102 protein-coding genes, 1 tRNA gene and 1 other RNA gene (1 of these 104 running past the window's edge) are annotated in these 115,343 nt (G+C 41.8%); 33 read left to right on the forward strand and 71 right to left on the reverse strand.

Features of this window, described 5'->3' with window-relative positions; genetic code table 11:
- The 19 genes from AC19MX_RS01905 to AC19MX_RS01995 form a co-directional block, all read right to left on the reverse strand.
- The coding region (locus AC19MX_RS01905) for a transposase (protein ID WP_498296430.1) at positions 1 to 571 on the reverse strand (571 nt) is incomplete at its 3' end.
- A gap of 83 nt (positions 572 to 654) precedes the next feature.
- A complete protein-coding gene (gene tnpB / locus AC19MX_RS01910; protein ID WP_498296432.1) occupies positions 655 to 1,002 on the reverse strand; it encodes an IS66 family insertion sequence element accessory protein TnpB in 348 nt (115 codons plus the stop codon).
- Positions 996 to 1,325, reverse strand: a complete 330-nt coding sequence (gene tnpA, locus AC19MX_RS01915) for an IS66 family insertion sequence element accessory protein TnpA (RefSeq protein ID WP_498296434.1) — start codon at positions 1,323 to 1,325, stop codon at positions 996 to 998. Before tnpA (AC19MX_RS01915) ends, tnpB begins: the two co-directional genes overlap by 7 nt.
- A 165-nt stretch (positions 1,326 to 1,490) precedes the next feature.
- On the reverse strand, positions 1,491 to 1,820 hold the full coding sequence (tnpA, locus tag AC19MX_RS01920; RefSeq protein WP_432405627.1) for an IS66 family insertion sequence element accessory protein TnpA: 330 nt from the start codon (positions 1,818 to 1,820) through the stop codon (positions 1,491 to 1,493).
- Between the two features lie 249 nt (positions 1,821 to 2,069).
- Positions 2,070 to 4,547 carry a 6-hydroxymethylpterin diphosphokinase MptE-like protein gene (locus tag AC19MX_RS01925; RefSeq protein WP_432405623.1) on the reverse strand — a complete coding sequence of 826 codons (2,478 nt, stop codon included), beginning with the start codon at positions 4,545 to 4,547 and terminating at the stop codon, positions 2,070 to 2,072.
- 91 nt (positions 4,548 to 4,638) lie between these two features.
- Positions 4,639 to 5,046: an acyltransferase gene (locus AC19MX_RS01930; RefSeq protein WP_498296436.1), complete on the reverse strand. Its 408-nt coding sequence runs from the start codon at positions 5,044 to 5,046 to the stop codon at positions 4,639 to 4,641.
- A gap of 143 nt (positions 5,047 to 5,189) precedes the next feature.
- The gene (locus AC19MX_RS01935; RefSeq protein ID WP_432405617.1) at positions 5,190 to 5,939 is read right to left on the reverse strand and encodes an oxidoreductase; all 750 of its coding nucleotides are present in this window, start codon (positions 5,937 to 5,939) and stop codon (positions 5,190 to 5,192) included.
- Between the two features lie 3 nt (positions 5,940 to 5,942).
- On the reverse strand, positions 5,943 to 6,647 hold the full coding sequence (locus AC19MX_RS01940; protein WP_432405614.1) for an acylneuraminate cytidylyltransferase family protein: 705 nt from the start codon (positions 6,645 to 6,647) through the stop codon (positions 5,943 to 5,945).
- Positions 6,644 to 7,624, reverse strand: coding sequence for a Gfo/Idh/MocA family protein (locus tag AC19MX_RS01945; RefSeq protein ID WP_432405609.1), 981 nt, complete (start codon positions 7,622 to 7,624; stop codon positions 6,644 to 6,646). Before AC19MX_RS01945 ends, AC19MX_RS01940 begins: the two co-directional genes overlap by 4 nt.
- Positions 7,621 to 8,679, reverse strand: coding sequence for a nucleotidyltransferase family protein (locus AC19MX_RS01950; RefSeq protein WP_432405605.1), 1,059 nt, complete (start codon positions 8,677 to 8,679; stop codon positions 7,621 to 7,623). The genes AC19MX_RS01945 and AC19MX_RS01950 overlap by 4 nt, the downstream gene beginning before the upstream one ends.
- A complete protein-coding gene (locus AC19MX_RS01955; RefSeq protein ID WP_498296438.1) occupies positions 8,676 to 9,323 on the reverse strand; it encodes an acetyltransferase in 648 nt (215 codons plus the stop codon). Before AC19MX_RS01955 ends, AC19MX_RS01950 begins: the two co-directional genes overlap by 4 nt.
- A complete protein-coding gene (gene neuB / locus AC19MX_RS01960; RefSeq protein ID WP_432405599.1) occupies positions 9,316 to 10,398 on the reverse strand; it encodes an N-acetylneuraminate synthase in 1,083 nt (360 codons plus the stop codon). The genes AC19MX_RS01955 and neuB overlap by 8 nt, the downstream gene beginning before the upstream one ends.
- The gene (locus tag AC19MX_RS01965) at positions 10,395 to 11,072 is read right to left on the reverse strand and encodes a PIG-L deacetylase family protein (RefSeq protein ID WP_432405596.1); all 678 of its coding nucleotides are present in this window, start codon (positions 11,070 to 11,072) and stop codon (positions 10,395 to 10,397) included. The genes neuB and AC19MX_RS01965 overlap by 4 nt, the downstream gene beginning before the upstream one ends.
- On the reverse strand, positions 11,062 to 12,216 hold the full coding sequence (neuC, locus tag AC19MX_RS01970; RefSeq protein WP_432405594.1) for a UDP-N-acetylglucosamine 2-epimerase: 1,155 nt from the start codon (positions 12,214 to 12,216) through the stop codon (positions 11,062 to 11,064). Before neuC ends, AC19MX_RS01965 begins: the two co-directional genes overlap by 11 nt.
- Complete coding sequence (locus AC19MX_RS01975; RefSeq protein ID WP_432405591.1) at positions 12,216 to 13,043, reverse strand: GNAT family N-acetyltransferase; 828 nt, start codon at positions 13,041 to 13,043, stop codon at positions 12,216 to 12,218. The genes neuC and AC19MX_RS01975 overlap by 1 nt, the downstream gene beginning before the upstream one ends.
- Before the next feature lie 56 nt (positions 13,044 to 13,099).
- On the reverse strand, positions 13,100 to 14,251 hold the full coding sequence (locus tag AC19MX_RS01980) for a LegC family aminotransferase (protein WP_432405587.1): 1,152 nt from the start codon (positions 14,249 to 14,251) through the stop codon (positions 13,100 to 13,102).
- A gap of 8 nt (positions 14,252 to 14,259) precedes the next feature.
- Positions 14,260 to 15,453: a UDP-N-acetylglucosamine 4,6-dehydratase gene (locus tag AC19MX_RS01985; RefSeq protein WP_432405583.1), complete on the reverse strand. Its 1,194-nt coding sequence runs from the start codon at positions 15,451 to 15,453 to the stop codon at positions 14,260 to 14,262.
- 267 nt (positions 15,454 to 15,720) lie between these two features.
- Positions 15,721 to 15,796, reverse strand: a tRNA-Arg gene (locus AC19MX_RS01990).
- Positions 15,797 to 15,936: 140 nt separating this feature from the next.
- Positions 15,937 to 17,142: a flagellar assembly protein FlgT gene (locus AC19MX_RS01995; protein ID WP_432405581.1), complete on the reverse strand. Its 1,206-nt coding sequence runs from the start codon at positions 17,140 to 17,142 to the stop codon at positions 15,937 to 15,939.
- A 303-nt stretch (positions 17,143 to 17,445) separates the two neighbouring features.
- On the opposite strand from AC19MX_RS01995, the gene AC19MX_RS02000 reads away from it, so the two are divergent.
- The 4 genes from AC19MX_RS02000 (at position 17,446) to AC19MX_RS02015 (ending at position 20,430) form a co-directional block, all read left to right on the forward strand.
- The gene (locus AC19MX_RS02000; protein WP_432405578.1) at positions 17,446 to 18,156 is read left to right on the forward strand and encodes a FlgO family outer membrane protein; all 711 of its coding nucleotides are present in this window, start codon (positions 17,446 to 17,448) and stop codon (positions 18,154 to 18,156) included.
- Positions 18,153 to 18,602 carry an LPP20 family lipoprotein gene (locus AC19MX_RS02005; protein WP_498296441.1) on the forward strand — a complete coding sequence of 150 codons (450 nt, stop codon included), beginning with the start codon at positions 18,153 to 18,155 and terminating at the stop codon, positions 18,600 to 18,602. Before AC19MX_RS02000 ends, AC19MX_RS02005 begins: the two co-directional genes overlap by 4 nt.
- Positions 18,603 to 18,892: 290 nt before the next feature.
- A complete protein-coding gene (locus tag AC19MX_RS02010) occupies positions 18,893 to 20,185 on the forward strand; it encodes a motility associated factor glycosyltransferase family protein (RefSeq protein WP_432405570.1) in 1,293 nt (430 codons plus the stop codon).
- Complete coding sequence (locus AC19MX_RS02015; RefSeq protein WP_432405567.1) at positions 20,182 to 20,430, forward strand: hypothetical protein; 249 nt, start codon at positions 20,182 to 20,184, stop codon at positions 20,428 to 20,430. Before AC19MX_RS02010 ends, AC19MX_RS02015 begins: the two co-directional genes overlap by 4 nt.
- A gap of 274 nt (positions 20,431 to 20,704) precedes the next feature.
- Here the strand turns inward: AC19MX_RS02015 and AC19MX_RS02020 are convergent, their stop codons facing one another.
- The 3 genes from AC19MX_RS02020 to AC19MX_RS02030 all read right to left on the reverse strand — a co-directional run bounded on the left by AC19MX_RS02020 (position 20,705) and on the right by AC19MX_RS02030 (position 24,378).
- Entirely contained in the window at positions 20,705 to 22,450 is a 1,746-nt protein-coding gene (locus AC19MX_RS02020) for a GSCFA domain-containing protein (protein ID WP_432405564.1), read from the reverse strand.
- 266 nt (positions 22,451 to 22,716) lie between these two features.
- Positions 22,717 to 23,634 carry an autotransporter outer membrane beta-barrel domain-containing protein gene (locus tag AC19MX_RS02025; RefSeq protein ID WP_432405559.1) on the reverse strand — a complete coding sequence of 306 codons (918 nt, stop codon included), beginning with the start codon at positions 23,632 to 23,634 and terminating at the stop codon, positions 22,717 to 22,719.
- 93 nt (positions 23,635 to 23,727) lie between these two features.
- Positions 23,728 to 24,378, reverse strand: coding sequence for a TetR/AcrR family transcriptional regulator (locus AC19MX_RS02030; RefSeq protein ID WP_432405556.1), 651 nt, complete (start codon positions 24,376 to 24,378; stop codon positions 23,728 to 23,730).
- A 225-nt stretch (positions 24,379 to 24,603) separates the two neighbouring features.
- On the opposite strand from AC19MX_RS02030, the gene AC19MX_RS02035 reads away from it, so the two are divergent.
- Both AC19MX_RS02035 and AC19MX_RS02040 read left to right on the forward strand, forming a co-directional pair.
- Positions 24,604 to 25,725, forward strand: a complete 1,122-nt coding sequence (locus AC19MX_RS02035) for an efflux RND transporter periplasmic adaptor subunit (protein WP_432405553.1) — start codon at positions 24,604 to 24,606, stop codon at positions 25,723 to 25,725.
- On the forward strand, positions 25,722 to 28,793 hold the full coding sequence (locus AC19MX_RS02040; RefSeq protein ID WP_432405548.1) for an efflux RND transporter permease subunit: 3,072 nt from the start codon (positions 25,722 to 25,724) through the stop codon (positions 28,791 to 28,793). The genes AC19MX_RS02035 and AC19MX_RS02040 overlap by 4 nt, the downstream gene beginning before the upstream one ends.
- Positions 28,794 to 28,914: 121 nt before the next feature.
- On the opposite strand, the gene cydX is transcribed toward AC19MX_RS02040, so the two are convergent.
- From cydX to purL, 5 genes are all read right to left on the reverse strand, one after another.
- Complete coding sequence (gene cydX, locus AC19MX_RS02045) at positions 28,915 to 29,025, reverse strand: cytochrome bd-I oxidase subunit CydX (protein WP_059747876.1); 111 nt, start codon at positions 29,023 to 29,025, stop codon at positions 28,915 to 28,917.
- 17 nt (positions 29,026 to 29,042) lie between these two features.
- Positions 29,043 to 30,182, reverse strand: a complete 1,140-nt coding sequence (gene cydB / locus AC19MX_RS02050; RefSeq protein WP_432405543.1) for a cytochrome d ubiquinol oxidase subunit II — start codon at positions 30,180 to 30,182, stop codon at positions 29,043 to 29,045.
- Between the two features lie 15 nt (positions 30,183 to 30,197).
- Entirely contained in the window at positions 30,198 to 31,754 is a 1,557-nt protein-coding gene (locus AC19MX_RS02055; protein ID WP_432405540.1) for a cytochrome ubiquinol oxidase subunit I, read from the reverse strand.
- A gap of 1,207 nt (positions 31,755 to 32,961) precedes the next feature.
- Positions 32,962 to 33,978: an IS110 family RNA-guided transposase gene (locus tag AC19MX_RS02060; RefSeq protein ID WP_432406175.1), complete on the reverse strand. Its 1,017-nt coding sequence runs from the start codon at positions 33,976 to 33,978 to the stop codon at positions 32,962 to 32,964.
- Positions 33,979 to 34,247: 269 nt separating this feature from the next.
- The gene (gene purL, locus AC19MX_RS02065) at positions 34,248 to 38,129 is read right to left on the reverse strand and encodes a phosphoribosylformylglycinamidine synthase (RefSeq protein WP_432399199.1); all 3,882 of its coding nucleotides are present in this window, start codon (positions 38,127 to 38,129) and stop codon (positions 34,248 to 34,250) included.
- A 349-nt stretch (positions 38,130 to 38,478) separates the two neighbouring features.
- Between purL and mltF the strand changes: the two genes are divergently transcribed.
- A complete protein-coding gene (gene mltF, locus AC19MX_RS02070) occupies positions 38,479 to 39,915 on the forward strand; it encodes a membrane-bound lytic murein transglycosylase MltF (RefSeq protein WP_432398880.1) in 1,437 nt (478 codons plus the stop codon).
- Positions 39,916 to 39,945: 30 nt separating this feature from the next.
- Positions 39,946 to 40,140: a hypothetical protein gene (locus AC19MX_RS02075; RefSeq protein ID WP_432398881.1), complete on the forward strand. Its 195-nt coding sequence runs from the start codon at positions 39,946 to 39,948 to the stop codon at positions 40,138 to 40,140.
- Positions 40,141 to 40,164: 24 nt separating this feature from the next.
- On the opposite strand, the gene tadA is transcribed toward AC19MX_RS02075, so the two are convergent.
- The 3 genes from tadA to guaB form a co-directional block, all read right to left on the reverse strand.
- Positions 40,165 to 40,692, reverse strand: coding sequence for a tRNA adenosine(34) deaminase TadA (tadA, locus tag AC19MX_RS02080; RefSeq protein ID WP_432399200.1), 528 nt, complete (start codon positions 40,690 to 40,692; stop codon positions 40,165 to 40,167).
- A gap of 197 nt (positions 40,693 to 40,889) precedes the next feature.
- The gene (guaA, locus tag AC19MX_RS02085) at positions 40,890 to 42,467 is read right to left on the reverse strand and encodes a glutamine-hydrolyzing GMP synthase (RefSeq protein ID WP_432398883.1); all 1,578 of its coding nucleotides are present in this window, start codon (positions 42,465 to 42,467) and stop codon (positions 40,890 to 40,892) included.
- A gap of 92 nt (positions 42,468 to 42,559) precedes the next feature.
- The gene (gene guaB, locus AC19MX_RS02090; protein WP_432398884.1) at positions 42,560 to 44,026 is read right to left on the reverse strand and encodes an IMP dehydrogenase; all 1,467 of its coding nucleotides are present in this window, start codon (positions 44,024 to 44,026) and stop codon (positions 42,560 to 42,562) included.
- Positions 44,027 to 44,144: 118 nt separating this feature from the next.
- Between guaB and xseA the strand changes: the two genes are divergently transcribed.
- Positions 44,145 to 45,485 (forward strand): exodeoxyribonuclease VII large subunit, encoded by a 1,341-nt coding sequence (gene xseA, locus AC19MX_RS02095; protein WP_432398885.1) that lies wholly within the window; start codon positions 44,145 to 44,147, stop codon positions 45,483 to 45,485.
- Between the two features lie 48 nt (positions 45,486 to 45,533).
- Entirely contained in the window at positions 45,534 to 46,247 is a 714-nt protein-coding gene (locus tag AC19MX_RS02100) for a hypothetical protein (RefSeq protein ID WP_432398886.1), read from the forward strand.
- Between the two features lie 131 nt (positions 46,248 to 46,378).
- On the opposite strand, the gene AC19MX_RS02105 is transcribed toward AC19MX_RS02100, so the two are convergent.
- Entirely contained in the window at positions 46,379 to 47,056 is a 678-nt protein-coding gene (locus tag AC19MX_RS02105) for a YiaD family glycine zipper/OmpA-like lipoprotein (RefSeq protein ID WP_432398887.1), read from the reverse strand.
- Between the two features lie 178 nt (positions 47,057 to 47,234).
- A complete protein-coding gene (locus AC19MX_RS02110) occupies positions 47,235 to 48,125 on the reverse strand; it encodes a choice-of-anchor H family protein (protein WP_498296445.1) in 891 nt (296 codons plus the stop codon).
- A 252-nt stretch (positions 48,126 to 48,377) separates the two neighbouring features.
- Between AC19MX_RS02110 and AC19MX_RS02115 the strand changes: the two genes are divergently transcribed.
- The 4 genes from AC19MX_RS02115 to AC19MX_RS02130 all read left to right on the forward strand — a co-directional run bounded on the left by AC19MX_RS02115 (position 48,378) and on the right by AC19MX_RS02130 (position 52,306).
- Positions 48,378 to 48,719, forward strand: a complete 342-nt coding sequence (locus AC19MX_RS02115; protein WP_432398889.1) for a PepSY domain-containing protein — start codon at positions 48,378 to 48,380, stop codon at positions 48,717 to 48,719.
- Between the two features lie 3 nt (positions 48,720 to 48,722).
- On the forward strand, positions 48,723 to 49,406 hold the full coding sequence (locus tag AC19MX_RS02120) for a response regulator transcription factor (RefSeq protein ID WP_160053762.1): 684 nt from the start codon (positions 48,723 to 48,725) through the stop codon (positions 49,404 to 49,406).
- The gene (locus tag AC19MX_RS02125; RefSeq protein ID WP_432398890.1) at positions 49,399 to 50,727 is read left to right on the forward strand and encodes an ATP-binding protein; all 1,329 of its coding nucleotides are present in this window, start codon (positions 49,399 to 49,401) and stop codon (positions 50,725 to 50,727) included. The genes AC19MX_RS02120 and AC19MX_RS02125 overlap by 8 nt, the downstream gene beginning before the upstream one ends.
- Positions 50,728 to 50,851: 124 nt before the next feature.
- Complete coding sequence (locus AC19MX_RS02130; protein ID WP_432398891.1) at positions 50,852 to 52,306, forward strand: DUF3300 domain-containing protein; 1,455 nt, start codon at positions 50,852 to 50,854, stop codon at positions 52,304 to 52,306.
- Positions 52,307 to 52,383: 77 nt separating this feature from the next.
- On the opposite strand, the gene AC19MX_RS02135 is transcribed toward AC19MX_RS02130, so the two are convergent.
- From AC19MX_RS02135 to AC19MX_RS02165, 7 genes are all read right to left on the reverse strand, one after another.
- The gene (locus tag AC19MX_RS02135; protein ID WP_432398892.1) at positions 52,384 to 53,772 is read right to left on the reverse strand and encodes an ATP-binding protein; all 1,389 of its coding nucleotides are present in this window, start codon (positions 53,770 to 53,772) and stop codon (positions 52,384 to 52,386) included.
- Positions 53,773 to 53,919: 147 nt separating this feature from the next.
- Positions 53,920 to 54,579: a response regulator gene (locus AC19MX_RS02140; RefSeq protein ID WP_432398894.1), complete on the reverse strand. Its 660-nt coding sequence runs from the start codon at positions 54,577 to 54,579 to the stop codon at positions 53,920 to 53,922.
- A gap of 5 nt (positions 54,580 to 54,584) precedes the next feature.
- The gene (locus tag AC19MX_RS02145) at positions 54,585 to 55,508 is read right to left on the reverse strand and encodes an FAD:protein FMN transferase (RefSeq protein WP_432399201.1); all 924 of its coding nucleotides are present in this window, start codon (positions 55,506 to 55,508) and stop codon (positions 54,585 to 54,587) included.
- Between the two features lie 237 nt (positions 55,509 to 55,745).
- On the reverse strand, positions 55,746 to 57,041 hold the full coding sequence (locus AC19MX_RS02150; RefSeq protein ID WP_432398895.1) for a DUF3570 domain-containing protein: 1,296 nt from the start codon (positions 57,039 to 57,041) through the stop codon (positions 55,746 to 55,748).
- The gene (locus AC19MX_RS02155; protein WP_160053756.1) at positions 57,032 to 57,268 is read right to left on the reverse strand and encodes a DUF4266 domain-containing protein; all 237 of its coding nucleotides are present in this window, start codon (positions 57,266 to 57,268) and stop codon (positions 57,032 to 57,034) included. Before AC19MX_RS02155 ends, AC19MX_RS02150 begins: the two co-directional genes overlap by 10 nt.
- 4 nt (positions 57,269 to 57,272) lie before the next feature.
- Positions 57,273 to 57,776 (reverse strand): TlpA family protein disulfide reductase, encoded by a 504-nt coding sequence (locus AC19MX_RS02160; protein ID WP_432398896.1) that lies wholly within the window; start codon positions 57,774 to 57,776, stop codon positions 57,273 to 57,275.
- 248 nt (positions 57,777 to 58,024) lie between these two features.
- Positions 58,025 to 58,591 (reverse strand): cytochrome b/b6 domain-containing protein, encoded by a 567-nt coding sequence (locus tag AC19MX_RS02165; protein ID WP_432398897.1) that lies wholly within the window; start codon positions 58,589 to 58,591, stop codon positions 58,025 to 58,027.
- Between the two features lie 150 nt (positions 58,592 to 58,741).
- Here AC19MX_RS02165 and AC19MX_RS02170 point away from each other — a divergent pair, with 150 nt between their 5' ends.
- Positions 58,742 to 59,146: a hypothetical protein gene (locus tag AC19MX_RS02170; RefSeq protein WP_432398898.1), complete on the forward strand. Its 405-nt coding sequence runs from the start codon at positions 58,742 to 58,744 to the stop codon at positions 59,144 to 59,146.
- Here AC19MX_RS02170 and AC19MX_RS02175 read toward each other — a convergent pair.
- The 9 genes from AC19MX_RS02175 to rlmN all read right to left on the reverse strand — a co-directional run bounded on the left by AC19MX_RS02175 (position 59,139) and on the right by rlmN (position 68,358).
- Positions 59,139 to 59,345, reverse strand: a complete 207-nt coding sequence (locus AC19MX_RS02175) for a DUF3565 domain-containing protein (protein ID WP_432398899.1) — start codon at positions 59,343 to 59,345, stop codon at positions 59,139 to 59,141. The two genes, AC19MX_RS02170 and AC19MX_RS02175, sit on opposite strands and share 8 nt — an antisense overlap.
- Positions 59,346 to 59,421: 76 nt before the next feature.
- Positions 59,422 to 60,888: a ribosome biogenesis GTPase Der gene (der, locus tag AC19MX_RS02180; RefSeq protein ID WP_432398901.1), complete on the reverse strand. Its 1,467-nt coding sequence runs from the start codon at positions 60,886 to 60,888 to the stop codon at positions 59,422 to 59,424.
- A gap of 104 nt (positions 60,889 to 60,992) precedes the next feature.
- Positions 60,993 to 62,225 carry an outer membrane protein assembly factor BamB gene (gene bamB / locus AC19MX_RS02185; protein ID WP_432398902.1) on the reverse strand — a complete coding sequence of 411 codons (1,233 nt, stop codon included), beginning with the start codon at positions 62,223 to 62,225 and terminating at the stop codon, positions 60,993 to 60,995.
- Positions 62,226 to 62,237: 12 nt separating this feature from the next.
- On the reverse strand, positions 62,238 to 62,858 hold the full coding sequence (locus AC19MX_RS02190; RefSeq protein WP_432398903.1) for a tetratricopeptide repeat protein: 621 nt from the start codon (positions 62,856 to 62,858) through the stop codon (positions 62,238 to 62,240).
- Between the two features lie 14 nt (positions 62,859 to 62,872).
- The gene (gene hisS, locus AC19MX_RS02195; protein WP_432398904.1) at positions 62,873 to 64,147 is read right to left on the reverse strand and encodes a histidine--tRNA ligase; all 1,275 of its coding nucleotides are present in this window, start codon (positions 64,145 to 64,147) and stop codon (positions 62,873 to 62,875) included.
- An 89-nt stretch (positions 64,148 to 64,236) separates the two neighbouring features.
- The gene (gene ispG, locus AC19MX_RS02200; RefSeq protein ID WP_432398905.1) at positions 64,237 to 65,352 is read right to left on the reverse strand and encodes a flavodoxin-dependent (E)-4-hydroxy-3-methylbut-2-enyl-diphosphate synthase; all 1,116 of its coding nucleotides are present in this window, start codon (positions 65,350 to 65,352) and stop codon (positions 64,237 to 64,239) included.
- Positions 65,353 to 65,385: 33 nt separating this feature from the next.
- A complete protein-coding gene (locus tag AC19MX_RS02205) occupies positions 65,386 to 66,420 on the reverse strand; it encodes a RodZ domain-containing protein (protein WP_432398906.1) in 1,035 nt (344 codons plus the stop codon).
- Positions 66,420 to 67,205: a type IV pilus biogenesis/stability protein PilW gene (gene pilW / locus AC19MX_RS02210; RefSeq protein ID WP_432398907.1), complete on the reverse strand. Its 786-nt coding sequence runs from the start codon at positions 67,203 to 67,205 to the stop codon at positions 66,420 to 66,422. Before pilW ends, AC19MX_RS02205 begins: the two co-directional genes overlap by 1 nt.
- A gap of 31 nt (positions 67,206 to 67,236) precedes the next feature.
- Positions 67,237 to 68,358: a dual-specificity RNA methyltransferase RlmN gene (gene rlmN / locus AC19MX_RS02215; RefSeq protein ID WP_432398908.1), complete on the reverse strand. Its 1,122-nt coding sequence runs from the start codon at positions 68,356 to 68,358 to the stop codon at positions 67,237 to 67,239.
- Between the two features lie 541 nt (positions 68,359 to 68,899).
- On the opposite strand from rlmN, the gene AC19MX_RS02220 reads away from it, so the two are divergent.
- The 4 genes from AC19MX_RS02220 (at position 68,900) to AC19MX_RS02235 (ending at position 72,888) form a co-directional block, all read left to right on the forward strand.
- Positions 68,900 to 69,958: a CNNM domain-containing protein gene (locus tag AC19MX_RS02220; RefSeq protein ID WP_432398909.1), complete on the forward strand. Its 1,059-nt coding sequence runs from the start codon at positions 68,900 to 68,902 to the stop codon at positions 69,956 to 69,958.
- Between the two features lie 158 nt (positions 69,959 to 70,116).
- On the forward strand, positions 70,117 to 71,853 hold the full coding sequence (locus AC19MX_RS02225) for a bifunctional metallophosphatase/5'-nucleotidase (RefSeq protein ID WP_432398910.1): 1,737 nt from the start codon (positions 70,117 to 70,119) through the stop codon (positions 71,851 to 71,853).
- A 168-nt stretch (positions 71,854 to 72,021) separates the two neighbouring features.
- Positions 72,022 to 72,324 (forward strand): NrfJ, encoded by a 303-nt coding sequence (locus AC19MX_RS02230; protein WP_188954409.1) that lies wholly within the window; start codon positions 72,022 to 72,024, stop codon positions 72,322 to 72,324.
- Positions 72,325 to 72,381: 57 nt separating this feature from the next.
- Positions 72,382 to 72,888 carry a GNAT family N-acetyltransferase gene (locus tag AC19MX_RS02235; protein WP_432398911.1) on the forward strand — a complete coding sequence of 169 codons (507 nt, stop codon included), beginning with the start codon at positions 72,382 to 72,384 and terminating at the stop codon, positions 72,886 to 72,888.
- Between the two features lie 105 nt (positions 72,889 to 72,993).
- Here the strand turns inward: AC19MX_RS02235 and AC19MX_RS02240 are convergent, their stop codons facing one another.
- Complete coding sequence (locus AC19MX_RS02240; RefSeq protein WP_188954405.1) at positions 72,994 to 73,206, reverse strand: DUF3820 family protein; 213 nt, start codon at positions 73,204 to 73,206, stop codon at positions 72,994 to 72,996.
- A gap of 449 nt (positions 73,207 to 73,655) precedes the next feature.
- Here AC19MX_RS02240 and AC19MX_RS02245 point away from each other — a divergent pair, with 449 nt between their 5' ends.
- The 4 genes from AC19MX_RS02245 (at position 73,656) to AC19MX_RS02260 (ending at position 76,542) form a co-directional block, all read left to right on the forward strand.
- On the forward strand, positions 73,656 to 74,402 hold the full coding sequence (locus AC19MX_RS02245; protein WP_432398912.1) for an AAA family ATPase: 747 nt from the start codon (positions 73,656 to 73,658) through the stop codon (positions 74,400 to 74,402).
- Positions 74,362 to 74,772, forward strand: coding sequence for a hypothetical protein (locus AC19MX_RS02250; protein ID WP_432398913.1), 411 nt, complete (start codon positions 74,362 to 74,364; stop codon positions 74,770 to 74,772). The genes AC19MX_RS02245 and AC19MX_RS02250 overlap by 41 nt, the downstream gene beginning before the upstream one ends.
- 285 nt (positions 74,773 to 75,057) lie before the next feature.
- Positions 75,058 to 75,882, forward strand: a complete 825-nt coding sequence (locus tag AC19MX_RS02255; RefSeq protein WP_432398914.1) for a M90 family metallopeptidase — start codon at positions 75,058 to 75,060, stop codon at positions 75,880 to 75,882.
- A gap of 54 nt (positions 75,883 to 75,936) precedes the next feature.
- Positions 75,937 to 76,542: a nuclear transport factor 2 family protein gene (locus tag AC19MX_RS02260; protein WP_432398915.1), complete on the forward strand. Its 606-nt coding sequence runs from the start codon at positions 75,937 to 75,939 to the stop codon at positions 76,540 to 76,542.
- Between the two features lie 126 nt (positions 76,543 to 76,668).
- Here AC19MX_RS02260 and AC19MX_RS02265 read toward each other — a convergent pair whose 3' ends face one another.
- From AC19MX_RS02265 to AC19MX_RS02285, 5 genes are all read right to left on the reverse strand, one after another.
- Complete coding sequence (locus AC19MX_RS02265; protein WP_432398916.1) at positions 76,669 to 78,132, reverse strand: HDOD domain-containing protein; 1,464 nt, start codon at positions 78,130 to 78,132, stop codon at positions 76,669 to 76,671.
- Positions 78,133 to 78,772: 640 nt separating this feature from the next.
- Complete coding sequence (aceB, locus tag AC19MX_RS02270; RefSeq protein WP_432398917.1) at positions 78,773 to 80,422, reverse strand: malate synthase A; 1,650 nt, start codon at positions 80,420 to 80,422, stop codon at positions 78,773 to 78,775.
- Positions 80,423 to 81,666: 1,244 nt separating this feature from the next.
- On the reverse strand, positions 81,667 to 83,400 hold the full coding sequence (locus tag AC19MX_RS02275) for a tetratricopeptide repeat-containing diguanylate cyclase (RefSeq protein ID WP_432398918.1): 1,734 nt from the start codon (positions 83,398 to 83,400) through the stop codon (positions 81,667 to 81,669).
- A 48-nt stretch (positions 83,401 to 83,448) separates the two neighbouring features.
- Positions 83,449 to 83,655 carry a hypothetical protein gene (locus AC19MX_RS02280; protein ID WP_432398919.1) on the reverse strand — a complete coding sequence of 69 codons (207 nt, stop codon included), beginning with the start codon at positions 83,653 to 83,655 and terminating at the stop codon, positions 83,449 to 83,451.
- A 46-nt stretch (positions 83,656 to 83,701) separates the two neighbouring features.
- Complete coding sequence (locus AC19MX_RS02285; RefSeq protein ID WP_432398920.1) at positions 83,702 to 84,535, reverse strand: SAM-dependent methyltransferase; 834 nt, start codon at positions 84,533 to 84,535, stop codon at positions 83,702 to 83,704.
- 589 nt (positions 84,536 to 85,124) lie between these two features.
- Here AC19MX_RS02285 and AC19MX_RS02290 point away from each other — a divergent pair.
- On the forward strand, positions 85,125 to 85,628 hold the full coding sequence (locus tag AC19MX_RS02290) for an outer membrane protein assembly factor BamE (RefSeq protein WP_432398921.1): 504 nt from the start codon (positions 85,125 to 85,127) through the stop codon (positions 85,626 to 85,628).
- An 86-nt stretch (positions 85,629 to 85,714) separates the two neighbouring features.
- Here the strand turns inward: AC19MX_RS02290 and AC19MX_RS02295 are convergent, their stop codons facing one another.
- Both AC19MX_RS02295 and AC19MX_RS02300 read right to left on the reverse strand, forming a co-directional pair.
- A complete protein-coding gene (locus AC19MX_RS02295) occupies positions 85,715 to 86,050 on the reverse strand; it encodes an RnfH family protein (RefSeq protein ID WP_432398922.1) in 336 nt (111 codons plus the stop codon).
- Positions 86,043 to 86,477 carry an SRPBCC family protein gene (locus tag AC19MX_RS02300; protein ID WP_432398923.1) on the reverse strand — a complete coding sequence of 145 codons (435 nt, stop codon included), beginning with the start codon at positions 86,475 to 86,477 and terminating at the stop codon, positions 86,043 to 86,045. Before AC19MX_RS02300 ends, AC19MX_RS02295 begins: the two co-directional genes overlap by 8 nt.
- A 267-nt stretch (positions 86,478 to 86,744) precedes the next feature.
- On the opposite strand from AC19MX_RS02300, the gene smpB reads away from it, so the two are divergent.
- From smpB to AC19MX_RS02315, 3 genes are all read left to right on the forward strand, one after another.
- Positions 86,745 to 87,233: an SsrA-binding protein SmpB gene (gene smpB / locus AC19MX_RS02305; protein WP_188954380.1), complete on the forward strand. Its 489-nt coding sequence runs from the start codon at positions 86,745 to 86,747 to the stop codon at positions 87,231 to 87,233.
- 145 nt (positions 87,234 to 87,378) lie between these two features.
- Positions 87,379 to 87,734, forward strand: a transfer-messenger RNA (tmRNA) gene (gene ssrA / locus AC19MX_RS02310).
- Positions 87,735 to 89,026: 1,292 nt separating this feature from the next.
- Positions 89,027 to 90,943, forward strand: coding sequence for an ATP-binding protein (locus tag AC19MX_RS02315; RefSeq protein WP_432398939.1), 1,917 nt, complete (start codon positions 89,027 to 89,029; stop codon positions 90,941 to 90,943).
- Positions 90,944 to 91,686: 743 nt separating this feature from the next.
- Here AC19MX_RS02315 and AC19MX_RS02320 read toward each other — a convergent pair.
- From AC19MX_RS02320 to AC19MX_RS02335, 4 genes are all read right to left on the reverse strand, one after another.
- Positions 91,687 to 92,031 carry a zinc ribbon domain-containing protein YjdM gene (locus tag AC19MX_RS02320; protein ID WP_432398940.1) on the reverse strand — a complete coding sequence of 115 codons (345 nt, stop codon included), beginning with the start codon at positions 92,029 to 92,031 and terminating at the stop codon, positions 91,687 to 91,689.
- 200 nt (positions 92,032 to 92,231) lie between these two features.
- Positions 92,232 to 92,423 (reverse strand): ribbon-helix-helix protein, encoded by a 192-nt coding sequence (locus AC19MX_RS02325; RefSeq protein WP_432398941.1) that lies wholly within the window; start codon positions 92,421 to 92,423, stop codon positions 92,232 to 92,234.
- 160 nt (positions 92,424 to 92,583) lie between these two features.
- The gene (locus tag AC19MX_RS02330) at positions 92,584 to 93,915 is read right to left on the reverse strand and encodes a protein kinase (protein WP_432398942.1); all 1,332 of its coding nucleotides are present in this window, start codon (positions 93,913 to 93,915) and stop codon (positions 92,584 to 92,586) included.
- A gap of 231 nt (positions 93,916 to 94,146) precedes the next feature.
- On the reverse strand, positions 94,147 to 95,190 hold the full coding sequence (locus AC19MX_RS02335; RefSeq protein WP_432398943.1) for an alkene reductase: 1,044 nt from the start codon (positions 95,188 to 95,190) through the stop codon (positions 94,147 to 94,149).
- A 145-nt stretch (positions 95,191 to 95,335) separates the two neighbouring features.
- Between AC19MX_RS02335 and AC19MX_RS02340 the strand changes: the two genes are divergently transcribed.
- Entirely contained in the window at positions 95,336 to 95,920 is a 585-nt protein-coding gene (locus AC19MX_RS02340; RefSeq protein ID WP_432398944.1) for a TetR/AcrR family transcriptional regulator, read from the forward strand.
- Positions 95,921 to 95,967: 47 nt separating this feature from the next.
- Here the strand turns inward: AC19MX_RS02340 and AC19MX_RS02345 are convergent, their stop codons facing one another.
- A complete protein-coding gene (locus tag AC19MX_RS02345; protein WP_432398945.1) occupies positions 95,968 to 96,216 on the reverse strand; it encodes a TIGR02922 family protein in 249 nt (82 codons plus the stop codon).
- A gap of 421 nt (positions 96,217 to 96,637) precedes the next feature.
- Here AC19MX_RS02345 and AC19MX_RS02350 point away from each other — a divergent pair, with 421 nt between their 5' ends.
- Complete coding sequence (locus AC19MX_RS02350) at positions 96,638 to 97,363, forward strand: YebC/PmpR family DNA-binding transcriptional regulator (RefSeq protein WP_432398946.1); 726 nt, start codon at positions 96,638 to 96,640, stop codon at positions 97,361 to 97,363.
- A gap of 602 nt (positions 97,364 to 97,965) precedes the next feature.
- On the opposite strand, the gene hpf is transcribed toward AC19MX_RS02350, so the two are convergent.
- Positions 97,966 to 98,322: a ribosome hibernation-promoting factor, HPF/YfiA family gene (gene hpf / locus AC19MX_RS02355; protein WP_188923838.1), complete on the reverse strand. Its 357-nt coding sequence runs from the start codon at positions 98,320 to 98,322 to the stop codon at positions 97,966 to 97,968.
- Positions 98,323 to 98,739: 417 nt separating this feature from the next.
- On the opposite strand from hpf, the gene AC19MX_RS02360 reads away from it, so the two are divergent.
- Both AC19MX_RS02360 and AC19MX_RS02365 read left to right on the forward strand, forming a co-directional pair.
- Positions 98,740 to 99,390, forward strand: a complete 651-nt coding sequence (locus AC19MX_RS02360; RefSeq protein WP_432398947.1) for a DsbA family oxidoreductase — start codon at positions 98,740 to 98,742, stop codon at positions 99,388 to 99,390.
- Positions 99,391 to 99,590: 200 nt separating this feature from the next.
- Positions 99,591 to 100,031 (forward strand): OsmC family protein, encoded by a 441-nt coding sequence (locus AC19MX_RS02365; RefSeq protein WP_432398948.1) that lies wholly within the window; start codon positions 99,591 to 99,593, stop codon positions 100,029 to 100,031.
- Between the two features lie 173 nt (positions 100,032 to 100,204).
- Here AC19MX_RS02365 and AC19MX_RS02370 read toward each other — a convergent pair whose 3' ends face one another.
- The 4 genes from AC19MX_RS02370 to AC19MX_RS02385 all read right to left on the reverse strand — a co-directional run bounded on the left by AC19MX_RS02370 (position 100,205) and on the right by AC19MX_RS02385 (position 106,973).
- Positions 100,205 to 103,501 carry a S41 family peptidase gene (locus AC19MX_RS02370; RefSeq protein WP_432398949.1) on the reverse strand — a complete coding sequence of 1,099 codons (3,297 nt, stop codon included), beginning with the start codon at positions 103,499 to 103,501 and terminating at the stop codon, positions 100,205 to 100,207.
- 160 nt (positions 103,502 to 103,661) lie between these two features.
- Entirely contained in the window at positions 103,662 to 104,519 is an 858-nt protein-coding gene (locus AC19MX_RS02375) for a hypothetical protein (RefSeq protein ID WP_432398950.1), read from the reverse strand.
- Positions 104,516 to 105,061 (reverse strand): sigma-70 family RNA polymerase sigma factor, encoded by a 546-nt coding sequence (locus tag AC19MX_RS02380; RefSeq protein ID WP_432399202.1) that lies wholly within the window; start codon positions 105,059 to 105,061, stop codon positions 104,516 to 104,518. Before AC19MX_RS02380 ends, AC19MX_RS02375 begins: the two co-directional genes overlap by 4 nt.
- A 106-nt stretch (positions 105,062 to 105,167) precedes the next feature.
- Positions 105,168 to 106,973, reverse strand: coding sequence for a vWA domain-containing protein (locus AC19MX_RS02385; RefSeq protein WP_432399203.1), 1,806 nt, complete (start codon positions 106,971 to 106,973; stop codon positions 105,168 to 105,170).
- Between the two features lie 298 nt (positions 106,974 to 107,271).
- Between AC19MX_RS02385 and purE the strand changes: the two genes are divergently transcribed.
- Both purE and purK read left to right on the forward strand, forming a co-directional pair.
- Positions 107,272 to 107,763, forward strand: a complete 492-nt coding sequence (gene purE / locus AC19MX_RS02390) for a 5-(carboxyamino)imidazole ribonucleotide mutase (RefSeq protein ID WP_432398951.1) — start codon at positions 107,272 to 107,274, stop codon at positions 107,761 to 107,763.
- Complete coding sequence (purK, locus tag AC19MX_RS02395) at positions 107,763 to 108,845, forward strand: 5-(carboxyamino)imidazole ribonucleotide synthase (protein WP_432398952.1); 1,083 nt, start codon at positions 107,763 to 107,765, stop codon at positions 108,843 to 108,845. The genes purE and purK overlap by 1 nt, the downstream gene beginning before the upstream one ends.
- Before the next feature lie 121 nt (positions 108,846 to 108,966).
- Here the strand turns inward: purK and AC19MX_RS02400 are convergent, their stop codons facing one another.
- From AC19MX_RS02400 to AC19MX_RS02420, 5 genes are all read right to left on the reverse strand, one after another.
- Positions 108,967 to 109,566, reverse strand: coding sequence for a transglycosylase SLT domain-containing protein (locus tag AC19MX_RS02400; protein WP_432398953.1), 600 nt, complete (start codon positions 109,564 to 109,566; stop codon positions 108,967 to 108,969).
- Between the two features lie 106 nt (positions 109,567 to 109,672).
- On the reverse strand, positions 109,673 to 110,134 hold the full coding sequence (locus AC19MX_RS02405) for a hypothetical protein (RefSeq protein WP_432398954.1): 462 nt from the start codon (positions 110,132 to 110,134) through the stop codon (positions 109,673 to 109,675).
- 2 nt (positions 110,135 to 110,136) lie between these two features.
- Positions 110,137 to 111,762 (reverse strand): glutamate--cysteine ligase, encoded by a 1,626-nt coding sequence (gene gshA / locus AC19MX_RS02410; RefSeq protein WP_432398955.1) that lies wholly within the window; start codon positions 111,760 to 111,762, stop codon positions 110,137 to 110,139.
- A gap of 347 nt (positions 111,763 to 112,109) precedes the next feature.
- Positions 112,110 to 114,965: a M16 family metallopeptidase gene (locus tag AC19MX_RS02415; RefSeq protein ID WP_432398956.1), complete on the reverse strand. Its 2,856-nt coding sequence runs from the start codon at positions 114,963 to 114,965 to the stop codon at positions 112,110 to 112,112.
- Positions 114,966 to 115,050: 85 nt separating this feature from the next.
- Positions 115,051 to 115,343 carry the 3' portion of a YqaA family protein gene (locus tag AC19MX_RS02420; protein WP_432398957.1) on the reverse strand. Its footprint extends 127 nt past the window's final position, so the window shows 293 of its 420 coding nt (coding positions 128-420); its start codon lies beyond the right edge, outside the window — the gene reads right to left on this strand; it ends in the stop codon at positions 115,051 to 115,053.

Here is a 115,343-nt window from a genome sequence, read left to right on the forward strand (position 1 = left end):
GCGTCGCCACGCTTTTAGGGATAGGACTGACTGGCACGGGCGCTTGTTTGATATTGGCCTGGGTTCCTTTTGTTTCACAATGCTTGCAGCTGTATTTTAATCTAACGTGCTCAATCACACTGATTTGCGCCGGAATAAACTTAAGCTTCTCACTGCTGTCTTTCCCCATTAATGCCAGCTGATGGCCACAGCACTCACACTGCTTATCTTCATCACTGATGTCATGGATAATGATTTCACGTGGCAGGTCTTTAGGCAGTAATTTACGCTTAGCCTGTTTTTTAGGAGAAACAGACTCGTCTGCATCGGTTGCTAACTCAGCAAGCTCATCAACTGTGACTTCAGCTTCGTTAAACAACTCACCTTGATAGTCATGACTTTCACTGCTCGCCCCAAAACGCTGTTGCTGGGCTAAGCGAAATTGTTCAAGCAAACGCTGCACAGAGTGTTTAAGTTCGGCGATTTCAACGTCTTTCAACTCGATAACATTATCTTTAGCCGCCAACGTCTCAAGCAATAATTGCTTAAGTAAATCAACGTCATTGGGTAAGTTATCAGGGTTTAGTTTCATGGCATTATTATACCAAACATCCCCTTAGATAAGGCTAAAGCAGTGATCTAATTATTGAAAACAGCCTTCTCAATGGCGATCAATTAACTGTAATTCAAGCCGTTCACAGGCTGATGTCCCTGTACATCAAAGCCAGATAACAGCCAATGAAACTGTTGCTCAGATAAACTCATGCACTCATCAATACTTTTCGTCGGCCACTTAAACTTATCCTGCTCGAGGCGTTTGTACCACAGTGCAAAGCCGGTGTTATCCCAGTAGAGGATTTTTAATTTATCACGGCCTTTATTACAAAAGACAAACACACTGCCGTCGGTGGCCTGTAAGGATAATTGCTGCTCAACGATAACAGCTAAGCCATTTATCGATTTACGAAAATCCACCGGTTCACGGTGCAGATAAACACTGGGAAGCTCACGAAACATCAACATGCTTGTAGGCCTTTAATAATCTCAAGCAGGTAGAGTGGGGGTAAGGAACTGGGGAAAGTCCATAGCCCTGTATGATGCTGAAAATGGATAGCCTGCCCTGAAGCGGAAGGTTGAGCTTGGGTTGTCATCGCTGTCGGCGATGTCACGGTAGCCTTAACAAACGGCGCTATCTGTTGGGTGCCCGTTTTAGCCATGTCCGCTTTGCGGGCGTAAAACCCACTAAGACTAAGCTTGTGCACACGACAAAAATTTGAAATCGTTAAGCCGCTAGCGGATTGCTGTTGTATCAAAGCAGCCCAATCTTGATGTGAACGTGTAGCCATGTTAACTCCTGATTGTAATTATTAGTCGTTAAGATAAAGGCTCGATGAGCGCAGTTGAAGACGTACTTGCCCGGACGCATACAACGATAACAGCTAAGCCATTTATCGATTTACGAAAATCCACCGGTTCACGGTGCAGATAAACACTGGGAAGCTCACGAAACATCAACATGCTTGTAGGCCTTTAATAATCTCAAGCAGGTAGCGTGGGGGTAAGGAACTGGGGAAAGTCCATAGCCCTGTATGATGCTGAAAATGGATAGCCTGGGCTGAAGCGGAAGGTTGAGCTTGGGTTGTCATCGCTGTCGGTGAAGCCAGTGTTGCCTTAACAAACTGCGCAGTCTTTGGGCTACTCGTTTTAGCCATATCCGCTTTACGGGCATAAAAGGTACTGATACTGACCTGATGAAGTCGGCAAAAAGCGCTAATCGTTAAGCCACTGGCGGGGTGCTGTTGTATCAAATCAGCCCAATCTTCATGTGAACGTGTAGCCATGTTAACTCCTGATGTCATAATCAGTCGTTAAGATAAAGGCTCAATGAGCGCAGTTGAAGACGTACTTGCCCGGACGCATACTCTGCTATATAACAATAAACGCAAAAAAGTCACAACAAAGAAAATCTTGAAAAGACATAACGTTAGATGGAATTTTTGCAGGCCTTAATGCTTAAGGTCCAGTGTATGAGTCGTTAATATAGAAAACTAATAAGCGCTGCTGGAGATGGACTTGCCCAGACGCTTAGCTTATTTTTGTCTTATTTTAGATAAATACTCTTTCGCAACATGGTTAGAAGGATCAAAGGAAAGAGCTTTTGAGAAAGCAGTTTGAGCAGCGTCGACTTCATTAACGTCAATCATAAATAAACCTAATTTTAACCAAGTAACTACATCTGTAGGAAATCTTTCAAGGTAATCGAGATACACATTAACAGCGCTATTAAGCTTTCCTTGCAATCGAAGTATATGGGCATATTGCGGCATATACTGTTCACTATATCCAATTATTTTCTCAAGTGTTTGGCTCGCTAATTCTAATTCTAGAAGAATTAAAGCTAGTTTTAAGGTTAATTTCAAATACAATTCATCGTGCAAACCTTTATAAGTTTGTAACACATCCAATGCTTGACGAGGGTTATTCTGTAACAAAAGCTGATTCGAGTAAGCTAAATGATACAAATAATTGGTATCCTTATCAGTATCAACGAGAAGCGCTAAATTGCGTACCATATATTTTAGCCCTTCAACATGTTTTGTATGAACCAGATACAAAATTTTCTCTAAAACCTTTCTTGTCGCAGATTGACTTTTAACAACATCAATATACACAGTCGGCTTTCTTTCAAACTGTTCCTGATATTCTGACTTTAAAGATTCAATTACTTGTAAATTGCTTGATTCAAAAATAAAGCCTTGTCGTTCTTTAATCTTTAACCAACCAAACACTCTACCGGGTTGGTGGTCATCCCTCCACTGTTTAGCTAATTTAGTTACCTCGATATTTTGGGCTAGCTCTTGCAACCTTGACTTTATTCTTGAGATTGTTTTGTCTGTTTGTAGAATAAGATCGGATGCAATATCGTTAAAAGCACAGTAATAATCTTTCGACATTTCAAGTAAATGCTTTTGGTCCCAATCTTCACTTTTTTTAGTAGTCAAAAACTTTGAAAACTCGTAATAACCATAGAATTTAATCAATTTAGCAAAGTCAGCATAATTGGTATTTATAAATAATTCAATAGATTCCAACTTTTGCGATACTTCAAATATGGCTTCTAGCTCAGCATCTTCATAATTAACAGACTCTATACTAGCCAAAGCTTTGCTGGCTTTATCAGCTAGAACATTAAACACTTTGTTTGCTTGTTCAGTTTGGATTAATACGGCTTTATAATCTGCATGTAACTTTTTTTGCGGGTTAAGTTTAATAATCTTATCAAGCAGACTCAGCGGAGTTAAATCACATTCCGTAAGTTCAATATGTTGGAAATGTCGATGGGGAATACTGTCTATTTTTGTGGCATTTTCAGATAAATTTATAATTGAAACATGCGGATTATTTTCTGCATCATCGGCTAAAGATTCTGCTGCCATTTTCAATTGCACCACAGTCTCTGCAAAGTTACCAGCATAAGTTTGGACCCATTCACCAATAAAACCTAAATTAGGTCCCAAGCCCGTCTCTAGCGAGCCTTTTGCATGAGTAAAACCTGCTGGCGAAAAACAAAAATCTGACCCTGTTAATAACACCTGTTGGAACCCAAGGTTAATAGCTAAGTGAACAGATGTATTGGTTACGGTTGGGCCTACTGTTTGAATATTATCTCGGTCGGCAGTTTGTGACCAGGCTAATCGTGATCCCATATACAAAGAATACCCTTGCCATTGAGACAACAACCTAGAGCTCACATGATAGGCATTAACAAAAAGACACTTCTCGGCTAGCCTCATCATTCCTCGGTTAACTTCAAAACTAAAATCTTCTGGGTCGACAGACACAATTATATGAGGAATGATTCCCGCTTCATAAAGCTTACCAGCCACCCTTGATACTGCAAAAATAATTAACTTTGATTGATTATCTTTAATCCAACTAATAGTTTCATCTAAAGATGGACCTCCAGCTACGATAATAGCTGTCATATTATCAAACGAACCTTTTAATACAGATACAGGAGTATGATTCTCGCAAATATTTTTTAGTTGCTGCCTAAAAAATATTCTTTGTGTAAAACCAATACTCACCTCAAAAACAGCATCATTGACTAGTTTTTCCACATTAATAGCAAGACAAGAATATTGAAATAAATAATCACCCGAAGCAGCTAAAGAACGATGCAAGACATATTGGTTTTTAACGAGAAATATATTGATCCGATCATCATAAATTATTTTCTCAAACTCTGTATAATTACATACTGATACCTGATGTTTTTCTGGAGGGATATCAATATTTAGTAATTCAATTACCTCATCAATTTCAACAAAAAGGTATTGAGATCCTTTTGCTAACGGCATCGATAATACATAGTTAGCCAGTAAACCAGAGTCTAAGCCAATGATGATGTATAAAGTATCTTCTTTTTGGAAAGAAGACTTGAATTGCTTATCAAATAAGCTTTTAGAATCGAACTTTTCAAACATAGAGCGATTAATACTAGGCAAGTAATACTCATCAAAAGCACTGATCGCAAATACATTTAAAATCTCAGTTTCTGGCGGCATAAATATCCCATGTCCTTATTCCGTGAACGTTTTAAATGCTGACAAAATCGTATCACTGATTCTATCAACTAGTGAAGTCATAAAATATCGGTTAGTCTGCTCGCATTATAATTTTAATCAATTTTGCGGGTTGACCTGCAACCACCACATTATCTGGCACATCTTTTGTTACAACACTCCCAGCTCCGACAACACTATTACGCCCCACGGTCACACCGGGTAAAATGATGCAATTGGCTCCCAACCAAGCTCCTGTAGAGATCCTCACTGGCTTCACCTTTTCATGTCCTTGAAAATAAATCGCTAAAGTAGGATCTGAAAAGCAATGATTGGCAGTATAAATATGAACACCGGACCCCATTAGGACATAGTCTTCGATAATAATATTGGAGCTACTATCCCCATGTTCTGAAGCAAACAACATAGATAATGGCCTAATGATAACTTTTTTACCTATCGAGATATGCTGAGTACAAATAGCATAACTGCCATATCGCATTTCACTTCCATCATCAAACTTGGCGAATTTTTTTTGGCATAACCAATGACCAAGTCGTCTTGAATGTAGCAGAAAGTGCGTTAACGGTATATCAGGACCTATACGGTAGCTTGTAAACCAGAATTTAAATTTACTCAACATATTTAGAGTGAAAACCCATCATCTATAATTAAGTTCTGACCAGTCATGTATTGTGATTGTTCAGAAAGAAGAAACGAAATGGCTCCCGTCATATCCGTCGCATTCAACATCCCAGCCCCCATCGTTAGTTGTTTGTATTTGTCTAAAAATGCCTGAGGCTGCGAATCATATAATCCACCAGGGCTAATACTATTCACTCTAAAACGACTATCACGCATAAAACTCGAAAAGTATTTATTCAGATGTAAAATAGCCGACTTAATTGCCGCATACTCTACTGGCATAGTCATATTGGTGTTTTCATACACCTCAAACTTGGGGGCTACAACACCATAGATAGAGGAAATATTAACAATTGATAACGGGGAGTTTTGTCGCAAAAATAATGCTGCACTTTGCTGCATTATCAAAAAAGAAGCACCTAAATGAATAGACACATTATCGTTAAAACTCGCTAAACTAACGTCAAATAATTTTTTCCCATAATCTTTATTGCGAGGATAACTGCAGTTCACTACGCCATCGATACGTTGCTGATCATTAAAAAATGACACCACGTTAGCTTCGTTATTAACATCAAGGGATGTGATTTCAAGCTTACCTGCATAATCCGCGGTAAAATGAGTGAACAAAGATTCGGTTTGAATGTCTGTCGCAATCACCGCTGCATTATTGACTAAAAGTGCATCGACAACCACTTTCCCCAACAAGCCACCGGCACCTAAAACTAAAACTCGCTTATTAAACAGCATGTTTTACCCTTTCTTTAAAATGGCTTCCGCCAGCATAAAATCATAAATATCATCAATATCGATTGCGCGCTCTTTTGGCACTTCAATGCTGGTTATCTTGCCATCGAATAAATTTTTACTCGATAATACATATTTAGGCGTCGTGCTATAAACAACCGTTGTCATATCAAAAACTTCTGGTACATCTTGCCTTCTAGCGAAATTGCCCTCTAATGGATTAACAACTGATATCTGTCCAGACTCATACTTAACCACCATATTAAAATATGGGCTACGATTGGCAGGCGTTACCGAAATACAAGCATCAAAGGTGGGTAAACTATTGGGTGAATCGGGTAAAAGTGCAACAATTGCAGCAGATATATCTTCGCCACTTCGCAGTGGGCTTGTCGCAGGTAAACTCACTAGATAATCAAAGTCACCATATTTATCTTTTACCCACTGGCAGGCATGCTGCCACGATAGCCACTCAGGGCTGGTATCACTCGCTAATTCAGCTGGCCGAGTAATCACTTCCGCACCTGCTTGAGTTGCTATAGCAGCAATGTCAGTATCTTCAGTTGATACAAAAACCTTATCAATCATTGGCGACAAAATGGCACTTTCTATCGAATAAGTAATAAGTGGCTTACCGTGTAATAATTTGATGTTCTTTCTGGGTAATCCTTTTGACCCGCCCCGAGCAAAAATAAATCCATATGTTTTCATATTCGCCCTCTGTAACACGCTTGGTCTTTCACAGTATCGATTAATGCAATTGTTTTAGCTGCTTGTGAAACTGCCGAGTTATCGCTTAAATCATTATGAATTTGAGCAATAAATGACTCAAGCATGTCGAGATACATTATGTTCCTATCCCAAGTAGGTTCTGAATAAATCAATTGCGTTCCTTGCAGATTAAACACAGTGATACTGTTTTCAACTAAGTCCCATTCCACACGACCTTTATGCCCCATGAATTGGCATTTACGCTGCGGTATGCGCTGTAAAAAATCCATGTGGAGCTGACATATAATCCCTGAATCCGTAGATAAAGTTAAATCAGCTATCTCTTCAACATTTAAATTAAGCTCATTTGAACTACGTAATATTGCATGTTCAAATTGCAGATCACCCAATATCCATTGTAAGTAGTCCAACTCATGACTGAGCTCTAATAATACCCCGCCACCTAACTCTGCGTTGGCAGATACTGTAGATAAATAATTTATACTGGGGCGCCAATCTGGTAAGTATTGTCCAACGTTACAAGCGCAATGATAAATGTCACCCAGCAAATTACTGTCGATGATGGCTTTAAGCTTTAATGCTGCGGGCATAAAACGTAAACAATAACCAATGGCAACGGGGGTGCGATGTTCTACAAAAGCCACGACCAAAGCATTAGCTTGAGCCGTTGTCGCGGCGATAGGTTTTTCAACTAATATCGGAATATTAGCTTCAACTAACGGAATAGCATGCTGAGAGTGTAACGAAGATGGTGAAGCAATAATGACAAAGTCAGGATTTAGCAGAATAACCTCACTCATACTCGATAAAACAGCATCAGCATACTCTATCGGCAGAGTGATGCTTCTGCCACTGGCAGACAAGCTATAAACTTTTACCCCTGGTAAGAGCTGTTTTATATTTTTTCGGTGCCGAGTGGCAATGCCACCCAAGCCGATCACTACAGCGGAAATCATTCACTCATTCCTAATGCGCATATATCCGCTTGAGCACGATTAAAATCATCTAACCGACCGATATCTAACCAATACTCATGCAATGGGAACATTAACACATTACCGCCCGTTTGAATCTTATTGTCCAACAGGGTCGGCATATCAATCACTTGATTGACACTCACTTGTTTGATTATCTCTGGTGAGACGACATAGATACCTGCATTGACAAAAAAGCGTTGAGTTGGCTTCTCTTCCATACTCACAACAGTATTACCTTTGCCATTAATCACACCATAAGGAATTTGATATTCGTATTCTCTCACGCACATAGTCGCATGAGCTTCATTTTCATTATGAAAATCCAGTAAACGCTGAAAATCAACTTTTGTTAATACATCACCATTCATCATAATAAGCGGCAACGCAGGAATATCATCAGGCAGTAAGCCTAATGCTCCACCAGTGCCTAACGGTTCATCTTCATGGATATAGGTAATATTGACGTTGAGTCGGCTGCCATCACCAAAATAGTCTTTAATCTGGTCAGGCATGAAGTGAGTTGAAATATAAAAATTCACAAACCCAGCTTTAGCAAAATTAAGAATCGTCATTTCTAAAAGCGGTTTATTACCTACTTTTAGCATTGGCTTAGGGCAGTTATCTGTTAATGGACGTAAACGCATGCCAAAGCCACCCGCCATAATAAGCACAGGATTATCATAGTAAGGTTGATTCAACACCTGTTTTAAGGTTTGAAGACCTGCCACTTTTCCAGCTTTAATCAATGGAATAGCTAAAATACTTTTTTGCTCCATTAAGCGGATGAGTTTTTGCTTGGGCGTATCAAACGTCGCAATAATTGGATTGCGGTTCATTACGAGAGCCACAGACTGGTCAAGAGTAAGGTTGTTTAATAAAGCTCGTCTTATATCACCGTCTGTAACAACACCTTGCAGTTGATCATTGTCATCGACAACCAAAGCAACTTGCAGAGCATGAAGGTTAATGATTTCTAAAGCATCACGAATAGACTGTTTAGGTGCTAAAGCAACATCTTTCCAATGCTTTTTCATAACATTTCATTCCTTTTTATGATTAATGCTCTGTGCCCATAAACAATGGCTTTATCTTCAATATTTTTTGTGACTGTAGCACCAGCGCCAACAATGACATTTTTACCAATATCAACACCCTGTATAATACAGGCATGCACGCCTATATGAACATCATCTTGTGTAGTTACATTGCCGCAAAGTGTCGCGCGAGGTGCAATATGGTTATTCGCACCAACATTACAGTCGTGCTCAATTATAGCACCGGTATTAATAATACTGTTTTCACCAATATACGCACCCGTTTGGATAATGGCTCCAGACATAACTTGCACACCCTGTGCCAAATATGCAGATGAAGATACAATCGCGTGTGGTGATATAACCGTTGCAAAACTAAAACCTAATTTAGAGAAAAATGCCGCCACTTTTTCTCGGTTATTTTGTTTAGGTAAACTACCCAGCCCATTCACCAAAAGCACATCATCGGGATTAAATTGACTTATATCGCCATCATCACTTGAGTACTGTATTGATTCAAACAGCTGATTATTATTTTTATCAGGTGAAATATATGCAATAACATTACACCCGTTAAGCTGGAGTAAATCCATTAATACGCTTGCGTGGCCACCAGAACCAATCATGATTAATGGCTTATTCATCGATTAAATCCCCTGACTGATAGCATTTTGATGCAACTTGGCCAGAAGTAAGCTGCCAAAATATATCCGGAGACATACCACTTCCGGGCCTTTTTATTGTCAAATTACTGACATTAAAAGGTTCTCCTTTTTTTATATCGGTTTGTGCCACAATACTTTTTCGGGCAATAGTTATATTTTTAGCTTCCGAAATAGTGGGATTTTTTACACCGTTACCTAAGGCTTTTTCAACTTGCCTGATCGATTCCACCATCATTTTTAATTGCAAAGGTTCGATAGAGGCACGATGATCTGGACCAGGTAAGGAGCAATCTAGCGTAAAGTGTTTTTCAATAACCACAGCCTCTTTAGCCACTGCCGCAATCGGAATAGTAATCCCCTGGCTGTGATCTGAATAACCAACAGGCAAACCGAAACTGCGTTTCAATGTATCCATGGCATTTAAATTAATTTCATCAAACGGTGCAGGATATTCTGTGGTGCAATGTAAAATGGTCACTTTTTCGGATAGTACTTGTTGACCCACATTAGATTGAAAAGCCAGCTCAAAGTCTGCCAATGAAGGTTGACTATCAAGTGGAGCTATATAACCAAAAGCAATGACTGCTAAGGTGTTTCTGACTTCTTCTAACGTAGCCATGCCAGTTGATAAAATAATATCTAATCCTGTACGAGCATGCTCTAACACAAACGGACTATTGGTTAATTCACCTGATGGAATTTTCAATCGCTTAACTTTAATTTCATCGACTAAAAACGCTAAGCTTTCTGAATCAAATGCTGTTGATAAAAATTCAATATTTTTTGAAGCGCAATATTCAAGTAATTGATGGTGAGCGTCGTAACTTAATTCAAGGCGCTTTAACATAGCTAACTGCGACTCTTGATTACCGGTAGCCTCTATTTGATATTGAGCTTTACATGCATCAGCGGTCACTAGGTTTTTCGCTTTAAATGTTTGAAACTTTACAATATCAGCACCAGCATCAACAGCCACATCAACGAGCTTAAAAGCCATTTTAAGTGAGCCATTATGATTAACACCTGCTTCTGCTATGACTAATACTGGCTTCATTTTATAATCTCTTTTAGCAACATAAACGCTTCTGCTGAATCACAACCAGCTTGTACACCCCTTATGTGTCCCAAAGACTTAATAGCCTTTATACTTCGCGGAAATGGAAATTCATCAATCTCAGATTTATACAGTTTCAAAATTGATATTTTCTCTTCCACATAAGCAGAGATATCCACAAATATATTAGGGCTAAACATTGTATTCCCTGGCTTGATATTGAAATCAGTTTCAGACAAAGTTTCATAAGCTAATATTTTTTCAATGAAAGGGTATCTAAAAGATTTAGTAGTCGAAGCAACAACATCAAATACCACTTCATGGTCACTGTGAACATCATTTCGAAATGGGGTATAGACTATTTGCGGCTTTACTTGAGTCATTACTGCAGAAAAAACATCAACTAAATTGCTTTTTGATTCTGTGTCTAATAATGCTGGCGAAAATGATAATTGATGGACCGATTTAAAACCATATTGCTGAGTAACTGCCAACACTTCATCTTGCCGCGTTAGTATCACTTCTTCTGAATAACCGCAAACAGAGGACATCTGAGTTACGATTAGCCAATGAATTTCATCACCATTTTGTTTGTGCTTTAATAAAGTTCCACCACAGCCAAGCGATTCGTCATCCGCATGAGGAGCAACTACTAAAACGCTTTTATTCAACATATAAAGGGTCCTCAGGTTTATTCAGAAGCGATTTAAAATCTATTGATTTTATGAGATTATGGGCTTTATCCGCTGAATGGCCATCACCATAAATATTAATAACACGCTCCATTTTCACAGTGAACTCAGCTGAAGCGATTTCATTTAATCCAGCTTGAATAGCCTCTATTGATGTGTCCACAAACAAAACATTATCCGAACAATCTCGCCCTCTTTGGCGTAACCCGACATTTAAACAAGGTATTGGGATACTCGCAGATTCAAGCAAACCCGCTGATGAATTACCCACAATGATATTGCATGCACTAAAAAGATTAAGAAACTGACCTCGAGGTAAATTTCCATATAGTGTTATTTCAGAGTATTTGGCCGCTAAACCTGACAATGTTGAAATAATTATAGCGTTGCCAGGATCACTATTTGGCGAGCCGATAAAACAATGATAACCATTTTTTATCAAAGTCATTAGCATGTTAGTGATAATATCAAGGGCTTCTATTATTTCATCTTTTATAGGGTGAAAAATAACCAACGCAGCAGGTTTGTCGACAATTCTACCCGCAATGAGATCTTTTATACCCGCGATCGGTACAATATTTTTAAACTTATCAAGTGCAATACTTCCCACATCAAAAATTCGATTTGAAGGCTCTTTTAACGCCAATAAACGTGCTTTGTGCAAAGCTGTACTGACAAAGTGCACCGTTGATAACTTACTTACAGCATGACGGATAGGATTGTCTATATAACCATCACTAGCATGGTCTCCACCATAAAAATGCAAGGTAGGAATAGATAAATAACCACCCAGTAATGCCCCAACCATGACATCTTCTCTATCACCGGCATAAATAATTAAATCTGGCGAAAAAGCGGCAACAGCATCGACAGCCGATAACAATAAAATGGATGCGCTTTTAAGTCTAGATTTAGCCGTATCACTATTAATTAAACTATCAATCTCAAGAAGCACATCAAAACCATCACGATGAATATCATTAACCGTATAGTCATGTACTGCCGAGTTATGTGTGCCACCAACTAATAATTTCAATTCAATATCAACATCATTATGTAGTCGAGCATATAAAGGACTTAACAAATCATAATCAGACCGAATAGACGTCAGCGCTAAAATTTTCATCAAAATATATCCGACATCGACATCTGTACAAAGATATTTGGCGCGGTTGCCAAATTAAAAGTTCGATACCCAAAGCGGTACGGAAATGAAGTATTCACGCCTTCAGGTAACATGTCATCTTCTTGGATAGGTAAAATAATATTGTAATCTTGTTCAAATGATAAATCGTGCAAACTTCCTCCTGCACCTAAGTGCATTATATCTGAAACACCCTCCAAAGGTTTCACTCCTAATCCATTGATATAATTCCATTGCTGATTAGGTTTATGGGTTCTCCAGTATCTAATATACTGCTTTTCCATATTTAGCGTTAAAGAATCAGCTGTTTTCACTCGGGCAAGTTTTTCGGTAGCAAAATCAATTGATGGTTTAGTAATTTGCATCACTCGGTATTCATCCGAAATGACCCACTGTAGTCGCCTTATAAATCCAGGTGTCGAATTTTCATTGGGAAAACCAAATACCATTGCTGGTTGATTAAATGCTTGAATATAGTCATATACACGCTCAGCTAACTCTTGAAACAGTCCGTGTTTTCGGTAATTGACTCCCACCATTGTGGTCATGGATAAAAAGCCCAAAACAGATCCACTTTCAGACTCTAAATTCATCGGGACAACTGCATAATGACCAATCAACTTTTTACCATCAAAAGCCATCGACACTATAGGATCACCAAATGGATTATCTAAATAAGCCCATTGCCATAACTCTTTTGACAAAGGTTTTTCGAAAGACTCCAAAAACAACTCAGCAATGGCATCATAATAATTGATCAATTCATCTTTGTCGGTGACATCAATAATTTTAAAATCATGACTCATCATTTTTTCTACCCTTGTGGTTTAACATTAGTCTCAACGTCATTTGGATTTATCAAATACTATTTATCTAAAATTAAGGCACTACTAGGAATGTTAATAAGGCGCTGAGAAAGCCATTCCGAATAACTTAAGTCGCCTCGATGTGCATTCTTAAACATAGGCAGATGATGCATTAACATCCAAACTGGACGAGTCATCACTCCGCTATCATTAGTCTCATTGAGTAATGTATTTCTCGACTCGAGGCTTTTGCATATCACCGCATTGAGCCAATAATTAGACTTTGCATAGCTAGGTTCTTCAACAAACTTGATATCAGAACCTGCAAAAAACTCTCTGTATTGAGTCGCAAGTAACCTCTTACTTGCTAGAAAGTCATCAATAACTTCCATCTGAGCGCATCCCAAAGCGGCATTCAGATTAGGCATTCGATGATTAAACCCTGGTTCATCATGATAAAACTCATAAACATGAGGTACTTTGGCTGTCGTGGTAATGTGCTTTACTCGTTTGCCACTTTGCTGATTAGCGCAAAGCACCACTCCCCCACCACCGGTAGTAATAATCTTATTGCCATTAAAGCTAATGGCGCCATATTCGCCCATAGTACCAGTGTGTTTATCCTTATAAACCGAACCTAAACTTTCAGCGGCATCCTCAACCATAATCAGCTGCCATTGATGACAAATAACTAGCAACTCATCCATTTCAGCAGGATGACCAAATGTATGCATTGGCATAATTGCTCTTATCCGTTGTCCTGTAAGTTTATGAACACAGCCTTTATCCGTTAAACTGGCATACTGGTTAAGATATTTTTCTAACGCATCAGGGCATAAACTTAAGCTAGTCTTTGATACATCGATAAATATAGGCTCTGCACCTAGGTGGTAAATAACATTACAGGTGGCTACAAACGTTAAAGCCTGAGTAAAAACTAAATCACCGCGTTCAACTCCGGCCATATATAATGCTGTCTGTAATGCTGCGGTCCCGTTAACAACCGCAACCGCTTTAGCTGTACCTGTAAAGTGTTCTATTTTGTTTTCGAATTCATCAACATACTTACCAACACTAGACACAAAAGTACTGTCAATGGTATCTGTCACATAGCGTTTCTCATTGCCTGCAAATGTTGGCGCATGCAAAGGAATAAACTGATCTGTTTTATAAATATCACGAATAAACTGACAAATATGAGCTGATTTCATCTAATTTCCTACATTTTTCCATCTAAGTATTTACCGGTTTCTTTATGGTCAAACTCAGGGATCATTTTATTAAATAACGTAACTATTTGTGTTTTAGTCCAAGCTTGCTCTCTTTTCATGGTGTTGATTTCATGTTCAAACATATTCAACAGTTTCTCATCAAATTCAGCAGAATGCTTTATCACCCCAAGATCAGTAAAACGATCCATATCTAGCACATCTTTGTGGGTAAAAAACTCTTCAACATCTTTCTCACCAGTGGTATCACTTTGAGTAAACAAACAAGGCCACTTCCCCTGCCTCGGTAAAGAATGAACTAGCTCTCTAGCCTCGGTTTCACCTTTGCAAAGATAAGGTTCATAACCTAACTGGGCCAAATATTTAACGGCAATATCTGCAAAAGAAACCAGCGGTAAAGACTGAGTTTGTTTAGGGAAAAAAATGTCACGGTTATCACCTAACAAACAAGACATTAAACATAACTCACCCGACTCTTGTGGCGTAACAAAGTAACGCTTCACATCATTAGGTGCCACAATCGGCTGTTGTTTCAAAATACGTTGATTGAAACTGTGTAAAAGGGAACCATCTGAGAATGCGACATTAGCAAACCGCGCAGTTGAAATGCTTAACTGATGACTGCGGCGCATCAAAAACATCTCCATAATTCTTTTCGATGATCCCATCATATTAACAGGGTTTGTGGCTTTATCAGTTGAAACACAAAAGTATTTTTTGACACCCGAGTTGATAGATTGCAGGATAGTTTTGTCGGTATTAAACACATTTACATCTATCATTCGCATCAAGGTAAAAGGATCTTTCTCGCTACGTACATGCTTTAAGGCTGATAAGTTCAGCACATAATCATACTGACCATCAGTCTTGATAAACGCATTATACTCAATAGAACCAATATCAAGCGCGAAGCTTTGAAAATCACCTGTAATATAGCCAAAAGCACTTCGAATATCCCGAACAAGTTCAACTAAATTGTTTTCACTAATGTCAACAACATGCAGTTTAATTGGCTGTCTTTTAAAGATTTCTTTTGTCACAGCTTGACCAATGGTACCAGCTGCGCCTAAAACCAAAAAACGTGAGTTGGCAACTATCGTATTTAGCTCGGAAGCTAATCTCGAAACATCACTATAGAGTAAAGGAAACTCCCTTCCAATTAACGATAAATCAAACAATTGCATTCGTTGAATTCCTTCTTTAAATCAATAGCAGATACATTGCTATACATTCACTGTCAAAAAATTATCACAATTGAAATACAGCAATAATTATTCCAAGAAATTAATAGATGGACATAAAGCTACTATAAGAGACTAGAAAGCAATTTACTACTTGATTGTAAAGTAAATAAATCGCTTATCAGTGAGTATAAACCAGATAACTAATGAGGCAGGGAAGTCGACTAAAAAAAATGAAAGCTTAAGCTTGAAAATGAGAAAGGAAATATATGGTCTCCCCACAGGGACTCGAACCCCGATCGGCCGCTTAGGAGGCGGCTGCTCTATCCTGTTGAGCTATAGAGAGACCCTGTGATTATACTGAGTTTATAATTGATTTAAACCCTTTAAATTTAACTGCTTATTTCTTAACCTGGTTTATTAGCCTAGTTTCTTAGCTTGAACTCTTAACCTTACTCTTAACCTTATGCATGACGGTCATGATGATCAGTTTTTAATCGCGATATCATTTACTTGGATATTGTCTGCTGCATCGATGCCGTCAAATATGGCTGTGGCGCTGTCTTCACTGACTTGCTCGATTACCACACTCGCTCGGCTTTTGCTGGCGATGGGGCGCATGGTGTTTAAGCGATCTGGGATATTTTTTTGCAATACTATCTGAAACTTATCACCCATTTTTACGCCATTTTTGCGGCCTAAATTGATGATAACTCTATCGCCTTGTCTGGCAACAATTTGGCCTAATAGTGGCCTGCAATTTAACTGGTTATCTAACGTCAGTATGCTTTGTTGAAAGATTTCAATAATAGACTGGCCGTAGGATGAGCGCCAAAAACGTTGATTAGCCGGTGACACCACTTCTTGTTTTTCAAATTCCCAGGGTGCCGATGTGGCAAAAGTTTCTGTCCACACCACTTCGCCGCTAATACCATGATAAAGAGTGAGTTTTATCATGAATTGTCTTAGTGGGTATTCTTCACTGAAACCTAAAAAACCACTTTCGGCAGGCTCAGTTGAAATATCAATAATATCGGGTTGTAGTATGTACTGACTTTCGGTGATTTCGCCTAACCATGTCGGGATGCGGTAACCTCTAAAATTAACCAATTGGTTAGTATTATCAATTTTTTCATTGGCGTGTACACGAGCAAAACTATAACGAGACTGAGCATTGATCATCTTGCCGAGTTTTTCGGTTATCTGTTGTTCAAAATTGGCCAGTTGCCCGTATCGAAGCTGAGCGCGATCTTGAAGATAAGATTGCGGCAACATAATCGCGGCTTTTAATGATTGGCTTTTGCATTGGGCGTTAGGTTCTGGTTCGGTGAGTTCTAATTGCAAAACCACTGTGATGGTATTTTGGCTGATCATTTCGCTCATCAACTCAACATTATTAGCCGACCCCATACGCTGAATTTGAAACGTATCCTGGGTTAATCGCCCCTGATCGATTGATTGCTCACTGGAAAAATTAACCCCCGCTTTTAAGCTCGCATAATTTAATGCCTGACTGATGGCATCTTCGCGGGCTTTATCGATATCGCCATTGACAATTTTAGCTCTGCCGGTGACCTCGACTTGTTCTGCAAATGCCGTGTTAACCTGAAAAAAGCTCCACAGTAACATCAGTGCAAGCGCGAATGCTTTATGGCTGGTTGCTTGTTTAATAAGGCTTGTTTGCGTCGGCATACGATGTCCTAATGTCAAAAAATCGTCAGTTTTGCCTATTAAGGCACATAAAATATTACGACTAACGCGATAGTGTTTAATTAGTATAAATTAAGCAAAAATCGCGCCACTAACATATTTATGTGCATTTAAGCCTTTAAGGATTAAATCTAGTAAAGCTTTTACGCTATTTGCCGATACAGATTTAGCGTTCATTGACGGCTATGTCGCAGTCAATAATGGCTTAAGCATCAATCTTGCACGTTTTGATTGAGTGCCATTAATGCAACATATCGCGTCGGCGACATTTTTAAAGGAATCATCATGATTAACAGGCTTATCACCCCAGTTGCTGTACTTGCGTTGTTGTCTGTCGCAGCGTGTAGCCAAACGCCTAACCCGGCGAATAATTTAGCGTTTAATAATGATGGCAAATACGTCAAAGTTAAAGATGAATATAACGTTTCTCATAAGCAATTAGCGTACGACATTCAAGATGCCGGCTTGGCGCCAAAAGGCCAGATTAATGTATGGGCCGAAAAGTTAGTCAATGAATTGGTTGTGCAAAATGATGCACTTCGCCCTGATCAGCCGTTATTAATCACTACGCCTGTTTTAGCTAATAATTTAAATGCCACCAATGAGCTGGCCTTACAATTACAACAAGGTTTGTTAGCCGCGTTTCATGCGCACGAATTTAATTTAGTGGATATGAATGTCGCCACCAGCTTGCGTGCTACGGAGCAAGGCGAATTTATGTTAAGCCGTGATTGGCAATTATTGCCATCCGGTTTACCTGTGGCACACGTGTTAGTGTCAACCATGACCATGACCCCTGAGGGCATTGTGTTTAATGGCCGCGTTGTAAACGTCACCAACAACCGCGTTTTATCGGCAGTGCAATCTTTTGTCGCTGCGTCAAGTTTGTCTGGTTATTTACAAGAGTCTGAATTAATCGAATCTCGTAATGGTTTGCTGTACCGTCATGAGAAAAAAGGCGATAGCCGTTATACCGTATTGGGAGATAAGCTATGAAGTCACTGATGTTCGTTATGATTTTGGTGCTACTCGGCGGCTGCGTCAATAAAGATAAATATGTGCAGTGGGAAACTGAAGCGCCCTCTTCATTCCCTACGTTAACAGCGGTAGGTTATGCACCGCTAGCGACGCAACCTAGCCCTGAAGCGTCTCACCGTATTTTAATGGCAATGCAAGCGTCGAAAATTGCCGCCTACCGTGAACTCGCTGAACAAGTTTATGGTCAAAAGATTTCAGCTAACAGCGATGTCAGTGAGTGGTTATTAACTGACGACAATATTAAGTCCAGCGTCAGTGGCATTATTCGCGGCGCGAAAGTGGTTAAGACCTACCCTTCTGGTGAGTTTTATGTCACTGAGTTAGCCTTAGACTTTAAGCAAGTATGGCAATTGTACGAACAACAGAATCGCCCTAAACGTGTTAAAAAAGTCACTTATTTTTAAATATGCTCCTCTAAAGTCAAAAGCATTACATCCACAGGGTGAGATCGCGAACGTTTTATGAACAAATCGAAGGTATTTATCAAACTACATTTATTCGGAATGTTATCACTTCATGAATGATTGGAAGTGATTCTACATTGAAATCAATTATTGTGAGCGAAAAACGTACACCCATGTGGTTACCCTGATTACATCCAGTGTACACAACAGACTTGATAATTAATGTATAATCCTAATTGTGTTAAAACCAATTTACATGCTAATTTTTATTTACTACCTAGGGACTCATGATGAGTGATTTATTCACTAAAAACATGGACATTATTGAAAGCCGATGGCCACTTTTAGCACCATTAATAAAAAACCAATCAATTGAGCATTTTGATGCTCAATTAATAACTGGCAATACTCAAACAATTAGCGTAGATGGCATACAGTTAAGTAGCCGTCATGATAGAGTTAATGAAGCTAAACGGTTAATCAACTCTTTACCTAAAAATACTCAAACAGTTTCAATTTACGGTATTGGAATGGGTGATTTACCTTCTTTTTTGATTGATAACGAATCAATATTGCAAATTAAAGTTTATTTATTCAGCTTGTCACTTTTCAATCTATTGATTTGTTATACAGATCAAACTGAATGGCTAACAAATCGAAAAGTTGAGTTGTTAGAACCGATAAATATAAACACCTTGGATAAAGTGTATTTATCATCTACACCTGATTTAATCCTTGTTAATGATAAGTATGCTAGAATAAGAGACTTAATCATTTATGATAAAAATATTGATTATGTGAACGGTAATCACGAAAAACAACGGCGAGAAATCAACACTAGATTTATTGAAAACCTTAATTACTTAAAGCTGGATAGTGACATCTCAGAGTTAAAAAAAAAATACCACAATCAAGAAGCTCTAATTATTGCAACTGGGCCTACACTCGAAAAGCATTATGATTATTTGCTAAGCCTTCAAAGCCTAAATGAAACGAAGAAACCTTTACTCATCGCTGTAGATACCGCTTTAAAAGCCTTAAATAGCAGAAACATCATCCCAGATATTGTTATTACTCTCGATTATCATATTACTGAAGCATATTTCCCTAAAAATATATCTCCTAGTATTAATTTAGTTTATTTCCCAACGTCTTCTTTGGATGTTATAAAAAAATGGAGCGGTTCTAGATTCAATGCATTCCAACAAGGAAGGACATACAGCGATAAAACTTTATCTAAAACAGAATTATTTAGCAGTGGAAGTATTGTCCATCCAGCTATAGATCTTGCTGTTTACTTAAACATTAAAAATATAACATTATTAGGTTGTGACTTTTGCTATCCAGGTAACAAAACACATGCTTTTTGGGATGATGGTGCATTAGGAGTAACATTAAAATTCCATAAACATCATTGGGTTTTAAATGGCAGAGGTGAGAGAGTTGCTACAGAGTTAAATTTTAGAGCATACTTAAGAAGCTTAGAAGTTTATATAGCGTCTAAACCTGAAGTTAATTTTTATCAATCTAGCTTAGAAAGCGCTTATATCGAAGGCACAACATTCAAAGAGTTAACATTATGACAACATCCATACTCGTATCACAACTAGTAAAAACATCTAATCTTATGAGGTCTGGGAAAGAAGCTGAAGCAGCTCAACAGTTTCACAAATGCATTGATTTACTTGAAACTGAATTGATAAGTCATAGGAATCAACAATCTATAATAAATATTCTACCATTGATCCTTGCTGCTCAAGAGCGAAACGACTGGCTCTCTCTGGCAGACTTTTTAGAATATGATTTAGTTGAAATGCTATGTTATTAGAACCGCTAATTGTAACGACTGAAGGAATATTATCTGCCTACTGTAATCATGTCTATTTCAATATCGTACCTGTATTTAGGACTACTAATATCAATTGATTTGCTACTTGTCACATATGAATCAACAATCACTACTCACTGAAAAGCAATAGTATATCGAACAACGGATTGGTGACTGTTTACACAATGACGGAGATCATCAATGGCTCCAAGATATTGCCCAAAGAACATTAATGATCTCGTCTTGTAAGAACTAATCCTATAATCGAACATTTTTAAACTTTTTCTGTGAATTTTAATAACTTCCTAGAGAGCCATTCATAGTAGAGCTCATTACCATGGATCCAGTCGTGCTGACCATCTGAATACGATACGTTCGAAACATATTCCATTGGCTCAGTAATTTCCTCGTCAAATAATCTAGCTGCATCAAAGAAAGGAATATCGAACTGCTCCAATACATAACGAAGTGCACTATGATATGCATAGATTATTTTCGAAGCAGATTTTGACTCATCAAAGTACTGAGAAAAGGGCGGATCTGAGACCACGATTACATTATGCCCATTGTCTTTTAGTGATATCAATATAGATAATTGTTCAGATTGATCTTCATGGAAAAAATCTACAAAATTTTGTAATCCTAATGGATTATTAATTCTACTATCTTGCGCTTGTAACCAAGCTGCAAATCGAGCAGCATTTTGATGCGTTTGCAATCCAATATTACTAATAATAATTGATTGTTCATTATGACCTAACTTCTCATGAGATTTTATATTTAGTAATGCGGAAGCCCAAAGCTGCCTAGAAGGTGCATTTTCCAGAGGGACAAAATATTCTGTTTTACAAAGCGCAAATTTCTTTTGAGCAAATCCAGAACCGTTCATGATCATCCCACCAGAAAAAGGAGTATTCAGAGCTTTAAGTGCAGTTGATAATTTCCCCATATGGCTATCACCGACGAGTGTTATTTGCGTCAAAGCTTGGCTTTGTGATGATTGAGATAATAAACTGAAAGCTTCGAGCTGTTCTTCTTCACATGCAATTTCATTGATTGCACTACTAATTGGTGGCTTAATCAATGTATTACTAACATTTAAAGCGGTTTGAAAATGTTTCATTACGTATTCAACACCACTTGCGGAAACCGTCCTTCTATTATCTTCGAATCTAAAGTCATTATTTGAATTAACTGAAATAATTTCAAATGAAGGGAAATAGTTCATATCTTCAAAAGAATCAGAAAGGTAACCAGCAACTGCCCGCAACACCGCTTTTGAATATTGACTCGCGACAAGGATGTGTTTATCTGTAGCCGTCGCCGTTAGCGGCACAGGTGATACGGTAAGTATAATATTAAGGTTAGGATTGAGTTCTTTCAAACATTGATGGATTTTTAACAAATCTGACAATATTTCATTATAATTAAATTCATGCAGCTTATAAATTTCTTTATCAAATTTTCCCGCAATAATTCCAGGGCAACTTGGGTAGTATATGTTATTACCATCTTTCCAAGCTTCGGTTAACCCTAAAGTAAAAATAAGAGTGTTTGTTGAAGACAAGGTACTAATCAACTCTTCCTTTGCTTCAAGACGAGAATACTCTAACTCGCTTTTCGATGTAAAACCTTGTGGATAGACATTTGGCCTGAGTAAATCAAGATAGGTGTCAGTTTTCTGGCAGTAATATATATCATGTTGATGATTTTCATTATTATCTAACTTTAGCCACTGCAAAAAGCACCGTGGTGTATAGATGTTTCCTAAAGCAAAACTAGATACTTGGGTAGAATCTAATTTGCTTTGAATAAAAGGATAATTATTGTTTATTAACCACTTACCTACATGTTGAGCAAAGCATGACCCTATGGAGGCGATTGCTCCTTTTTTACAGTCAATTGCTAGGTTACTAAGTAATTCAAATTGTTCTGTTCCTAAATTGACTTGTGCAACACCAGTTTTCCAAAAATGCTGTTGCTTTTGTAATTCATATGGCGATAAATTTTTTGTTGTCATCGTTTTATACTCATTGTTATGAAAGCTAGATGCCAATTATTAAACAATTTAAAAATTATGCACATTTTGCGCCAGCATAGCTGTTATATGAAAGACCTTTTCAAGATAGTTGATATTTATTTCTTAAATTTATGATAATTTACTTATTTTCGAATTTATTGTTAATGAAAATTTTACTAATAGAATATTAATTTAATTGTTCCGACAAAAATGCCGCTGATATCAGCGGCATTTTTTGCTTTAAAACGTTCTATCTATCTATCAATTTAAAACGTTAACTTAAACACCAAGCCAAATGCGGCCTGGTCTTCTATGTCTTCGGTGACATCAGGCTCGCTCAGTTCCATTTCGCCGCCAAAGTAGTAACCGGCATAGGCGTTTACACTCACATTGTCGGTGGCTTTCCAGCCTGCGCGGACAAAAGCAACCCATTCGTCGATCTCAATGGTTTGATCGTCATCTGCTATCAAAAAGCGCTCTGTCCGTTTTGAACTACCGATACCAAAATCAATATCTGGGCGATACTGATAGCTCAGTTCTAGGCCTGCTGGGCCACTAAAACCGGCTTGAAACGGGTTAGCTAGCACTAACTTGTCGTTGATTTGCCAGCGAACGGCTAAATACGGCACGGTGCGCACTTCGGAAATATCATTTAAATACGCCACACCAAAACCCAACATATTACCTGAGTCAAAACGGTACATACTGGATGCTACAACACCATAGCTTTGGGCATTAGATGATGAGGCAGTATCGGCATAAGCATATTTTAATTGCGGTGCCACTAAAAACATCCAGTGATTATCTAGACGATATGTGATTGATAACCCTGCGCTGTATTGATGAACCGTTGACCAGTCTTGCTCGTTAGAGCGTAATGGCGTGGCCTGATTAATGCGCCAATCGTAATCGAGGTTGTCGTAACCGACATTCGCCCCCAGTGACCATTGACGATTTAATGGCATTGAGGCTGAAAAACTGGTTTTCCAGGCGTCACGCTGAAGCTCATTAGCACCAACATCGGCAGTAGCTGCGGACGTACGCGCAACCGTTAATGAAAATGGTGAACGGTCTGGCGCGGCTAAGGCCTGTTGGCTGAGTAATAACCCTGGGATTAACAATAACGATTTAATCAATAAGCTCAGAGTATTGGGCTTAGCGATAACAGCTTTATAAGATGTCATAACGATGTGCATCCTTTCAAAATAAAATGATGAGTAGCGTAAACTATCTGAACCAATACTGATTTAGTCGCGCTTCAGTTCAAATCCTAGGTATTATTTTATCGCAACTTTGTGAGCCCGCAAAAACATCTCAGCGGTATCTTGTAAGTATTGTTGTCTACTTACTAACAAGTGATCAGTCTCTAATGCTAATTCTAAGCGTAATTTTAGCTCACCAAATAACATTAAACATAACCTTACCGCACTGTCGTGAGGGTTAGCGAAATAATACTCACCGTGTTGGTTAACCTTGGTTAAATATTCGCGAATTAATCCCAAAATATGTTTTGGCCCTGCATCGTAAAACAGTTTGGACACTTCTGGGTGAGTCTCTGCTTGTGCGACGCAAGTTTTAAATACAGTCATGGTGTCTTTACTGACTATCAATTCACCAAACTGTTTGGCAAATAGCAATATCACTCGCTGCGGATCGGTTGCATCAATTAAGGCATCGTCAGTGAGTTGATGTACTACACACTTAGAGTCTATTGCGGCAACGAACAAATCATCTTTAGAGCCAAAGTGCGAGTATACCGTCTGCTTTGATACACCCGCATGTTTGGCAACCTCGTCCATACTGGTTAACGGAAAACCTTTGTGGCAAAACAACTCCATTGCCGACTCAAGCACTTGATTGCGCTTTTGTTCACTGCGGCTCAAGTTAACTTGTTCGTCATTGTTTGTGGCTGACGTCTCTTTTGTCATGTGTTTTCCATAGGCTTAAACGAGCGTAAAAATTGAAGGGTTGTATCTGTACAATTAAATCATCATAACCAAAAATAGACTGGACAGTCTAGTTTTATAAAATTAGACTACCAAGTCGAGTTAACAATTAAGTTACATCTTACGGTATGTCGTGCAGGCTTCTGCCATTCCATATTGTTAACGATGAGTCATTGCCAAACCACATATCGCTTTAAGGGAATAATTATGTTTGCTGTCAGGTCATTCACCCAACATCTTCGCTACTGTGCATTAGGGTTGAGCATAATGCTATTAAGTGGTTGTGGCTCTGAGGTTAAAGAGCATTCGCAAACCGTTGAGTATCAGTCGGTATTAGCGCAAAGCTTAGTGCTTAATGATCGTTACCAACAAATGCAAACCTATACCGGTACCATCCGCTCAGCAAACACCACAGGCATAGGATTTGAGTTAGCGGGTAAACTCAATAATATTGTGGTAGACAGTGGTGATGTGGTCACAAAAGGCCAGGTGTTAGCCCAATTAGACACCGACTTATTAGTTGCAGAAAAACAACAACTAGAAGCAAGCCTATTACAAACTCAAGCCGATATTGATTTAGCCAAAAGCACCCTGGTGCGTACTGAAAAATTGAAAACGCAAAACTATGTGTCGGCGCAACAACTCGATGAAACCCAGCAACAGGTGATTAGCCTTCAAGCCAATCAAAAGCGCATTGAAGCCAGCTTGAGCGCCGCTAAGTTAAAGCTTGAGAAATCAACCTTACTCGCGCCATTTGATGGCGTCATTAGCCAACGTTATCATAATCTTGGTGAGGTGATTGCCCTTGGCAGTGCGGTGTTTAATTTAGTCGGTAACAGCCAACCTGTGGCTTATATTGGTGTGCCGGTTGATATCGCGCAGCAATTAACAGCGCAACAAGGTGTCGACGTGCGTGTAGGCAAACAAACTTTTACCGCCAAAATTGCTGGGATAAGTGCTGAAGTCAACACCATTAGCCGTACGGTACAACTCAGAATTCAATTGCCCGATTCTGCTAGAGTGATTAACGGTGAAATCGCTTATCTGGTGTATCAACAAGACAGTTTAACCGAAGGCTATTGGGTGCCAATGTCGGCATTAACCGACGGCGTCCGCGGTTTATGGAATGTGTATGTTTTGGTACAAGATGAACAACCGCTTTATCAAATTGAGCGCAGAGATGTTGAAATTATTTATACAAATGAACAACAGGCTTATATCAAAGGTGCCATACAAGCCAATGAACTGATTGTGACAGACGGCTTGCACAAAATAGTGGTAGGCCAAAAAGTGACCCTGGCTAAAGCGCAATCGTTGGAGGCGCTATGATTAAGGCGTTTCTTGAAAATGGTCGCTTAACCAGCTTATTTATCGCGCTATTAATTGTTGCAGGATTGGGCGCCATATCCAGTTTGCCGCGCACAGAAGATCCCCACATCACGAATCGATTTGCCTCGGTTATCACTCAATACCCTGGCGCTTCTGCCGAGCGCGTAGAAGCCTTAGTCACTGAAGTGCTTGAAAACCAATTACGCCGCCTGGAAGATTTAAAGCTGGTGCAGTCGACATCGCGCCCGGGCATTTCGGTTATTCAACTGGAATTAAAAGATACGGTTATTGAAACCGACCCGGTGTGGTCCCGTGCACGAGACTTAATCGCAGACAGCAAGTTTTTATTACCTGAAGCGGCACAAAATGGTGTGTTAGATGATCAATTAGGTTATGCCAGCACCGCGATTTTAGGTGTGGTGTGGGCAGATGATTCACCTGTTCGAGCTGATATTTTAAATCGCTATGCTAAAGAACTACAAAGCCGTTTACGCCTATTGAATGGCACTGACTTTGCCAAACTGTATGGCGCCCCAGAAGAAGAGATATTGGTTGAGCTTGACGGCAATAAAATCAGTCAGCTGCATCTTACCCCTGCCAGTATTGCAGCGATTTTGTCTAATGCCGACAGTAAAATATCCGCTGGAGAAATCAATAACAGCCAGTTTAGAGCTTTAGTTGAAGTCTCGGGTGAACTCGACTCACAAAACCGTATTCGTCAGGTCCCTTTAAAAGTTGATGAATATGGCCAGATTATCCGCTTAGGTGATGTGGCGACCATTACTCGCCAGGCAAAAACACCTGCGAGTAGCATTGCTCTTATTGATAGTCAGCAAGGCATTTTGGTTTCTGCCCGCATGCTTAACAATAATCGAGTGGATTTATGGCAACAACAAGTTAGCCAAACCATTGAGGCATTTTCGGTGAATTTACCGGCTAACATTGAAGTGCAGTGGTTGTTCGATCAACAAAGTTACACTCAAGACCGGCTCGGCGATTTGGTGATTAACTTATTACAGGGTTTTATTATCATCCTTGTGGTGTTAATGCTCACGCTGGGCCTACGCAATGCCGTTATTGTGGCGATATCACTGCCGTTAACAGCCTTGTTCACACTCACGTGCATGAAATACACGGGATTACCCATTCATCAAATGTCGGTGACAGGGCTAGTGGTTGCACTGGGTATTATGGTTGATAACGCGATTGTCATTGTCGATGCCATTGCTCAGCGTCGCCAGCAAGGCATGAGCAAGCTCGAAGCGGTATCAAAAACTCTACATCATTTATGGCTGCCACTAGCGGGATCAACTATCACCACCATGCTAGCATTTGCGCCAATTGTGTTAATGCCTGGTGCTGCGGGTGAATTTGTCGGTGGGATTGCGATTTCGGTGATGTTCGCCCTTTTGGGTTCGTATATTATTTCACACACTATTATTGCTGGCCTTGCAGGTCGCTTTAGTCGCAGTGAAAAACCTACAGCCTGGTATCAACAAGGTATGGCATTTCCAAAAATTAGCCAGGCCTTTACCGCGAGCTTACGCTTTGCTTTGCACCGCCCGATACTGACTGCTGTGGTTATTGGTATTTTGCCTGTGGCAGGCTTTTTTGCTGCGGGAAAAATGACTGAGCAATTTTTCCCGCCATCAGACAGGGATATGTTTCAGCTAGAAGTTCACTTAGCACCACATGTCAGTATTGAACATACCTTGGCCCAGGTGAAACTCATTGATGCCAAGCTACAAAAGATAGATGACATTCTTGCGGCAACCTGGGTAGTCGGCGGTAACACGCCGTCGTTTTACTACAACTTAACTCAGCGCCAGCAAGGGGCAACGAATTACGCCCAAGCGATGATAAAAGTCACCGATTTTGTTGCTGCCAATCGATTAATTTTACAATTGCAAAAAGAGCTTGATAGAGAATACCCGCAAGCGCAAATACTGGTGCGAAAGTTAGAACAAGGCCCGCCGTTTAACGCTCCTGTAGAGTTACGAATTTATGGCCCTAATTTAGACACACTAAAAACACTGGGCGAACAAGTGAGAGGTATTTTAAATGCCACACCCGATGTGATTCATACCCGGGCAACCTTGAGTTCAGGTGCGCCAAAAGTGTGGTTACAAGTGAATGAAGACGCGAGTTTAATGAGCGGCTTAAGTTTAAGTGACATAGCCAGCCAAATTCAAATGGCCACCACCGGGATTATTGGTGGCAGTATTTTAGAGCAAACAGAATCGTTACCTGTGCGAGTTCGTTTAGGCGATACCAGTCGCGAGCAAACAACTCGTTTAGCCGAAATAAACCTAGTATCACCTTCAGGCTCTGGCATTCCCCTCTCTGCATTATCTTATAATGAGGTTAATGTGAGCCGCGGCGCTATACCGCGTCGTAATGGTGAGCGGGTTAACACGATTGAAGCCTACATCACTAGCGGTGTATTGCCGGCACAGGTATTAAATGACGCAAAAGGTGAAGTGGCCAAATTGGTTATTCCTGCGGGTTATCATGTCGAAATCGGTGGCGAAAGTGCCAAGCGTAATGAAGCGGTAGGCAACTTATTGTCTAACATTGTGTTGGTATTCACCTTACTGTTAGCAACAGTGGTGCTGTCGTTCAATTCATTTAGATTAACGGCCATTATTTTACTCAGCGCCTTTCAATCTGCTGGTTTAGGTTTGCTAGCGGTATTTGTGTTTGGTTACCCATTTGGTTTCACCGTGATTATCGGTTTATTGGGATTGATGGGATTAGCGATTAACGCCGCCATTGTCATTTTGGCAGAGCTCGAGGATGTGCCTGACGCTAAACAAGGTAATTTGGCGTTAATAATCGATACTGTCAGCAGCTGCGGGCGTCATATTGGTTCAACCACCATTACCACTATCGGCGGTTTTTTACCGTTAATTATTGCTGGCGGCGGGTTTTGGCCACCTTTTGCCATCGCCATTGCCGGCGGCACATTACTGGCGACCATGTTGTCGTTAATATGGGTACCGGTGATGTATTTACTGTTGATGAAACCGCGAAGAGCAATTCGACAAGGGCAAGCCGTTACGAGTTAACAGTCACAAGTTAGCTGTAACGAGTTAGCTGTAACGAGTTAGCGGCGTAAACGCAAAGTAGCAGCCAATAAAAAACCGCTTTATTTCTAAAGCGGTTTTTTTATGGGTTAATAGCAGAAGATTAATCTTCGCTTTGACGGTCCATATTCTCTGTATTCTCAAGCCATAAGGCGTTAATAATACCGAATGAACACGCCAGTAACACACCTAAAATCCACGCAAAATACCACATAGATGTTGCTCCTTAATTTAGTAAAGTGACGTTTTATTGTTTTCAATAAACTCACGATTTAAACGGCCAAACATCTTGTAATAAGTCCAAGCTGTATAACACAGTATTGTTGGTACAAAGATAGCGGCAACAAAGGTCATCACTGTTAAGGTCATTTTACTCGCGGTAGCATCCCACATGGTCAAGCTAATATTAGGCTCTAATGACGAAGGCATAACAAATGGGAACATTGCAGCACCACAAGTCAGAATAACGCCAGCTACAGCAAGTGAACTAAATAAGAATGCAAAACCACAACGATTTAAGCGACTGGCTAAAACCACTAATATTGGCATTAATAACCCTAATGCTGGAAACAGCATAGTAATAGGGTATTTGTCATAGTTAGTTAACCAAGCACCCGCTTCAATCGCAACTGTTTTAACGGCTGGATTTGACGGACCAGCAAGATCGAGTGGCGAGGTAATAACAAAACCATCAATACCATTAGCTAACCAAACGCCTGCTGCACCAAAGAATACAAATAATAAACCGCCACAAATTTGCGATACCTTAACACTGCGTACCCTTAACTCGCCTTCGGTCTTCATTTGTAACCATGAAGCACCCTGCATAACAAACATAGTGACACTGACTAGACCGACTAATAAACCAAACGGATTTAATAAACCCAAAAATCCACCATGGTAAGTCGCACGCAAGTATTCATCAAAGTTAAATGGAACACCTTGAAGCAAGTTGCCAAATGCTACACCAATGATTAATGGTGGTACAAAACTGCCGACAAATAATGCATAGTCCCATGATTTACGCCATCTTGGGTCTTCAATTTTAGAGCGGTAATCAAATCCAACTGGGCGTAAATACAATGCAAATAACACGAGCATCATCGCCACATAAAAGCCCGAAAACGATACCGCATACACCATAGGCCAGGCAGCAAACAATGCACCAGCAGCGGTAACCAACCATACTTGGTTGCCGTCCCAGTGCGGTGCGATAGTGTTAATCATAATACGGCGTTCAGTATCGTCTTTACCAATAATGGGTAATAGCATACCCACGCCCATGTCAAAACCATCAGCAACAGCAAAACCAATAAGTAGCACACCAATTAGTGCCCACCAGATAAATCTTAATACTTCATAATCAAACATAATCAGGTCCTCCGCTTAAGCATCTTGGTTTTCAAAATGGTAACGACCGGTTTTTAAACTGCTTGGGCCGAGACGTGCAAATTTAAACATCAAATAAGCCTCTATCACCAACAGAATAGTGTAGAAAACCGTAATCGAAATAATACTGAACCATAAATCGGCCGGCGTTAAACTCGATGCTGACATAAAGGTGGGTAATACTTCTGAGATGGTCCACGGTTGACGGCCAAACTCTGACACAAACCAACCACATTCAATGGCAACCCAAGGAAGCGGTAAGCTGTAAAGTGCTGCGCGCAGTACCCATTTTTTCTCAGCGATTTTATGACGAGTGCTTTGCCAAAATGCAGCGGCAAACACAAACAACATAATCACCCCGGCGCCAACCATAATGCGGAAGGTCCAGAACATAGGTGCTACCGTTGGAATAGAGTCATACGATGCTGCGATAATTTGCTCTTCAGTCGCATCAACCACTTTATCGGTATAACGCTTAAGCAAGAAGCCATAGCCTAAGTCGTCTTTAACGGCTTCAAATTGTGCTCTTACTTCTGGCGTTTCATCACCAGCACGCAATTTTTCAAGCAGTCCATATGCCACCATACCGGTACGAATACGCACTTCATGCTCTTTAATAAGATCTTTAAGGCCAGTCACTTCTTCATCTAAAGAACGAGTGGCAATAATCCCCATTAAATACGGTATTTTAACGGCGTAATCAGTGTGCATGGTTTCTTGATTAGGAAAACCAACCGCAGTAAAGGCTGCTGGAGCAGGCTCTGTGTGCCACTCAGCTTCAATAGCCGCTAATTTAACACGCTGAACTTCACCGACTTCGTAGCCAGATTCATCACCCAGAACAATAACCGATAGGATTGAAGCTAAACCGAAACTGGCAGCAATCGCAAATGAGCGACGCGCAAACGGTAAGTCACGGCCTTTTAATATGTAATACGCGCTAATCGCAAGTACAAACATGGCGCCGGCTACATAACCAGAAGCAACAGTATGAACAAACTTAACTTGCGCTACAGGGTTGAATACCAAAGCCGCAAAGTCGACCATTTCCATACGCATGGTTTCATAGTTAAACACCGAACCCACAGGGTTTTGCATCCAACCGTTGGCAATCAAAATCCATAATGCCGACATGTTAGAGCCTATGGCCACTAACCAGGTCACGGCAAGATGTTGACGTTTGCTAAAACGATCCCAACCAAAAAAGAACATACCCACTAAGGTCGATTCAAGGAAGAAAGCCATCAAAGCTTCAATGGCCAGAGGCGCACCGAAAATATCACCGACATAATGAGAATAGTATGACCAGTTAGTACCAAACTGGAATTCCATCGCTAAACCCGTAGCAACACCTAAGGCAAAGTTAATCCCGAAAAGTTTACCCCAGAATTTAGTCATATCTTTATATATCTGATTATTTGTCATCACATACAGTGATTCCATAATCGCAAGAATAAAGGCTAAACCGAGGGTGAGTGGAACAAATAGAAAGTGGTACATAGCTGTAAACGCGAATTGATAACGCGAAAGCTCAACAACCTCTTCAATAATCATTGGCAATTCCTTACTTCTTTCAGTACGACCAAATACAACACGGCAATAGCCTAATTACCACTGTGTGATGTTATACCTGAAAACGATAATTTAAAGACAATGGCGCTGCCACGTTTGCCGTTGGAAAGTGACAATTAACCATTAACTTACATTTTTAAATTCTATCTTAAACGCCCTATATCTTACGGTATAAAGTGTTGGTAGATCATATTTTTTAATCAATTATGTGACCAACATTAGATTTTTCGCATGGATATTTATTAGTATATATTATTCAGCGAGTTACGAATTTAACACTTGCGCTACATCGCACAAAAAAGTCAACTTTGTGACGCAAAGCAAATCAACTTTTGCGTTAAAAACCACCAAGACCACCAAATTCGTACTTACCCTCTCGCTAGAGGTATTGACAATACCAGCCCAATTGCTAGGCGGGCATCATTTAAGACTCAAAACATGAAGGAATATCGCTTAACCAGAAAGGGTTGATTAATCGCAGTAACACTTGGTTGCTTTTTTGTAGCAGATAAGTAAAACTTTAACAAATTAAAACACCTAAAAAATAATACTTAATATTAACAATATGATAGAAAAGGCTCGTTAAGAATAAAGTAATAACAAAAAATCAACCCATTAATAAATCTAATCCCTGACATCACTTTTTCTCATTTGAGCAAAATTCACACTCACAGTATAATTTGTGCACAATTAAGAACACGAATTACTACATTTATTGCGTCGTAGTCTTAATCCCCTCCCCTAAATGTTCCGAGATCTTGTTATGACGCTATTATTTGAAAATATTGTAAACCTATACAAACTTGCCTTTTCTGAAATGTTTACTAAGAAAGAAGATAAATAACGTAAACTTACATATCTAATTGATTCCGTTTACGCGGCAAAACGTGATGCGGTAGATTGTTTTTGTTAGCGCAATTCGATAAAGACCCATCATGGTTTTAATGCCATAGTAACAAAAATGTATGGTCCGCCTCGTTATTGCAAATGATATTTTCGATAACGAGGTTGGTTTGCGCTAATGTATTCGGAGTCTTCATTAGGTGCTTTACCACCCGCTCCACGATGAGTTCCGCGCTAGATTGTCCTCAAAAAGCCCAAAGCATACTTTGTTGCTGTTTTTTGTGTCAGGTCTTCAATCTAGTGGTCTGACCGTTCTGCCATCTTATCTATCATCTGCAAACTCGGGTTAAACTCTTATTTCAAATGCTTGCTTGGTCGATAACACTGACCACGCTATTCGCACTAACTTATTTGCCAAAGCAACTACGGCTACATTGAATGGCTTCCTCGCTCTGAGTTCAAGTATCCATTCGCCAAATACCGCCAGCGCTTTTTCTGGCCTTGATAACATCGCTCGTGCACCATGAATAAATAACGTTCTTAATGCCTTATTTCCACGCTTACTGATACCCAGCAAGGTCGATTTACCTCCCGTTGAATATTGATGAGGGACTAACCCTATCCATGCGGCCATTTGACGGCCATTTTTAAAATGAGTGACATCAGAGATATCGGCTAAACACTGAGCCGCTGTTAAATCTCCCACCCCAGGTATCGTTTTTAATAACTGCGCTCGCACGTCTTGCTCAACAAGCTGTTTAAGCTTTTTATCTTGACCTGCTATGCGTTCACTCAGCAGTAAATAGTACTCATGGTGCTCTATCAATTCTTGCATCAACATGACTGGAAGCGGTTCGCCGTTATCGGCAATCCATTGAAATAGCACTTTCATTTTGGCATGCCCTCTAGGAAAACTCATGCCAAACTCAAGTAAGATTGCACCAATGCGTGACATACATGCTGTCCGCTCTTTGATATAACTAGACCGAACACGCTGAATAACACTAATGACTTGTGAGGTTTCTGTTTTTACACCAACAAAGCGCATCGACGGCCTTGTGCATGCTTCAGCTATCGCATCGGCATCAATATAATCATTTTTATTTGTTTTAACGTAAGGTTTAACATATTGGGGAGGGATGAGTTTAACCTCATGACCGAGTGATTGGCATTTTCTTGCCAACCAGTGGGAGCCACCGCATGACTCCATTGCAATTGTCGTTTTAGGTGTTTGTGACAGAAATTGAATGAGCTTTGGACGACTTAAATGCTTACGTAATTGTTCACGACCAGTGTGATCGTGCCCAACAAGATGAAAAGAAGATTTGCCTAAATCGATCCCAATTACTTTAATAGTAGACATGATGCTTCGCCTCTTTGATTAGCCTACCCTAAGTTTAGCTTAGGGGTGAGGCGGACCATCTAATTAAGCCCCACAGCCTAATGCCGTGGGGCTTTTTGTTTGGCTTATTGATTTACTTATTGATTAAATACAAAATTAAACCAATAAAAATGGCGACTCAATTGAGTCGCCATTTGTTTTTGAAGGCTTTTATTTACAAACGGTTGCTTACAGCAGTCATTTATAAACTGTAGCTGATAGCCAACCGATTTAAGGGCTGGCCTTCAACCTTAGCCAATCTTAACTCGCGCGTTACGGAACATGCGCATCCATGGACTGTCTTCGCCCCAACCATCTGGGTGCCATGAGTTAGCAACGGTTCTAAATACACGTTCTGGATGCGGCATCATGATGGTGACACGACCGTCAATGGTACAAATACCCGTTAAACCGTCTGGTGAACCGTTAGGATTTTCTGGGTACTGTGTTGCAATGTTACCGTGACCATCAACATAACGCAGTGCAATTGTGCCAGACGCTTGGGCAGCGGCAAGCGCTTGGGCATTGGCAAACTCTGCTAAACCCTCACCGTGAGATACCGCGATTGGCATGCGTGAACCGACCATACCCTCGAAGAATACCGACGGTGTTTGTTGTACTTCAACCAAACTAAAGCGTGCTTCAAAACGCTCAGAACGGTTGCGCACAAAATGTGGCCAATGTTCACTGCCAGGGATGATTTCTTTTAAGTTAGATAACATCTGGCAACCGTTACACACACCAAGCGCAATGCTTGAATCACGTTCAAAGAAGCGGCTGAATTCGTCACGAGCACGGCTGTTAAATAAAATCGACTTAGCCCAACCTTCACCGGCGCCAAGTACGTCACCATAAGAGAAACCACCACAAGCCACTAGGCCCTGGAATTCTTCTAAGCTGATACGACCCGATAAGATATCAGACATGTGTACGTCACGGCTTTCAAAGCCTGCGCGGTCAAATGCTGCGGCCATTTCAATGTGCGAGTTAACACCCTGCTCACGTAAAATAGCCATTTTTGGCGCGGCGCCTTTTAAAATATAAGGTGCGGCAACATCTTCACTCGGGTTAAAGCCTAATTTGACGGTTAAGCCCGGTGCATCAGCTTGCTGTTTAAGGTCAAACTCTTGCTTAGCGCATTCTGGATTATCACGTAACGCTTGCATGCGGTAGGTGGTTTCAGACCACAAAGTGCGTAATGCAGTGCGGGTGTCGGCAAAGATAACGCGTTTGCCATCAGTAATGCTGATCTTATCTGCAGCTTGTAAGCCACCAATGTGATGACAGCTCACACCTTTAGCTTCAAACTGCTTAGCAATGTCAGCGGCTTGAGCTGCACTAACTTGGATTACAGCGCCTAATTCTTCGTTAAACAAACGCTCTAAATCAGTGCCGTTTAAGCCTGCTAAATCGATAGTTAACCCTGTGTTACCGGCAAATGCCATTTCAACTAGGGTGGTAAATAACCCACCGTCACTGCGATCGTGATAAGCAATAACCGCCTGGTCTGATACTAGCTTTTGCATAACCTCAAAGAAGCCAGCTAGGTTAGCCGTGTTATCCAGTGTTGGCGCAATATCGCCAAGCTCGCTGTAAACCTGCGCTAAACATGAACCACCTAAACGGTTTTGACCGTTGCTCAAATCAAGCATCAATAATGCGCTATCACCTTTATCTGAGCGAAGCTCTGGTGTGACGGTTTTACGAATATCTTGCACAATACCAAAGGCTGTGATGACTAACGACATCGGCGATGTCACGGTTTTACTGACGCCATTGTCTTGCCATGCGGTTTTCATCGACATGGAGTCTTTACCAACAGGAATGGTAATGCCAAGGGCTGGACATAAGTCTTCCCCAATGGCTTTAACGGCTTCATAAAGCCCGGCATCTTCACCTGGGTGACCGGCTGGCGACATCCAGTTGGCCGATAATTTAATTCTTTTGAACGAACCAATATCGGTACCGGCAATGTTCATAATCGACTCAGCAACAGCCATACGAGCCGATGCATCAAAATCGAGTAGCGCTAACGGAGTGCGCTCGCCCATCGACATCGCTTCGCCGGTGTAGCTGTCATAACTTGATGCCGTGACTGCACAATCTGCAACAGGTACCTGCCAAGGACCGACCATTTGGTCACGATTAACTAAACCGGTTACAGAGCGATCGCCAATGGTGATTAAAAAGGTTTTGTCAGCAACGGTTGGTAACGTCAGAATGCGTTTAACTGCCTCAGTTAGCTCAATTTTAGTTTGATCCAACGCGGGTGACACTGCCTTAGCAGACACCACATCACGACTCATTTTAGGCGCTTTACCTAATAATACTTCAAGCGGTAAATCAATTGGCTTGTTATTGAAGTGACTGTCAGCAAGCGTTAAATGCATCTCTTCTGTGGCTTCACCTACAACCGCAAATGGCGCACGCTCACGAGCACAAATATCAGCAAACTGTTGCAGGTTTTCTGGGGCAACCGATAACACATAACGTTCTTGAGATTCGTTACACCAAATTTCAAGTGGGCTCATGCCAGGTTCGTCCGAAGGCACGTTACGTAAATTGAACACGCCGCCACGATTACCATCATTAACCAATTCAGGGAAAGCGTTTGATAAACCGCCTGCACCCACGTCATGAATAAATTGAATGGGGTTGGTGTCGCCTAATTGCCAACAGCGATCAATCACTTCCTGGCAGCGACGTTCCATTTCAGGGTTTTCACGTTGCACAGAAGCAAAATCTAAATCTTCACTCGATTGACCAGATGCCATAGAAGAGGCTGCGCCGCCGCCCAATCCGATATTCATTGCTGGGCCGCCCAACACAATAAGCTTAGCGCCAACAGTGATTTCACCTTTTTGCACGTGCTCTTCACGGATGTTACCTAAACCACCCGCAATCATAATCGGCTTATGGTAACCCCTTACTTCAACACCATTATGGCTCGAGACTTCTTGCTCATAGGTACGGAAATACCCGGTAATAGCAGGACGACCAAACTCGTTATTAAATGCCGCGCCGCCTAATGGGCCTTCAAGCATAATTTCTAATGGGGTGACAATACGATCAGGTTTGCCGTAATTACCTTCCCATGGCTGTACAAAACCCGGGATTTTAAGGTTGGACACAGTAAAACCATTTAAACCTGCTTTGGGTTTAGAACCACGACCCGTCGCACCTTCGTCACGAATTTCACCGCCAGAACCTGTTGCTGCACCTGGATATGGGCTGATTGCCGTTGGGTGATTGTGGGTTTCCACTTTCATCAACACGTGCATAGGTTCTGTATGGTAATTGTAAACGCCATCAGGATCGGGAAAGAAACGCCCTGCAACCGAACCTGTCATTACTGCAGCATTATCTTTATAAGCTGATAATACAAAATCTGGCGTCACTTCAAAGGTGTTCTTAATCATTTTGAACAATGATTTAGGCTGCACTTCGCCATCGATTGTCCAATCCGCGTTAAAAATTTTATGACGGCAATGTTCTGAGTTTGCTTGAGCAAACATCATTAATTCGATGTCGTTGGGATTACGATTTAAGCGAACAAAGTTTTCAACTAAATAGTCGATTTCATCATCTGCTAATGCTAAGCCTAACTTCGTATTCGCCACTTCTAACGCACGGCGCCCTTCGGCCAAAATGTTTACGCTGTTAAATTTAGCCGGTTCTGTGCGAGCAAATAACACTTGAGCGTCATCAAAGCTTGGCAACATGACTTCAACCATGCGGTCGTGCAATAAGCTTTGTAATTGTGTTTGCTGCTCGGCTGTTAAGGTGACTGACTCAACATAATAGGCAATACCGCGCTCTAAACGCTTTACCTTATTTAAACCACAATTTTGAGCGATGTCGGTTGCTTTAGATGACCAAGGAGAAATCGTGCCAGGACGAGGAGTAACAAACAGTAATGCACCTTGTGGAGCGTGCGATTCAATCGCTGGGCCGTAGGTAAGAATAGTTTCGAGTTGTAGACGTTCATTCTCATCGAGTGGTTCAGTCAAATTGGCTAAATGCACATATTCGGCATAAATTTGCGACACTGGAAGCGATGCGTTTTCACAAGCCTCCATGAGTTTTTGAACTCTAAATGCAGATAGTGCTGGGGCTCCGCGAATGATTTCCATCACGTCTATTCACCTTATAATTTATATAGGAGGGTCAGAATTGGCGCCATTATAGGGAATTGCACCATACAAATCACCTTCAAGCACGGGTGAAAACAGTGTTTCCTGATAGGAAAAATATCCCATGATAATAATGCTAAAGTGAATAGCATGACGACTTTACATCTGAATACAAAACAATCAAATATTGCTGCTTATTCATACAAGCCTAGGCGTTTAGGAAAACACCTGATAAAGTATCGCAAAAAAAAACGCTATCCCCCTGCATATTTAAAGGCTATTTACACTCGTTTTTCTCTTATTACTCTCGTGAGTTTTACGAACAACTTAAGATAACCAGTTAATAAATATGATTAAAACCTTATTTGTCATTTTACTCTGCGCAATACTCAGCGCCTGTCAGCCAGTTGATATTCAACAGGTGGATATTGCTGCGCCAGCGCAAAAACGTACGGTCCTTAAGGTCGGTACGCTTTATGGACCACAGATATATCTCAATTCTGAGTTAGGTGAAACCGGCTTTGATTTTGAAATGGCTCAACGTTTTGCCGATTACCTAGCGGTTCCGTTAGAAATGATCCCTTTTACCGATCGTAAGGCACTGTTTAAAGCGTTAAAAGATAATGATATCGATATTATTGCGGCAGGCATTGCCAAAACCCCTAATCGCAGTAAACAGTTTAAGCTTGGCCCTACGCTATATAAAGTCAACCAGGTTCTGGTCTATAAAGAAGGCACGCCAGAACCCAAAGACATTGGCACCTTGTCTGGTGAAATTACCGTTATGGCGAACTCATCATCGGTAAATACCTTAACCCAATTACAAAAAGATCACCCAGAGTTAATGTGGAACCAGGTTAATGACAAAGATAACGAAGAGTTGTTTGCATTGGTTGCCAAAGGTGAATTGAACTACACCATTTCAGACTCAAATAGCTTATTAATCAACCAACGTTTTTTACCCGAGTTACGCGCAGGCATGATTTTGGAAGAAAAACTCGAAGTTGTTTGGTTATTACCGCCAAAAGACAGTGACCGTTTAATGAGTCAACTGCTGGCTTTTTGGCACAATGAAAAACGAGCAGGTACGTTAGAGCACCTCAACGAAAAATATTTTGGCCATGTAAAACGCTTTGATTATGTTGATACTCGTGCATTTATCCGCGCGATTGACAATATTTTGCCCGAGTATCGCAGCATGTTTGAAGAACACGCGGGTGAATTAGATTGGCGTAAACTGGCCGCAGCGAGCTACCAGGAATCACATTGGAACCCTACGGCTCGTTCGCGAACCGGTGTACGGGGGATGATGATGCTCACCCGCCCTACAGCAACCTATGTAGGCGTTGAAAACCGCTTGGATGCTGAACAAAGTATTCGTGGCGGCGCATTTTATTTAAAAGATATGATGGAACGTTTACCCGATACCATTTCTGAATCACAAAGAATTTGGTTTGCATTAGCAGCTTACAATATCGGATTAGGTCATGTTGAAGATGCTCGCCGCTTAACCGAGTCGATGGATAAAGATCCTAATGCCTGGCGTGATGTAAAAAAGGTTTTACCCCTGTTACAGCAGTCAAAGTATTACAAACAAACCCGTTATGGTTATGCCAGAGGCAGTGAAGCGGTTCATTATGTTGACAGTATTCGCCGTTATTACGACACTTTAGTGTGGGTTGATAATCAAACCAAACAGATGGAAGTGATCGACGAAAGCGACAGCATGGAAGTGATTGCCGAAGAAGTACAAATTAATACCAATGTGTCGGCTCAGCAGCCATAACGATTGCATTGTTAAGTGTGAAAAAATACTATGGCTTATCAACAGCGCTCACTTGCGGCGTTGTTAAGCAATTTAATTCAGCAACATGATTTAAAGGGTATCGGTATGAGAAGAAGAGCGATAAGCAACACCATGTCACGCCGTCGTGTCATGCTAAAAGTACATAAAAACCGCATTCAAAACCGTCAACGCGCACATTTTTTATTAGTTCAAACAGATAGTTAATCAACGATTAACTGCTCAAACAAATCAGTCTTCAACCTGTTGCTTTTTAGCGAACAGTTTGAGGGCTTTTTTTTCGGCTCGCCTGCGCTTAAAAAATGCACTTAACTGCTCTGCACACTCATCGGCTAACACCCCTGCACTCACGGCTAATTGATGATTAAACGCAGGATGTTGCAGTAAATCAATCACGCTACCCGCAGCACCGGTTTTTAAATCATCCGCGCCATAAACCACGCGCTTAATGCGTCCGTGGACCATTGCGCCCGCGCACATCGCGCAAGGTTCAAGTGTCACATACAAAGTCGTGTCTAACATTCGGTAATTATTAAGCACCTTACCTGCCTGGCGAATACATTCCATTTCGGCGTGGGCGGTGGGGTCGTTATTGATAATGCTTAAATTAAACCCACTGGCAATCATGACATCATCTTTAACTAACACGGCCCCAACAGGCACTTCACCTTTTAACTCGGCTTGCTCAGCTAGCTGCATAGCCAAACGCATCCATTGGCGATCAATAATCTGTTGAGCTTCATTCACAGGTGTATCGATAACCTCTGGATTAGCATTCGCATGCGAAGCTGAACAGGAAGAGAGATTGGGATCAAGTTGAGTGGCACACTCTGCCTTGGGAATATCTGTCACGCGATTAGCCTAAGTCATGGGATCTACTCGACTATTCTAACAAATAAAAAAGACGCCGCAGCGTCTTTTTTATTTAACTTCTACACAAGATTAACCCCGTTGGGTTATTCCCATTCGATAGTGGCAGGTGGCTTACCTGAAATATCGTAAACCACACGAGATATACCATCAACTTCATTGATAATGCGGTTTGAAACGCGACCTAAGAAGTCGTATGGTAAATGGGCCCAATGCGCTGTCATAAAGTCGATTGTTTCTACAGCTCGTAGCGACACAACCCAATCATATTTACGACCATCACCCATTACACCAACCGAGCGTACCGGTAAAAACACCGTAAATGCCTGGCTGACTTTATTGTATAAATCGGCTTTATGCAGCTCTTCAATGAAAATAGCATCTGCACGGCGTAACAGGTCGCAGTACTCTTTTTTCACTTCGCCAAGTACACGCACGCCAAGGCCTGGCCCTGGGAACGGGTGACGATAAAGCATGTTATAAGGCAGACCTAGTTCTAAACCAATCTTACGGACTTCGTCTTTAAATAATTCACGTAGTGGTTCAACTAAGCCCATTTTCATATCAGCAGGTAAACCGCCCACATTATGGTGCGACTTAATCACATGTGCTTTACCTGTGGCGCTACCAGCAGACTCAATAACGTCTGGATAAATAGTTCCTTGAGCTAGCCATTTCGCATTTGCACATTTTTTAGATTCTTCGTCGAAGATTTCAACAAATACACGACCAATGATTTTGCGCTTAGCTTCAGGCTCAGCTTCGCCAGCCATCGCATCTAAGAAACGATTTTCAGCATCGACATGAACAATATTGAGTCCAAAGTGATCGCCAAACATTTCGAGTACTTGCTCTGCTTCGTTTAAACGCAACAAGCCGTTATCCACAAAAACACACGTTAACTTATCGCCAATGGCGCGGTGCAATAGCATCGCCACTACCGATGAATCAACACCGCCAGACAGACCCAGAATTACTTCGTCATCACCAATTTGTTGCTTTAAACGCTCAATCGCATCTTCAATAATTGATGACGGTTTCCAGTTTGCTTCACATTCACAAATGTCTAACGCAAAATGCTCAAGCATACGCTGACCTTGGCGAGTGTGCGTCACTTCTGGGTGAAATTGTACACCGTAAAAGCGTTTTTCTTCGTTGACCATGGCGGCAAACGGACAGGTGGCCGTTTTAGCAACGGTCACAAAGCCTTCTGGGATCACAGACACCTTGTCACCGTGGCTCATCCATACATCAAGCAATGGCTTGCCATCTGCACTTACGGCATCTTCAATGCTTTTAAACAATGCTGACGTGGTTTGAAGTTCGATTTGAGCATAGCCAAACTCGCCTTCGCCAACGCCTTGAATCACTTTACCGCCAAGTTGTTCTGACATGGTTTGCATGCCATAACAAATGCCTAACACTGGCACGCCAGCATTAAATACGTATTCAGGTGCACGTGGTGAATTATCAGCGGTTACGCTTTCAGGACCGCCGGCTAAAATAATGCCGTTCGGTGCAAATTCACGAATTTGAGCTTCGCTCACATCCCAAGCCCATAACTCACAATACACGCCAATTTCACGAATACGACGGGCAATAAGTTGAGTGTACTGAGAACCAAAATCGAGGATCAAAATCTTATGATCATGAATATTAATCATGGGTAACCTTTACAAATTGATTAAATGCCATGGCCAATACATTGGCCATAATGCGAGTAACAAAAGGGCGACAAACGTCGCCCTTGCCGTAATTATGAACGATAGTTTGGTGCTTCTTTGGTAATGGTCACGTCATGTACGTGTGACTCACCCATTCCAGCTGAAGTGACTCTTACAAACTGTGCTTTTTCATTTAAATCTTTAATGGTGGCACAACCGGTTAAGCCCATGCATGAGCGTAAACCGCCCATGTGCTGGTGAATAATTTCTTTCAACTTACCTTTGTAAGGTACGCGACCTTCAACGCCTTCAGGCACTAATTTGTCTGCGGCGTTGTCACTTTGGAAATAACGATCTGATGAACCTTGAGTTTGGCCCATTGCGCCAAGAGAACCCATACCACGGTATGACTTATACGCACGGCCTTGATAAAGCTCAGTCTCACCAGGAGCTTCTTCAGTACCGGCAAACATTGAACCCGCCATAATGCATGATGCACCTGCGGCTAATGCTTTAGCTAAGTCACCAGAATAACGAATACCACCATCGGCAATCACAGGGATACCTAACGCTAATACCGCTTCAGCAGCATCAGACACGGCTGTAATTTGTGGTACACCTACGCCGGTAACAATACGAGTAGTACAGATTGAGCCAGGGCCGATCCCTACTTTAACCGCGTTAACACCGGCTTCAACTAACGCTAGCGCGCCAGAAGCCGTAGCAACGTTACCGCCAACAATTTGTAAATCTGGGTATTTAGCGCGGGTGTCACGAATGCGTTGTAATACACCTTCTGAGTGACCATGTGATGAGTCGATCAACAGTACGTCAACACCGGCTTTAACAAGGGCGTCAACACGCTCTTCGTTACCAGGACCAGCACCAACTGCGGCACCAACACGTAAACGACCTAACTCGTCTTTACAGGCGTTTGGCTTACGCTCAGCTTTTTCGAAATCTTTTACAGTGACAAGGCCTTTAAGTTTAAAATTATTGTCAACCACAAGGACTTTTTCAATACGATGAGAATGCATTAACTTTTGCACTTCATCTAACTTGGTGCCTTCGGTTACTGTCACAAGGCGATCTTTTGGCGTCATCATGTCGGCAACAGTTTTGCTCCAGTCGGTAACAAAACGTACGTCGCGGCCTGTAATAATACCCACAAGTTCGTGTGCATCATTCACCACAGGGTAACCAGCAAAACCATTTCGCTCAGTTAATTCACGTAGGTCAGTTAAACTTGTCGCGGGAGTGACGGTAACAGGGTCTTGAACAATCCCTGCTTCATAGCTTTTAACTTTGCGGACTTCTTCGGCTTGTTGCTCAATACTCATGTTTTTATGAATAAAACCTAAACCGCCTTCTTGCGCCATTGCAATTGCAAGACGAGACTCGGTTACTGTATCCATAGCAGCAGACACTAATGGGATATTCAGTTCGATTTTAGTCGTTAAACGGGTTTTGAGAACAGCGGTATTAGGGAGTACGGTCGAGTGGGCAGGAACCAACAACACATCATCAAAGGTTAGTGCATCTTTCAGTAAACGTAGCATGGCAACATCTCCCTAGTAAGTAGGATTTGAGGTGAAATATTGCGGCGAGATTATACCTTGCATATTGCAGTTGGTAAATGGAAAATAGATTTTTATTACCGTTAGAATGAGAACATTCATGAGTGCCACAAAAAACAATGTTTACACCGTTTCGCAATTAAACGGCGAAGTGAGGCATATTCTTGAAGGTCAAATAGGTAAAATCTGGTTAAATGGTGAAATTTCAAACTTTTCCTCGCCAAGTTCTGGCCATTGGTATCTCACTTTAAAAGACAGCCAATCACAAATTCGCTGTGCGATGTTTAAAGGCCGTAATCAATCGGTACGCTTTAAACCTGTCAATGGTCAACAAGTCTTAGTTAAAGGCGCTATCAGCGTTTACGAGCCTCGTGGCGACTATCAATTGCTACTCGAGTCAATGTTACCTGCTGGCGACGGCTTGTTAGCACAAGAATTTGAAGCATTAAAGCTTAAATTAGCTGCAGAAGGTTTATTTGCCACAGAAACAAAGCGCCCTATTCCAAGCAATATTCAACGCATTGGCGTGATTACCTCTGCCACTGGCGCAGCGCTTCGAGACATATTGCACGTATTAGCCAGACGCGACCCATCTATCGAAGTGATTGTTTATCCAACCCAAGTGCAAGGTGCAGCCGCGAGCCAATTAATTTGCCAAGCCATTGCTACGGCAAACCAACGTCTTGAAGTGGATGTATTACTACTGACTCGTGGCGGCGGCTCGTTAGAAGATTTATGGTGTTTTAACAGTGAGCACCTAGCTCATGCAATTTACAATAGTGCCCTACCGGTAATTAGTGCTGTCGGCCATGAAATAGACACCACTATAAGCGATTATGTTGCCGATGTGCGTGCACCGACGCCATCAGCTGGCGCCGAGCTATTGTCTAAAGACAAAGGTAACAAAGCTGAAAAGCTGATATTACTGTTAGCCCGATTACAACAAAGCATGAAGCATTATCAGTTGCAACAAAATGGTCGCTTAACCCAATTAACCCACCAGCTTCAACGCCATGAGCCACAGCGAAAACTGCAACAATTTGAACAGCGCTTTGATGAAATGCAGATGCGCTTAGAGCATGCCTTACAACACAAACTCAGCCGTTTAACGTTGCGCCACCAGCAACTGAACAATCGCTTACAACAGCGATCGCCAGTCAACACCTTAACGCTTGAAACACAACGCTTGCAGTACCTCACGGAGCGATTTAACGACGCCAGCACCGACTACTTTAAGCAAGCCTCATTGCGCGTAGCTCAAGCAGCCCATAAGCTTGATACTGTTAGCCCACTGGCCACATTGAGCCGAGGCTATTCAATCACTAGCTCAAACAAACAGGTTGTCGAAAATGCCGAACTATTGAATAAAGGTGATGTGATTCATACTCGATTAAAACAAGGAAGTGTCACTTCGACTGTGACCAAAATATCGTTAAAATAATCCGCTATACAAGGCCAAGGAAAATATGCATTCGCTAAAGGAACTAGCTTGAAGAAAATTAATTACCGTAAATACAAAAATGCTGAACTGTTACATGCTCGATATCGGATTAATCAACAAGTATTTCCTGGAAGATATCAGCAATTATGTGATGAAATAGCTCGCCGCAAACAAAATGGCCAACTCAAAGTTGAAAAAAGTAGCGTGATCGATCATGTCAGCTTCTGGGATCATCGAGAGCTGATTATCGAGTTTACTCAAACCCACAAAATATTGCGCATCACTTTTCTGGTGCTGTATGTATTATCCAATATCATTGCTTTTACGTTTATTGCATCAAAGTATTGGGTAACCGACTTCAGTAAACTTCATCAATACACTGCTGTGCTCGATCAAGCAACATGTCGTAAAGATACAGTGGAAGATGAGGAGACAGGTAAAATTGATGAGTATTATGATGTCGTGGTTTCAATTTATCCTGAAATATTTTTAGCCCCAAACTTACCCGCCTCAACATGCAATAAGATTGCCGCAACATTAACGCCTGGCTCACAAATATCGATTTGGCATCAAGATGGACTTATTCATCTGCTGGTATTGGATCAAAGCACATTACTCAGTTATCGAGACATGAAATCAAAAATACGGGATTTCAATAGCCGTGGGTATTTATTCTTTTTATTCAGCTTATTTGGGATAGCTTTGATTTTCTTTAAATCGCTCTACAATGCGGTTTACCCTGGTACATATAAGAAATATTAGCTTCAACATTTTTATTTCTTTCAGAAAAAACTTTAACTGCGATAAATAGATAACAAAAAAGCCATCTTTCGATGGCTTTCATTTAAGTCGTAAATTAACTTACTCATTCGTTACTCAACGATGTGAGAAAGTTACTTACCAATCGGTGTTAATACAATTTCAACACGACGATTCTGCGCACGGCCATCGGCAGTATTATTGCTCGCAATAGGGCTTTCTTCGCCCATACCGGTTGATGACACGCGTGAACCATTTACGTTTTGGCTCGTGATGTATTGAGCCACTTCACTGGCTCGCACTTGCGATAAGCGTAAGTTGTAAGAGTCAGAGCCTGAGCTGTCGGTATAACCAATCACGTTTAAGCGCGTGTCGTCATATTCTTTTGCCACAAGTACTACGCTGTTTAATACTGACTTAGCGCGTTCACTTAACACCGTTTGATCAACGGCAAATGTCACTTCGTTTGGCATGTTAAGGATAATGTTATCACCACTACGAGTCACGCTGACGCCAGTAGACTGTAACTGCTTACGCAATTTCGCTTCTTGTACGTCCATGTAATAACCAATACCACCGCCTACAGCAGCACCCGATGCAGCACCAATCAGTGCGCCTTTACCGCGATCTTTTTTGCTTGCAGAGGCCACACCAATGGCAGCGCCGCCAATAGCACCAATAATTGCGCCATTCGTTGCTTTAGCATTTTCAGACTCGCCGGTGTAAGGGTTAGGTAATTGACAACCTGACAGCAACAATGCTGTACCCACTAAAGAACTGCATAACAACGATGTGTTTAACTTAACTAACATACTCTCTCCTAAAGACCTTGCCCGGGGAAAAGATGAGATAAAAGGTTATCCCAAGCAAAGGTTGACGACTCATTTTTGATAATAATAAAAACTCTTGATGAAAACGAAAGATTGATGAAAACGAAAAATGGCTACATCATAAAGTTCAAGTTTACCTGATGCACAACCAATCATTACGTTATTTTTTGTTCATAAAACTGCGACGGAACCAGGCAAAAGCGCCGAGCAAGCTAAAACTTAACCATGACAATGCGCCAGCATGAACCTCTTCGATATAGACTTCTTCAACATACACCGCATCTCTGTCGCTACTTTCAAGTGGCAGGGCATACAATGCATCCACATCATCACTGCTAATCGTGGCAACAGGGTCGGCATAACCGAGCTCATAAAGATCGATTAACACGTCATAATGATCGGTTTGATAACCGTTCGCTAACGTCGTTAGCACTTCGTAATCGTCAAAGCTTGAATCGGCATTAAGGGTGAATACGTCAGTTGAGTAATAATGGATCCAAGGGCCACCATTTTGACTTAAATATAATTCTGCAAATACATCAGCTTGCACATCACCACCACTGCTGTTGATATCGGCATCAAAGGTCACGCTAAAGGTCTGATAAAAACCGTCGTAATCGTAATCTTCAAATAATCGCGACTGTGCGCCATAAAATGAAAAGTCATAATAAATCACCTGGTTTTGCTGAGCCAAGGCACGTTGCTGCTGACTGGCTTTAGTCGCTGCGGCTTTTTGATGTACCGCCATACGTTGTTCGCGGGTGACTTTAAGGCTGGTTTGCGCATTACCCGTTAATAACGTGGCTTGTTGATGTAGCTGCGCCACTCGTGTTTCTGCATTATTGTCAGTAGTGGCCGGAATCTCTAATTGCCTTGCCTGGCTTATCGCACCGCTCACTTGTTTTGTACTTATTTGGGCCGCTGGCACTTCAGCACTGTATACGCTGGCAGAACTCAATCCTAAGGCACATGCAACACATAAGCTTAATCCTAATTTAACCGTATTAAACGATGATGTAGTGTTGTTTATGTTATTTGAATGCTGGTTCATGGTGATTCCTCACAACCTTAAATGTTGCGGTCATTAAAACCCACCCAAAATGAACACAACCTGAACATTAGCAAATAGTTATCGCCATCTCGATATTCTGAGTGTCATTCAGTTAGTGTTCATCTGCATATCGGTATACTTGCCCAACAACACGTATTAACATCAACTGCTAGCGCAATTTTTTAAGTAGATGTTTCTATATAGAAAAGGATCTTTTACACTAAGAACAATGAGGTAAATAGGATTAACACTATGCAGCGTATGTTCAAGCTCAAGGCCATTCTTTTAGGCTTAATGTTAGTGATTTCATCACCCAGCTTTGCTGGCGCTTCGCTTGTTTTATCATTAAATTCTGCCGCCCCCTTTGCACTTGTACCTGGCCCTAAAGATAACCGTCAAGGCAATAACCTTGTGGTCAACAGTGCACAGCAAGCCATAAAAATTGCTAAGCGCAGCTATTCAGGCAAGGTGTTAAAAGTACAATCTAGCAGTGTAAATGGTCATCCTGGTTATCGCGTGAAACTCCTCACCAACGATGGCGTCATCTTTTATGTGTCTGTCGACGCCACGAATGGTTCAGTATCAAGGAACTAACTCATGAGATTATTACTGGTCGAAGATGACTTAGCCCTGCAAGCTAACATTAAGCAATACCTTATTGAGGCGCAGTACACGGTCGATGTCGCCTCAGATGGCGAAGAAGGATTATTCCAGGCCCAGGAATACCAGTACGATGTGGCGATTATTGATGTCGGATTACCCAAACTCGATGGACTGTCGCTCATTAGCCAATTGCGCGAGCAAAATATCAGTTACCCCATTATCATTTTAACTGCCCGTGATAGCTGGCAAGACAAAGTGATTGGCCTTGATGCCGGTGCGGATGACTATTTAAGTAAGCCGTTTCAGCTTGAAGAGTTAGTCGCAAGAATTAATGCTTTGATCCGCCGCTCAGCCGGTAAAGCCAGCCCTGTCATTCAAAATGGGCCTTTTAGTATTAATACTCGCAGCCTTGAAATTAAAATGCATCAGCAGGTGGTTAATTTAAGTGGTTCGGAATACAAGTTATTTGAATACCTTATGCTGCACCCTGGTTCGGTACATTCTAAAAGCAGTTTGATTGAACATATTTACGATCAAGATTTTGATCTCGACTCTAACGTTATTGAAGTGTTTATTCGTCGCTTGCGTAAAAAGCTCGACCCAGACAATCAATACCAGCTTATCGAAACACTGCGCGGCCAGGGTTATCGTTTACGCCAATTAGGGCAACATGAATAAGTTATTGGGCTCACTTAAAGTTCGCATTGTGGTCAGTGCATTACTGCTTATTTTAGTATTGCTGCCCATTATTGGCATTACCGTTAACAACGCCTTTGAAACCCAAATTAACGTGGCGGCAAAAAACCAGTTAAAAGCCTATGTTTATTCCGTATTAGCCATGGCCGAAGTGGAAAATGATGAATTACTTATGCCTGAGCACCTGCTCGAAAACCAATTCAATGTCATTGGCTCTGGTCTCTATGCACTGATCACCACCAAAGACAATCAATTACTGTGGACCTCAAATTCGTTTTTAGGCTTAAATACCCCCATTAACTTACCAAAGCCTGCAACGGGTCGAAACAGTTACGCCAGCATTCTCATTAACGATAAACCGCAATTGATCTACAGTTTCAGTGTCAGCTTTGCCACCAGCGAACAACCATTTACCATGACGCTGCACATCATTAAAAACCAACAAGAATACCAACAACAAATTAGCCAGTTTTCAAAAACATTGTGGACCTGGTTATTGATATTAATGGCGCTGTTATTTAGCGTGCAATTAAGTTGGTTATTATGGACCCTCAAACCCTTAGGCCAATTCAGTCAAGAACTCAGTGCAGTGGAACAAGGTAAGTCGATGCAGCTGAGTACTCAATATCCCATTGAACTGCAAAAAGTAGCAAAACAGCTCAATACCTTATTGCAAACAGAACAAAATCAGCGAAAACGTTACCGTAACGCCCTGGCCGATTTAGCCCACAGTTTAAAAACGCCTCTCGCCGTAATGCAAACTCAGGCGAATTTAAATGACGCTTCGCTAGAGCAAATTAATCGTATTAATCAAATTGTGGCGTATCAGTTAAAGCGAGCGCAAAGTGCTGCGGGAACGGGCTGGCATCTTGGGGTGAGTGTTGATGATATTGCCACTCGTTTGGTGCGTACCTTAAGTAAAATATACCAACATCAAGCGTTGAGCATTGATTATCAAGGTGATGCTGAAGCCCGCTTTAAAGGTGATGAGTCTGACTTAACTGAAATGCTCGGAAACGTATTAGACAATGCCTGCAAAGCAGCCAATAGCCATGTGTTATTGAGCGTTAAGCAATTAGCCAACAGCTTACTGATCAGTATTGAAGATGATGGTGCTGGAGTGCCTAAAGACAAGCAACAGCAAATATTTGAACGTGGTATGCGCGCCGACACTTACGAACAAGGTCACGGCATCGGCCTCGCTATTGTGCGCGACTTAGTTGACAGCTACCACGGCACATTAACGGTAGCTGAGTCGACGTCTTTAGGCGGTGCCAAATTTGAGTTCGAGTTTACCCATTAATAAAGTGCTGCAGCCTAGATAAAAATCATCGCACTCTTTTATTCCCTTTAGTTAACTTTCAGCTTATGTTCATCTTCAGCTCGCTATGATGAACATAACAGTCATCAATGACACTGGAGATAACATGAAAAAAGCCATTCAAACACCCGCTAAAGCGCTACTGGCGTTAGCTTTGGTTTGTATGCCATTAGCGAGTGTGCAAGCCGCGCAGCCAACTGAATCATATTCATACAATGCAGCTGATGATGTGGTGAGTGACGCTGAACTTGCGCAAATGCTCGCGCCTATTGCGCTATATCCAGACAGTTTACTCACCCATATTTTGATTGCCTCAACCTACCCGCTTGAGATTGTGCAAGCTAAGCGCTGGTTAGCCAATCAAGGTAATCGCGACACCAATCAAATTATGGCCGAAGTCGAGTCTCAAGATTGGGACCCAAGCGTTAAAGCGTTAGTGGCTTTTCCTAATGTACTCGAGCGTTTAAATAATGATTTGGTTTGGACGCAAAACCTTGGCGATGCCTTTTTACAAGACGAAGGCCGAATGCTCGATACCATCCAAGCATTAAGACAACAAGCAGATGAAGCCAATAACCTGGCAGATCTTGAACAGGTAAAGGTATCGCGTGTTGAACGCCGCATTATTATTGAGTCTGTGCGTCCTGAAATTGTCTATGTACCGTATTACGACAGCCGTATTGTGTATGGCAATTGGCGCTGGAACCGTTACCCACCGGTATATTGGCATGCGCCAGCCTACGTCAACTATCGCCCTAACCATCATGCCATTTTTTGGGACAGCGGTGTACGCATTAGCTTTAACTTTTTCTTCAGTGGTTTCCATTGGCATGACCGCCGTGTAATAGCCGTACCAGTACATAAAAACTACCGTTACTACACACCACGTAGAATAAGCTACAGCCATGGCGCACAACATTGGCAGCACAAACCTAAGCACCGTAAAGGTGTGGCTTATCGCAGCCAGGTGATCAGCAAACGCTATAACGGTCACTATGAAAAACGAAATAAGCCAGTGAGTTACTCGCACGAGCCAAAGCGTCAACTCGCTAATGAGCCGCGCCGTGTTACGTCGCGAAATGATTCAATTAAGGTGAGCGAGCAACGTAAGCACATTAACCAAAATGTGAAGCAAGACAAACGTAATGAGCACACTCGCGTGAAAAATGTGAGCCGTAATGAAGCTGCTGAACATAGAAGTACGCAGCTAAAACGTGAACTTAGCCAGCAACGTCAACCTACATCGCAGGTAAAATCGTTTGAACGTAAAAGTGAGCCAATGAAATCAACTTACAGCCGCGACAGAGAACCGGTGAGCCGCCAACGTGACGTAGTCAATACCAAGGCCAGAAATGAAGTTAAACCTGTGGCTAATGCTATTAACCAACCACGTGCTCAGCAAGTACAACAAGCACAGCGTAATGCTCGCGTTGAGCCTGTTCGTGAGCAGCGAACGCAAGCCGTGCAACAAGCGTCGCGAGCAATGAGTCAACAACGTGACAACTCAGCACGCCAATCGAGTCATTCACGAGACATTAAACCATCACGAGAAAGACAGTAATAAAACGAAAAAGATGAGTTGCTATAGGGCGCTCATCTTTTTTGTATTCAATGTTTCAATGACATTCAAAATGTAGGCTACACGATAATACTGACCTTGAGCCCGTGTGGCTCAACTTGAGTAAAATGTAACTCGCCGTGATGTAAACTAATAATATGCTGGCAAATGGATAAGCCAAGCCCTGCTCCTTGCGAGGTATTTTCATCCACGCGATAAAAGCGGTTTTTCGCTAAGCTGATTTCATCACTAGACATGCCACGTCCTTGATCGATTACCTCTATCAACGTTTGCACACCATGTGGAGTCGCTCGAATCGTAATTAACGACTCTACTGGGCTGTATTTACAAGCGTTCTCAATAATATTTTTTAATACTAATTCAAGATAAAATGGGTCTGCGTTAATGGTCATTCCGGCGGGAATATCAATATGCCATTCATAATCAGCTATGACATGTAATAACTGATTGACCACATTATCAATACTATTTTGCAGGTTACAGTCTGAACGATTAAGCGCTTCAATGGCATCAACTCGCGATAACAGCAGCAACTGCTCAACCGTATGATTTATCCTATTAACCCCTTCACCAATGGCATCAATGTAAGGCAATGTCATTTGCTGAACGTCTTGATGCTGAGCTGACAACACATCATTTAAGCCATCGCTGTGTAACTTAATAATCGCTAATGGGGTTTTGAGCTCGTGAGCGGCATCGGCACTAAATCGACGCTCACGCACTATGGTATCGGCAATACGCAACAAATAACTGTTAAGCGCTTTTTGCACAGACGCTAACTCCGTTGGTAATGTGAAGTTAATTGGCGTGAGATCTTGAGCAGGTCGCTTATCTAAATGACGCTCTAATAACTTAAGCGGTTTAAACAGAAAATAAATAAACAACAACATAAAAAACATCATTATTGGAGTGATAATCAATGGGGTTCGCCAGGTATTACTCACAATTAACGACACTAATTCCTGGCGCACATCATGCCGTTGTGCCGTAACAATCCACACTTGATGAGCCGCTGAAAAATAGCTATACACATGCCATAAATTGCCATTGATGTTGCGCGTATCATAACCTTGAGTGAACTGGGTTAACGTTTGCTCACCAGAACTGTCTGAATAGGCGAGTAATTGCCCGGTAGTCGACAAGAGTTGAAAAGACAATTTGTGTTCATAAGATAGGGATATCGGGTTGGCTTGTTCAGCAAAGGTTTCGATATTGGAATCATCAACATGAAATAATATAGGTCGTGTCACCAACTGGGTAAGCTGTTTTTCCGTGAGTTGATTAACATAAAACTGCTCAAGCATTTTTGCCGTTTGCACCATTTGCGCATCAAATAGCTCTTCAACTTCATGCATGGCATCGCGAGAACTTAATACACTCGAAAACGTTACTGTAAGTACAATGCCAAGTAGCATTAACACGCTGAATAATAATCGTAATGAGAACATAACATCCTTTAAAAATAGTCACGAAGGTTGACTAGTCACTTATGCACAATCGATAGTCGATAGTCGATAGTCGATAGTCGATAGTCGATAGTCGATAGTCGATAGTCGATAGTCGATAGTCGATAGTCGATAGTCGATAGCACCACCCTAAAGCGTCTCAGTCAAGATGTAGCCGATGCCCCGTACCGTTTTAATTAATTCAGTGGCCATTTTTTTCCGTAAATGATGTATGTGCACCTCAATCGAATTACTGCCGACCTCGTCCCAACCATAAGTTAATTGTTCGAGTTGACTGCGGGTTAATACACGCCCGGCTGATTGAGCAAACTCAAGTATTAACTGATACTCACGGCGTGACAATGACACTAATTCACCCCGAAAATGCACTTCACAACGAGTAAAATCTATGTCGAGTGCGCCGTAGCTAAATTGGTTATTGTCTAAACCATGTTGGCGCCGAATAATGGCTCGTAGTCGCGCAATTAATTCTCTAACATCAAAAGGTTTACTGAGGTAATCATCTGCACCAATATCTAAACAAGCCAAGCGAGTGTCAAAGTCAGTATTCGCTGTGAGCACGATAATCGGTAAAGAGACACCACTTCGGCGCCATTGTTTTAACAACTCGGCACCATCACCATCGGGTAAGCCTAAATCAAGAATAATCGCGCTAAAATCTTCGTTGTTGAGTGCAGCTTGCGCTTGCTTAAACGATGATAAATGATCAACTTGAATGCCTTCCTTAGCCAAACTCATTACCACGCCTTGGGCGAGTAATTTATTATCTTCAATCAGTAATACACGCATATTTTTTACCCTCTAAACACCTTAAAGTCGACACCTTGCTGTTGTAAAAAGGCTTCAGCCTCTGATCCTTTTAACATCGCCATGGTGGCTAACATTCCCGCCATCACACAATTAGGTGCAAGCACGGTGACAGACAAAGGCGCCTGCTCAATAGGATAACCCGTTGTGGGATTAATAATGTGGCCATAACGTTTTCCATCCACCTCAATATAACGGCGAGTCGTACCGCTGGTAGCTAGCGCACCTTGACGAATGGTTAAGAGTGCTGCGGCATTATCTAATTTTTGCGGGTTTTCAATTCCCACCTGCCAGCCATCGCTTTTGGTGATCGGACAGGCAATATCACCGCCAAAATTAACCAGCACTGAATAATTAGGCCAGCGCTGAGCAATCATTTGAGCCGCTTTGTCTACCGCATACTCTTTACCGATACCACCAAAATCGATACTCATCCCGACTGGCATATGAATATGGGTTTGCGTGATAGTGATATTGTTTAAGCCGACATGTTGTAAGGTTTGCTTAATATCATGTTGATGAGGGATTTTTTGCTGGCCATCAAAACGCCACAACACCATAAGTGGGCACGCACTGATATCAAATGCACCGTCACTCAATTGATAACATTGCTGGGCAAAATGCAATAAATGCAAGGTCTCTGCATCAACGGGGATCTCAGTACCGTGAGCATGATTTATCTGCCAAATGAGATTGTCTTCAATAAAACGGCTGAACTTTTGCTCAATCCGTTTAGCTTCCTGGTAAGCCATCTGTAGCATTTGCATGGCTACGCGCTCATCATTAACGGCCATCAGCACTTCACAAGGACTTGCCATTGCCTTAAATGAGCCTAAAAAACCCCATTTACGCGGCTGTAAGCTGATGTCACTGACTGTGTTAGTTTCAGAACGTGATAAATTGGCTGGCATAGCACTCTCTGTTGGCTGCATAACACTATCTTAATACCAATAGCCAGTAATTGATAATAGATTCAGTATCTTGAATATACTTCTATCTTAGATTGCCGTTACCAGTAAACAATGCCTTGCCTAAACACGTGTTAATTGTTGTTGAAATCGAGCATCTTCAAGTTGATTGGTTATAGACTTGACCATTATCACTCTTGCAATAATGGCCAAGTCTGTCAGCTTTGAGTTAAAGCATACTTAAAATGAATAACTCACTTGAGCAACAATCGCTTTTACTGATGGGAACAAATCATAGTTTTGTAACTGCCCCGGAATTTCAGTGCCGTTGTTTTCAGGATTTTGCTGATAATACTCAAGACGATAAGTCATCTCATGACCGCCAGATAAACGCTGCCCAAACTTAAGCCCAATGGTATAAGCTGTCATATCGCCAATGCGATAATCGGCGCTGGCATAGTCTGGTAGGGTATCGCCCATCATTAAGAAAGGTTGATAAAACTCAGCCGCTTGTTGTTGGTAATAACGTAAGTGTAACTGCCCATAAAAACTCGGACTAAAGTAATAGCGATAATGCGTTTCCAAGGTGTGCGAGGTAATGTCCCAATCATCGGTACTATAGCGATAAGAAAAATCAACCACGCCAGAATCTAATGCACCTTTTGTCATCACATACACGCTGTGCTTTAAACGTGAATCAGGTCTATTCTCGTAGCGATACCCTTGAGTAATCCCATTGCTATCGACTTCACTCAAAATTTTATACGGGTCGTTCATATAGCCAGACACACTAGACAGGCCATAGTTTGCTTGCATTAACCAATTGCGATTAAGAATTTGAGTGACACCCAACATGACATCCGATGTTTGCTTGGTATCATCGCCACTTAAACGAGTTTGATCAAACGCCGCTTGGTACTCTGCGTCACTGTTGTAGTTAGCCCGATAAACCATCTCACTAAAGGCAACAGGGCGGCCTCCTACAGGATCGACCACATCTTGTGTAAAAGCACCCGATAACGCCAGGGTGGTATTGTTTTTATTAAAGCTACGTTCAAGGCCAGCGTTTAATCCCATTGACAAGTAGTCAAACTCTTTTGAGCCATATACGCCGACGTTACCAGTCCAATCTTGATTAAACACTTCTTGCCAGTTAGCACTTAACTGCACTCGCGTATCGTGGAAAGTATCATCAAGTGGAGTATCACCTGCGCCAACGGTGTACTCGCCTTTACCAGATGGACGTGTAAACGTTTGGCTTTCACCTTGAGCCACAGCGCCCGATGCAGATGAGCCCGTTAAACTGTCGACTACCACTTTCATGTCTAGTAACGAGGTGTCACCAAACGCTTTTTGCACATTACCAATGGCCTCTACAGCTTGTACACGCTCTTGCTCGCCGTAATACATAATGGCAGCATCCACTTTCCAGTCATCATTAGCTGGTACAGTTTCGGCTGCATTGGCTTGGCCAATTAAACTACAACTTGCAATGGCTAAGGCGCTGGCAATGCTCTGTTTTGATGTTAGTTGCATCCACAACCTCCGCCCGCCAATGAACGACCACCGCTGGTACCTTCTTTACTGAAATAAATATGATCATCTAAAGATAAATCAAGTTTCTCGCTGTTTAATGCCATGTCTTTACGGGCAAATTGATCTTTTTCCCAAGGTTGAACACCTAAACTTGAGCATCCCACAAGACTGCTGGCAATGGCTAACGCCACGACCGTTTTGCAAAAGGGTTTAAACACGTTAGTCATGAGTTTACTCCTGTAATAATGTTTGGATTTCTTGCTCGTAGGCAGAAATGTTCTCTTCAAAAAAGCCCATATGCGTTTGCACTAATTCGCCTTGGCGATTAAACAAAAAGCTGCTGGGCATTCCTTGTAAATCAAATGCTTTGGCAACATCACCTTCAGGATTAAACGTCAGATTAAATGTGGCAGGTATTTTAGATAAAAACTCATGAGCTAATGCAGTGTCAACATCAAGGTTAATGGCCACAACCTCTAATCCCTGTTGCTGATATTTAGCTTGCATGGCATTCATCCAGGGGAATGACTTACGACACGGCCCACACCATGACGCCCAAAAATCGACGTATACCACTTTACCTGCATATTGCTGTAGGCTGACAGGTTTAGCTTTAGCATCTAACACAGTGTGATCTAATGAAGGAGCTGCAATTACCGCGGTACTGATACCAAGTGCAAGGCTCAGTAAAGTCGCGGTGATGTTTGAGGAGAGTGAAAATAACTTCTTTGGCATTATATTTTCGCCTAATGACTAGATGAATAACACACTAGATGACCAATCTTAAGGTTTACTTAAGCAATAAACTGCACTCACAAAAATAGCTCAAGACATTGTGTCGTGAGCTATTTAACCTCTCTAACCCTATTGTTGTAATCACCATGTTGGTCTTCTGCCATTTTGATTGTTTGTCACCACTTCAATCAGGCACATCGATGCAGCAATGGGAGAAGCAATGGGAGCAGACCATCACATCAGATTGATTAACCACCAATCATTTTAGAGACTAAACCTTTATCATGACTGGCTTCTGCCAGCAAAATACCTGCTAAATGCAAACTGATAAATGGGATAAAATACCACAATGCGAGTTTATGAATAGTTTCGACTTGTTGCTCTATGGCCTCTGGACCAAATTCAAGTAATAACCCAGTGCTCACTGACATGGCGACGCCGGCATAAAATAACCAATACACCCATGCTTGAAATTTTTGCTTCGTGGTCGCCTGAGCACTGAATGCCGATGGATAATGCAGGCCAAATTTAGCCATGTATGCAAAACGAGCAACAACAAATACGCTTACCGCATAGCCAAAGTAAATATGCCATTTAAACATCACACCACGGATCCCTTTTGCAATGCTAACGGCTTGCTTGTCGGTGATCAGCACATCAATTTTGGCTAAGCCCTGTGTAATCACCGCCGCCATATGATTTTTCTCCATCCACCCTAAGCGTAACAACACAGTGAGTAACATCACCATCATGGTCAAGGCTAATCCCCAATGCAACAGACGATGGAGTAACGGGAAATGAACTTGAGTACGCATATAAACCTCGATAGATTAAGATAACAACGCCATTATTACGTTATAACCTTAACAATCACTTACGGTTTATGGTTTTATACCAATTCTATTAAGTGCAATAAGATCTAATTGTGAGCGCAGCATAAAACGATTTATAAATAGGACTTTCTCATGACTGAGTTTTTTAAACGAACCCAAACGCTTGCATTATTCATTGCCGGCTTGGGTACCTCTTTGGGAGGGTTATATACATTAGCGCCGCAGTGGGCTTTAGCGCAGCTAAACCAATTACCGTATATTGTTAGCGACACGATATTTATCCAGCATTGGGGCTTTTTAGTATTGATGATGGGGTGCAGCTTTTTTATTGCGATATTTCGTAATCACTGGATTATCCCAGTGTTTTGGGTGGCGTTAATTGAAAAACTATTTTTTGTCAGTTTAGTTATAGGTTATTCAAGCCAACCTTTTACTAATGGCTTTTGGTTATCCATGGCAATGGACAGTGTTATCTGCCTGTATATTGCCGGCTACCTATTGAGCTGTAGACAATCGAAAACGAATACTCTCAAATAGCATCTACAGGTTCTTCACGGTCACATTTTTTACAGCTAAGCAGCATACCTAAATGTTGCTGACGGCCAAGATCGGTAGTGACCCATTCGCGGACAGTCCAGGGTGGGTCATGGCGCACATGTTGAAAATGGCCACATACTAACTGCGCAACCCAATGACACTCTTCATCTTGGTGATAACCCACTATTTGCTGCTGCATATACCTCTACCTTACGCTTTTAATATTTCAGCCACAAAAAAGCCTGAACAAGTCAGGCTTTTGTTATCTGTTAACGTTATTTTTTACGGTCACGAATATGTGTCATTGCACGCTTACGACGACGCTCTTGTCCTAAGGTTAACTTTTCAGTTCTGCCTTCAAACGGGTTAGAACCTTCATGGAAACGTAATTGGATTGGCGTACCAACCACTTTTAATGAACGACGGAAATAGTTCATCATATAACGCTTGTACGAGTCAGGCAGCTTGCTGACCTGGTTACCGTGTACCACAACAATCGGTGGGTTATAACCACCAGCGTGAGCATATTTCAGTTTAACACGACGACCATTAACCAATGGTGGCTGGTGATCATCTTGCGACATTTGCATAATACGCGTCAACATTGAAGTACTTACGCGGCGCGTGGCACTGTCGTAGGCTTCTTCGATTGACTCATACAAATGGCCAACACCGGTACCGTGTAATGCAGAAATAAAGTGAATACGGGCAAAATCGATAAAGCCTAAGCGGCGATCTAATTCACTTTTAACGCGATCTTTAATCTTTTGATCAATACCGTCCCACTTGTTTATCGCAATAACCAAAGCGCGACCCGCGTTTAAGGTAAAGCCTAATAAACCCAGATCTTGTTCTGCAATCCCTTCACGGGCATCGATAACTAATAGTACAACGTTAGCATCTTCAACCGCTTTCAAGGTTTTAATCACCGAGAACTTCTCGATAACTTCATGTACTTTGCTGCGACGACGAACACCAGCTGTATCAATCAATACGTATTCACGACCTTCACGCGACATAGGAATGTAAATACTGTCACGCGTGGTGCCTGGCTCGTCATAAACCACAACACGTTCTTCACCTAAAATACGGTTAATTAGCGTTGACTTACCCACGTTAGGCTTACCAATAATAGCAAGCTTAATCGGTAAATTCTGAAGACGAGTTTGCTCTGCTTCAGCTTCTTCTTCAGTATATTCACGCTCTACTTGCTCGCCTTCTTCGTCTAATTCACGAACAATGCCCATAGCCTCTGCATAAGGTGTTAGTGCGTAATCAATCATGTTGGTCACACCACGGCCTTGCGCAGCAGCCATTTGGTAGACTTCGCCTAGACCTAGAGACCAAAACTCAGCACAAGCAGAATCAGCATCAATACCATCAACTTTATTGGCAACAACAAAGGTCACTTTATCGCGACTACGTAAATGCTGAGCAATCGCTAAATCAGCAGCTGTCATACCAGCGCGCGCGTCTGTCATAAATAATACGACATCCGCTTCTTCAATCGCCGCTAATGACTGTTCAGCCATTTTTGTTTCGATCCCTTCTTCGGAGCCATCAATACCGCCGGTATCAACAACGATAAACTCGTACCCAGCTAAGAAAGCACGGCCGTATTTACGGTCACGTGTTAAGCCAGGAAAATCCGCTACTAACGCATCACGAGTACGTGTAAGACGATTAAATAATGTCGATTTACCGACGTTTGGTCGCCCCACAAGGGCCACTACAGGGATCATGATTTTGCCTCTAAAAAAACTTTTCAATAAAAAGCCCCCGGAACACTTCCAGGGGCTCTAGTGAAGACATTATACCTTAATTAATACTGAAATGGTCCTAGGACTTATTCAGCACTCGCGTCGGTATCTTCTTCAACTTTCATTTCTTGTTTGCTCAACGTGACAATGGCGACTTTTCCACTGCGACCTTGAACATAGATTTTGTCGTCAACCACTAGTGGCTGAGCGTATAAACCGTCGCTGTCGACTTGTATACGGCCGACTACATCACCACTGCTACGGTCGATGAAATGTAAATAGCCTTCTAAGTCGCCAACCACGATATAACCTTCAACAACCGCTGCTGCTGTTAATTCGCGATTTTTAAGCGTTGAATTGCTCCAAAGCTCTAAACCATTACGGCGATCAACTGAATAAATACGGCTATGGTCATCCACTAAATACAAGCTTAAACCAGCTTCAGCAAGTTCATTAAAGCTTGAGTATTTACGCGACCAAATAATACGGCCACTGCGTAATTCCATTGACACTAGGTTGCCGTTATAGCTAGCAACATATAAGTTTTCGCCAAGGATTAACGGAGTCATATCCACATCAGCCATACGAGTAAACTCGTTACCACCGCTTGGACTAAAAACCGGTTGTTCCCATGCGGCTTGGCCGTTATTTTTAACAACAACTGCCACTTTGCCGTCAGCTGTACCGACAAAGAATCCACCTGCTTCATAAGCTGCTGAAGAGGTACCACGTAATGTTAAGTTGGGTAGCTGACTTTCGTACGTCCAAAGCTTTTCACCCGTTTCAAGATTAAAACCTTCAAACGCGCCTTTAGCAGTATTTACCGCCACAACGTCTTCGGCCACCGTTGGCGCAGACAGTAATTCACCGTTAGCTTGGGCAGACCATAATACTTCGCCAGTGGCTTCATCTAACGCCACTAATAAACCGGTTTCGCCACCCACAAACACTTTTTTACGTGCAGCGGTTACACCCGCGGCTAAGCGAATACCGTTGGTTTTAGTTTTAAGCTTTTGCTCAAACTCATCGTTAAAGTTTTGCGTCCATAATTCTTCGCCAGTGACTTCATCAAAAGCAACAACAACGCCACTACGATCAGCAACAAATAATTTCCCATAACGGACGGTAGGACGAAGCTGCGAGTAATAATCGCCAACGCCGTTGCCTACACTGGTGTCCCAACTAATTTCTGGAAACACGGTTGCTTGAATATCAACTAATTCACTGACTGGCTCTTCTTCAACATCACTTGAAGAGCAAGCTGATAAAAAAGCAACACTTAGCCCAACGGCAAGCAGATTTCTACACCACGACTTCATTGGCTAAATTCCTTATGCCTTGTTTAGATTGTCTAGTTTCATTGTCAGCGCAGGACTGGCTAATGCGCCGCCATTATCTACCGCTGCTTGATAAGCTAACTTGGCTTTATCCAAATCACCTTGACGCACTAAAAAGTCGCCTTTTAATTCTTCACGCTGTGAAGCAAACGCTTCATCGGTCACTTGCTCAAGCGTGGCTAATGCCACACCTAAGTTATTTTGTTCAGCTTGTACACGTGCTAAACGGATGGTTGCGACCATACCTAAGCCTGAGCCTGGTTGCGCTGCAATCACTTTAGTGAATGCCGTTTCCGCTTTAGCTAAATCGCCCGCGTCAACCGCTGCTTTGGCAACCATTAATTCAAGCAGTGCTTGATAACCCGCTTGGTCATGCTCAGCAGTAAACGCTTCTGCTTGAGTTAAAAACGCAGCAGGATTAGTTGATTGCTCAGCAATAGCTTGAAACGTCTCAGAAGCTTGCTCTGCTGACTCGACTTTCATGTCTGAATAAGTGTTCCAACCATATAGGCCGCCAAGGCCTACCACAGCACCTACTGCAATTGAGGTACCGTAATCTTTCCAGAACTGCTTGATAGCATCTACTTGTTGTTCTTCTGTGCTATAAATTTCCATGTGCACTTCCCCTTTTAAATCAGTTCTGCAATTTTAGTTACCAGTTCATCACGGGCGACTAATTGTTGTTCGTTGTTGTTTCGTAATGGTTTAATAGCAACCTGATTATTGGCAATTTCGTTTTCGCCAATAATTAACGCATATTGAGCACCGCTTTTATCTGCGCGCTTCATCTGCTTTTTAAAGTTGCCACCACCGCAATGACTCATGACTTTAAGCGTTGGTAACTGTTGACGCAACTCTGCAGCAACTTTAATTGCTTCAACTAAGCAATTGTCGCCCATCGCTGTGACATATACATCAACTTCAGCTGCAATATCATTGGTTAGTTCAAGAGTTTCAAGCAGCAATACAATGCGCTCTAATCCCATAGCAAAACCCACTGCTGGCGTATCTTTACCGCCAAGCTGTCCGACTAAACCGTCATAACGACCGCCCGCCAACACAGTACCTTGCGAACCTAAGCTCGAGGTTACCCACTCAAATACCGTGCGGTTATAGTAATCTAAACCACGTACGAGACGCGGATTGATGGTGTATTGGATGCCAACAGCGTCTAAGAGTTCACATAAAGTTGAAAAATGTGTTTTGGTGTCTTCACCTAAGTAGTCCATTAACGCGGGTGCGTCAGCTAAAATAGCCTGCACTTGTGCATCTTTACTGTCTAGCACTCGTAATGGATTTGAATACATACGGCGTTGGCTGTCTTCATCCAACTTATCTTTATGTTGCTCTAAAAAGGCAATCAAAGCGTCACGATAAGCAGCACGTTCGGCCGGATCACCTAGCGTATTAAGCTCTAAGGCAACATGATCTTTAATGCCTAACTGATCCCATAAACGGGCAGACAACATTAATACTTCAGCATCAATATCAGCACTGCCAATACCGTAGACTTCAACACCAAATTGGTGGAATTGACGGTAACGACCTTTTTGAGGACGTTCATGACGGAACATCGGTCCCATGTACCATAAGCGTTGCTCTTGGTTGTACAGTAAACCGTGTTCATTGCCAGCACGCACTGTTGAAGCAGTACCTTCAGGACGCAGTGTTAAACTGTCGCCGTTACGGTCTTCAAAGGTGTACATTTCTTTTTCGACGATATCAGTCACTTCACCAATAGAACGTTTGAAAAGATCGGTACTTTCAACGATAGGCGTACGAATTTCGCTGTAACCAAATGCGCTTACTGATGAACGTAATACCGCTTCGACTTTTTGCCAAATTGGGCTTTGAGTAGGCAGAATATCGTTCATTCCGCGAATTGCTTGGATTTGCTTTGCCACTGTTACTTGTCCAATTTCGAAATTAGTTTGCACTAATAAAATGTAAATTGACTCGTTAAGGTAGTTGCTACCTTTAACAAGTTAGAGAATTATTCTGTTTTGTCGGCAATTTCAATACGATTAGCCATCATCGCCGCTTTTGCACGAATTTTGGCTTCTAAACCATCAACAATACTGTTGTTATCGAAGCGCTCTTTTTGACGCACACCATCATCGTAATAGCCGCTTTTAGCATGACCACCCGTTAAGCCAATGTGCGACACTAATGCTTCACCAGGTCCGTTTACAACGCAACCAATAATAGACACGTCCATTGCTGTGGTGACATCTTCTAAACGTCGCTCAAGTTCGTTAACGGTGCTAATTACATCAAATTCTTGGCGTGAGCAAGATGGGCAGGCAATAAAGTTAATCCCGCGGCTACGGATACGCAGTGATTTTAAAATATCAAAACCGACTTTGATTTCTTCAACAGGATCGGCGGCCAATGAGATACGAATGGTATCACCGATGCCTTCGGCTAAAAGCATGCCTAAACCCACTGCTGACTTTACTGAACCAGAGCGCATTCCGCCCGCTTCGGTAATACCTAAATGCAATGGTTGACGAATTTGTTTAGCCAGTAAACGGTATGAGGCAACGGCTAAAAAGACATCAGAGGCTTTGACACTGACTTTAAATTGGTCAAAGTTAAGACGATCTAATATGTCAACGTGACGCATAGCGGATTCAAGTAATGCCTCAGGCGTTGGCTCGCGGTATTTGTCCATTAAATCTTTTTCAAGCGAACCGCCATTTACACCGATTCGAATGGGAATGTTTTTATCGCGGGCACATTCAACCACACTACGAATACGCTCTTCGTTACCAATGTTACCTGGATTAATCCGCAAACAATCAACGCCATATTCTGCCACTTTTAAGGCGATACGGTAATCAAAGTGAATATCAGCGACTAACGGTACATTGACCGATTGCTTGATGATTTTAAACGCTTCAGCAGCATCCATTGTCGGCACAGACACACGCACAATGTCAGCACCCACTTTTTCTAATGCATTAATTTGCGCCACAGTTGCTGCTACATCCGTGGTTTTTGTATTGGTCATCGACTGTACAGCTATCGGTGCACCATCACCAATAGGCACATTGCCCACGTATATACGAGTGGAAGGTCTGCGAATAATTGGGGATTCGTTATACATGCAAATACGCTCTACTACTGATGCAAAAGCTCGTTATGCTTTTGGCAGGGTTAATCTTGCGACTCGACCGTTGGTAAACTCAGCAAGGCTGACTTTACTTCCGTCAAGACTAATACTGACGACCTGTGGTGCACCCAGTATGATTTTGAAAGGTTTGAGACCGCGGACTTCAACTAACTTAGCAGCTGTTTTGACACCATCAACCAACACTTTACCGTTAGCATCAGTTACGTTAATCCAGCAATCACCGCTTAACTCGATAGCGAGAACACCTTCAACACCAGTGCCAATAGCAGTACTTGCATTGGTATCGATAGTCGACGCAGTGCTTGCCTGGTTAAGGGTACTGGTTGATGTTGGATTTAAGGTACTTGCAGGCAAGGTCGTTGCTTGTGTTGCGCTCGGATTTGCTGAATTAAGATTACTGGCAGCATCAATAGCTGCATCACTTTCGGGTAATCCGTTTGAAGACGTTGCGTTATCAGTAGATGGCACTTGCTCTAAAGCATTTTCAGCGGCAATTTGCGCGCCTACATCCTGCTGACTAAGGCTACGAGTAATTTGTTGCGGCTCAGGCATGGCTGAGTCGGCAGCAATTTCTTCTACCGTTGGCAGTGAAACATCTACGTCAGTCAATAAAGACGACTTTTGAACCCACCAAATCACCAGCATTGCGATCAATACGGTAATGATAAAGTAAGTGACTAAATTAAGTCGGCTATTACGGGCTTGATGAGTGGTTTTTCGCGAAAAGCTTTGCATTGCCGGTGGAACAATTTCAGGCAACTGATGCTTTAAGCATTGTTGTATCTCATTAATATCAGCATGAACAAAACGTGCATAATTCTTAATATAGCCTCTAACATAAGTTGTTGAGGCAATATTTTCAAAAATGTCTTGTTCAATATCGCTGATAATTCTTGGACGCAAATGCAATTGTGTTGCAACGGCTTCGATAGACAACCCTTTTGCTTCACGAGCTGCCTTTAAGATAGCGCCAGCGGTAACAACATTTTTTAACAATGCCGCTTTTTCAGCGTCTTGTTCTACTTCGAATTCTTTAGTCATTAATTCAAGTTAGCTCTATAATTTTTGGCTTGTGGAGATGCAGGAAACTTCGCAATTAATAAAATGCCAAATCGTTTTACGGCTTCTTCGTTATTTGCCGCCTGCTCAATCTTGATCCCTAAGGCTAAACTTTCTGCAGATTCACTTACAACTCGATGGTATCTTGCGAGTTGTTCGCGCGCATCGCCGTAGTCAGCATCTTCCATGGCTAACTCGGTTAACTCTAATAACGTTACTTTTCTTCTTTGATCATACTTTAACGCCATATTAAAATACTGTCGCGCTTTTTCTTTATTTCCCGCTTTTCGGCTGCAGACCCCTAAATTTTCGTAGCTTGAGGCTGTACGAGTATATTTAGGGGTATTAATCGCGGCTAAAAACATCTTTTCTGACTCAGCGAATTTGTTTTGCTGGCATAAAAACACCCCAAAATTATTACGTGCATCTCCTGTCGCATCGCTAAGCGATATGGCGCGTTGGTATGACTCTTCTGTGCGAGCCAAATCCCCGACTACTTGATAGTAATACGCCATTGATACATGCACTTCACTCATTTCTGGCGCGTATTCTACTGCTTTGTTTAAATTATACTTTGCTTGCTCACTGTTACCGCGATTTAAATACGTTAACCCCAATTGCATACGCTCACGCGCAGCGCCAACCTTGTCAAACTTACGCTCGGCAACTGGGATGTCGGTACCACTGTAGGTGCGCTCGGTGACACAACCGCCAAGCGATATCGCCACTACAGTCATCACTAAAATCTTTTGCATTCCATGCTTCATTTATAAGCCTATTATCTATGCAAACAAAGAGTTAATCCATTGTGACTGAAATCTGGTTTTGTTGCATTTGTTTTTTTGCTAAACGCTTTGTTCTATCACGAATATCACCGGCTAACTGACCGCACGCAGCGTCAATATCATCGCCACGGGTTTTACGTACAATGACGGTAAAACCGTATTCCATCAATACTTTAGAGAAGCGATCAATACGTGAATTAGATGAACGCCCGTAAGGTGAACCTGGGTATGGATTGAACGGGATTAAATTAATTTTACATGGCGTGTCTTTCATTAACTTAGCAAGTTCATGTGCTTGGTCAGTGCTATCATTGATATGGTCTAGCATCACATACTCAACGGTCACGCGGCCACGGTTCGCGTTAGATTTCTCTAAATAACGACGAATACCGGCTAAGAATTCTTGTAAAGGATACTTTTTGTTTACAGGCACAAGTACATCACGCAGCTCATCATTTGGCGCGTGAATACTCACAGCTAATGCAACATCAATAGCATCGCCAAGTTTGTCTAACGCAGGGACTACGCCAGAAGTCGATAGGGTTACGCGACGTTTTGATAAGCTGAAACCAAAGTCATCTAACATAATATCCATAGCAGGAATAACATTAGCAAGGTTTAATAATGGCTCGCCCATGCCCATCATCACTACGTTAGAGATTGGACGGTCGCCAGTGTCTTTATGAAAACCTAAAAACTGCGAGACACGCCAAACTTGACCGACAATTTCAGACACGGTTAAGTTGCGGTTAAAGCCTTGCTGTCCCGTAGAGCAGAATGTACATTCTAATGCACAACCCACTTGAGATGACACGCATAAGGTCGCGCGGTCTTCTTCAGGAATATAGACAGTTTCAACTTCTTGGCCCTGGCCAACGTTAATGGCAAATTTAATGGTGCCATCATTCGACTTTTGAAAACTTGCAATTTCTGGTGCAACGATTTCACATTTAGCCGCAAGCTTACCTCGCAGTACTTTGTTAATGTTGTTCATTTCTTCAAAGTCGCTGACGCCAAAGTGATAAATCCACTTCATTAATTGATCGGCGCGGAACGGTTTTTCACCCATTTCGCTGAACAACGCTCGCAGTCCTTTACGATCAAGATCTAATAAATTGATTTTTTTTACACTCATCTGCCTAACCTCAAAACACCAAAACCTGTAACAGGGCGGCAAATTATACAGGTAGCATGGCCTTTTAGCCAGTATATCTACACGCTATCAACCTGAAGATGCTCGATTTCAAAAAGAATTTGCACGTGCGTAGACAAGGCATTGATTACAGATAATAGCTTTTCTCTTTTCAACGTCAGCTAAATTAACCAAAGCCACTGCATAAGCGCATGTAAAACTTGCCCTTTGCGAGTTTCACCGTGTTTCCCTGATGGTTAAATCAAGAGCGTTGTTGCGCTAACGTAGAAGGTACCGACATTAGCGTGTCGAGTATTAAACATACGGTAAAGCCCTGAAGTAGCACCGTCAGGTCAATTGGGAATATACTCACCTTTACTGGTTTAGGTGATGATATTTAATCTTGTAATCGTGCAGCCGGCTTAAACGCCCGAATTGACTAAAATAAAATACTCAAAATATATTCAGATTATATTAACTAAGCTTGTGATATCCTGCGGCTGGGCTATGTGGCCTGCCATGAGGAAGTGTTTACTTTCCCTGTATGACAACCCTTCTGTTTATCGTGTTTTTTGCTATATCCATTTCGTTTTTATGTAGTATTTTTGAAGCCGTGCTTCTGTCGGTTACACCAAGCTATATTGCAAACCTAAAAGAACATCACCCCCACGTCGCTGCCAGATTGCATAAACAAAAGCAGAATATTGACTCACCGTTAGTGTCGATCCTGACGCTCAATACAATCTCTCACACCATGGGTGCCTCGGTTGCCGGAGCTCAAGCCGCGATTGTGTTTGGTAGTGAAATGTTGGGTATTTTCTCCGCAGTATTAACATTTTTAATTTTATTTTTGTCTGAAATCATTCCTAAAATTATTGGGGCGAATCATTGGCGTAAATTAGCGCCCACGGTGTCGATATGTCTATATTGGATGGAAAAGCTGACTTTACCGTTAATATGGCTGTCGCAAAAAGTAACCGGCGTTTTAGGCAAAGGCGATAACAATCTTTACATGCGACAAGAGCTGAGCGCCATGAACCAATTGGCAAAAGACAGCGGCGAGTTAAGCGAACAAGAATCGCAAATTTTAACTCAGATGTTGGCCATGAAAGACATGTCAGTCACACATATTATGACGCCACGTACGGTTATTTTTAAATTACCGACAACCATGACCAACCAACAATTTATTGCCGACCATTTAAGTAGCCCTTTTACCCGATTTCCGGTTTATCAAGATGATCGCGACAACGTGATTGGTTACGTCAATCGTAATGACATCATCTTACAAGCCAGCTTATCGCCGCAAACGGCCATCGGCGACTACGTGAAAAACCTATTGGTTTTACAATCGTCGGTAAGCGTACTGCCATTGTTTCAAACCATGATAAAACGTAACAGTAAAATGGCATTGGTGGTTGACGAATATGGCTCAAGCGAAGGCATTGTGACCATTGAAGATATTATCGAAACCTTAATAGGTTTAGAGATTGTTGACTCAAAAGACATTGCCCCAGACATGCAGGCACTGGCTCGTAAATTGTGGCAACGACGCATAAAGAGCAAAGGTTTAGTAATTTACGGCGAAACCGAAACAAACTAAGGCTACGACATTTATTTTAATGCCAGAGACTCTGCTTACCATAACCCGTTACCACTAACGGGTTATTTTTTATGCGAATTGGCTGTATTTCAATATTGCTGTGGGTGACATCATTACGCCTGATACGTTAAGATAATGACATTACACAGAGGGAACTAATGCAAAAATCTTATCGTTTATCCATCGCTCATATCAACGACACGCATTCTAATTTTGAACCTAGCTCAGTCCAATTTACGCTAACAGCCAATCAACAATCATATAAGTTGGAAGGACATTCTGGTGGTTATGCACGCTTAGGGTTTCAAATCGAGCAAGCAAGGCAGCAAGCGGCCTCTGAACAGTGTCCATTTTTGTTTTTACACGGTGGAGATAGCTTTCAAGGTACCTTGTACTTTCGCGAATTCCAGGGCGCGGCCAATGCTCATCTGCTAAATTTATTAAAACCTGATGCCATGGTATTGGGTAATCATGAAATCGATGCCGGTAACAGCCCGGTACAAGCATTCTTAAACCGTATCGATTTTCCCGTTTTGGCTGGCAACATGGATTTAAGCCAAGAAGACAGACTCAAAGACGGCAGATTATACGGTCATCCAATGCTGTATGATTTTGATGACAGCAATGAAACCGCTAAAGTGTTAATTAAGCCTTTTCATGACACTAAAATAGCCATTATCGGCATTACGTTAGACCAAATGCGCCTAATTGCGAGGCCGGATCCCGACACTCATTTTGTCAATGCCATCGACACCACGCGTGCAACCATTGCTCGCTTAACTCGTCAAGGTATCAAGCATATTATTGTGTTGAGCCATTTAGGTTTAGATCAAGACCGCGAGCTAGCTGAACATGTTGACGGCATAAGCCTTATTATTGGCGGTCACTCTCATACGTTGCAAGGCAGTATGAGTGACATAGGTTTAAGTGACATCCCTTATGCCGAAACCATCAATTCAACGCCCATTTTACATGCAGGCAAGTATGCGGAAACACTTGGCCTAGCCGAAATCGTATTTGATCAACAAGGTCGAGTCATTGAGCTTATTGGCAACAATTACTTTATGCTCGATGACAATATTAACGTGACTCAAGCAGACGGAACAGCAGTTGACAGTGTTCTGAGCAAGCAATTAATCACCCAGTTATTGGCTCATCCGAGTATAAAAGACGCACAACATGACGAACAAATACATCAAGTGATCCATACCCAATACCGTCCTTCACTTGATGCCTTAGAAAACCAGATATTGGCGCATATTCCCCGCGACTTTGTCCATACTCGCTTACCAAGCAAGCATTTACCTCACGGCAGCGAAATTGCGCCATGGGTGAGCCGCAGCATGTATAAAGCGGCTAAATTTATTGAACCCAATATTGATTTTGCACTGCATAATGCTGGCGGCGTAAGGCAATCATTAAACAAGGGGCAATTGTCGCTTGCTGATGTGGTTGGCCGAATTTTACCGTTTGAGTTGCCATTAACCTTGTATCAAATTATGGGCAAGTACGTCATTGAGGCGCTTGAATCATCGATTAACAGTGCTACCAATAACGGCATAATGGGTACTGGCGCAGGAAGCTTCCCCTACCCTTATGGGCTTCGTTATTTTTACGATGGCAAACAAGCTAAAGGCCAGCGTATTACTCAAGTCGAAATTTATAAGCAAGATGCCTGGCAACCACTTGAAGTGAATAAACTGTATATTGGTGTGTCCAGTGCTTATACCGCAGCAGGAAAAGAAGGATATGACGCCCTGTTGCATGCTCACTGGCAACAACCTATTGAGCATCAAACCTTACCCGAAGCCTTTATTGATTTTGTCAGTCAACATGGACATTTAATTGAAGGACAACTGTTTGCTAATGTTCACTATATTAGCCACCGCGAATAACCGCGGCACACCTCCCTGAAATAGCGGCATAAATACACTAAAAAATGTCCTACTTGAAAACAGACAGCGATAATTGGGGTTAGATCACAGACCCCAATCAGCTTAAATGCTTAAATGCTGAAGTAATCCCTTGCGGACCTCTTCTAAATCGTATGACAGGACATTAATATGAAAGCTAAATTGATCGCATTTGCTGCCGCTGCCACCCTAGCATTAGGAATTTCATCTGTTTGGGCACAAGGTGCATTACATCAGGGCGAAGTGCTCGACACCATGAATGGTGGTGGTTACACCTATGTTCAAATTAAAGAAGCAGACAAAACTTACTGGGCTGCGGGTCCACAAACCCAAGTCAGCAAAGGTGATACGGTAGAAATGTCAGAACAAATGTGGATGACAGACTTTGCCAGCTCAAGCCTAAACAGAACCTTCGATAAGATCATGTTTGTTGGCAATATCAGCAAAAAATAGTTCTTTTACGCGCTAAAAAACACCATAATTGACCAATCTTTCGGATTGGTCTTTTTTATGGAAAATACACACACACTGCCCTATAAAATCATTGATTTTTCTGCACAGTATGCAGCTCAAGTCAGCCAGTTATATCATGCCGCAGTGCAGCATATTAACCATCCTCGATATCCACAAGCTAAATTAAACGCCTGGTCATCAGCACCACGGTCAACAAAATTTTGGCAATTGAGATACCAACGCAATCGCGCTTGGCTAGCCGTGAATGACCAGCAAGAAGTCGTGGGATTTATTAGTGTTGAAACTCACTTTAGTCAACAAGGCTATATAGACTGTTTATATGTTGCGCCAACAAGCCAACATCAAGGTATCGCTCGTGCACTGTATAAAACATTAGTGCACTGGGCACTGCAACAACAGTATTCCCACTTGAGTGTCGACGCGTCATATTTGTCTAAAACATTGTTTGAAACAAATGGCTTTGCACTTAAACAAGTCAGTTATCAGCAAAAACGCGGCCAAACGTTTACCGGCTTTTACATGAAAAAACGATTAATAGACTAGATACTAGGGCGGACTTCGTCCTGCTAGGGTCGCTTCGCGGCTAAGATTTTATAGCATCTAGCCGCGTAGCGTTCTAGTTGCTAGGGTTTTTCGTTAATTCGCTTGTCAGCGCTTTAACAGGGGTTGCAACATTTCTTCTAAGCCATTGAGTTTCACTTCATACATTAACGCTAATTGCTCACCAAGCTTACCCGCAGGAAAACCTTTGGAATGAAACCACACTAAATAAGGCTCAGGCAGCTGCAACAACTTTCGCCCAGCATATTTACCAAAAGGCATGGTTTGGTTTATCGCTTCGAGTAATTGTTGCTCATTCATGATTCGGGTTCCAAACACAGCTAATATATACACAAATTATATCACGCCGTTATTAAAAAAAAGTGGAATTTTACCTCGCACCCACTTATATCGATTTGAAATAAATAAATCTATTAAGAGACGTAAAATGCATATAGCGCTTAACGATAGGCAAATTTATCCACCTGCAAAAGCTGACAAATAAAGACTCAACTCGCACAATCTTAGCCTAAGTGTTTATGCTATTTAACTTTTCAATAACATTGACGCACGTAACCGATTAACGTCAACTTTTTGCCATACTCACTCTTTTTGTCAAAAAAACATCTTGATGACTTTTATGAAAAAACGTCAAAAATCAGCTAATTGACGAAATCATCCTGAGAACATAAAGTGAAGATAAGCATTAGATTTGGCCATAGTTTACTCTTACTCATTTAGGGTATGGCCCGATAAAGAGGACAGAGTCGATGATCATACTAGTCGGTGGAGAAAAAGGCGGTAGCGGTAAAAGCTGTCTAGCACAAAACATTGCCGTGTTTCTTACAACAGAGGCTCAAGCCAGTGTCATTATGGTGGACTGCGATCCACAGCGCACGACATCAGACTGGATCCAGGCTCGAAACAATAACCCAGACTTAGCCACCATCAATTGTGTGCAGCTCTATGGAAAAATTCGTAATGACTTGCTCAGTTTAGAACAACACTACGATTATGTGATTGTCGATTGTGGCGGCCAAGATAATCTTGCATTACGCGCATCCATGTCGGTTGCATCGCATGTGTTAATGCCATTACGACCAAAACGTCGCGATTTAAAAACCGTCAGCCACATGGATGACATCGTTTCAACTTGCTTAATGATAAACCCTAAAATGAAGGCCTCTTTTGTTATTACTCAGTGCCCTAGTTTGCCCAATCAAGCAGGTCGAATTATTGAAGCTAAAGATGTCTGCCGCACCTATAACATCAATGTGCTTGATGCGATTAATTACTGCCGTAACATTTATGATGACAGCGAAGAGTCAGGCTTGTCGGTATTTGAAATAGAACCCGATGGCAAAGCAACAGAAGAAATGCGCAGCATTGCATGTGAGCTATTGGGTATTACTGATGCAAAACAGCTTATTGAACAACACAACAATGTGTCTAACGAAACGACATTGAGAGGAAATTATGGGACTAGCCGATCTCAAGAAAAACGCTTCGTTATGTAAAACAGAGCGGCCCATTGCAGTATCAATAGATGACTTTATTGCCGCTGCTGACTTATACGCGGCGGGCAAACCAACATCACTTAATTCAGATAAAGGTCTGCGCAATAACCTGCAGGTTGAACCGACAAATGTGGTTGATTTTTTACAACGAAAATACCCTAATCAACCACAAGCAATACCTAAAGTGAACAGTAGCAGCAAACCATTTAAACGCTGTACATACACGTTAAGCGAATCGGCAATAGATCAACTCACGCAACTTAGCCAACAAGGCAATATTGCTAAATCAAAGTTGATCAGACAATTAATCAGCCACTATTTTTCACTCACGCCCGAGCAACAAAAACGTATTGACGCTAACTTAGGTTAATCTTATTCGTTAATGAGTACTATCCCCACCCTTTTGCTGGCAGCAAATATCCGAACGATATTTGTTTGCCAGTTCTTTTATATTCATCATCGCTCTGTCGCTGGCACTCAACGCCTCACAAACGCTGATAAAAGCCGTACGCAAATACATAAGCTATGATCTCAATCACGACTTAAATCACGCCCTAAACAACAGCCTAAACAGCTGTATTAAATTGGCAAACTTGAATTTAACGCTAACCTCCCCCATACATAGACTATGTAGATTTATTTTTAGGTTAACTTTATGGTTGCGATTGTCTTTGTCGTGTTTATAGCAGTATTGGCCATCGCCTGGATTGGCAGTAGCCGTTGGCGTAAACAACGTCAACGTCAGCAAATTACGGCTCAGCCATTCCCGAATGCATGGCGCGCAATACTTAAAGCTCGCTTTCCATACTTTAAAGCCATGCCAACAGATTTACAGCTACAACTCAAAAAGCACATTCAAGTGTTTATCGCTGAAAAACAATTTGTCGGTTGCAGTGGCTTTATCATCAATGACGAAGTTAAGGTCACCATTGCCGCCCAAGCCTGCTTACTGCTGCTCAATCGTCAAACAGATTACTACCCCAAATTAAAACAGATTTTGGTGTACCCAGCGGCCTTTATTGTTGAACAAAACCGCACAGACATTGCAGGGGTTCAGTCAAGCCAACGTAATGTATTGTTAGGAGAATCTTGGGAGTATGGCAAGGTCGTATTATCGTGGAACAGCACTGTTGAAGGGGCAGCCGATCCGTTTGATGGTAGTAATGTGGTTATTCACGAGTTTGCACATCAACTCGACCAGGAAGACGGCACTGCCAATGGGGCGCCACCATTAACAGACATTACCGCTTACCGTTCTTGGTCACAAACACTAGGCGAAGAATTTAAACAACTTCAGCATTGCGCAGTGCATCAGAAACCGTCATTATTTAACTATTATGGCGCAACCAATCCAGCAGAGTTTTTTGCGGTTATTAGCGAAACCTTTTTTGAACGTCCTGCGGAGTTTTACCAACAACACCAAAAACTATATAAAGAACTCAGTCAGTTTTATCACTTAGATCCAATCCATTGGCATTAACGCAAACCCACAATAAATCACAGCGAAAATGGCATTAACAACGTAAGGAACATTATGCAATCAATTATTCACCGACTTGGCTTTATCGCCATGTTAGTCACCACAGCTGCAGCTTTCGACTTACACGCAACAGAAGCGAATGACTTAACAACGGATCATACTCAAACAGAACCTAAAAATGCGGCAGTGAGTCAGCAAGTGAGCTCTGAAAGCCAAGCCGTTATAAAAGATCTCAACAATGTAGCAGATATTGAAGATAGCCAAGGCTTGTCAGAAGAAGACCGTCAAGAAGTTAGCGCGCTGTTAAACAAACTGCATGAAAGTGCAGCGGCAGCCGATTGGACTAGTTATTTCAGCTTGTATCACCCACAAGCAGTATTTATTGGCACTGATGATTCAGAGCGTTGGAATATGGTCGAATTTGAACGCTACGCAAAGCCAACAAAAGGCTGGCACTATGAACTTCAATCTCGTCATTTACTCCAAATAGACGATACGATTTTATTTGACGAGCAACTGTTTAGCCCAGCTTATGGCGTAAGCCGAGGCACTGGCGCTTTAGTCCACACGGAACAAGGCTGGAAAATCGCTCAATACCATTTAAGTTTTCCTATTCCTAATGAGAAAGCTAAACGTATCACCAGCTTGATTATGCAGTAATGATCTAAAATATTGAATCGAAAAAAAAGAGATGGCCATTGGTCATCTCTTTTTTTATATATACCCAATCAACTTGAAGATACGTGTTTCACAGCTTCAGGTTGATTGGGTATAAAGCTAACCACATTAACTCATCGACACAGCAAAACAGACATTAGCTAACTGGCAAAAATGGGTAAAGCTGTCATTGTCTTGTGGCTCAAAATGGCGAGCGGTGCCATGCCTGTCAGCATAAAATAACCCAAGCACTTTATTACCAATGGCTAACGGTGCAATCAAAAAACCAAACGAGGATAATTTTTCTACAAGCGCATCATCAACTTGCACTTTGCAATCTTGCGAAGAAGGCGCGTTAATCCAAATACTGCGTTTTTGTTCAATACATTGACTAAATACAGATTGAGGATCATTGAGTTCAATCACAAAAGCTTGTTTAAGCATCTCAGCATCGTCCCCCATCATGACCCGAGGTTGCAATAATTTACGGCTTGGCGATAACAACAACACCCCACATCGATCGACTCCCACTCCCGTTAAAATGCCTTCCAGTGTTGTTTGCATAATTTGATTAAAATCAGTTTTCACCACAGCATACTGAGTCAACTGTCGTAACTTGCTGAGTTGATATCCTTGATCCGTTTGACGAACAATGACTTCTTCGACAGGTGTTTCGATACAATCAGCTACGCGGCTCGGTTCAGGTAAATATGACACAATCGCTTTCGCACCATATTCAACCGCCAGTTTGTGGGTCATTTCATTACAATGAATAATCCGTTTAGTGATTTCTTCGACACTCACATCTAACATTTCGGCGGCTTGAGTTAATCTTTTTTGTAATTCTTTGGGATCGGAATAAGCTTGCGATAATACTTCCGAAAGCTTGTCCGCCAAAAATATGCAACGTATTTCAGGCATACGTTCGTCAGGTTGGGCTAAGGATTTCAACAAAACCTCTCCTAACCCCCAACTTCGGGCTATCCCTTGAGTAAGCTGGATAAAGGACGTGCCTAACTCAGCCCTAATTGCTGCGTTTTGATCTACTTTGTTATCAATATGGGCTAACTTACGGTCAAGATTCTCAGTAATATCGCCCCCCATACTCCAAAAAGCGCTCTCGCCAATGCGGTATAACAACGAGGCAATAAACACTTCTTCGCGTAAAGATTCACCGCGATCGCTCATCATCATCCGCGCCAACATCGCAGCTTGAAATGACTGGGCCATCAACTTTAACAAACGCTGGTATACGCCTTCAGACAGGTGCTTATTTTCTAAAAGACTAGTGAGAAGTTTTGCGGTAATACAAATATTGCGGATAGTATCAAAACCCAGCACAACGGCTGCACGACTAACCGTAGAAACCTGATTAATGCCTTTATTATAAATAGCACTGTTGGCCACCCGTAAAATACGTGAGGTTAAGGCGTTATCATGCATTACACTGCGGCCGAGCAACGCCAATGAAGACACATCATCTTTGGCAAGTTTCTCTAAGTCACGCACAGTTGAGCATAAAGCGGGCATTTCTTGATCACTGATACGTTTAGTCCAGTAATCGGCCCCTTTTGACTGAGTTGTGGGTTTCAATAATTAACCTAAAATAATTAACCTAAAATAATTAACCTAAATATAACAATTGTACATTTTAGTATACTCAATTTTGTTCAACTATCGTGTACTGTTTATGCTTTATTGTACTCATCTCTAAAAAAATCACGTAATTGAACATTGAAAGTTTATTTTATATACACTTTAATAAAATGAGCGCAAAAAAAACGGCTCATCAGAGCCGCAATCACAAATTCGTGGTTGGGAAAGCTTACGGGTAGGAAGTACCCAAACAATTAAAATCAACAACTAAGCAATTGCTTATGATCTAACAGATTGGATAAAAATCCCGTGCGACCTGTAGGTGAGCCGCACGGGGTTACAATAGCCACAAAGTGGCTAAACTTGTAAAACGGTTGAGCTAACGATTAACTCTGTTGTTCTTCAGTAGAAACCGTTAATGCGGTGACAGATGACGTCCTCCACTGAATGCAGGTAGTAACCTGGCCAAAGTAACCGGTGCCCACTTCTTGCAGATGCGATACGAATGCATTTGTTGCTGACGAGTTAATTGTGTCGTCATAGTGGCGCTCCTTCCTGACTCAATAAGTGGGCAAAGTGAATATCTTCGACCTTGCGCTATGTGCTCTTTGCTAATAAATGGGTCAATAAGCCGTCTTTACGCAGTTAACAGTTCGTAACCAGGTAAAGTTAAAAAGTCGACTAGCTCATCCGAGGTAGTTATTTGTTCAAATAACGCAGCCGCTTGAGTAAATTGACCTGCATTAAATCGTTCACTGCCGAGCTCTTTTTTCACGTTAGCTGTTTCTTGTTTCAACATGTCTTTAAATAAATCTTTAGTGACCAACTTACCGTTTGATAATGTTTTTTGGTGCTTTATCCATTGCCAGATAGACGTTCTTGAAATCTCAGCCGTTGCGGCATCTTCCATCAGGCCATAAATCGGTACACATCCATTACCTTGGATCCACGCTTCGATATACTGAAGTGCAATACGAATGTTTAAACGCATGCCTTCTTCAGTGCGTTCACCTGCGCAGGTTTCTAACAACTCACTGGCTAAAATTGGCGCGTCTACGTCGCGGGTAATGTGCAATTGATTGGTTTTATCGCCGCCGATGTAGTCGTTAAAAATCTGCATTGCGGTATCGGCTAAACCCGGGTGTGCAACCCACGTTCCGTCATGACCATTGCGCGCTTCTAATTCTTTGTCACCACGTACTTTTTGCAATACTTTGGCATTGGTTTCTTCATCTTTAGCAGGAATAAAGGCCGCCATGCCTCCCATGGCTAATGCACCACGCTTATGGCAGGTTTTGATCAGTAAGCGGGAATATGCACTTAAAAACTTAGTGTCCATGGTCACGGCTTGACGATCTGGCAATACTCGGTCTGGATAATTTTTTAATGTTTTGATGTAGCTAAAAATGTAGTCCCAGCGACCGCAATTAAGCGCCACGATGTTTGAGCGAAGCTCATATAGAATCTCTTCCATCTCAAATACGGCAGGTAGCGTTTCAATTAAACAGGTACATTTAATCGTGCCTGGCTTTAAGCAAAAACGTTCTTCTACGAAGGCAAATACCTTTGCCCACCAACGCGCTTCAACATGGCTTTCTAACTTAGGAATATAAAAGTACGGTCCAGAGTTTTTAGCTAATAATTGGCGATAGTTGTGATAAAAATACATTGCAAAATCAACAAGCCCGCCAGGGATAGGGCTGCCTTTATAAAGCACATGTTTTTCAATTAAATGCAGGCCACGAACACGGGCTATTAACACGGCTGGATCTGGGTTAAGTGAATACTGCTTACCCGTTTCTGGCGCTGTAAACGAAATATCGCCATTAACCGCATCACGAAGGTTAATTTGTCCTTCAACTACTTTTTGCCAGCTCGGTGCTAATGAATCTTCAAAATCTGCCATAAACACTTTTGCGTTAGCATTTAAGGCATTAATAATCATTTTGCGATCGACTGGACCGGTGATTTCCACACGACGGTCAGTTAAGTCTTCAGGCATGCCGCGGATAGTCCAATTGCCATCACGAATAGCACGGGTCTCAGGTAAAAAGTCTGGCAGTTCGCCATTATCAATGCGCGCTTGCTTTTGCTTACGCTTCATTAATAACTCTGGCACTTCAGCAGCAAATGTTGCACACAACGAGTTTAAAAAAGCCACAGCACCTGAGTTGAAAACATCTTGCTGACCTTCTATTACAGGGCCTACAAAGGTAATGTCGGTGGCTGCCGAGTCATCTGTTGATGTGGTCTTATTATATTGAGCTACCAACTGTTCTGCCGTCATATATGGCCCCCTAAGTGCTGCATCGTTTTGTTTGTGATGACTCATCAGTAACAACATCTGTGTTTGTATTTAATCGCAACATGTTGCCTGTTAACCCAATTGAGCCAAGGTCCAACGGTGCTGATTAATGTTCAAACTCAGTTATTACTTTTACTCAATCATTTACCGCGACAAACAAAAACGTTCAAATGTCTGCTTCGAACTAAAAACTAACCAAAAACATTTGTAATTGCAACAGTTTGAATTTAACCAAAGCCTTTATCTCCTCTCGAAAATATCGCTAAAAAACCGCTAAAATCAACATAAAAATAAAATACAAACAATTGATAAATATGAGCTTAAAGGTTTAGAGTTAATAATCTAAATCATATTTTATTAATTCATCTTACCAATTTACCAAGAAATACATTTGGTAAAAATCAATGTAATAAATTTACTACTTGTAAACATTTAATTACTAAACTTCAGTCTAAATAAGAAAGTAGAACAATTTGATTACGTTTTGAGCTTACCTATAGGTAAGGATTAATTTTTCATACTAAACATAATCTTAACAATTAAGCATACAAACCAGAATTTAAACGATCGTTTTAATATTACGTTTACGTAAACGAGAAAGTTGAAAGGTTGAGAACAACTAAAAAGACGAGTTACGTCACCCGATCAACAAGAATTGATAGATTGGTTTTTTGCAAAATAAATGCATTTATTTTGCAAAAAAATGATAAAAACGTCATTAATAGTGCATTTAAGATGATAATTTGCTTAGAAATGGTGCATGTGATTGAGGTGACTAAAGGTAAATTCGACAAGATGAATTTCATCATGGGTTTGGATAAACGCCAAATGACTCAATCAACGCTTAATAGCAATATTGATTGATATATCAATATACAGGGTATTTATCTGCTTTTCTGTCGACGATGTTGCATGCGAATACGCTTTCTTTGTCGATAATAAATCAACGTCATTGATGCATAATTCGGATTAATAATACTGCACAAGGGAACAGCACATGCACAAAATGGGACGTTTAACGACGCTTAGTGATTAGCTCAAAGGATTGGCTCAAAAGATTGGCTATAGCAGATTTGCACGACAGAAATAACATGATGAAGAATAAGCATAATAAATCAGATGATAAGTTGATATTAAGAGCTAGCCCTTAGCTCACCGAATTTATCGAAAGAGGTGTCAGCGCAGTAACGCATTTATGCTTAAGCATCAGGATAGATCAAGCGGGATTAATTTGAAAATAAACGAGTCGGCTTTGCCATTGATTCGTTGTAGCAAACAACACAGTTACGGCCATTATGTTTTGCGCTATAAAGGGCGACATCTGCACGTTGAATGAGTGGATCAAGGCTTAGGTCGTCTTTAGTCGCTGTGCTAACGCCACTACTCACTGTGATGGTGAAGTCGTGTCCTGAGTAACGGGTATTAATGCCTAATAATTCAATACGCACACGTTCTGCAAACTCTGCTGCTGCGGCTTGATCTTGCTTGGGCATAAAAATAGCAAACTCCTCCCCTCCCATTCGAGTAAAGATATCATTTGGCCGTATCATCGCTTCAATCACAGAAGTGACTTTTTTGAGGGTCCAATCTCCTGTTGCATGACCAAATTGATCATTGATGTTTTTAAATAAATCTAAATCCATCAGCAATACAGAAAACGGTTCGTTAATCGTTTGCGCCTCGACAAACTCATTTTCAGCTAATTCCTGGCCAGTTCGGCGGTTGTAAATCCCGGTTAGCCCATCACGCTGAGCTTGCTTCATAAATTGATTACGTTGCAGCCACGCTGAGATCAGCAGCAATAGCAACCCTACAGAAACACCCACTAATAAGGTCGAAAACATAATTGATGAACTTTTATCTTTCATGAATAAATCTTTCTGCTGTACCAGTAATTCATGATCTTGCATCAAACTATTGTTTTCGCGATTTTTCTCAACACTGTCAAAACGCGCCATTTGATAGGCGTTTTCCTTTACTTTTTGTTCGTTTAATATCTGCAGGCTCAATGCATTTGCCACCACTTGATATTGATAAGCTTTATCAAATTGACCTTGCTTACCAGCCACTAATGACAGCGCTTCATTCACGCGCTTTTTCACTAACCAATTATTTGGCGCTATAGGCAGCTGATTGACTTTGTCGGCAAAGAATTTGGCTTGCTGAAAACGGCCTAAATAAAAATAAGTCATGCCTAGATATGAATGAATTTCATTAATTTCGACTTCAAACTTAAACTTTTGATAACCTTCTAGTGAGGTTAATAATAACGATTCAGCCTGGAGATAATCTTCTTTTTCATAAGCCACTATGCCTCGGCCTTTAACCGACATAACGGCAATAAGCGGAAAACCTTGTTCGGCACAATATTGCTCTGTATCGCTAAAAAGGCTCGATGCTTGTTCAAGCTGCTTTAAACGCAAATGGGCCACTGAATAATACAACATCGAATAACATTGATTTTTAGGGTTTTTGCCTTGATTCAGATCCAGCGCTAATCGCGAAATACGTAACATTTCGTCGTACGCTTCTAATTCTAAATAGACATTTAGTAGGCGATTGTAAGTAGCAATTTTAATGCTATTGTCTTGGTAGTTATGTATGCGGGCTAAATTAATCTCTAGTTGGGTAAACGCTTGCTTGTAATCTTTAAGCCCTATGCTGGCAGTGACTTTGTATAAGTAAATCCGCGTTAAAATATCGTCAGGCGGATTAAAAGATAGCGCTTTTTCTAATGCGATATCGGCGTCGTTATACTCTGCTAAATACAGGTGCTTAACGCTTATCAGCATATAGAGGCGACTTTTTTGACTACTCGACAACGTTGCTTCATGGCTTAATACCGAATTAAGTTTAACTATCGCACTTTGGGTGTCGGTATGCATAAAACTTTCAGCGGTATCAAGCTCTGTATCTATTTCGTCTGCATGAGTTATCACCGCGCTACTTAACAGCAACACGGTAACAATCCATTTAATGCAAAAGCGAATCAGCAATGTGCCTACCTACTATGGTGTTGTGATTATCTGGAACATCTGCATCTCATCGTCTCCGGCTAATTGACGAATAAGGGCTTTATCTCCAGACATCACAGCAGCGATTTCTTCATCGGTAATGGCATTGGCTTTCATCACGCCTCGCGGATCTTGTTGATAAGCTTCTAACAATACGGCATCGGTGCCTAATTGAGTAAAAAATTGACTTAAGTTCGACATATCATGTCCTTAATTATAAATTTATTATGTGACACTAAAATGTTTTTCATCCGAGATCAGTCTCAGTTATTGCTAATTTCGCAAGCATTTCATGGTTAAGCCTCAGTGGTTGGCTCGGTGGAATGAGCAACGTACTGATGGTCGTTAATTGAACACCCGCTAATTCACCCAACTTAATTCTTTCTATGCGAGGTGCTTGTACCGCTAAATTTGCCGCTTCATAGATAACCACACCATGATCAAGCGAATACCACTGCGTTAAGTGTTCAACCAATATCTGCATTCTTGCTTTCGTTGTACCAAATTGCGTTAACGTATGTTCTCCAGCCAGCGCAATTTGCCACAACACAAGATGCGCGCAGGTATCGGGTACATGTTGATACAGCATAAATTGGGTGGCTTCATAACTTTGATGACCACTACTGCCAGGATCTATCCCAAGGTCTGCCCATAAACAAGCTTCTGCTGAAACACCCGCGAGCATTTTTGCACTAAAACCTAGCTTTTTTGTTTGTGCAATGGCCATATGGGACACACAGGAAAACACCCCAGGATGCCCATACAAAGCGCATACCACTATTTTATTGGCGCGTACTTCAACTAACATAGCATCAACCATTTGCTGATAACTATCACGTCGATTTTTAATTTCACCCGCTTGCGCGTAATAAAGTTGCAACGAACGAACATCATCATTAAGTGTCGCCAACCATCTGTCGGTAAAACCATCTGGCACCAACGAAAACACCACATCAGCAAGCTGAATGTAACTGACGCTTAGTCGGCCTATTTGTCCTGCAAGTTGTATCCCTGTGCCGACACAAATTAATTGACCGTTTTTTACCGGTTCGCTTGATGAGTCTGGTGGCTCTATTATCATTGTGCCATCTTATTTTATTGATGAATAACACTATTTTAACGCTACTAGCATTAATGCCAGCAATAGCACTACTGTTTAAAGTAAACACTTTAATGACTATTTACCAACATTACTACAACACTATGGTGTAAATATCGTCAGTATAACGACAACACCCAGTTAGAGACGGTGTGATATGTTGCGCGCGCCATATTTCTGTAATGGTCAAGTATTCCTCGACAAGATTGAAATAGCACCATTTAAAAATTAAGATTGAAACGCAACTGGTGCTGAGCTAATGCCATTTCGCATTAAGTAAGTGATCACTCATAATGCGTCCAGCGGTTTTTGATTAAAGCGTCGCTATGATGTAATGATTGTTCCCATTCAAATAGCGAAAACACAGAGCGAAAGCAGCTAAGGTATTCCTTTAAGGCGAGTGTTAATCGCAATATTGTTTTAAATGAGCTTTTCTGGTCATTTAATTGACAAAAAAAGGAACTTACGCCCAGATATTCACTCAAAGCCACAACATCTTCTAATCGGCCCTTGTCAGCATAGGGACAGCTTGGGTATGATGACCGACAGAATTTAGGAAGTAGCGCAGACAATGATAAACAAAAAACAAAGTCTTACCCTTGTAAGCGCAGTAGCGCTTTCACTATCTATGAGCGGATGTAGCGTTTTCGATTGGCTAATTTATAAGCCTGATATTCCGCAAGGTAACTACATGGAAACGCAACAAGTTGAAAAACTGCGCGTGGATATGTCCAAAGAACAAACTGAATATATTTTAGGGCGTCCTGTTTTACGCGACAGTTTTTCTGACGACACTTGGTACTATGTGTACCACTTTAAAAGTGGCCGTAATGCAAAAATCACTCATAAAGAACTCATCGTTCATTTTACCGGTGATAAAATCTCTAGCGTGACTGGCGATTACGATTTAAGTAACGAGTTCAGTACTCCACTTGAGTTGAGCACTTTACCGTCGGTAAACGAGGCTGATTTACAGCCGTTATTGCCTGAAGTGCGTCCAGACGCAAAACCTCTCGTTGAAGAAAAACGTCCTACGTTGAGCAATCAACCAGAAAAAACCAACGAGCCAGATTAATTCTTAATCCGCGCCGACAAAAAAGCAGAATCAACTGATTCTGCTTTTTTATATCTGCAATAAAATCGAAAGTGAACCTACTTCGATTAACTGACCTTAGCACCGGTAATTTTATTAATCCGGCCTTCATCTTTCGCTTTCTCGGCACGTTTACGACGCACGTCTTTAGGGTCGGCAATCAAAGGGCGGTATATTTCAACACGTTGCCCAGGCACGAGCACTTCATCGTGTTTTGCTGCTCGGCTGAAGGTCCCCAGCTTAACGTCATCAAGGTTTATTTCAGGAAAAAACTTCACAATATGACTTTGAACCACCGCTTCAATGAACGTTGTGCCCGCGGTAACCATTGTTGTGATGATTTTTTGCTGCTTTGGTAAGGCATAAATGACATCCACGGCAAATTGTTCTGTTTCACTAGTCACGATAAATTACCTTTGCTCTTTCGGTAAATGCCATCACCATCGACGACATTAACTCTTTAAAAACTTTACCAAATGCCATATCAACTAACTTATTTGAAAATTCAAAGTCTAAGTCAAACTCAACTTTACAGGCTTCGTCAGTTAATTCAGTAAACTGCCATAATCCATGCATATACTTAAAAGGACCGTTTTCAAGCTCAAGAGAAATCGTTTTTGCCTCTACAATCTGGTTGCGCGTTGTAAAGGTTTTACTGATCCCAGCCTTACTCACATCAACAGATGCCACCATGGTTTTACCGTCAAACTCTAGCACCTTCCCCCCTACACAGCCGGGTAAAAAAGCATGGTACGACTCAACATCATTGACTAAATCATACATTTCTTTAGCACTAAACCTAACCAGCATACTTTTGGCAATCTTGGGCATCTGACATCACTATAGTAAAAACAATGTGTGGATTTTATCACGTTACACAAAAAAGGCATCCGCCTTGATGTTAAATCGTGTGGGAAATAACACAATCGTTAAGAAACTGGGTATAATCGTTGATATATCAAAAATCTCCCCCATATCTTTTATATCAATGGTGTTAATTTAAAACATTAATATAATAGCGTTTATTAAATGGGCTAACTGCTGACTGTCAGCTCGCTCTGTTAAAGAGTGATAGCGACATTCACTACGGTAAATACAATGGTAAAGAAAAAAACAGCAAATGCCTCAGCAAGCATCGCACGCAACAAGCGCGCGACCTTTGAATACCGCATCGAAGACAAAGTCGAAGCAGGATTGCAGCTGATGGGCTGGGAAGTTAAATCTATCCGTATGGGTAAAGTTAACTTATCAGACTGTTACGTATACATTAAAGAAGGCGAAGCCTTTATGCATGGTTGTACAATTCAACCACTGAATACGGCATCGACCCACGTAATATGTGACCCAATCAGAACCAAAAAACTGCTACTAAAGCGCAGTGAAATTGACAAACTTGCCGGCTTAATTGAACGTCAAGGCTACACCTTAGTGCCATTATCAATGTACTGGCGCAAAGGCGCTTGGGTAAAAGTTGAGATTGGCTTAGGTAAGGGTAAAAAAGATCACGACAAACGTGAAGACACCAAAGAACGCGAGTGGAAAATTGAAAAAGCACGCGTAATGAAAAAAGACAAAGAAAACGCTTAATCTCGTCAGTAGGCCGCACAAACAACTAAAACAGATAAGTTGTTATTGAACATAGGCCTATAACGAACAGATAGTGAACAAACGATTATATTTTGTTAATGGACACTAGGTATTCGTCCAACAACACGTTATGATTAACTCAATTGGGGGCGATTCTGGATTCGACAGGATTCACGAAACCCAAGGAGCATGTCGAGGGGCGGTTGGCCTCGTAAAAAGCCGCACCGTTATAGTTGCAAACGACTCTAACTACTCTCTAGCAGCTTAGGCTAGCTAGCCATCACCCACACGTTTCGCACGTGGACAGTGGATTCTGATGGTCATATTACAGTGTGCTAGCGAGGGAACTCCGTCCGGGGGTGAACCGCGAAACAGTACCGGACTCACCAAGTAGCATCCTGTCTTTCGGAGACTGCTTGGTTAAATAAAAGAGAGACTAAACATGTAGTGCCGAGGATGTAGGCTTTCTGGACGCGGGTTCAAGTCCCGCCGCCTCCACCAATTTATAGAAGGGCTTAGCAGCAATGCTAAGCCCTTTTTGTTTGTCTGCTAGCCCAGATTTCTGCTTTATTATTGTGGCTAGATGGGTATTTGAATCAAATGAGTATATTCGGTACCAACACTTCATTGGTACTTATAGCCTGCCGCAGGTGATGTATAGGAAATACAAATGTCACAATCACATGGATGTGAAAGAGTGACCTTAGTGCAATCGCTTCTGTGACAAGCTGTAAACCCATCCATGGGCGCTCTGCGAAAACATCCATGTTTTCGAAGGGCACAGCCGCGCTTGCACCTGTAATTTTACTCGTCTTCCCGGTGATGCTTTTGAGCCGGGATCCAGGTGTTTGCTTTGTACTTTTGTACTTTTGTACTTTTGTACTTTTGTACTCATGGCCTGCGGCCACTAACGTCGTGGCGCTTCGCCCACACCAGACCAAAAGGAAACCAACGGCTGTTCCCTCTTGGAACTCCCAGCCGCCACATCAAAATTATCTGAAAAGCGATAATTTCGCGACGTGGTTGAATCCAGCTTTTGGCGGCGTTTGTAAACTGCTTCGGCCACCTCTTTATAGTAAAGAATGAAAATGCTAACGCTTCAGATGGGGCGTCCCTTCCCCTCTAAAGCTAGCTGGCCGTCCATGGCCAGCTTACGTCATTTTCTTCAACGTCCTCAAGTCCAGAGTTGAATCAACCAATTACAAGCAAAGCATGAAACTCGTTTTTGCCCCAAAACTTGATACTCTTTAATGAGTAAGCTGTCCATTGCCAAGTAATCTCCAGTGTATTCAGCGTGTGCTATTTCATTATTACGATCTAGATGTATTCATTTACTGCTAAAAACAGCAAAACTACGTTACTAAAACTGTACTCTCAGAAACATACATGCTGACTTTATTTATTGAGAAATATTTACTAGAAGTATTGATGTGCTTTTCTATATAAACCATTATTTAATGACTAGATTGTGCTTGACCGAATGAACTGATTTTATATGCAGGTATAAATAGATTTAGCTTAATTAAAATCAAACAACTCATTAGGTAGGTCTAAAGTTGCAATGTAGATTTATGTCGAAAAGTATAATTGATTGATAATATTGTAAATAAACATCATCGCTTGTTTTTTAAACGACATTATCGTGCAACCTCGATTTATTTTGGTATGTTGAGAGTGTTTTATCACTTTACATCAAAGACATAGAGAATGTAGGATGATATAAATCAATAACTTGAACAGCCGACTTTATCGGGTGAGCCGTTCAATAAGCTTTGAATCTCAGGGAGATTAGCGTGCCTATTAATGTATCGGGTCAAACAATACATAATGGATTCATATTGTCTGAACCATTTATTCATAACGGTAACATGGTAGTACTCACAGGTCGAAACGGATGTGGTAAGACACGCCTTCTAGAAAGCATCAAAAATCAAATGTCAGTAGTTGATTTAGCAGGCGTTAGGATTACAAATCAAGAAATTATGCTTGTAGGTCAAGCCCAACTAACTCCTAATTTTGGTGGTGCATATAATGACGGCCAGTTTCAGACGAAAATAACGTCATCACTCCAAATGTTTGATCGAATTAAGAATCAATTCGACTCACCTTTATCTCATGAAAATGCTAGAAATTATGGAAGGATGCAAGAAGATTCATTACCTTATGAATCACTTTTTAGATTATGTAGTTCAATTAGTCAATATTTAAATAAGCGACCAAGTGAATTAACACATGATGAAATTAAAGTGCATTTCGAAGACCATATTCATAGTGTTCTAGGCTCTCAAAATATATCGAGTATATGTAATCGATACATTCAACGGAAAAAACTTAATAAATTTAATAAATATTGTGCCGAACAAGAGGGAGAGGATGTTTCATATCTTAGCGAAGAATCATTTTTAAACAGATTCGGCGATGAGCCATGGAAAATCATAAATAAAATTATCGAGTCAACTTTTGATAATAAGTTTAAATTCTCTGAACCCGATACTCTGTCACAAAGTTATTCGTATAACGCCACTCTAATACAACAAGGTAGCGGCCTTCCTGTCGCGGTCGATGCTTTATCATCAGGTGAAAAAACCTTACTTTGGTTGGCTCTAACATTATTTAACAGCCAATATTATGATCACACTGCCGTGCAAGCCCCTAAATTGCTACTGCTAGATGAGCCAGATGCATTTTTACACCCTCAGATGGTAGTTAAAATGTACAGAGTTCTAACTGAATTTTCTGAAAGTTTTAAATCACGAATATTTATTACTACACACTCCCCAACAACTGTCGCCTTGTCACCAGAAAATAGTACATATATTGTTAGTGAAAACTCAATTTCTCCAGTTACTAAAGATGAGGGAGTTGCGGAGCTATTAGACGGTGTCACTCAAATATCAATTAATCCAGAGAACCGAAGGCAGGTTTTTGTCGAAAGCCAATATGATGCTGATGTATATCAATCTATCTATGCAAAACTATTACATAGTTCAAAATGCTTAGATCCTAAAATTTCACTTAACTTTGTAAGTTCAGGCCCTAAAATGCCAGAACAGCAGTTGAAGGATAAGGTTAAACAGATTTTAAAAATTCATGATGAAAATCTACTGAATGAATTCATAAAATCAATAAACGGTGTTGGAAATTGTGTACAAGTCGTTGGTCAAGTAAAGGCATTAGAACAGGGGGATAATAAAACAGTAAGAGGAATAATAGACTGGGATTTGAAAAATAAACCTTCCAAGCACGTTTCGGTTTTAGCTCAAAATTTTTCGTACTCTATTGAAAATATTACCCTTGATCCTATATGCATACTTCTATTGCTTCATACTAATAAACCTGATGTTTTTACTATGGCCCAAATTTGTGGTGTTGAAGTTCATTGGTCAGATTGGCTAAATAATGACAAACTACTACAAGAGTCTGTAAATCGTTTTATTTATAAGGTGCTGGGTGAAGACAACAATAAAGAGGAGGAGCTTTCTTATGTATCAGGGAAAACGTTACTTACTGATTCTCGATATTTGAAAATGAAAGGGCATCCATTGGAAAAGCTAATCAAAGAAAAATATGGCGCTCTGAATGAATTTTCAAAAACAGGAAAAGAAGGTGAGCTAAAGTATTCCATAGTAAGTAAATCAATGGTAAACCTCACAAATGGACGTTTTATCCCTAGTGTTTTTGAAAATGTACTTTCGTTGGTGCAGAAATAACAGCGAACAAGAGACTATGGCTCAATAACTATGATTAAGCTTTAACATTTGAGGCTGAACATTCTTCTGATGATAAAAGTAACAGTTTGGTGTAACAATTAACTAATCCAATACTCGTACAACCCGCGAATACAGGCGTCTTAGAATTAGGGGGAGGGTTCAAATCTCTACCCCTTGGTCACACAAAGTAATTAACTCATGTTTTAATAGCGCTTTTATCACAATCATCTAACTACTTAATTTAGTGGTCAGGTTAAACTTTTATAAAAACAGTTCAAACTTATTCCTTAAACGTATCTCAGCCCAAAAACGAGTTAACAATGGCTTTCAAATGCCTAAATTCAACTCAGAAATTGAGGCCGTTGAAGAAAATGACGTGAGCTGGCCATGGACGGCCAGCTAGCTTTGGAGGGGAAGGGACGCCCCATCTGAAGCGTTAGCATTTTCGAATAAGGCCGAAGAACACTCAAACGAAGTCAAAAGCTCGATAATTTTCCGTCGCAATTTTTTCGCTGCCGTTGTTTGGTTAAAAAGCGAAAATGTTGCCGGAACGCTGAGGGTTTGCAAAGGGGTACAAGCGCTTTACCCCTTTGCTCTGGTGTGGGCGAAGCGCCACGACGTTTGGCGGCGGGACTTGAACTGGCGTCCATAAAAAATCCCCGTTGATATTGCTATCAGCAGGGATTTTTATACATCAGGGTTGAGCTCACTCGTGGGTAACCTAAAGTGGCTGGCTCAATCAATTAGTTTTGTTTTTTTACAAACTGCGATTTCAGCATCATTTGGCCGTTACCGTCGACTTTACAATCGATGTCGTGGTCGCCTGTTGAAAAGCGGTTGATCACTGCTTTAGTACCGACTTTAAGCACAAGTGATGAACCTTTTACTTTAAGATCTTTGATTAAGGTGACTTTGTCGCCTTCTGCCAATAGGTTACCCACGGCGTCTTTTAAAATGATTGCGTCTGGATCAACCACTTCTTCATTTGGGTTCCACTCATTGGCGCATTCTGGGCAAATTAATAATGTACCGTCTGAATAAGCGTAAGGAGATTCACACTTTGGGCATGGCGGGATGACATCACTCATATACTTCACTCTCTATTTTTAGCTTAAGTCGAACCAGATAAAGGAGCTAAGGCACTGTTCGAAAAGCATTATCGATTGGCATGAGATAGCCACTAAAACCACCTCACCTTAAATTGTAATAACATTATAATGCTATTATCACAATTTAACTAGCCTAAGCGGTTAAGCCCAGTTAACACTCCACCATAAAATGCGATAGATTAGCTTTTAACTTGAGGGTTCGGTCGGCTTTGATTGTCACCAAAACTGACATCGTGTTTTTCGAGATATTCACGAATAAGCTGGCGGGTAACTTGTGATGGAGTGAGATCTTGTGCCGCACACAATTTCTCAAATGCCTGCTTTTTTAGCGGGTCCATTAATACAGTAAAACGGGCAGTTTTGTTTTCCACTGGTGATGACCTTTAATTGCAACATGATAATTTGATTATAATGCAGTGATAGGTTAAAGACCATATTTCACAGTGGATATTCAATTTTACTAAATAATGGTGCTCAGCAATGCCGCCTAGTAATACAAGTTACATTGCTAAGCACCATCATAGTGGCAACTTAAGCCATGCTGGCTAGCTGTTGTTTAAGGTCATTAAAACTCGGTCTGGCGCTTAAGTTAGGCCGCAAACAATCTTGCACCAATTGATGTAGAACTTGCGCCTTGGGGCTATGAGGATGTTCAACCAGATTTAGCATGTCTTCAATCAGGTTACCAAATGCCCTGACCTCTATAGCTTGCATTAACTGCTGGTACTCGGGGGTAAATTTATTGAGGTTAGACGCTGCACCAAAATCGCCAAATAACACATTATCTTGAGGGTTTATCATGATGTTGTGCGCATAAATATCGCCATGGCTAATGCCATTTTGATGTAAGTGAGCCAAGGTATCTGCCATTTGAGAACCTATCTTAACAATCCGTTGCCAGGTAAAACGGGTGTGGGCTTCAAAGGTATCTCGACTACAGGTTTTTAAGGATGGCGGTAAACCTAAATTTGCGTAGCTTGGCGGAATAAGCTGCATCACTAAGCCTAATTGATCAGCCTGGTTAATCTGTGCCAATACATTGATTAAATTAGGGTGATCGCCAGCAGTTAAGCAACAATCTAGTTCATCTGCAGGGTAACCGTCGCTGGTTATCATGCCCTTAAACAGCTTTATTGCGACATCATCTTGGGCAATAGCGGCTAAAGACGTCGGTAACGCCTTAGGTTCGGTATGTAATCTAGCTTGATAGATTAACCCAGATGCTCCCTGCCCTAATAATTTACCTAAGCTAGATTGGCCTAACTCAATAGTGGGCACACGCGTGTTATCACAATGTTCAACATGGCTAAAACGATTACCAGAAAATGCTAACCACGCCAGCCTAGGTAAACTAAATAACCAATCAGGTAACTCGGTAAGCTGGTTAGCAGACAAACGGATTAACGCTAACTGATGGCAATTTACCATGCTGCTCGGAAGCGAAGTTAAGCGATTGCCCGCTAATGCCAGTTTCTCAAGACGATGACATTGACCCAAACTGTCTGGCAGTTGTTCAATCTTGTTGTCGGTTAAAATTAACCAGCGGGTTTGCTTGGGAATAGATGCTTCTGAAACCGTTCGAATTTGGTTGGCTTTAAAGCCAATCATTTCTAATTTTGGACACTGGCCAAGCACATCGGGTAAATGTTCGAAGAGATTATTCGACAAAAACAGGATTTTTAACTGATGTAAATCGGCAAAATTATCAGGTAACGATGACAATTGATTGTCAGTTAAATCGAGCACTTCAAGCGAGTCTGCTAATTCAAATAGTTTGCCGGGAAATACTGTTAACCCTTGTGCTATTTTAACTTGCTTAGCACCCAATAGCAGGCCATCGTTTAGTTGTTGTAATGTTTGCATGACGTGACTCTTTACCAAAATTGTCGACATAGTAATAGACAGTGCCAGCAGAGACAAATTTAAGGCAAAAAAAAGACCACAGCAAAGGCTGTGGTCAAGACGGATGCTAAAATACACAAATTGGGGCTGATTATTTAGCACCACTCATTGGCATTAGCATGACAACAAGTGGGTTCCTACAAAAATACGCTTATATAATCCGTAAGGATTAACCACGCAAACAACAAAAACTTAAATCAATTCAGCTAACATGGTGTCTGCATAAGGCACAAGTTCGACGCCATCACGCACTTTTGCGACGTAATCTGGGTTAGCAATAAACGGGCGACCAATAGCTAACAAATCAAACTTATTCGCTTCAATTGCAACACTACCCGTTTCGGCTGTGTAGCTACCAACACCGACTAACGTACCGCGATAAACACTGCGTAAGTAGGTTGAAATGCGGCCACCTAAGTAATCAAACTCCATTGAGTCGTCAAAAATACCACCGTGTAAAAATGCTAAGTTACGCTTGGCCAACTCAGGTAATAAATAGTCAAACACATCACGGTCACGTGGATCGCTGGCCATATTGAAATAGGCACCAGGCGATACACGCAGCGCAGTGCGGTCTGCACCAATGCGAGCGATAACAGCATCAACGACTTCTAAGGCAAAGCGTGACATGTTTTCAGGTGTTTGACCGTATTCATCTTCGCGGCGGTTATTGTCGTGATGTAAAAACTGGTCAATTAAATAACCATTTGCGCCATGAATTTCTACACCGTCAAAACCGGCATCAATCGCATTAGCTGCTGCTTGGGCATAATCGATGACGAGTTGTTTGATATCTTCTAACGTTGCTGCTTTTGGGGTTTGGTACACTAATTCGCGCATTCTTGGCACTGTGCCTTCAACTGCTTGAGCTGAAGCAGACAATACGTCTCCACCACCAAAAAAGTGTGGATGAGCAACACGACCGGTATGCCATAACTGAGCAAATATTTTGCCACCATTTTTATGCACTGCATCGGTCACGACACGCCAACCCTCTATTTGAGCTGGCGTAAATAAACCTGGAGTATTTGGATAACCTTGGCCATCAGGACGAATAATCGTCGCTTCGCTGATGATCAATCCCGCCTCTGCACGGCGCGCATAATAATCAGCAATCTGCTGTGTCGGCACTAAGTCATCATCCGCCATACAACGCGTTAATGGTGCCATTAAAATCTTGTTTGATAATGTTAGGGTTTCATTGAGTTTGTAAGGTGTAAATAAACTGGCCGTCATGTGACGATCTCCTTTCTTGAATATGTATTCAAGAATATTCTTAATTGAACATACATTCAAGTATTTTTTGAATAGTCGATCAAATTTAGTTAGACTCAAGACATATGAGTTATCACGCTTTGTTATTGACCAAAAGTGGCCGAACATGAGACATGCTGAATTTGATAAAGAAAAAGTGTTACGCGCTGCGATGTGTACCTTTATGGTGAATGGATACGCGAAAACAAGCATGCAGGATCTCACCAAAGCGACAGGATTACATCCTGGGTCAATTTATTGTGCATTTGATAATAAAAAAGGCTTATTTATTGCCGCTATTGAGCAATATCAACAAGACCGCAACGAACAGTTTCAACAACTGTTTGTTAATGAGCGTTCAGCCTTAGACAACCTCGGCGATTACCTAGCATTAATTGTGAAAGAGGGCTTAAGTTGCGATGCGACCCAATCGTGCTTATTAACCAAGTCGTTAAGCGAAATGGGTGAGCAAGATGAACAGATTAAGCAAATAACCTGTAATTTTTTACAATCTTGGCATCAGGCTTTAGCACATATTTTTGATACAGCTAAACAACAGCAACTGATTTCGCAGCACAGCGACAGTGAGTTTTTAGCACAATATTTGGTGATGGGGATTTACGGTTTACGCACAGTTGCCAATACTCAACCTTACCTAGAAGTATTACAGCCCTTGGCAGACAAACTGCTAGCGGATTTAATCAGACAATAAAAAAGACACGTGAGTGTCTTTTTATGTTGGTAAGTAACTGAGATAGATTAGCCAACGGTACGCTGAGAATACACACGCTCGCCTAATGAGTTCAGTATTGTGCATTCCCCTTCGAGTACTGCAATAATTGATTTACCGCGTCGAAAAGATTCAGGGATCATCACACGACCCGTTTTGCTAACGTCAAGATCAGTTAACACAGCGTTATACATTTCAAGGCCGGCGGGTGCTTCATAAAACAGCACGGTGACTGTTGCGCTTGATACTTGACCTGCATCTGCAGATTCGGATTTCATAATAGGACTCTCATTTCTAGCATGTATGAACGGTGCATAAATGATATTGATACTTGTAAAATATCAACATCAACTCAGAATAAATGACAATAAACTCAGACATGATTCCATGAACATTGTCACAGAGAAGTCCTTTCTCTTATTATTTAATTATAGTAGGTAATCGATACCATATAGCTAAATTGTATTATTGATTGGCCTCACTTGATACATAAACTTAACACATCTGATGTGTAAATCATGGTATTTCGAGCAAACTCACACTCCTCGCAACGGCCCTAATAAGGATATTTATCGTGTTATCAAGCCTATATACCTATATTAATACAAAATTTAGAACCAGCACCTAAACAGCACCACATATTCCTGCTAGAATCGATGACAATTTTTAGCCTTAAACATTTATTAAAACGAGATTAAGATGGGCAGAGCATATCAAAATAAAAAAGAATCCATGGCGAAAACCGCTGGCCAAAAGACACGAATTTACTCACGTTACGGCAAAGAGATTTATATTTGTGCTAAAGGCGGTGTTGACCCTGATGGTAACCTCGCACTACGTAGCTTGATTACCCGCGCAAAGAAAGACCAAGTACCCGCACACGTAATTGAACGTGCCATTGAAAAAGCTCGTGGTGGTGGTGGTGAAGATTATGATACTGCCCGTTATGAAGGTTTTGGCCCAGGCGGCTGTATGGTGATAGTGGACTGCTTAACCGACAACGGTAACCGCACCTTTACTCAGGTTCGTCAGGCTTTTGTTAAAAACGACGCCAAATTAGGTAGCCCTGGTACTGTTGGCCATATGTTCGAGCATCAAGCCGTATTTGTGTTTGAAGGCGAAGACGATGAAGCCATTCTAGAATTATTGATGATGGCTGACGTAGATGTGACCGACGTTGAACTAGAAGATGGCATCGTCAGCGTTTTTGCACCAGTATCAGAGTTTAACAATGTACGTACAGCCTTGACAGAAGCCTTTCCTGAGATTGACTTTAAGGTAGAAAACTTAGCATTTGTACCGCAAACAATGACTGAATTGACTGGCGACGATGTTGAAAGTTTTGAAAAGTTTTTAGCGGCTCTTGATGATTGTGATGACGTACAAAACGTTTACCACAATGTCGAGTTTAGCGACGAAGCATAATTCGATTGGCTGTTTAAGTGCCCTGTTTGGGGCACTTTACAGCTTAATGCTACACCCCTCCCCCTCACAATTTACGCGCTAAAGACTCACCATATACCTTCAAAGCCATTACCTTTTTAATATAAATCTTAATTATCGATTCCGTCAGATGCAATGAAATCTTAGCCGCTACAGTACGTTTGAAATAGGCGGACTGTTATCGGCATGCGTCTCTACATTGTGATCCAAGGTTAATCCCATTTCGCATTAATAAGTGATGACTCTGCGGGAGTGTAAAGAGCTTAAACAAGGCGCATGACTGAATGACTAGCGGTTCTCTTTCGACGTCATACAACGCAGTGTCAGCCCTTTTAAAATTCGCCAGAAAGGAATGCCCCAGCAGCTTTTGCTCTGGGTCTCGTTATTTGGGAATAACGATGACGCCATAGTGACGTCTTAATCAAAAACCGCTGGACGCATTCTGAATGGTTACTTATTAATGCAGATTGGTATAACACCGACATGAATGAGCGTCTTCTTTTACCCACTTCATAAACGTTAGACAATAAAAAACGCAGCCAGTAAGCTGCGTTTTTTGGGGAATAAACCGAGTTAATCAACGATTAACGTAGGTCCATCTCTTGTACTTTTTCATAAGCGATTTCAGGCGCCGTAACGTCCGGCTTTTCATGTAAATCTGCTTTAAGTTGGCCTTTACGGTGTTTCAGTGCAGCATCTAATTTTTTAGCAGCGCTAGTAATGGCTGGATACATTACTGCGTTGTTACCTTTTGCAGCAATTCGAGTTCCTTCGTAGTTGGTTCGAATTTCAACATCATATTCACCATGCTCTTTAGCGATGATGATATCTAGCGAAATAAGCGTTGGGAAATGGCTAGCTATTTTAGCGAATTTTTCTTCTACGTGTTGTTTGACAGTATCAGTAACATCAACATGGTGACCAGAAAGATTTATTTTCATAGATTGTCCTTAACAGAATTTTACTTGCCAAATATATCGCGTGGTACAGATGCATGCTGACATAAATAACTTCGTTGTACAAATGCATGCTTACATTATTAGACATGGGGCATGTCGGTTAAATCACAAGTGGTTAATTTAATCATGTGACATGTGCATCAAAATCAATATTGTTAAAACCAACTCGCATGGGCTATATCAAATAGACCTAACCCCTACATTGATTAAACATCAGATTACTGTTTAAGTATAGACACATTTTTATCTCCATTGGGTGCAACTTTTGTGTTGTTTATACAAATGGTGATAAACCCATCAATTAACCGCTAAAAGCAGTTAATTTATAAGCAAATATAGCAATTTTTATTTTTTAGGTTTAGCTAAATTAAGCCGAATTAATCATTAATAGGAACGACCATGGCAACAAAATCACTCCAAATTGACATCGTTTCAGACGTAATGTGCCCATGGTGCATTGTAGGTTATCGCCGTCTTGAACAAGCATTGAGCCAATTTGACGATATCGATGTCACACTGCAATGGCACCCTTTTGAACTCAATCCTGCAATGGGACCAGATGGTCAACATTTAGGCGAGCACATTGCCGAAAAGTACGGTTCAACACCAGAACAGAGTGCACAAAATAGACAGCGACTCACTCAAATGGGTGCCGATTTAGGTTTTGAATTTAACTTTTCAGACTCATCGCGTATTTATAACACCCTACTTGCCCACCAGCTGCTGTATTGGGCTGCTGAGTCTGGTAAACAAACTGAGCTGAAGCTGGCGTTGTTCACCAGCTACTTTACCGAGCAGAAAAACCCAGATGATATTGAAGTGCTCATTGAAGCTGCGACAAAGGTTGGCTTGGATGCAGTTGAAGCACGTGCCGTACTCACAGATAAACGCTTTGAAGCAGCTGTCAAAGAGGAAGAACAATTGTGGATTAGTCGCGGCATTCAGGCCGTACCCGCCATTGTATTTAATCAGCAATATTTAGTGTCTGGCGCACAAGAGCCCGCGACAATCGCAGAGTTAATCACGAAGTTGACTACTGACGCGGCGTAATTCCCCTAAGATGACTTAAACCTAATGAGAAGTGGCAGATTGAAAGCTTTTTTTTCGATCTGCCTCATAGACTTTTGCACGCGCTTGGTGTTGAATCTAGCATAATAGGTTATCGTTTTACTCACCTTCGCTCTGACAGTAAACGGTACATTGAGTCGTCATAAATATCACTAAATATAACAGTGGCTTTGGAGTACGAAATGGGCTTTAAAACAACAATAAATTGGCAATCGTCACCCAGCGAAGAAGGTGAGTTTAATCGCGATCATGAGGTTAAGTTTGGTACTGGGCAAACGATTCAGGCGTCATCAGCACCAGAATACAAAGGCAATGCAGAAAAAGTGAACCCAGAGGAAAGCTTATTAGCTGCGTTGTCGTCGTGCCACATGCTGACTTTTTTAGCGATTGCCCATTTAAAGCGACTGCCCGTGTTGAGCTATGTTGACCATGCGACTGCCGATTTAGGTAAAAATGAAGCGGGTAAAGTGGCGGTAGTAAAAATGACCCTTGAACCAACAGTGACCTTTGCTGAAGGCATTGAAGTGGACCAGGAAACCTTAGATAAAATACATGAAAAAGCCCATGCCAACTGCTTTATTGCTAACTCAGTTGCCTGTGAAGTAGAGATTAAAACCAATTAAGCAACGCATTAACCCTCGTTAGGTTTAATGCCAAGCTCATGTTTCATCATTAATAAAAATGCCCCTACCAAATTGAATTTGGCAGGGGCATTTTTTTACTGACATACAGTGCTTAAATACTGTGCTAACAAACGTGCTTACTGCCTTTGCTTGCAAGCATGGAAACACTAAACCTATTGGGTTTTTATGTCGCCCGCTTTACCTGTTTTTGACATAGGTAAACCTTGTAATGGCGCAATAGGTTGTTGTACCAACTCATCTTTTAAGTAACTGATAGCCGCCTCAAGCTGCGCATCGTTACCACTAAACGTCGCATAAGGTAGGTTATCGACTTCAATGTCTGGCTCAACGCCGTGGCCTTCAACAATCCAGCGACCATCTATTGCATACTGTGGGTATTCAGCAACACGTGCCATGCCATTGTCGGTGACAGAATTTCGCCCCGACAACCACACTCCAGCACCAGCCGTTTGCTTACCAATAATGGGCGCAATATTAAGCGCGCGAATACCGGCAGAGAAGGTTTCGCCGTCTGAATAAGTCATCTGATCGGCCAATACCACTAAATGGCCTCTAAACGTTTGTTGCATGTTGGCATTGGTGCTGCCATGGGTTGGTTGCCAAAATGCCCATGCTCTGCGAAGCAGTTTTTCAATAATCCAACTGTCGATATTGCCGCCACGATTACGGCGAACATCAATGATTAACCCATCTTTGTCGTAGTTGGTATAAAACTCGCGGGCAAAGCTTTCAACATCACCCGAGCCCATCGCATACAGATGTAAGTAACCAATATTGCCTTTAGAGGCTTTAGCGACTTTGGCGCCGTTGTGCTCTACCCAATCTAGATAACGTAATTTGGCATCTGTCGCGCTATCGTGTGGGGTGACTACGGTATTAATCGAATTTTTACCACGTTGTAGCCCTAATAAAACCTGTTTATTGCCTTGATTACGCAGCAACTGGGTGACATCGGCAATTGAAGCGATATTTTTACCATTAATCGCACGGATCACGTCGCCCTCTTGGGCATCAACTTCAATACGGGCAAGCGGTGATGTTGATAATGGCAGCTCATTGTCGGTTTGATAAATATGACTAATCACCACCCCGTTATCGGTTTGCGTTAACCTGGCACCTAACGCCGCGGCTTTAGCAACGTCTTTATCTTGCGCAATGTCGCCACCACGCACTTGCGAGTGTAATGAGTTAAGTTCACCCATCATTTGCATGAAAATGTCATTAAGCTCGTTACGGTCGGTGAGTCTGTCTACTAATGGCTGGTACTTGGCTTTGGCAGCTTGCCAGTCTACTCCGCGCATTTTAGGGTCAAAAAATGAGTCGCGATGCATAAGCCAGGCATCTTCAAAAATCTGTTGCCACTCTTGTTGTGGCGAAATGCTTAACTGCCATTGATCGGTACTGACTTTAGCCTTTGACACGTCAGTCGGTAATTTGTCGCCTGCATCAACAATTATGATGTTTTTAGGATCAGATTGTTTGCGCAGCATGAGTTTACTGCCGTCTTTTGCCAATGCATATTGGCCAACATCGTCGCTAAAGGTCTCTACTTTTGGTTGTTGTGCATCAAACTTAACCAGCTTTAGCTCGCTTTTATCCTGGCTAACGTCCAATAAATACAGCTTATCTTTAGTTGCCGTTAAACTGCTGTAGTTGCCGGCATCGACTGGCACTTGCCATAAACGCTGATTTAATCCGTCCCAGTCGACTTTGGTTTTCGCTGGACTGTCTTGATCTGTTTTATCGGCTTTTTTCGCACCGTTGTTAACGGTTAGCTCAGTGGGTTTAGCAAACGGAAACGACGCTTTAGCATCTAACGCTAAGGCGAATATTTGAGTACGTTTGTCAAAAATAGGCCCCATATTACGGTCGCCCCAGGGCGAGCCAGGATTGGCTTTAAACTCGCGGTTAGACAAGAAATAAAGCCATTTACCGTCATCACTAAAACTAGGCGAAAACGACTCGTATTTGTCTGTGGTTAAGGTTTGTGATTTTGATTCGTTAATGGAATACAACACAATTTGCGGACGCTGTTTGCCGATTTCTGATTTCGTTAACGCAATAAATTGGCTGTCGCCAGACCATTTTATGTCTTGATAAGGGCCTAAACCTTCACCATTTTCGATTATTTTTTGATTGTTGTTGCGAGTTAAATCCAGTAACCACACATTGCCCATGTAATCGTCGTGCACTAAATAGCGGCCATTAGGTGATAACGATAAGCTAGTGCGCAGGGTGTTGCCGTCTTTAGTCAGTTGTTTTGCCCCAGCTGAGCCGTCTGCTGGATATTGCCAAATTTCTTGTTCGCCAGAGGCATCACTAATGCCATATACCCATTTGCCGTCATCACTTAATAATGCATCGCGCACGCGACTGTTTGCTGGCGAGTCGATTTGCACTAAACGGCGACCGTCGTTACTGGCAATGGCGACATGGCTGCGAGCGGTAATCACCACATTGTCGCCTTGATGTGCAAACACGGTCGAGGTAGCGTAATCCATTGGGTCGTTAACCCATTGTTCACGGCGGTGAGCAAAGTCACTAGTGAGTTCGATATCAAGCGTGTTTTCGGCCATGTCGGCTAAATTGAGCAACTTAATATCTGCGCCTTGCTGAAACACAATCCGGCCATTATCGAGTTGGGCGTCACGCACTTGCCATTGGGTATATTGGGTATGTTGTTTGATGTCTTTGCCATCCACACTCATTGACCAAATATTGTCGTTACCCGATTGGTCGCTGACAAAATACAGCCGTTGCTGCCATACCATCGGCTGTTTGACAGAGCCTTCATGAGCGGCGGTTAATTGTTGTGCCTCTTGCTTACTGCCAATCTTATAACGCCAAATTTCGCCTTTGGCGCCACCGCGATACACTTTGGCATTGTCGCCACTCACTTGCAGGCCAAACTGAGTAAAATACACATACTCGCCTTTATCATCGATAGTGCCTTCAAAAGCATCGGCTAATGGCAAGTCGGTTAACGTTAGGGTTTGTGGATTAACGGTTTTAAGTACCCAAAAGTTAGCAGGGCCAAAGGCATTGTCGGTGGAATACAACACCTCACCAGCGGCGGTCCAACCTTGTAGGCGCACTCGGCTGTTTTCAAAGCTCACGCGTTTAGCCACGCCGCCTGTAATTGGCATGACATACACTTCGGTAGCACCTTCGTAATTGGCGGTATAAGCCACCCATTTGCCATCTTTAGAAATAGTGGCATCGAGCTCTTCTGCCGCCAAACTGGTTAAGCGACTGGCTTTGATGTTAGCGTTGCCTTGATTGAGTTGTGTGGTCCACAAGTCGCCTTCTGCGGTAAAGACTACCGTTTGGTCATGCAGCGCTGGCGCACGGTAATAGCCTTGATTTGATGCATTGGCGAAGATCATTGATGAGCAGGCTAATGTGCCTAAAGCCAACATGCAATGTGTTACAGAGCGGCGAAGTTTCATGACGAAGTGTTTCCTTTATTCTGTTTAAGGCCTTTTTAACGATGTTTTCACATTATCAGACTTATGCCATTTTTTGCAGCACAAAAATGTAACCAAAAACGGCTAAGCAATCATTGCTTAGCCGTGGGTATTTTCTAACCTTCAGATTCTGATATTTTGCTTATTGCGAAGTCAATTGCAGTACGATTTTATGGTATTGCTCATAAAGTGGATGCGACGGGTCTGATAGCTCAGGGAAGCGTTGATCGATGGTGATCATATAACGCTCTGCCTGGATAAGTTTATTGTCGGCCATCAATACGGTTAAACGTTCCAAGGCAACATCGGCAGTATCTAACTCAATGTCCCCTTTTAGTGAACCATTAAATGATTGTTTCACTTGTTGTACCTCTTTGGCATGGCGACTAGATTGCAGTTGCAGGGCTTTCTTTTGTGCTTGTGGATTGACGTTAGCTGGCGCAGCACTCATTACCGCAGACGATTTGTCTGCCATTTGAGAACCAACAGATCCAGTAATATTAGCTGCTTCAGTGCTCTCATTACGGCTTTCTTCACTGATCGATTGACGATTAACACTTTGGGTATCCATTGGTGTAGCACTCATCGATAATCCCTGTACGGCAATCGATTCTGCAGCTGTGGCATCTTCAATAGGTGACTCAGAGACTTGAGGAGCATCTACTTTCGATTTAAGCGGCTTAAATGATGCCGACGGTTCAGGTAAATGTTGATCTAAGTCTGTGCCAAACTGCTTTTGTAAACTTGGGTTTAAGATAAATAGTCCCGCCACCAGCAATACCGAGGCTGCGCTTGAAAACACCCATGCATTGCGTTGCCAGATTGATTTTTTTACTGAACGGGTAGCTTTAGTTACATTAGCACCTGAACGCGCTTTGGCTAATATGGCTTCATCTAGTTCTGCTGAGGGTTGCTCTAATGGTTGTTGATGGTAAGCATCTTTAATTTCGGTTTGTAATGCTGTGAACTCTGCATCATGATCTTGTGGCTTATTCATCATGTTATCTCCTGCAATTGATTCGCAATACATTGTTTAATACTTTGATAAGCATAACGAATGCGGCTTTTGGTTGCTTCTAGGGTGACGTTAGCAATGTCGCTGATCATGGCTGCAGTCATGCCCATTTCGATATTGAGTAAAAATGCTTCTTTTTGCACAGCGGGTAACTTGGCTATGCACCCTTTTATCATGTTGGCCTGTTGCTGTTGCTCAACTTGTGGCTCGGGCGAAGTTTGATCATCAGCTTGCAGGCTGTCCATGGTTTTATCTTCGCCAAGTGCGGTTACCTTATCGAGGGGCTTAACCGCCCGCACATGGTCAATCAGTAAATTGTGGGCAATTTTATACAGCCAAGTCGTAAATTTAGCGCTGACTTGATATTGCGACGAGGCATTGATGACTTTGCCCCAGGTGTCTTGATACAAATCCTCAGCTAATTGTTGGTCACGTAATTGACGAACAAAATAACGATATAAAGGGCCTTTGTGTTTACGATATAGCGCGTCAAATGCACTGATGTTTCCAGCCTGGTAGTCGAGCATAAGTTGCTCGTCACTACCGGCTTGAGGCACTAAAATGTCATCTTTGGGCAGCGCATCTTTTGGCTGTGCATCTTTTGACTGTATGAGTGTTGGCACCATTTTATCCTTAGTATGGGTTAGTAGGGTTAACGGTCAATGCAGTTTGCTCAGACAATACTTTGGCCGTTTTCAATAACTGTACAAACTCATGGCGATAACCAAAACTGTCTTGGCCCATTGCCGATTCGGCAAGTGCAATTAACTTAGCATAATCAGTATCGTGGACATAATTATTATGGTTGAGCAATTGGCCAAATCCGGCTACCGCAGCGGCAAAGCGCAAGTCTTCACTGGCTTGTTGTAAGTGGTTTAATTGTTGCTGCCGACTAATTGGATAAGTTAATAACTGACTTGCTTGGCCGCCAATGGCTTTATAACGCAGTTTGAGAAAAGCCACTTCATCGGTATTTATCGCAACATCAGCATCAGCAACCGTTGATGCAGAGTAACGCAGCGGATCAACTAGCTTATTGTGGCTGTCATTATAGCGTAACTCGTATAGTGCGGTGACACTGTGGCCTGCACCAATCTCGCCAGCATCAACGGCGTCATTGTTAAAGTCGCTGCGATTTAATAAACGGTTTTCGTAACCGATTAAGCGGTATTCTGATACCACTGCAGGGTTAAACTCTACTTGCACTTTGACGTCATGCGCAATAGTTAACAAGGTGGCACTGAGCTGATCAACCAACACTTTACGCGCTTCATTTAAGGTATCAATGTAGGCATATTGGCCATTGGCTTTATTCGACAATTGCTCCAACAAATGGTCGTTATAACCACCATTACCAGACCCTAAACCAAAACCTAGCGTCGATAACCCAATCCCGCTTTTACTGTGTTTTGCCACATAATCCACCAGCTGCTGATGGTCAGTCATGCCGAGGTTAAAGTCGCCATCGGTGGCTAAAATAACGCGATTAGTGCCGTTTTCAATAAAATGCTTCTGTGCCATTTGATACGCGAGTTGTATCCCTTGGCTGCCATTGGTGCCACCTTGAGCAGTTAACTGATTCAGCGCATGGCTGATTGCCGTAAAGTCATTACCGGCAACACCATCTAACACTATCCCACTGGCACCCGCGTAAACCACAATCGAGACTTTATCTTGTGCCGACAATTGCTGGCTGAGCATTAATAGTGCTTGTTTTAATAATGGCAGTTTATCGTGTGATGACATTGACCCAGACACATCTAACAACAACACCAGATTACTGGCACCGAGTTGCTCAGCGGCAATATCATAGCCTTTAATACCGATGCGTAATAATTGCGAGTCTTGATTGTAGGGCGATGGCGCTAATTCTGTGGTGACATTAAAGGGCGCATCGGCATCACTTGGCGCTGGATAATCGTAGCTAAAGTAGTTAATCAACTCCTCGACTCGCACGCTGTCTTTAGCCGGTAATTGGCCTTGATTAATCATACTGCGAGTGGTGCTGTAACTTCCGGTATCAACATCGATTGAAAACGTTGAAACTGGCGTTTCAGCCGCCACCATATTGCCGTTTTGCACCACTGCGGCAAATTTATCATTATTGATAGGCGCAGAGCTTAGGTGGCGATTCTCGCTGTGCATTGGCATGACACTGGCCATCACATTCGCTTCACTCAATTGTTGGCGCTGTTTAACAAGTCGATGAGCTTGTTCCTTTGCAGAAATCATTATTTCAGCTTGTTGTGGTTTTAGCTGATAATCGCTCACTGGTAGATCTTTTTTCGCGGCTATGGGTTCAGGGGCACTCATAGTGGAATGACTCTGACCTTGCTGGTGCTGAGCGGAATCGCTTGACTCTTTTGCGCAGCCGCCCATAACAATGCCACTGATTAATAGTGCCAACATACTTCGGTTAAATACGTGCTGATAATCCATCATAATGGTGCCCTTTTGATTAAGCGTCTGTTGTGTCGTTACTGACTATTAACGAGTGCAAATTCAAAAAGGGTTATTTGAATGGTATTTTTTAGTTACTTAAACATCACAAAACAGTTTTCGTATTTAGAAACTGAGTGTTAGCCTCAAGAAACACTGAAGTGCAGCCAATAGCGCACGGCTTATGCTATTATCTAGCCCCTTTTTTATCGCCTTAATATTGAGGTTGATCGCTCGGGTTATTTACCCAGTGAATTAACAAAATATACTAATAGAATAAGTACATTAAGGAGTTAACATGCAAGCCCTAGTTGCTGTTGTAATGGGTTCGAAAAGTGATTGGCCGACAATGGAAGCCGCCGCTGAAATAATGGATAAGCTCCAAGTGCCTTATCATGTTGAAGTTGTTTCAGCTCACCGAACACCAGACAAGCTAATGGAATTTGCAAGTTCTGCTGCAGATAAAGGCTATAAAGTCATTATTGGTGGCGCAGGCGGAGCAGCCCATTTACCAGGTATGATCGCCTCTAAAACTCGTTTACCTGTATTAGGTGTGCCAGTGCAAAGTAAGGCGTTATCAGGCATGGACAGCTTATTGTCTATTGTTCAAATGCCTAAAGGGATTGCGGTTGGCACTTTAGCCATTGGTACTGCCGGCGCATTTAACGCAGGCCTACTGGCTAGCCAAATTTTAGCCCTTACTGACGCTGATTTAGCTGCGCGCTTAGAGGCGTTTCGCGATGAGCAAACTCGCTCTATTCTAGATAATCCCGATCCGAGAGAAGACTAATGACATTGCCAAAAAATCTTTGGGTATTAGGCGATGGTCAATTAGGCGCAATGCTCAGCCATGCAGGGCAGCCACTGGGCATTAATGTGCGTCCAGTTGATATTATGACCCCATCTGATGTGCAATTACCGCTACTGGCCGACGACATTATTACTGCTGAACGTGAACAATGGCCAGAATCGCAACTCAGTTTGCAATTAAGCCAGCACCCACATTTTATCAACGGCCCTGTATTTGGTCGTTTAGCGGATCGTTTTACGCAAAAAAGCCTGTTAGATGAATTGTCGGTGGCAACCTCACCGTGGCAATTAGTCGATGGCAATACCAGCACCGAAACACTACACAGTGCTTATGGTGAACGGGTATTGTTAAAACGTCGCACAGGCGGTTATGACGGTAAAGGTCAACATTGGTTAAAACAGGTCGAAGCAACCACGATTCCTGATGATTGGCGCAATGAAGCCATTGCCGAGCAAGCGATTAATTTTGACGAAGAAGTGTCATTAGTGGGTGTGCGCACCCAGGATGGCCGTTGTTTGTTTTACCCTTTAACACTCAATCTGCATCAAGACGGTATTTTAATGGCATCGATAGCGCCACTAAGCCGTTTAGCACCGCTACAAGCGGAAGCGGAAACCATGTTAAGCAAGGTGATGAACGGCCTTGAATATGTGGGCGTAATGGCGATGGAGTGTTTTAGAGTTGGTGAACATTTAATGGTTAACGAGCTTGCACCAAGAGTGCATAACTCAGGCCATTGGACTCAGGCTGGCTGTCACATTAACCAGTTTGAACTGCATTTACGCGCGCTGTGCAATTTACCTATGCATCAACCACAGGTTAATTTTCAATGTGTGATGGTTAACTTAATTGGCGTTGATAAAGACGACCGCTGGTTAAGCCTGCCTAATGCTGAGTTATTTTGGTACAACAAAGACGTCAGAGTTGGCCGAAAAGTGGGTCACTTAAACTTGTCGGTGCACAATAAAGCCATGTTAGATGACAGCATAAGCCAACTAAAAAACTGGATGCCACAGCAATACCAGGCACCATTAGATTGGATTTTGGCTGAATTTGCTTAATATCTTATTAACGACGAAATCTGATTAACGACGAAATCTGATTAACGACGAAAAAAGGAGCCTAGGCTCCTTTTTTTATGACTGACAACTTTAAATAAATTCAATTAATTAGGGTGGTTCATCACCACCAGGATGAATCTAAATCGTCTTTGCATTGACCGTATTGGGCCGCGTAACGTCTGGCGCGTTGGTCAACTTTGTTGGCAACAGGGATTAACCATTTCTTCGCTTTATAAGAGCCGCGTTTATAACCGCTCCAACCTTCGTGATAATTTAAATATTGATTCTTAGCATCCCATTTAGACACGCCATTCACTTTATTGGTTTTATAGATATACCAGCCCATAAAATCCATCGCATCGTCAAAGTCGCTGCGACTTGACCAACTGTTACCGGTTTCTCTTACGTAGTCGTCCCAGGTCATGTTTTTAGCCTGAGCATAACCATAGGCATCACTCGCGCGACCCGTTGGAATGAATCCTAAAAAGTATTCCATTGGCGGCGCTGCATTATGTCTAAAGCCACTTTCTTGATACATCATCGCTAATGGAATATGCACTGGCACACCCCACTTTTCTCGGGTATCAACCGCAGCATCGTACCAGGAGCTGTGTTCTTTAAAGATGGAACAAATGTTGTCTGGTTCTTTTGGCGGAGAGGTGGCACAACCTGATAGTTGCAGTAATACGACTGAGCTAATAATAGCTAAAAAAAGCTTCATAACACCTCTATTTGCACTTAATGAACAACTCACGCTAGCCAAAATGACACTCAAGTTAACAACCTAAGCCTATGATGATGCTGGTGAGTTTTACATCAATAAACCATTAATGCAATTCAGGTTTGCGTTTCATTTCACACTCATGTGATTCTGTTTGCCAAACAATTGGCTGCCAATAACCTTGATTTGAACCAATATAAATTCGGTCGATATTGAATTGAGCGGCAATGTGGTAGCGTTGGTCGGCGCTCACATCAACGCTAAGCACTTTAACTTTACGAGCCGCTAATGACACTTTGAGCTCTGGCGCGTTAATGAGCTCAGCGACAGTAAACTCGTGTTTACCGACAGAAAGTGGGTAGTTGGGTCTGGAAATTACTGGTACACCATCAAGATGGGTCACCACAACGCGGTACAGCTGGGCACTGTTATCGGGCGCTAAGTAGCTCGACACAGTGCCACAGGCGGCGATGTCATCTGGCGACGAAGCACACCCTTGCAATATAGTTATCGATAAACACATTGCAACAGGTGATGCTAAGCGGCGCCAAGATAACTTGCTTTGCATGTTTATTTAACCTCAAACGTGCCTGCTGGCACGACATCTTTAAAATACTGCTTTAAAAACTCACTAAACGTATCTTGAGGCTGATCTTCAATGTGTTGCAGTTCAACTAACGAAGCTTTGGCTTCGTCGGCATAGCCCTTTTCAGTCGCTTCACTTAACGGATAATGGCTTAAAAACTCGTGATAGTCTCCGGCAAGTTGCTTTACCCACACACTATGATCGGTGCCTTTTACAACCACTTCATTCATCACACGGCCCGATAAGGTTTTATCTGGATCGTCAATCGCTTCTTTCCATGAGCTCAACGCCGTTTGATAAGCATGGCTATCATCGCCGTCCAGTAATACCGCAAGGGTAGATAACTCGGTAAACAACTCATGCATCCATGGATTTAAGCCTATGGCTTGGCCATTACGTTGCAACATTAATCCTGGTTTTCGCCCTTCTAGCACCACCGCTTTTAAGTTAGCAGCGATTTCAGCTTCGCCAACAGCATCAGTGTCTTCTGAAGGTGACAGTAAACAATGTAATAAAAATAAGTCGAGGAAGCGCACTTGTGTTGCATCAATACCGACTGGGCTAAACGGGTTCACATCTAATGCGCGCACTTCGATGTATTCAACCCCTGCCCGCGCCAATGCTTGCGAAGGCTTTTCGCCTTTCTTTGTCACTCGTTTGGCACGAATTGGTGCATAAAACTCGTTTTCAATTTGTAAAATATTGCTGTTAAGTTGACGGAACTCACCATCAACATTAACCCCAATTTGAGCAAACTTTTTCGATGGCATCTTAATCGCGGCGCCCACACCTTCGAGATATTCTGGCAATGAGTTGTAGCTGATATTTAACGTGTCTTGCTCTTTATTGGTGTAGCCTAAATCACTCATACGCAACGAGGTTGCATAAGGCAAATATAAGGTGCCCTTTCCGGTTTTTTCAAACTCAAAGTCGACTTCTTGATCTTTAATAAACGAGCTACATAACGCAGGCGATGAACCAAATAAATACGGTAACACCCACACTAGGCGGCGGTAGTTACGGATCATGCCAAAATAAGACTCTGAAACAAAATCATCAAAAGTGATACTTTTGCTGCAACACGCGGTGCCATTGCCGTTAGCAATTTTGTCGTCATACAAACGTTGCCATAAATCATTGGATACCGAAAAGTTAAAATGCACACCCGCAATAATTTGCATGAGGGCACCATATCGGTGAGTTAAGCCTTTACGGTATAACGTTTTCATCTTACCGGTATTGGAAGTGCCATAACGCGCAACGGGGATGCTAGCGACGTCACCGACAAAACAAGGCATGCTGACTGGCCACAATTTTTGACCATTAAGATTGCGAACGCTGTAAGCATGAGTTTGAGTTAAGCCTTCAAGTAAATCATCAATACTTTTACTTACAGGAGTAATAAATTCGAGTAATGCTTCACTGTAATCTGTGGTGATCCGCGAGTTGGTTAATGCTGAACCAAGCGCTTTTGGATGCTCGTCTTGAGCTAAATGACCTTTTTCATCAATACGCAATGCTTCACGTTCAATACCACGTAACATGCCCAATAATGCCTCTCGGCCTTGAGTGTCGCTTAAGTGTTCGACTTTTTCATTGAAAGACTTCAATTTATTACTCTCTTTTATGGATTCGCATTGCGAGTAAACAGCTAGACCTGATAATAAAGGATATTGTTACTAAATTCGCAAAAAATGTTTCTCTACGTGAACTAGTCATCTTGCTAGCTACGCTGAATAAAATAAAAACGGCAACACGCTACGGTTACCGTTTATAAGGCCTAAGCCGTTCAAATACTTTAATGACCGACGTTGATGAGCTAATACGAACGATGGCGATTAGTTTGGTCAATGACATTAAAAAAAGCCAGTAAGCATCGCCTCTGGCATAACAATATGAGGTTAACACTGGCTTGTTTCAAGTGCCAGTGTTAACTCGGAGCGTATCAAGTGTTCAACTACTGGGCAAGTGTTACTGTTTCAACCTGATAACCCAGTGCGCGTAAACTCGGTTCAATGCTGGCTTTGTCGCCGACAACGAGCATTACCATATCGTCGAGATTCAATAACTTACTCGCAAGCTGGTTTAACTCTTTTGTCGTGATATTGTTAACGATTTCATCTTGCTTTTGGGTAAAGTTTTTATCGAGTTGATAACGTTGAATCATTCGCAAAAATCCTGCTTTTTGATACGGCGTTTCGTACTCAAGTGCTTGGCTTTGTGCAATCGAGCTGCGCATAAAGTTTAGCTCATCGTCGCTCATGCCGCTTGCTTGATAAGCGTTAATCTCATTTACAAACTCGACTAAAGCATTTGCTGTCACATCACTACGCACACTGGCGTAAGCCATAAACTCACCCGAATCTTCGGCACCGACAAACATGGTTCTTGCGCCATAGGTGTAGCCTTTGTCTTCACGTAGGTTCAAGTTAATACGGCTATTAAAAGCACCACCTAATGGGTAGTTCATCAGGTAAGCTTTAAAGTAATCGCCTGTGGCATCGTAAATTAACGATGTTTTGCCAATGGTAATCACCGATTGTGCAGCACCTGGTTTATCGATTAAATAAATGGTGTTTTTGGGGTGCACAGGTACATCAGGTAACTTAGCGACTTGAGTTGCATCACCTTGCCATTGTGAAAACACTGATAATTTAGGCAATATTTGTTGTTGGTTTAAATCTGACACCACGACCATCTGCGCGTTACCGGCACGATATTGCTGCTGATAATATTGCTTTACATCATCTAAGGTCATAGCCGATAACGATGCTACAGTACCGTTGCTGCTAATGCCCATTGGGCTTTGACGCCCGTAAAGTAGCTCATTAAATCCGCTGCTGGCAATGTAGTTAGGATCTGACAATTGATGCTGTAAACCTTGTATTGCCTGTTGCTTAACACGGTCAAAATCAGCTTGTAAAAAACCTGGGCTAAATAAACGCTCTTCAACCAATGCTAAGGTAGCATCTAGATTTTCAGTTAAGCTCGATACTTTAATGTAGCTTTGCTCACTACTCGCGCCAAAGCTAATGGTTGAGCCTAGCATGTCTAATGCACCAGCAAGCTCTTCGCTGCTGCGCTTAAGACTTGACTCATTTAACATTGAAGCAGTTAAATCGGCCACGCCGGCTTTATCAAGCGTTGCGAGGCGATGACCGCCGTTTAGGTAAATTAATAACTCTACGGTCGGCGTTTCGTTACTTTCTGTGCCCATCACGTTAATGCCGTTCTCAAGCTTAGCTTGCCAAAGCTGCGGCACTGTCAGTGACGGCGCGGCTGAAGATGCTGGCATGTTATTGCGGTCAAAAGATGATTTAGCAAATGCGATGTTTGTTAACCCCGTTACCGCATCTTGCGCTATTGGTAGCACTGTCGGCTCAAAGTTATCAGCATGGGCAATTAATTGCGTTTGCCCTTCTGGCACTATGCTCATGACCACCATAGGTTTGTTTTTGATGTAAGTATTAAACACTCGCATGACATCTGCTTTAGTCACATTGGCATATCGGGCTAAATCAGAGGCCACCATATCTGGCTGACCAAAGAAAGTTTGGTTAGCCGCTAATGTAGACACTTTACCTTGCACACTTTGCATGCCAAATATGGTATCGGCTTCAAACTGCACTTTGACTTTTTGTAAGTCATCATCGGTCACGCCACGTTGCTCAAACTCAGCAATAGTCTGGTTAACCTTGGTTTCAATGTCAGCGAGATTACCGCCTTTAGCGGGGTTTGCAACCGCATACAAAGACAACTGACATGCTAGTTCCTGGCAAGGATGGCTGACACCGGCTTGTACGGCAAAACCTTCTTTAACGAGGTTTTTATAAATCAGTGAGGTTTTACCGCCACCTAATATATTGGCCAATAAGTCGAGTGCGGCTTCATCTGGATGCTGGGCATACACGGTTGGAAAACCAATATAAAGTAACGGCAAATGGACTTTGTCTTGCATCGAAATATAGCGAGTTTTATCTAATGTCACTGACGTTTTTTCGTCTGGTTTGACTTCTGGCCCACGCGGAATTTCACCAAAGTATTGGTTAATCCAGGCTAAAGTTTGCGCTTCATCAAAGTCGCCGCCAATCGTTAATGTGGCATTGTTGGGGCCGTACCAGCGTTGGAAAAAGTGCTTAACATCGTTTGCAGTAGCACGGTCTAAATCTTCTGGCCAACCAATAACCGGCCAAGAATAGGGATGACCCGCGGGATAAAGAGCTTGATTGAAGCGTTCATTTAAGCGCCCATAAGGGCGATTGTCGATGCGTTGGGCACGTTCGTTTTTAACGGTTTCGCGTTGTACTTCAAATTTTTTGTCGGTTAATGCTGGCAATAAAAAGCCCATGCGGTCTGACTCTAGCCAGAGCATTTTTTCGAGTTGATTGCTCGGTACGGTTTCAAAATAGTTAGTGCGGTCGGTATTAGTGGTACCGTTAAGTGTGCCACCAGACTCGGTCACCACTTTAAAATGCTGCTCGTCTGCGACATGCTCAGAGCCTTGAAACATCATGTGTTCAAATAAATGCGCAAAACCACTGCGACCTGCAAGCTCACGAGCTGAGCCTACGTGATAAGTCACGTCAACATGCACTAATGGATCTGACTTGTCTTGATGTAAAATCACCGTCAGGCCATTTGCAAGTTGGTACTTTTTATAGGGAATACTCACTTGGTTTTCTGCCTGGGTAACGGCTTCAATTAAGCTGACGCCTTGAGGCAATGATGATGCTTGTTGCCCATCATATGCACAGCCTGCAAGAGCTGCACTGATGGCACTGGCCAATAACCATTTTTTTAAATGTAGTTTCAAAATCGAGTCCATCCTTTTAGCAAAGCGTCTAACGCACAAGGAACTTGTTGCGCTAGCCTATTAATTCGAGATTCATTTCATATTGTCATACCGACAGAAAGATGAAAACAATCACACTGTAACGTAATATTTTTCCGACAAACATCAATAATGTTGATGCCACTAGAGGCCACTTTAACCAGCCAGCAAGTAGACATAGCACATCACCCACGAGTGGCAACCAAGATAATAACAACGACCAAATGCCGTAACGTTCAACCCACACCAAGGCGGTTTGATGAGATTTACTTTGAATGTCTTGCGGATTTTTAGCCATCCGACCAGCGCGGCCTAAGCCGTAACTAGTCAGCGCGCCCAACGTATTGCCTAACGTCGCCA

The organism is Shewanella sp. MF05956, assembly GCF_059758055.1.

What these genes read in the sequence shown, in the direction of transcription:
- tnpB (WP_498296432.1), bottom strand. Translation starts at nt 1,002, where the DNA reads ATGTTGATGTTTCGTGAGCTTCCCAGTGTTTATCTGCACCGTGAACCG.
- tnpA (WP_498296434.1), bottom strand. Translation starts at nt 1,325, where the DNA reads ATGGCTACACGTTCACATCAAGATTGGGCTGCTTTGATACAACAGCAA.
- tnpA (WP_432405627.1), bottom strand. Translation starts at nt 1,820, where the DNA reads ATGGCTACACGTTCACATGAAGATTGGGCTGATTTGATACAACAGCAC.
- AC19MX_RS01925 (WP_432405623.1), bottom strand. Translation starts at nt 4,547, where the DNA reads ATGCCGCCAGAAACTGAGATTTTAAATGTATTTGCGATCAGTGCTTTT.
- AC19MX_RS01930 (WP_498296436.1), bottom strand. Translation starts at nt 5,046, where the DNA reads ATGCGATATGGCAGTTATGCTATTTGTACTCAGCATATCTCGATAGGT.
- AC19MX_RS01935 (WP_432405617.1), bottom strand. Translation starts at nt 5,939, where the DNA reads ATGCTGTTTAATAAGCGAGTTTTAGTTTTAGGTGCCGGTGGCTTGTTG.
- AC19MX_RS01940 (WP_432405614.1), bottom strand. Translation starts at nt 6,647, where the DNA reads ATGAAAACATATGGATTTATTTTTGCTCGGGGCGGGTCAAAAGGATTA.
- AC19MX_RS01945 (WP_432405609.1), bottom strand. Translation starts at nt 7,624, where the DNA reads ATGATTTCCGCTGTAGTGATCGGCTTGGGTGGCATTGCCACTCGGCAC.
- AC19MX_RS01950 (WP_432405605.1), bottom strand. Translation starts at nt 8,679, where the DNA reads ATGAAAAAGCATTGGAAAGATGTTGCTTTAGCACCTAAACAGTCTATT.
- AC19MX_RS01955 (WP_498296438.1), bottom strand. Translation starts at nt 9,323, where the DNA reads ATGAATAAGCCATTAATCATGATTGGTTCTGGTGGCCACGCAAGCGTA.
- neuB (WP_432405599.1), bottom strand. Translation starts at nt 10,398, where the DNA reads ATGAAGCCAGTATTAGTCATAGCAGAAGCAGGTGTTAATCATAATGGC.
- AC19MX_RS01965 (WP_432405596.1), bottom strand. Translation starts at nt 11,072, where the DNA reads ATGTTGAATAAAAGCGTTTTAGTAGTTGCTCCTCATGCGGATGACGAA.
- neuC (WP_432405594.1), bottom strand. Translation starts at nt 12,216, where the DNA reads ATGAAAATTTTAGCGCTGACGTCTATTCGGTCTGATTATGATTTGTTA.
- AC19MX_RS01975 (WP_432405591.1), bottom strand. Translation starts at nt 13,043, where the DNA reads ATGATGAGTCATGATTTTAAAATTATTGATGTCACCGACAAAGATGAA.
- AC19MX_RS01980 (WP_432405587.1), bottom strand. Translation starts at nt 14,251, where the DNA reads ATGAAATCAGCTCATATTTGTCAGTTTATTCGTGATATTTATAAAACA.
- AC19MX_RS01985 (WP_432405583.1), bottom strand. Translation starts at nt 15,453, where the DNA reads ATGCAATTGTTTGATTTATCGTTAATTGGAAGGGAGTTTCCTTTACTC.
- AC19MX_RS01995 (WP_432405581.1), bottom strand. Translation starts at nt 17,142, where the DNA reads ATGCCGACGCAAACAAGCCTTATTAAACAAGCAACCAGCCATAAAGCA.
- AC19MX_RS02000 (WP_432405578.1), top strand. Translation starts at nt 17,446, where the DNA reads ATGATTAACAGGCTTATCACCCCAGTTGCTGTACTTGCGTTGTTGTCT.
- AC19MX_RS02005 (WP_498296441.1), top strand. Translation starts at nt 18,153, where the DNA reads ATGAAGTCACTGATGTTCGTTATGATTTTGGTGCTACTCGGCGGCTGC.
- AC19MX_RS02010 (WP_432405570.1), top strand. Translation starts at nt 18,893, where the DNA reads ATGAGTGATTTATTCACTAAAAACATGGACATTATTGAAAGCCGATGG.
- AC19MX_RS02015 (WP_432405567.1), top strand. Translation starts at nt 20,182, where the DNA reads ATGACAACATCCATACTCGTATCACAACTAGTAAAAACATCTAATCTT.
- AC19MX_RS02020 (WP_432405564.1), bottom strand. Translation starts at nt 22,450, where the DNA reads ATGACAACAAAAAATTTATCGCCATATGAATTACAAAAGCAACAGCAT.
- AC19MX_RS02025 (WP_432405559.1), bottom strand. Translation starts at nt 23,634, where the DNA reads ATGACATCTTATAAAGCTGTTATCGCTAAGCCCAATACTCTGAGCTTA.
- AC19MX_RS02030 (WP_432405556.1), bottom strand. Translation starts at nt 24,378, where the DNA reads ATGACAAAAGAGACGTCAGCCACAAACAATGACGAACAAGTTAACTTG.
- AC19MX_RS02035 (WP_432405553.1), top strand. Translation starts at nt 24,604, where the DNA reads ATGTTTGCTGTCAGGTCATTCACCCAACATCTTCGCTACTGTGCATTA.
- AC19MX_RS02040 (WP_432405548.1), top strand. Translation starts at nt 25,722, where the DNA reads ATGATTAAGGCGTTTCTTGAAAATGGTCGCTTAACCAGCTTATTTATC.
- cydX (WP_059747876.1), bottom strand. Translation starts at nt 29,025, where the DNA reads ATGTGGTATTTTGCGTGGATTTTAGGTGTGTTACTGGCGTGTTCATTC.
- cydB (WP_432405543.1), bottom strand. Translation starts at nt 30,182, where the DNA reads ATGTTTGATTATGAAGTATTAAGATTTATCTGGTGGGCACTAATTGGT.
- AC19MX_RS02055 (WP_432405540.1), bottom strand. Translation starts at nt 31,754, where the DNA reads ATGATTATTGAAGAGGTTGTTGAGCTTTCGCGTTATCAATTCGCGTTT.
- AC19MX_RS02060 (WP_432406175.1), bottom strand. Translation starts at nt 33,978, where the DNA reads ATGTCTACTATTAAAGTAATTGGGATCGATTTAGGCAAATCTTCTTTT.
- purL (WP_432399199.1), bottom strand. Translation starts at nt 38,129, where the DNA reads ATGGAAATCATTCGCGGAGCCCCAGCACTATCTGCATTTAGAGTTCAA.
- mltF (WP_432398880.1), top strand. Translation starts at nt 38,479, where the DNA reads ATGATTAAAACCTTATTTGTCATTTTACTCTGCGCAATACTCAGCGCC.
- AC19MX_RS02075 (WP_432398881.1), top strand. Translation starts at nt 39,946, where the DNA reads ATGGCTTATCAACAGCGCTCACTTGCGGCGTTGTTAAGCAATTTAATT.
- guaA (WP_432398883.1), bottom strand. Translation starts at nt 42,467, where the DNA reads ATGATTAATATTCATGATCATAAGATTTTGATCCTCGATTTTGGTTCT.
- guaB (WP_432398884.1), bottom strand. Translation starts at nt 44,026, where the DNA reads ATGCTACGTTTACTGAAAGATGCACTAACCTTTGATGATGTGTTGTTG.
- xseA (WP_432398885.1), top strand. Translation starts at nt 44,145, where the DNA reads ATGAGTGCCACAAAAAACAATGTTTACACCGTTTCGCAATTAAACGGC.
- AC19MX_RS02105 (WP_432398887.1), bottom strand. Translation starts at nt 47,056, where the DNA reads ATGTTAGTTAAGTTAAACACATCGTTGTTATGCAGTTCTTTAGTGGGT.
- AC19MX_RS02110 (WP_498296445.1), bottom strand. Translation starts at nt 48,125, where the DNA reads ATGAACCAGCATTCAAATAACATAAACAACACTACATCATCGTTTAAT.
- AC19MX_RS02115 (WP_432398889.1), top strand. Translation starts at nt 48,378, where the DNA reads ATGCAGCGTATGTTCAAGCTCAAGGCCATTCTTTTAGGCTTAATGTTA.
- AC19MX_RS02120 (WP_160053762.1), top strand. Translation starts at nt 48,723, where the DNA reads ATGAGATTATTACTGGTCGAAGATGACTTAGCCCTGCAAGCTAACATT.
- AC19MX_RS02125 (WP_432398890.1), top strand. Translation starts at nt 49,399, where the DNA reads ATGAATAAGTTATTGGGCTCACTTAAAGTTCGCATTGTGGTCAGTGCA.
- AC19MX_RS02130 (WP_432398891.1), top strand. Translation starts at nt 50,852, where the DNA reads ATGAAAAAAGCCATTCAAACACCCGCTAAAGCGCTACTGGCGTTAGCT.
- AC19MX_RS02135 (WP_432398892.1), bottom strand. Translation starts at nt 53,772, where the DNA reads ATGTTCTCATTACGATTATTATTCAGCGTGTTAATGCTACTTGGCATT.
- AC19MX_RS02140 (WP_432398894.1), bottom strand. Translation starts at nt 54,579, where the DNA reads ATGCGTGTATTACTGATTGAAGATAATAAATTACTCGCCCAAGGCGTG.
- AC19MX_RS02145 (WP_432399201.1), bottom strand. Translation starts at nt 55,508, where the DNA reads ATGCCAGCCAATTTATCACGTTCTGAAACTAACACAGTCAGTGACATC.
- AC19MX_RS02150 (WP_432398895.1), bottom strand. Translation starts at nt 57,041, where the DNA reads ATGCAACTAACATCAAAACAGAGCATTGCCAGCGCCTTAGCCATTGCA.
- AC19MX_RS02155 (WP_160053756.1), bottom strand. Translation starts at nt 57,268, where the DNA reads ATGACTAACGTGTTTAAACCCTTTTGCAAAACGGTCGTGGCGTTAGCC.
- AC19MX_RS02160 (WP_432398896.1), bottom strand. Translation starts at nt 57,776, where the DNA reads ATGCCAAAGAAGTTATTTTCACTCTCCTCAAACATCACCGCGACTTTA.
- AC19MX_RS02165 (WP_432398897.1), bottom strand. Translation starts at nt 58,591, where the DNA reads ATGCGTACTCAAGTTCATTTCCCGTTACTCCATCGTCTGTTGCATTGG.
- AC19MX_RS02170 (WP_432398898.1), top strand. Translation starts at nt 58,742, where the DNA reads ATGACTGAGTTTTTTAAACGAACCCAAACGCTTGCATTATTCATTGCC.
- AC19MX_RS02175 (WP_432398899.1), bottom strand. Translation starts at nt 59,345, where the DNA reads ATGCAGCAGCAAATAGTGGGTTATCACCAAGATGAAGAGTGTCATTGG.
- der (WP_432398901.1), bottom strand. Translation starts at nt 60,888, where the DNA reads ATGATCCCTGTAGTGGCCCTTGTGGGGCGACCAAACGTCGGTAAATCG.
- bamB (WP_432398902.1), bottom strand. Translation starts at nt 62,225, where the DNA reads ATGAAGTCGTGGTGTAGAAATCTGCTTGCCGTTGGGCTAAGTGTTGCT.
- AC19MX_RS02190 (WP_432398903.1), bottom strand. Translation starts at nt 62,858, where the DNA reads ATGGAAATTTATAGCACAGAAGAACAACAAGTAGATGCTATCAAGCAG.
- ispG (WP_432398905.1), bottom strand. Translation starts at nt 65,352, where the DNA reads ATGTATAACGAATCCCCAATTATTCGCAGACCTTCCACTCGTATATAC.
- AC19MX_RS02205 (WP_432398906.1), bottom strand. Translation starts at nt 66,420, where the DNA reads ATGACTAAAGAATTCGAAGTAGAACAAGACGCTGAAAAAGCGGCATTG.
- pilW (WP_432398907.1), bottom strand. Translation starts at nt 67,205, where the DNA reads ATGAAGCATGGAATGCAAAAGATTTTAGTGATGACTGTAGTGGCGATA.
- rlmN (WP_432398908.1), bottom strand. Translation starts at nt 68,358, where the DNA reads ATGAGTGTAAAAAAAATCAATTTATTAGATCTTGATCGTAAAGGACTG.
- AC19MX_RS02220 (WP_432398909.1), top strand. Translation starts at nt 68,900, where the DNA reads ATGACAACCCTTCTGTTTATCGTGTTTTTTGCTATATCCATTTCGTTT.
- AC19MX_RS02225 (WP_432398910.1), top strand. Translation starts at nt 70,117, where the DNA reads ATGCAAAAATCTTATCGTTTATCCATCGCTCATATCAACGACACGCAT.
- AC19MX_RS02230 (WP_188954409.1), top strand. Translation starts at nt 72,022, where the DNA reads ATGAAAGCTAAATTGATCGCATTTGCTGCCGCTGCCACCCTAGCATTA.
- AC19MX_RS02235 (WP_432398911.1), top strand. Translation starts at nt 72,382, where the DNA reads ATGGAAAATACACACACACTGCCCTATAAAATCATTGATTTTTCTGCA.
- AC19MX_RS02240 (WP_188954405.1), bottom strand. Translation starts at nt 73,206, where the DNA reads ATGAATGAGCAACAATTACTCGAAGCGATAAACCAAACCATGCCTTTT.
- AC19MX_RS02245 (WP_432398912.1), top strand. Translation starts at nt 73,656, where the DNA reads ATGATCATACTAGTCGGTGGAGAAAAAGGCGGTAGCGGTAAAAGCTGT.
- AC19MX_RS02250 (WP_432398913.1), top strand. Translation starts at nt 74,362, where the DNA reads ATGGGACTAGCCGATCTCAAGAAAAACGCTTCGTTATGTAAAACAGAG.
- AC19MX_RS02255 (WP_432398914.1), top strand. Translation starts at nt 75,058, where the DNA reads ATGGTTGCGATTGTCTTTGTCGTGTTTATAGCAGTATTGGCCATCGCC.
- AC19MX_RS02260 (WP_432398915.1), top strand. Translation starts at nt 75,937, where the DNA reads ATGCAATCAATTATTCACCGACTTGGCTTTATCGCCATGTTAGTCACC.
- aceB (WP_432398917.1), bottom strand. Translation starts at nt 80,422, where the DNA reads ATGACGGCAGAACAGTTGGTAGCTCAATATAATAAGACCACATCAACA.
- AC19MX_RS02280 (WP_432398919.1), bottom strand. Translation starts at nt 83,655, where the DNA reads ATGTCGAACTTAAGTCAATTTTTTACTCAATTAGGCACCGATGCCGTA.
- AC19MX_RS02285 (WP_432398920.1), bottom strand. Translation starts at nt 84,535, where the DNA reads ATGATAATAGAGCCACCAGACTCATCAAGCGAACCGGTAAAAAACGGT.
- AC19MX_RS02290 (WP_432398921.1), top strand. Translation starts at nt 85,125, where the DNA reads ATGATAAACAAAAAACAAAGTCTTACCCTTGTAAGCGCAGTAGCGCTT.
- AC19MX_RS02300 (WP_432398923.1), bottom strand. Translation starts at nt 86,477, where the DNA reads ATGCCCAAGATTGCCAAAAGTATGCTGGTTAGGTTTAGTGCTAAAGAA.
- smpB (WP_188954380.1), top strand. Translation starts at nt 86,745, where the DNA reads ATGGTAAAGAAAAAAACAGCAAATGCCTCAGCAAGCATCGCACGCAAC.
- AC19MX_RS02320 (WP_432398940.1), bottom strand. Translation starts at nt 92,031, where the DNA reads ATGAGTGATGTCATCCCGCCATGCCCAAAGTGTGAATCTCCTTACGCT.
- AC19MX_RS02330 (WP_432398942.1), bottom strand. Translation starts at nt 93,915, where the DNA reads ATGCAAACATTACAACAACTAAACGATGGCCTGCTATTGGGTGCTAAG.
- AC19MX_RS02335 (WP_432398943.1), bottom strand. Translation starts at nt 95,190, where the DNA reads ATGACGGCCAGTTTATTTACACCTTACAAACTCAATGAAACCCTAACA.
- AC19MX_RS02340 (WP_432398944.1), top strand. Translation starts at nt 95,336, where the DNA reads ATGAGACATGCTGAATTTGATAAAGAAAAAGTGTTACGCGCTGCGATG.
- AC19MX_RS02345 (WP_432398945.1), bottom strand. Translation starts at nt 96,216, where the DNA reads ATGAAATCCGAATCTGCAGATGCAGGTCAAGTATCAAGCGCAACAGTC.
- AC19MX_RS02350 (WP_432398946.1), top strand. Translation starts at nt 96,638, where the DNA reads ATGGGCAGAGCATATCAAAATAAAAAAGAATCCATGGCGAAAACCGCT.
- hpf (WP_188923838.1), bottom strand. Translation starts at nt 98,322, where the DNA reads ATGAAAATAAATCTTTCTGGTCACCATGTTGATGTTACTGATACTGTC.
- AC19MX_RS02360 (WP_432398947.1), top strand. Translation starts at nt 98,740, where the DNA reads ATGGCAACAAAATCACTCCAAATTGACATCGTTTCAGACGTAATGTGC.
- AC19MX_RS02365 (WP_432398948.1), top strand. Translation starts at nt 99,591, where the DNA reads ATGGGCTTTAAAACAACAATAAATTGGCAATCGTCACCCAGCGAAGAA.
- AC19MX_RS02370 (WP_432398949.1), bottom strand. Translation starts at nt 103,501, where the DNA reads ATGAAACTTCGCCGCTCTGTAACACATTGCATGTTGGCTTTAGGCACA.
- AC19MX_RS02375 (WP_432398950.1), bottom strand. Translation starts at nt 104,519, where the DNA reads ATGATGAATAAGCCACAAGATCATGATGCAGAGTTCACAGCATTACAA.
- AC19MX_RS02380 (WP_432399202.1), bottom strand. Translation starts at nt 105,061, where the DNA reads ATGCTCGACTACCAGGCTGGAAACATCAGTGCATTTGACGCGCTATAT.
- AC19MX_RS02385 (WP_432399203.1), bottom strand. Translation starts at nt 106,973, where the DNA reads ATGGATTATCAGCACGTATTTAACCGAAGTATGTTGGCACTATTAATC.
- purE (WP_432398951.1), top strand. Translation starts at nt 107,272, where the DNA reads ATGCAAGCCCTAGTTGCTGTTGTAATGGGTTCGAAAAGTGATTGGCCG.
- purK (WP_432398952.1), top strand. Translation starts at nt 107,763, where the DNA reads ATGACATTGCCAAAAAATCTTTGGGTATTAGGCGATGGTCAATTAGGC.
- AC19MX_RS02400 (WP_432398953.1), bottom strand. Translation starts at nt 109,566, where the DNA reads ATGAAGCTTTTTTTAGCTATTATTAGCTCAGTCGTATTACTGCAACTA.
- AC19MX_RS02405 (WP_432398954.1), bottom strand. Translation starts at nt 110,134, where the DNA reads ATGCAAAGCAAGTTATCTTGGCGCCGCTTAGCATCACCTGTTGCAATG.